This is a genomic window from Paenibacillus sp. CCS19, from assembly GCF_033239625.1.
In the GTDB taxonomy this organism is placed as follows: Bacteria; Bacillota; Bacilli; order Paenibacillales; family Paenibacillaceae; genus Paenibacillus_T.
The window spans coordinates 1-115,343 of sequence record NZ_BTCK01000002.1; the positions used below are offsets into that span (position 1 = coordinate 1).

At 53.1% G+C, this 115,343-nt stretch carries 79 protein-coding genes (1 of these 79 running past the window's edge); 52 read left to right on the forward strand and 27 right to left on the reverse strand.

What is annotated here, in order from left to right:
• From SBI19_RS02275 to SBI19_RS02415, 29 genes are all read left to right on the forward strand, one after another.
• Positions 1-820 (forward strand): ThiF family adenylyltransferase (locus tag SBI19_RS02275; RefSeq protein ID WP_317964595.1); only part of this gene is annotated, 820 nt, incomplete at its 5' end.
• Positions 813-1,685, forward strand: coding sequence for a thiamine phosphate synthase (gene thiE, locus SBI19_RS02280; protein WP_317964596.1), 873 nt, complete (start codon positions 813-815; stop codon positions 1,683-1,685). The genes SBI19_RS02275 and thiE, both read left to right, overlap by 8 nt.
• Complete coding sequence (locus SBI19_RS02285) at positions 1,685-2,494, forward strand: thiazole synthase (RefSeq protein WP_317964597.1); 810 nt, start codon at positions 1,685-1,687, stop codon at positions 2,492-2,494. Before thiE ends, SBI19_RS02285 begins: the two co-directional genes overlap by 1 nt.
• Complete coding sequence (gene thiO / locus SBI19_RS02290) at positions 2,494-3,663, forward strand: glycine oxidase ThiO (protein WP_317964598.1); 1,170 nt, start codon at positions 2,494-2,496, stop codon at positions 3,661-3,663. Before SBI19_RS02285 ends, thiO begins: the two co-directional genes overlap by 1 nt.
• 275 nt (positions 3,664-3,938) lie before the next feature.
• Positions 3,939-10,997 carry a WIAG-tail domain gene (locus SBI19_RS02295; protein WP_317964599.1) on the forward strand — a complete coding sequence of 2,353 codons (7,059 nt, stop codon included), beginning with the start codon at positions 3,939-3,941 and terminating at the stop codon, positions 10,995-10,997.
• A gap of 359 nt (positions 10,998-11,356) precedes the next feature.
• Positions 11,357-12,820, forward strand: a complete 1,464-nt coding sequence (locus SBI19_RS02300) for a polysaccharide deacetylase family protein (protein WP_317964600.1) — start codon at positions 11,357-11,359, stop codon at positions 12,818-12,820.
• Between the two features lie 23 nt (positions 12,821-12,843).
• Positions 12,844-14,298, forward strand: a complete 1,455-nt coding sequence (locus SBI19_RS02305; RefSeq protein ID WP_317964601.1) for a polysaccharide deacetylase family protein — start codon at positions 12,844-12,846, stop codon at positions 14,296-14,298.
• A 20-nt stretch (positions 14,299-14,318) separates the two neighbouring features.
• Positions 14,319-15,641: a nucleotide sugar dehydrogenase gene (locus SBI19_RS02310; protein ID WP_317964602.1), complete on the forward strand. Its 1,323-nt coding sequence runs from the start codon at positions 14,319-14,321 to the stop codon at positions 15,639-15,641.
• Positions 15,642-15,717: 76 nt separating this feature from the next.
• On the forward strand, positions 15,718-17,547 hold the full coding sequence (locus SBI19_RS02315; protein ID WP_317964994.1) for a glycosyltransferase family 2 protein: 1,830 nt from the start codon (positions 15,718-15,720) through the stop codon (positions 17,545-17,547).
• Between the two features lie 15 nt (positions 17,548-17,562).
• On the forward strand, positions 17,563-19,326 hold the full coding sequence (locus SBI19_RS02320; protein ID WP_317964603.1) for a polysaccharide deacetylase family protein: 1,764 nt from the start codon (positions 17,563-17,565) through the stop codon (positions 19,324-19,326).
• A gap of 27 nt (positions 19,327-19,353) precedes the next feature.
• Positions 19,354-20,451, forward strand: coding sequence for a glycosyl hydrolase family 18 protein (locus tag SBI19_RS02325; RefSeq protein ID WP_317964604.1), 1,098 nt, complete (start codon positions 19,354-19,356; stop codon positions 20,449-20,451).
• Between the two features lie 813 nt (positions 20,452-21,264).
• Entirely contained in the window at positions 21,265-21,996 is a 732-nt protein-coding gene (locus SBI19_RS02330) for a glycosyltransferase family 2 protein (protein ID WP_483312232.1), read from the forward strand.
• A gap of 58 nt (positions 21,997-22,054) precedes the next feature.
• Positions 22,055-22,813, forward strand: a complete 759-nt coding sequence (locus tag SBI19_RS02335; protein WP_317964606.1) for a glycosyltransferase family 2 protein — start codon at positions 22,055-22,057, stop codon at positions 22,811-22,813.
• A complete protein-coding gene (locus SBI19_RS02340) occupies positions 22,813-23,571 on the forward strand; it encodes a glycosyltransferase family 2 protein (RefSeq protein WP_317964607.1) in 759 nt (252 codons plus the stop codon). Before SBI19_RS02335 ends, SBI19_RS02340 begins: the two co-directional genes overlap by 1 nt.
• A 43-nt stretch (positions 23,572-23,614) precedes the next feature.
• Positions 23,615-24,349 carry a sugar phosphate nucleotidyltransferase gene (locus SBI19_RS02345; RefSeq protein WP_317964608.1) on the forward strand — a complete coding sequence of 245 codons (735 nt, stop codon included), beginning with the start codon at positions 23,615-23,617 and terminating at the stop codon, positions 24,347-24,349.
• Positions 24,350-24,367: 18 nt separating this feature from the next.
• Positions 24,368-25,516 (forward strand): GT-D fold domain-containing protein, encoded by a 1,149-nt coding sequence (locus SBI19_RS02350; RefSeq protein ID WP_317964609.1) that lies wholly within the window; start codon positions 24,368-24,370, stop codon positions 25,514-25,516.
• A gap of 27 nt (positions 25,517-25,543) precedes the next feature.
• Positions 25,544-26,917: a glycosyltransferase family 2 protein gene (locus SBI19_RS02355; RefSeq protein ID WP_317964610.1), complete on the forward strand. Its 1,374-nt coding sequence runs from the start codon at positions 25,544-25,546 to the stop codon at positions 26,915-26,917.
• 73 nt (positions 26,918-26,990) lie between these two features.
• Entirely contained in the window at positions 26,991-27,272 is a 282-nt protein-coding gene (locus SBI19_RS02360) for a nucleoside-diphosphate sugar epimerase (protein ID WP_317964611.1), read from the forward strand.
• A gap of 30 nt (positions 27,273-27,302) precedes the next feature.
• Positions 27,303-27,635, forward strand: coding sequence for an alpha-helical endospore appendage domain-containing protein (locus SBI19_RS02365; RefSeq protein ID WP_317964612.1), 333 nt, complete (start codon positions 27,303-27,305; stop codon positions 27,633-27,635).
• On the forward strand, positions 27,632-27,940 hold the full coding sequence (locus SBI19_RS02370) for a hypothetical protein (RefSeq protein ID WP_317964613.1): 309 nt from the start codon (positions 27,632-27,634) through the stop codon (positions 27,938-27,940). Before SBI19_RS02365 ends, SBI19_RS02370 begins: the two co-directional genes overlap by 4 nt.
• Entirely contained in the window at positions 27,931-28,206 is a 276-nt protein-coding gene (locus SBI19_RS02375) for a hypothetical protein (protein WP_317964614.1), read from the forward strand. Before SBI19_RS02370 ends, SBI19_RS02375 begins: the two co-directional genes overlap by 10 nt.
• A 208-nt stretch (positions 28,207-28,414) precedes the next feature.
• On the forward strand, positions 28,415-29,530 hold the full coding sequence (locus SBI19_RS02380; RefSeq protein WP_317964615.1) for a CgeB family protein: 1,116 nt from the start codon (positions 28,415-28,417) through the stop codon (positions 29,528-29,530).
• A 96-nt stretch (positions 29,531-29,626) separates the two neighbouring features.
• The gene (locus tag SBI19_RS02385; protein ID WP_317964616.1) at positions 29,627-30,697 is read left to right on the forward strand and encodes a CgeB family protein; all 1,071 of its coding nucleotides are present in this window, start codon (positions 29,627-29,629) and stop codon (positions 30,695-30,697) included.
• A 334-nt stretch (positions 30,698-31,031) separates the two neighbouring features.
• Positions 31,032-32,582, forward strand: a complete 1,551-nt coding sequence (locus SBI19_RS02390) for a glycosyltransferase family 4 protein (RefSeq protein ID WP_317964617.1) — start codon at positions 31,032-31,034, stop codon at positions 32,580-32,582.
• A gap of 24 nt (positions 32,583-32,606) precedes the next feature.
• On the forward strand, positions 32,607-33,701 hold the full coding sequence (wecB, locus tag SBI19_RS02395) for a non-hydrolyzing UDP-N-acetylglucosamine 2-epimerase (protein WP_317964618.1): 1,095 nt from the start codon (positions 32,607-32,609) through the stop codon (positions 33,699-33,701).
• Entirely contained in the window at positions 33,694-34,677 is a 984-nt protein-coding gene (locus SBI19_RS02400) for a polysaccharide biosynthesis protein (protein ID WP_317964619.1), read from the forward strand. The genes wecB and SBI19_RS02400 overlap by 8 nt, the downstream gene beginning before the upstream one ends.
• Entirely contained in the window at positions 34,674-35,504 is an 831-nt protein-coding gene (locus SBI19_RS02405; RefSeq protein ID WP_317964620.1) for a dTDP-4-dehydrorhamnose reductase family protein, read from the forward strand. The genes SBI19_RS02400 and SBI19_RS02405 overlap by 4 nt, the downstream gene beginning before the upstream one ends.
• Positions 35,501-36,457 (forward strand): NAD-dependent epimerase/dehydratase family protein, encoded by a 957-nt coding sequence (locus SBI19_RS02410; RefSeq protein ID WP_317964621.1) that lies wholly within the window; start codon positions 35,501-35,503, stop codon positions 36,455-36,457. Before SBI19_RS02405 ends, SBI19_RS02410 begins: the two co-directional genes overlap by 4 nt.
• Before the next feature lie 3 nt (positions 36,458-36,460).
• Entirely contained in the window at positions 36,461-37,186 is a 726-nt protein-coding gene (locus SBI19_RS02415; RefSeq protein WP_317964622.1) for a glycosyltransferase family 2 protein, read from the forward strand.
• A gap of 120 nt (positions 37,187-37,306) precedes the next feature.
• Here SBI19_RS02415 and SBI19_RS02420 read toward each other — a convergent pair whose 3' ends face one another.
• From SBI19_RS02420 to SBI19_RS02430, 3 genes are all read right to left on the reverse strand, one after another.
• Positions 37,307-38,401: a glycosyltransferase family 4 protein gene (locus SBI19_RS02420; protein ID WP_317964623.1), complete on the reverse strand. Its 1,095-nt coding sequence runs from the start codon at positions 38,399-38,401 to the stop codon at positions 37,307-37,309.
• Between the two features lie 48 nt (positions 38,402-38,449).
• Positions 38,450-39,175, reverse strand: coding sequence for a glycosyltransferase family 2 protein (locus SBI19_RS02425; RefSeq protein WP_317964624.1), 726 nt, complete (start codon positions 39,173-39,175; stop codon positions 38,450-38,452).
• A gap of 188 nt (positions 39,176-39,363) precedes the next feature.
• Complete coding sequence (locus SBI19_RS02430; RefSeq protein WP_317964625.1) at positions 39,364-40,365, reverse strand: ketoacyl-ACP synthase III; 1,002 nt, start codon at positions 40,363-40,365, stop codon at positions 39,364-39,366.
• A gap of 497 nt (positions 40,366-40,862) precedes the next feature.
• On the opposite strand from SBI19_RS02430, the gene SBI19_RS02435 reads away from it, so the two are divergent.
• From SBI19_RS02435 to SBI19_RS02445, 3 genes are all read left to right on the forward strand, one after another.
• On the forward strand, positions 40,863-42,869 hold the full coding sequence (locus SBI19_RS02435) for a LuxR family transcriptional regulator (RefSeq protein ID WP_317964626.1): 2,007 nt from the start codon (positions 40,863-40,865) through the stop codon (positions 42,867-42,869).
• Positions 42,870-43,088: 219 nt separating this feature from the next.
• A complete protein-coding gene (locus SBI19_RS02440; RefSeq protein ID WP_317964627.1) occupies positions 43,089-52,367 on the forward strand; it encodes a Tc toxin subunit A-related protein in 9,279 nt (3,092 codons plus the stop codon).
• A gap of 198 nt (positions 52,368-52,565) precedes the next feature.
• Positions 52,566-60,113 carry a SpvB/TcaC N-terminal domain-containing protein gene (locus SBI19_RS02445; RefSeq protein WP_317964628.1) on the forward strand — a complete coding sequence of 2,516 codons (7,548 nt, stop codon included), beginning with the start codon at positions 52,566-52,568 and terminating at the stop codon, positions 60,111-60,113.
• A gap of 390 nt (positions 60,114-60,503) precedes the next feature.
• Here the strand turns inward: SBI19_RS02445 and SBI19_RS02450 are convergent, their stop codons facing one another.
• Positions 60,504-61,115, reverse strand: coding sequence for a DUF4304 domain-containing protein (locus tag SBI19_RS02450; RefSeq protein WP_317964629.1), 612 nt, complete (start codon positions 61,113-61,115; stop codon positions 60,504-60,506).
• Between the two features lie 331 nt (positions 61,116-61,446).
• Between SBI19_RS02450 and SBI19_RS02455 the strand changes: the two genes are divergently transcribed.
• Positions 61,447-62,070, forward strand: coding sequence for a GNAT family N-acetyltransferase (locus SBI19_RS02455; protein WP_317964996.1), 624 nt, complete (start codon positions 61,447-61,449; stop codon positions 62,068-62,070).
• 338 nt (positions 62,071-62,408) lie between these two features.
• Here the strand turns inward: SBI19_RS02455 and SBI19_RS02460 are convergent, their stop codons facing one another.
• The 3 genes from SBI19_RS02460 to SBI19_RS02470 form a co-directional block, all read right to left on the reverse strand.
• A complete protein-coding gene (locus SBI19_RS02460; RefSeq protein WP_317964630.1) occupies positions 62,409-63,149 on the reverse strand; it encodes a YheC/YheD family protein in 741 nt (246 codons plus the stop codon).
• Positions 63,150-63,314: 165 nt separating this feature from the next.
• Positions 63,315-63,704, reverse strand: coding sequence for a collagen-like protein (locus tag SBI19_RS02465; protein ID WP_317964631.1), 390 nt, complete (start codon positions 63,702-63,704; stop codon positions 63,315-63,317).
• A gap of 137 nt (positions 63,705-63,841) precedes the next feature.
• Complete coding sequence (locus SBI19_RS02470) at positions 63,842-67,342, reverse strand: endo-1,4-beta-xylanase (RefSeq protein WP_317964632.1); 3,501 nt, start codon at positions 67,340-67,342, stop codon at positions 63,842-63,844.
• A 265-nt stretch (positions 67,343-67,607) separates the two neighbouring features.
• On the opposite strand from SBI19_RS02470, the gene SBI19_RS02475 reads away from it, so the two are divergent.
• Entirely contained in the window at positions 67,608-68,486 is an 879-nt protein-coding gene (locus tag SBI19_RS02475; protein WP_317964633.1) for an AraC family transcriptional regulator, read from the forward strand.
• 83 nt (positions 68,487-68,569) lie between these two features.
• Here SBI19_RS02475 and SBI19_RS02480 read toward each other — a convergent pair whose 3' ends face one another.
• The 5 genes from SBI19_RS02480 to SBI19_RS02500 form a co-directional block, all read right to left on the reverse strand.
• Complete coding sequence (locus SBI19_RS02480) at positions 68,570-69,460, reverse strand: carbohydrate ABC transporter permease (RefSeq protein WP_483312225.1); 891 nt, start codon at positions 69,458-69,460, stop codon at positions 68,570-68,572.
• A 15-nt stretch (positions 69,461-69,475) separates the two neighbouring features.
• Entirely contained in the window at positions 69,476-70,414 is a 939-nt protein-coding gene (locus tag SBI19_RS02485; RefSeq protein WP_483312233.1) for an ABC transporter permease, read from the reverse strand.
• Between the two features lie 96 nt (positions 70,415-70,510).
• A complete protein-coding gene (locus SBI19_RS02490) occupies positions 70,511-70,732 on the reverse strand; it encodes a hypothetical protein (protein ID WP_317964635.1) in 222 nt (73 codons plus the stop codon).
• Positions 70,733-70,750: 18 nt separating this feature from the next.
• Positions 70,751-72,136 carry an extracellular solute-binding protein gene (locus SBI19_RS02495; protein WP_317964636.1) on the reverse strand — a complete coding sequence of 462 codons (1,386 nt, stop codon included), beginning with the start codon at positions 72,134-72,136 and terminating at the stop codon, positions 70,751-70,753.
• 75 nt (positions 72,137-72,211) lie between these two features.
• Complete coding sequence (locus SBI19_RS02500; RefSeq protein ID WP_317964637.1) at positions 72,212-73,948, reverse strand: glycoside hydrolase family 2 protein; 1,737 nt, start codon at positions 73,946-73,948, stop codon at positions 72,212-72,214.
• 152 nt (positions 73,949-74,100) lie between these two features.
• Between SBI19_RS02500 and SBI19_RS02505 the strand changes: the two genes are divergently transcribed.
• Positions 74,101-74,946 (forward strand): AraC family transcriptional regulator, encoded by an 846-nt coding sequence (locus tag SBI19_RS02505; RefSeq protein WP_317964638.1) that lies wholly within the window; start codon positions 74,101-74,103, stop codon positions 74,944-74,946.
• Positions 74,947-75,243: 297 nt separating this feature from the next.
• A complete protein-coding gene (gene xynC, locus SBI19_RS02510; protein WP_317964639.1) occupies positions 75,244-76,926 on the forward strand; it encodes a glucuronoarabinoxylan endo-1,4-beta-xylanase XynC in 1,683 nt (560 codons plus the stop codon).
• A gap of 186 nt (positions 76,927-77,112) precedes the next feature.
• Here the strand turns inward: xynC and SBI19_RS02515 are convergent, their stop codons facing one another.
• The 5 genes from SBI19_RS02515 to SBI19_RS02535 all read right to left on the reverse strand — a co-directional run bounded on the left by SBI19_RS02515 (position 77,113) and on the right by SBI19_RS02535 (position 82,464).
• Positions 77,113-77,514, reverse strand: a complete 402-nt coding sequence (locus SBI19_RS02515) for a hypothetical protein (protein ID WP_317964640.1) — start codon at positions 77,512-77,514, stop codon at positions 77,113-77,115.
• A gap of 157 nt (positions 77,515-77,671) precedes the next feature.
• Complete coding sequence (locus SBI19_RS02520; protein ID WP_317964641.1) at positions 77,672-79,309, reverse strand: glycoside hydrolase family 43 protein; 1,638 nt, start codon at positions 79,307-79,309, stop codon at positions 77,672-77,674.
• Between the two features lie 20 nt (positions 79,310-79,329).
• On the reverse strand, positions 79,330-80,154 hold the full coding sequence (locus tag SBI19_RS02525; RefSeq protein ID WP_317964642.1) for a carbohydrate ABC transporter permease: 825 nt from the start codon (positions 80,152-80,154) through the stop codon (positions 79,330-79,332).
• A 12-nt stretch (positions 80,155-80,166) separates the two neighbouring features.
• Positions 80,167-81,057, reverse strand: coding sequence for a carbohydrate ABC transporter permease (locus tag SBI19_RS02530; RefSeq protein ID WP_317964643.1), 891 nt, complete (start codon positions 81,055-81,057; stop codon positions 80,167-80,169).
• A 72-nt stretch (positions 81,058-81,129) separates the two neighbouring features.
• A complete protein-coding gene (locus SBI19_RS02535; protein WP_317964644.1) occupies positions 81,130-82,464 on the reverse strand; it encodes an ABC transporter substrate-binding protein in 1,335 nt (444 codons plus the stop codon).
• A 202-nt stretch (positions 82,465-82,666) separates the two neighbouring features.
• Between SBI19_RS02535 and SBI19_RS02540 the strand changes: the two genes are divergently transcribed.
• The 3 genes from SBI19_RS02540 (at position 82,667) to SBI19_RS02550 (ending at position 88,177) form a co-directional block, all read left to right on the forward strand.
• Complete coding sequence (locus tag SBI19_RS02540) at positions 82,667-84,472, forward strand: cache domain-containing sensor histidine kinase (RefSeq protein WP_317964645.1); 1,806 nt, start codon at positions 82,667-82,669, stop codon at positions 84,470-84,472.
• Between the two features lie 5 nt (positions 84,473-84,477).
• Positions 84,478-86,076 (forward strand): response regulator, encoded by a 1,599-nt coding sequence (locus tag SBI19_RS02545; RefSeq protein ID WP_317964646.1) that lies wholly within the window; start codon positions 84,478-84,480, stop codon positions 86,074-86,076.
• 94 nt (positions 86,077-86,170) lie between these two features.
• Positions 86,171-88,177 carry a beta-galactosidase gene (locus tag SBI19_RS02550; protein ID WP_317964647.1) on the forward strand — a complete coding sequence of 669 codons (2,007 nt, stop codon included), beginning with the start codon at positions 86,171-86,173 and terminating at the stop codon, positions 88,175-88,177.
• 89 nt (positions 88,178-88,266) lie between these two features.
• Here the strand turns inward: SBI19_RS02550 and SBI19_RS02555 are convergent, their stop codons facing one another.
• The 3 genes from SBI19_RS02555 to SBI19_RS02565 are packed head-to-tail and all read right to left on the reverse strand — an operon-like array spanning position 88,267 to position 89,297.
• Positions 88,267-88,503: a helix-turn-helix domain-containing protein gene (locus SBI19_RS02555; RefSeq protein WP_317964648.1), complete on the reverse strand. Its 237-nt coding sequence runs from the start codon at positions 88,501-88,503 to the stop codon at positions 88,267-88,269.
• A complete protein-coding gene (locus tag SBI19_RS02560) occupies positions 88,493-88,675 on the reverse strand; it encodes a YvrJ family protein (protein WP_317964649.1) in 183 nt (60 codons plus the stop codon). Before SBI19_RS02560 ends, SBI19_RS02555 begins: the two co-directional genes overlap by 11 nt.
• 4 nt (positions 88,676-88,679) lie before the next feature.
• Complete coding sequence (locus tag SBI19_RS02565) at positions 88,680-89,297, reverse strand: sigma-70 RNA polymerase sigma factor region 4 domain-containing protein (RefSeq protein WP_317964650.1); 618 nt, start codon at positions 89,295-89,297, stop codon at positions 88,680-88,682.
• A gap of 217 nt (positions 89,298-89,514) precedes the next feature.
• Here SBI19_RS02565 and SBI19_RS02570 point away from each other — a divergent pair, with 217 nt between their 5' ends.
• On the forward strand, positions 89,515-90,177 hold the full coding sequence (locus tag SBI19_RS02570) for a putative periplasmic lipoprotein (protein ID WP_317964651.1): 663 nt from the start codon (positions 89,515-89,517) through the stop codon (positions 90,175-90,177).
• A gap of 48 nt (positions 90,178-90,225) precedes the next feature.
• On the opposite strand, the gene SBI19_RS02575 is transcribed toward SBI19_RS02570, so the two are convergent.
• From SBI19_RS02575 to SBI19_RS02595, 5 genes are all read right to left on the reverse strand, one after another.
• Complete coding sequence (locus tag SBI19_RS02575; RefSeq protein ID WP_317964652.1) at positions 90,226-90,708, reverse strand: cell wall hydrolase; 483 nt, start codon at positions 90,706-90,708, stop codon at positions 90,226-90,228.
• A 167-nt stretch (positions 90,709-90,875) separates the two neighbouring features.
• Positions 90,876-91,916: a FecCD family ABC transporter permease gene (locus SBI19_RS02580; RefSeq protein WP_317964653.1), complete on the reverse strand. Its 1,041-nt coding sequence runs from the start codon at positions 91,914-91,916 to the stop codon at positions 90,876-90,878.
• Complete coding sequence (locus SBI19_RS02585) at positions 91,913-92,926, reverse strand: FecCD family ABC transporter permease (protein WP_317964654.1); 1,014 nt, start codon at positions 92,924-92,926, stop codon at positions 91,913-91,915. The genes SBI19_RS02580 and SBI19_RS02585 overlap by 4 nt, the downstream gene beginning before the upstream one ends.
• 123 nt (positions 92,927-93,049) lie before the next feature.
• Positions 93,050-94,321: a stalk domain-containing protein gene (locus tag SBI19_RS02590; RefSeq protein WP_317964655.1), complete on the reverse strand. Its 1,272-nt coding sequence runs from the start codon at positions 94,319-94,321 to the stop codon at positions 93,050-93,052.
• Between the two features lie 145 nt (positions 94,322-94,466).
• Positions 94,467-95,228 carry a hypothetical protein gene (locus SBI19_RS02595; RefSeq protein ID WP_317964656.1) on the reverse strand — a complete coding sequence of 254 codons (762 nt, stop codon included), beginning with the start codon at positions 95,226-95,228 and terminating at the stop codon, positions 94,467-94,469.
• Between the two features lie 185 nt (positions 95,229-95,413).
• Between SBI19_RS02595 and SBI19_RS02600 the strand changes: the two genes are divergently transcribed.
• From SBI19_RS02600 to SBI19_RS02655, 12 genes are all read left to right on the forward strand, one after another.
• On the forward strand, positions 95,414-96,232 hold the full coding sequence (locus SBI19_RS02600) for an ABC transporter ATP-binding protein (RefSeq protein ID WP_317964657.1): 819 nt from the start codon (positions 95,414-95,416) through the stop codon (positions 96,230-96,232).
• Positions 96,229-97,017: an IucA/IucC family C-terminal-domain containing protein gene (locus SBI19_RS02605; RefSeq protein WP_317964658.1), complete on the forward strand. Its 789-nt coding sequence runs from the start codon at positions 96,229-96,231 to the stop codon at positions 97,015-97,017. Before SBI19_RS02600 ends, SBI19_RS02605 begins: the two co-directional genes overlap by 4 nt.
• Positions 97,018-97,241: 224 nt before the next feature.
• Complete coding sequence (locus tag SBI19_RS02610) at positions 97,242-98,243, forward strand: ATP-grasp domain-containing protein (RefSeq protein WP_317964659.1); 1,002 nt, start codon at positions 97,242-97,244, stop codon at positions 98,241-98,243.
• Between the two features lie 15 nt (positions 98,244-98,258).
• Positions 98,259-99,614 (forward strand): diaminobutyrate--2-oxoglutarate transaminase, encoded by a 1,356-nt coding sequence (locus SBI19_RS02615; RefSeq protein ID WP_317964660.1) that lies wholly within the window; start codon positions 98,259-98,261, stop codon positions 99,612-99,614.
• Positions 99,611-101,044 carry an MFS transporter gene (locus tag SBI19_RS02620; protein WP_317964661.1) on the forward strand — a complete coding sequence of 478 codons (1,434 nt, stop codon included), beginning with the start codon at positions 99,611-99,613 and terminating at the stop codon, positions 101,042-101,044. Before SBI19_RS02615 ends, SBI19_RS02620 begins: the two co-directional genes overlap by 4 nt.
• Positions 101,022-102,698 carry an IucA/IucC family protein gene (locus SBI19_RS02625; RefSeq protein ID WP_317964662.1) on the forward strand — a complete coding sequence of 559 codons (1,677 nt, stop codon included), beginning with the start codon at positions 101,022-101,024 and terminating at the stop codon, positions 102,696-102,698. The genes SBI19_RS02620 and SBI19_RS02625 overlap by 23 nt, the downstream gene beginning before the upstream one ends.
• Positions 102,673-104,451, forward strand: a complete 1,779-nt coding sequence (locus tag SBI19_RS02630; protein WP_317964663.1) for an IucA/IucC family protein — start codon at positions 102,673-102,675, stop codon at positions 104,449-104,451. Before SBI19_RS02625 ends, SBI19_RS02630 begins: the two co-directional genes overlap by 26 nt.
• Positions 104,448-105,227 (forward strand): HpcH/HpaI aldolase family protein, encoded by a 780-nt coding sequence (locus SBI19_RS02635; RefSeq protein WP_317964664.1) that lies wholly within the window; start codon positions 104,448-104,450, stop codon positions 105,225-105,227. Before SBI19_RS02630 ends, SBI19_RS02635 begins: the two co-directional genes overlap by 4 nt.
• Positions 105,224-106,528 carry a type III PLP-dependent enzyme gene (locus tag SBI19_RS02640; RefSeq protein ID WP_317964665.1) on the forward strand — a complete coding sequence of 435 codons (1,305 nt, stop codon included), beginning with the start codon at positions 105,224-105,226 and terminating at the stop codon, positions 106,526-106,528. Before SBI19_RS02635 ends, SBI19_RS02640 begins: the two co-directional genes overlap by 4 nt.
• A complete protein-coding gene (locus SBI19_RS02645) occupies positions 106,528-108,333 on the forward strand; it encodes an IucA/IucC family protein (RefSeq protein WP_317964666.1) in 1,806 nt (601 codons plus the stop codon). Before SBI19_RS02640 ends, SBI19_RS02645 begins: the two co-directional genes overlap by 1 nt.
• Positions 108,334-108,707: 374 nt before the next feature.
• The gene (locus SBI19_RS02650; RefSeq protein WP_317964667.1) at positions 108,708-110,156 is read left to right on the forward strand and encodes an RICIN domain-containing protein; all 1,449 of its coding nucleotides are present in this window, start codon (positions 108,708-108,710) and stop codon (positions 110,154-110,156) included.
• Positions 110,157-110,420: 264 nt separating this feature from the next.
• Positions 110,421-114,020 (forward strand): FIMAH domain-containing protein, encoded by a 3,600-nt coding sequence (locus SBI19_RS02655; RefSeq protein ID WP_317964668.1) that lies wholly within the window; start codon positions 110,421-110,423, stop codon positions 114,018-114,020.
• Positions 114,021-114,218: 198 nt separating this feature from the next.
• Here the strand turns inward: SBI19_RS02655 and SBI19_RS02660 are convergent, their stop codons facing one another.
• Both SBI19_RS02660 and SBI19_RS02665 read right to left on the reverse strand, forming a co-directional pair.
• The gene (locus SBI19_RS02660; RefSeq protein ID WP_317964669.1) at positions 114,219-115,202 is read right to left on the reverse strand and encodes an aldo/keto reductase; all 984 of its coding nucleotides are present in this window, start codon (positions 115,200-115,202) and stop codon (positions 114,219-114,221) included.
• Between the two features lie 38 nt (positions 115,203-115,240).
• Positions 115,241-115,343 carry the final stretch of a prenyltransferase/squalene oxidase repeat-containing protein gene (locus SBI19_RS02665; RefSeq protein WP_317964670.1) on the reverse strand. It continues 890 nt past the right edge of the window, so only the last 103 of its 993 coding nucleotides appear in the window; its start codon lies beyond the right edge, outside the window — the gene reads right to left on this strand; the stop codon is at positions 115,241-115,243.

Genomic DNA, 115,343 nt, shown 5'->3' on the forward strand with positions numbered 1-115,343 from the left:
GGCGGTCGCTGCCGGTCGCAAGCTGAAGCGAATGAATGGCGGCGTCCGCATTGAGGCGCATGTGGTCGATGTCAGCAAACGGGCGCTCGGTCCGCTGCTGGACGGCATCGATCTGGTGCTCGACGGCACCGACAATGCGGCGACGCGCTTAGCGCTCAGCGATGCATGCTTCCGCCTCGGCATCCCGCTCATCTACGGCGGCGTCACGGCCTCCGAAGGGATGAGCGCCGCGCTCATCCCTGGCCGGACCGCCTGCCTTCGGTGTTTGATCGGCGACAGCGCGGCTGACGATGGCGCCGATACATGCGATACAGTAGGCGTCATTTCGCCTGCTGTCGAGTTCGTCGCCGCGCTTCAAGCCGCTGAAGCGCTCAAGTGGTTGAGCGGCAATCGCGCAGCGATGCGAGGCACATGGGTGACGGCGGATATTTGGACATTCCGCGTAAGAGAACTGAAGCTGCCGGGCGGGAGCCGTCATTGCGAGTGCTGCGGCACAGAGGCGCAGTCCGGTGCGGATCGTCGTCGTCAGGATGACAAGCCCGCGATTGAGGCAGCCGTCCTGTGCGGACGCGATTCGGTGCAAGTAACGCTGGGAGAGGCGATTGCGCTGGATGCCATTCGTCCTTTGCTGGAGGAGCAAGGGTGTTCGCTTACGGTTAATCCGTATTTGACGAAGGCGGAGCTGCCGGACGGCCGGCGGCTCGTGCTGTTCTCCGACGGCCGCGTGCTTGTCCAAGGCACAAGCGACGCAGGAGAAGCAATTCGGCTGTGCATGACCATGCTGCAGCCGCATCGGGAAGGGGAGAGTATCGTTGGCTGATGCTGCATCGAAGAAGAAGTTGGATTTTCAGCTATATGTAATAACAGGGGCGAATTATCATCCGGGACGATCGATTGTCGATGTGATCGAACAAGCGCTCATCGGCGGAGCAGACATCGTACAGCTGCGGGACAAAACCGCATCGAAGCAGGATATTCGCGAGTGCGCACATAAGCTTCGCCAATTGACGAGACGTTATGGCGTGCCGTTCATCATAAATGATTACATCGACATCGCGCTGGAGGCGGAGGCGGACGGCGTCCATCTCGGTCAAGACGACTTGTCGCTGGAAGAAGCAAGGCGGCTGCTCGGTCCGGACCGGATTATCGGCATCTCGACGCACAGCATCGAGCAGGGACTGGCCGCGCAGGCAGGCGGTGCCGACTATATCGGTGTTGGACCGGTCTATCCGACGGGAACGAAGCCTGGCCGCGCAGCGGTGACGACGAGCTACGTGCAGGAGGCGGCAGCGCAGATCGCCATCCCGTTCGTCGCGATCGGAGGCATTACGCTTAGCAACGTCGACACGGTCATCGCGGCCGGCGCAGCGCGCGTCTGCGCCGTATCCGAGATCGTCGGGGCCGACGATCCGGCGGCGGTATGCCGCGCATTCAAGGCAAAGCTGAATGCTGCAGCCAGCCAAGCGCAGCCGCATGATTTTGCCGGAACAGGAGTCACGGTCAATGGTGTCGCCCAGCGAACGACCGCCCGCACGGTGTGGGAGCTGATCTGTCAGCACCGTCTGGAGGATCGCCGGATCGTCGTCGAGCTGGACGGGGAGATCGTCGTTCGCGAGGAATGGAGCCGTACGCCGATTCGCGAGGGCGCTGCGGTGGAGCTTGTACATTTTGTAGGAGGAGGCTGATGATGATGAATGATCAAGATTCGCTCGTAATCGCCGGGGTTAAGCTGCAATCCCGAATGCTGCTGGGGACGGGACGGTTCCCAAGTCCGCATGTGCTGCAGCAGGCGCTGACGGCTTCCGGCGCAGAGGTTGTAACGTTCGCCGTTCGGCGCGTTAACCTCGAAGAGGTAGAGGATGATTCGGTCCTTCAGCATCTGAGCGGCCGCCATTATACGTTCTTGCCGAATACATCAGGTGCGAACAATGCCGAAGAAGCGGTTCGCATCGCTAAGCTGGCGCGCGCGGCTGGACTTGGCAGTTGGATTAAGGTCGAGATCAGTGCCAATCCGCGCACCCTTCTCTCCGATCCTATTGAAACGCTTCGCGCAACGGAGCAGCTCGCGAAGGAAGGCTTCGATGTGCTGCCTTATACGTCGGATGATCCAATCCTGTGCAAAAGGCTGGAGGAAGCAGGCGCAGTGGCGGTCATGCCGGGCGGCTCCCCGATCGGATCGGGCCTCGGTATCTTGAATCCTTACAATCTCGGATTGATTATAGAAGAAGCGAACGTGCCGATTATCGTCGATGCCGGTATCGGTTCGGCGTCGGATGCGGCGCAGGCGATGGAGCTTGGCGCTTCGGCTGTTCTGCTCAACTCGCCTGTGGCGAAGGCGAAGGATCCGGTTGCGATGGCGCGGGCAATGAAGCTGGCTATCGAAGCGGGTCGCCTGTCGTATCTGGCAGGACGCATTCCGAAGAAGCGTTATGCGTCTGCCAGCAGCGCCCCTGAGGATTCGCTGTTCGCTTCCCCTGCGAAAGGAGCCCTCTAATGGGTGAACATGTCCTGATCGTTGGCGGCGGTATTATCGGGCTGTCATGTGCGTTCGAAGCGGCGCGGCGGGGCAAACGGGTAACGGTGGTCGAGCCGGATCGGTTCGGCGGCCAGGCATCCGGCGCTGCGGCCGGCATGCTTGCACCGTTCTCGGAGAATACGGAACAGCCGGATTCGTTCTTCGACTTATGCTTGTACAGCTTCAACAAATATGACGCCTGGACGACCGCGGTTGAACAGATAGCCGGCATGGACGTCGAGCTGATGCGGACAGGTAGCTTGAACATTGCTTTCCACGAAGCGGATGTGCTGCCGATGCAGACGAGACTGCTGTGGCAAAATGCGCGCGGCGCTCGTGCCGAGCTCGTCGAAGGCGCAGCGCTCCGCAAGCTGGAGCCGCGGCTGACAGAGCGCGCGGTCGCTGGCTTGCATTGCCCGGAAGAAAGCCATGTCTACGCGCCTAAGCTGGTTGTTGCGCTCCATGAAGCGTGCCGCAGACTTGGCGTTCGCCTCGTCGACTATGCCGGTCCTATCGCTGCCGTGCACAGCGGCACCGAAGCAGGAGTCGCTGTCACGACGGTATCAGGCGAGCGATACGAGGGAGATCGCCTCGTTATTTGCGCAGGTGCTTGGTCAGGCGCGTATGCCAATACGCTTGGTTTCTCGCCGGAGGTGCATCCGATTCGCGGTCAGATTTGCGCATTCGAATCGGCGCCTTCCGAAGTGAAGCACATGGTGTTCACCAGTCAAGCTTATTGGGTTGGCAAAGGCAACGGAACGATCGTATGCGGTGCCTCGGAGGATGTGGCAGGCTTCGATACGACTGTAACGGAGCGCGGCATTGAACGACTCATCCGGGCAACCGACCGCTCTTTCCCGTTCCTTGCCGGTAAGCCGACGGTGAAGCGCTGGGCGGGGCTGCGTCCTGCAACGCGAGACGGCAGACCATTGATCGGCATTCCAAATGGCAGAGCGGATATCGTGGCAGCGACAGGGCATTACCGGAACGGCATTCTGCTTAGCCCGGGAACGGCGTTCCTCGTGGCGGATTTGTTGGACGGCGCGAATACCGAGATCGATATCAGCGACTGCCGGCCGGAACGATTCAGCAGCACGGCTGCGTCGAGTCGTCCGCATGCGCAAGAGCTGGTGGCGCTGGAAGTGTAACTTAATAGAAACCGGGAGGCTGCGAATTCGATGGAATCGAATTCGCAGCCTTTTTGTTACCTGATATGCATGAATAAGCTTTCGAATCTCTCGATTATATACAAATTCTTATTGGTGATAAGCCCTGCCTCATGCTTCCGAAGCCGCTTTGCACCGCAAAGCTGTAGATCGCTCAACTTAGAATGCCGCCGATAAAGGTTTTCTCATTGTGTCGCGCGCCTATGGGTGAACGCATATATTGCCTATGACATCTTAGGTGGATGAAGGAGAGGGCTATGATGAAAAACAAGAAAGGGAAAAGCACGAAAGGGCAAAAGCCGTTTTTCTATGTGGATAACCCGAATACGACGTCCGAGCTTAGCTGGCTGGATGAGGTGAAGAAAAAGCCGGCCGGTACGTCCGGTCAGAACAAACCGATCCCTGCCGCTTCGCAATCGTCGGCTGTTGAACCGGCCCCGCAAGCTGCGGCCCCGCAACCATCGGCATCGCAGGATCCCCAAGTGACGCTTCATTCGAGCGCCGCGGCTCTGCAGTCAGCGCCTGTGAGCAAGCCCGGTGTTCCCTTGAAGAAAAGCACGCTGCCGCGTTCGGCGTTGTCGCTTATACCAACATCGAAGACAGCATCTGTCCTTCGAAGCCAACAAGCAGACAATGAAGTGAAAGCGGCGGATTCATCGACTGCGCCATCGGAGCAGAACGAGCAATACGAGCAGGGAGCGGTACCGCTGCCGAGCGAGTTCGACGCGGCAGAAGAACAAGCGGATGAAGAGCTGACTGCTCAAGAAAGCTCGCCGTCCGCTGATTCTGTAGAAGCGTTGAATCCTGCGGCGGCAGCAGCTAACGCGGGTATCGTCGTGTTCGTGCCGGCCGACAACACGGCAGCTGCGGCCAGCCTGCAGACGAACGAGGTTGTCCTTGCAGTCCAGGAAGAAGCCGTCGTGACGGAGGAGCTGACTCGAGCGGAGAGGCTTGCGAAGCTGGAAGAGAAACGTCTGCCGGAGAAGCTGGAGCCGATCGTATATTCGGACGATTTGGCTGACGGCTCCGTTGTAAAGGATAAAATCGCAAACGGGGCAGTCGACAGCACGAAGCTTCACAGCGGAGCGGTTATAACCGATTCGATCGCGGACTACGCGGTCGATTCCATCAAAATCGCTGACGGTGCGATTACATCCGCTAAGCTCGGGCAAGAAGTCATTACGGGCGAGCATCTGGCGAAAAATGCGATCTCCGGTCAGAAAATTCGTGACCGATCCATCACGGGCGATAAGCTTCGTGACAGCAGCATTACCGGCGAGAAGCTGGCGGATCGCGTCATTAGCTCGGACAAAATTGCGGAAGGCTCGATCGATGCGAAGCATCTGAAGCCTTTCTCTCTCACAGGCGAACTGTTGGAGGAGCAGTCCATTACATCGTCTAAACTGAGAAGCGGTGCCGTTCGTACGGAGAGCATAGCGAACGAAGCTGTCAACAATTCAAAGCTTGCTGAAAGTTCGGTCACGAAGTCGAAGATCCGTAATGGTGCCGTGACAGGAGAGAAAATTGCAGAGGCTGCGATAGACTCGACCCACCTGAAGCAGGGATTGCTGCTCGCCGAGCATGTAGCGATGGGCATCATTCAGGGAAAGCACTTGGCTCCGGGAGAAATCGCCGCAGAACATCTGACCGAAGGAGCAGTAGGCGCGCGGGAGCTGGCATCCAGATCCGTCACCTCGTCCGCACTGGCCGCCGAAGCAGTCTCCTCGGAGCATCTCCAGGCAGGAGCGGTGCTCGGAGCACACATCGCACCACTTCAAGTACAAGGAAGTCACATCGCCGATGAATCGCTGACGTCGACGAAGCTGTCGGAGCAGGCGGTCACGACGATCAAGCTGGCCGATCATGCGGTTACCTCCTCGAAGCTGGCCGACTACAGCGTGACATCGGCGAAGCTGGCCGACGAGATCGTTCAGCATAAGCATATTGGCCGCGCGTCGGTCTCGGCCGATAAGTTGTCCGACAACAGCATCGAGCAGCGTCACCTGACGGAAGGCTCCGTATCGTCGAAGGCGCTGCAGAAGGCATCGATTGACACAGCGCATTTGCAGAACGGTGTTGTGACTCATGAGAAGCTGGCGCTCCAATCGGTTAAGCAGGACAATATCGGCTTATCTGCAATTGGCACAGCTCAACTGGCAGACGGTTCGGTAGTGGAGAGCAAGCTTGCGGACGGCGTTGTGAGCAGCGCGAAGCTGGCCGAAGGCGCTGTTGACCGATCCCATTTGAAAGACGAGATCATTACGTTCGACAAGCTTGCGCCGGAATCGATTCGCTCCTATCACCTGTCGGCAGGTGCCGTAACCGGCGAAGCGATCCTGAAGGAAACGATCGATTCGTCACATATTACGCCGGGTGCAATCGAAGCACGCCACCTGGCAGAATGGTCCGTGGAGAGCGATTCCGTGAAGGACGGCGCGATCACATCGGCGAAGCTGGCGTCGCAGTCGGTGTCGGAGCGTCATATCGGCTTCGGTACGGTATTTGCGCATCATTTGGCCGACTATGCCGTTAACTCGCTGAAGTTATCCCCGGAATCGATCACCACGGATAAATTGACGGATTACGCGGTGACGTCGAGCAAGCTCGGCAACGAAAGCGTAACGAGCGAGAAGCTTGCTCAAGGCAGCGTAAGTTACGCGCATTTGGTGGAAGGCGCCGTGCGCCAGACGCATCTTGCAGAGGAGTCGGTCGGCAGCGAGCAGCTCGCGAAGCGTGCGGTGACTAGCCAGCATGTTGCACCTGGCGCGATTGATTCGGCTCTGTTGGCGGAGGCTGCCGTCACGTCGCGCGAGCTTGCTGAAGAAGCGGTGACGGAGCAGCATCTAGCAACGGATTCGGTCAGAAGCAGACATTTGGCGGAACGTACCGTATTCGGCATCCATTTGACGTCGGGCAGCGTTGGCGCGGATCATGTACTGCCAGGTGCAATTGAGACGACACATCTGTCGCCTGAGAGCGTGAATGCGAGTCATCTGCAGAGCGGCAGCGTTGGACCCCTTCATCTGAAAGACGGTGCAGTTAATTCCGTACACTTGTCAAGCAGCGCAGTGCAAGCGAAGCATCTTTCTGAAGGTGCGGTTCGCAGCATCCACCTGTCGCAAGGCGCGGTCGGTTCGGAGCATCTTGCTCCTTACGCCGTGAGCAGTCAAGCGCTCCAGAAGGACGCGGTCAACAGCGACAAAATCGCGCCAAGCTCCGTAAGCGGGGAGCATCTGATGCTGGAATCGGTATCGGGCAAACATCTTAAGGCCGAATCGATTCAAGGCTATCATCTGCGCAAAGGCTCCGTCACGCTCGCCCATCTGGCTGGCGACGCTTTGTCCTTCGATAAAGCGCCGGAGGGCAGTCTGCACGGCAGCAAGCTGAAGCCCGGTACGGTTACGGGCGGACTGATCGCCGAAGACAGCATTCACAGCGCGCATCTCATTGCCGGCAGCGTAGGTGCGGAGCAGCTGGCAGACGGCTCGGTGTCGCTGAGCAAGCTGAGCGGCTTGTTGGACGCTTCGAAATTCGTTCAGCCGTCCTCGGTCGATTCCGCGCTGCTTGCAGCAGGCGCGGTAACAAGCGAGAAGCTGGCGAATGCTTCGGTAGAGGAACAGCATCTTGCTAAGCATGCAGTAAGCGGCCTGCAGCTGCAGGATCAAGTCGTCAGTGAGCGGAAGCTGGCCGAAGGGGCGGTTACTGGCTCGAAACTGGCACATGGTGCCGTTGGAACGGATCATTTGGTAGATGGATCGATTGTGGGAACGAAGCTGGCAGACGGTTCCGTCGATTCCAATAACCTGATGGAATGCAGCGTTACTAGTGCGAAGCTGGCACCAGGCGCGGTACTCGGCATTCACCTTGCTGCCGCTTCGGTTGGCACAGGTGAGCTGGCGACGGGATCCGTCACGTACGGCAAGCTGGCAGACGGTGCGGTGACAGCGGAGAAGCTGGACTACGCGGCGGTTAAGAGCATCCATCTTGCGGATGGCATTGTGACGGAATCGAAGCTTGTAGAAGGTGCGGTTACCGAAGAGAAGCTCGCCGAGCATTCGGTGACGACTGCGAAGCTCGTCGATGGATCGGTCATCGCCTCGAAGCTTGCGGAGGCATCGATTCTAGGCCATCATCTCGTAAACGGCATCGTTACGGACGCCAAGCTGGCGGATGGTTCGGTGTCAGCGGCGAAGCTGACGGAAGCATCGGTCTACAATGTTCATCTGACAGACGAGTCGGTATCGGAATCCAAGCTGCAGAATGGCTCCGTGAGTCTGTTCAAGCTTGCGGATAACGCCGTATCGGCAGAGAAGTTGACGGAGGGATCCGTGACGGAGTCGAAGCTGGCAGACGGCGCGGTGACAGCGTCGAAGCTGGCGTCGGCTTCGGTCGGCAACATGCAACTTGCAGATGGCGTCGTGTCGGCTTCCAAGCTGACGAACGGATCGGTTACGGTAACGAAGCTTGCAGACGGTTCGGTAACAGCCGAGAAGCTAACGGCTGCGTCGGTAGGCGAAGTGCAGCTGGTTGATGGTGCGGTTACGACAGATAAGCTGGCAGACGAATCCGTGACTGCAGCGAAGCTGTCGTTCGCATCCGTAGGCGAAATGCATCTGGTGGACGGCGCAGTATCCGCGGATAAGTTGGCCGAGGGTGCCGTAACAGCTGTGAAGTTGGCACCTGGCTCCGTCACGGCATCGAAGCTTGCAGCAGCATCTGTGGGCCGCCTTCAGCTAGCGGACGGCGTCGTATCGGCATCCAAGCTGACCGATGGCAGCGTCACGTCGACGAAGCTGGCAGACAGCTCCGGGTCGATAGAGAAGCTGACGGCCGCATCGGTAGGCGAGGTGCAACTGATCGATGGCGTCGTAACGACAGCGAAGCTGACGGATGGCAGCGTCACGTCAGCGAAGCTGGCCGATGGCTCGGTGACAGCGGCGAAGCTGACGGCTGCATCGGTAGGCGAAGTACAGCTGATCGACGGTGCCGTATCGTCTGAGAAGCTGACGGATGGCGCCGTGACAGGTGCGAAGCTGGCCGATGGCTGCGTCACAGTCGATAAGCTCGCGGATGGTTCGGTAGGCAAAACGCAGCTGATCGATGGAATCGTATCTGAAGCGAAGCTGGTCGACGGTGCCGTGACAGGTGCGAAGCTGGCCGATGATTCCATCACAGTCGATAAGCTGACGGCAGGCTCGGTAGGCGAAGCGCAACTGATTGATGGCACCGTGTCTGAAGCGAAGTTGACCGACGGAGCAGTAACGGCAGCGAAGCTGGCCGAAGGTTCCGTCACGGCCGATAAGCTGACGGCAGGCTCGGTAGGCGAAGCGCAACTGATCGATGGAATCGTGTCTGAAGCGAAGCTGGTCGACGGCGCGGTGACAGGTGCGAAGCTTGCGGATGGCTCGGTAACCTTCGATAAGCTGACGGCAGAATCCGTAGGCAACGACCAACTGATCGATGGTTCGGTATCGTCTGAGAAGTTAACGGATGGAGCGGTAACGGCAGGGAAGCTTGCGGATGGAGCGGTAACCTTCGAGAAGCTGACGGCAGAATCCGTAGGCAACGACCAACTGATCGACGGCTCGGTATCGTCTGAGAAGCTGACCGATGGAGCGGTAACGGCAGCGAAGCTTGCGGAAGGCTCGGTAACCTTCGATAAGCTGACGGCGGATTCCGTAGGCAACGATCAACTGATCGACGGCTCGGTATCGTCTGAGAAGCTGACCGACGGAGCGGTGACAGCGGCGAAGCTTGCGGAAGGCTCGGTAACCTTCGATAAGCTGACGGCAGGCTCGGTAGGCAAAGATCAGCTGATCGACGGTTCGGTATCGTCCGAGAAGCTGACCGATGGAGCGGTAACGGCATCGAAGCTTGCGGAAGGCTCGGTAACGTTCGATAAGCTGACGTACGCGTCGGTAGGCAACGACCAGCTGATCGACGGCTCGGTATCGTCTGAGAAGCTGACCGATGGCTCGGTAACGGCGGCGAAGCTTGCGGAAGGCTCGGTCTCAGTCGGCAAGCTGACGTACGCGTCGGTAGGCAACGACCAGCTGATCGACGGTTCAGTCTCGTCTGAGAAGCTTGCCGATAGCGCCGTAACAGGCGTACAGCTTGCGGACGGCTCGGTCACAGCCGAGAAGCTGACGGCAGACTCCGTAGGGAACGACCAGCTGATCGACGGTTCAGTCTCGTCTGAGAAGCTGGCGGATAACGCGGTAACAGGAGCGAAGCTTGCGGACGGTTCGGTCACAGTCAAGAAGCTGACGGCAGCGTCGGTAGGCAGCGTGCAGTTGATCGATGGCATCGTATCATCCGCGAAACTGACGGATGGCGCTGTCACAGCATCTAAGCTTGCAGATGGAGCGGTGACAGCAGGGAAGCTGGCAGCCGCATCGGTAGGCAACGTGCAGCTGGTGGATGGCTCGGTGTCGGCAGCGAAGCTGACAGATAATGCCGTTACGACAGTGAAGCTGGTCGACGGCTCGATAACAGCAGCTAAGCTGTCGACGTCGTCGGTAGGCAATATGCAGTTGGTGGACGGTGTCGTTACAACAGCGAAACTGGCGGATGGCTCCGTGACGGTCAGCAAGCTAGCCGGAGGATCGGTTCGCAGCGAGCAGTTGGCCGACGGCGCCGTAACGGAGAGCAAAATTAGTATCAGCGCAGTAGGCTCGGATCAATTGGCGGATCTGGCTGTGCGTTCTTCTCACATCGCATATGGCACGATTCTGTCGGACCATCTGACGCCGGGCGTAATCGATGGCGATAAGCTGGCGAATGCGAGCGTAAGCGCAAACCACCTGACGGTCGGCGCAGTTACGAGTGAAGCGATTGCCGATGGCAGCGTAGGCGTTAGCAAGCTGTCCGCCGATGTCGTGCGCCTGATCGGCAAACCGGGCGTAAACGACGGCTCAATCGAGGCGAAGCATCTGCAGCCGGGCTCGGTCGAAGGCGCCCATCTGGCGGAAGGAGCAATCGGCGCACGGGAACTCGCGGATAACGCAGTGGCTGAGAACAACCTGACCTTCACGCCGATCACCACGCCGGCAGCAGCGAAGCTGAAATTCCAGCAATGCGGATTGACTTCCTTTGCCTTCACAGGTCAAGAGGAAACCTGCGAGGTCATCATCTCCTTCGAGGAGGCGTTCCAGGATAGCAACTATGTGTTCGTGGCGATGACCGACCACCCTGCCTGCATCGCAACGCTGAAGGGCAAGTCGGAAGAGTTCGCTCTGGTGACGATTTCCCGCATCCGCTTCAGCATGGAGCCGATTGGCTTCATTAACTGGATCGCAGTAGGCGCAAAGCAGTAATCGCAGACAGAGCGTTAAATCGTTCATTCAACAAAAGGCTGCACAGCAATGTTGGTTGCTGTGCAGCCTTTTTTATTGGTGCGATGACTATTCGGAATGCCTTGTAGGTCTTTTGTAATGAATATGTCGAATTGTGTATGTCGAATTTTGTGGTAATGTTAGGTATTGCATAATATGTCACTCGGTTTTTCTTACATTAGTTGCAATTTATTGTTTTTGATAGCAATATGGTGGTTAGAGTACTATAATTCTATAGGTATTAATAACTAGGGTTGTAGAATCTTATTTGAGATATTGCGCTTTTGGTTAATAAGAATTAACGTAATTGTTGTGTTTATCGCAATATGGAGGGAAAACGTGTGTCGAAAGATCAGAGGTACATATTCTGCCAGATGAGACTCTGGATGCTCCTTCCAATAACGCTGGTCGGTTTGACAGGCTGCACCTTATTCGGGCACAGCGGTGACGAAGAAGAGAGTGCAGCTAACTCGAGACCGCATAACACAATGACGGTGCGATATGACGGGAAACCAAGTCCATTACTACCTTTCGTTTATACGACCGATCGGGAGCTGACGCTGACGTTCGACGGCATGGCTGACGATGAGACGATGCATAAGCTGTTGGACGCTTTGGATCAATACGAGCTTACAGCGACATTCTTCCTTCCGGGCATGCGAGTGGCGGAGGAGCCGGATCTTGCGAGAGAGATCGCGGATCGCGGACATGAGGTTGAGAACGGCACGCTGGATGAAGCTGATTTGTCCTCCATGGACTATGAGCAAACAGAAAGAGAGATTCGCTTAGGTAACGATGTCATTCAGCGGGAAACAGGACGCTCGCCAGTCTTTGTCCGCGAGAAATCAGAACAATATAACGAGAATGAGCAGCTGGCAGCGGCTCAGAACGGGATGAAAGCGGTTGTCGGGTCCAGCTTGTATTTGCACAATTGGCAAGGAGAAAGCGAAGAGCAGAAGCTTCAATATATTCGCAAGCATGTCACAAGAGGCGGCATTATTGAAATCGACACGGAAGAGCTTCAGGATGCATCGTCAGTTGTACCTATACTCGCCGAAGCGGCGAAGGAGGTCGGCTATCGTTACGTACCGCTCCAAGTTCTGGCTGAGCACGGGGCCGTTCGCAAGTCGCTTGAACAGCTGCCTGGATATGATGCGATTAAGATTAATTCGAACTACGAGGGCTCGAAGTATCGGCTAATCTATAACGTCTCTACTAATCAGAAGATAGTTGCTCTTACTTTTGACGATTGGGGAACGGATTATACGGTTTCTAGCATACTGGATATTCTGGCGCAATCGAAGATCAAGGCGACATTCTTCCTAAGAGCGGATGGGGTAGAGCAGAATCCGAATCTGGCGAAGGCCATTGTCGATGAGGGTCACGAGGTCGCTAACCATACATACTCTCATCTAATAGCAACGAATCAATCTGCCGATTCACTTCAGAAGGATATTTTGCGAGCGCACCATGTTATCGAAGAGGCGATTCAGGAGAAGCCTGCGATGTTGTTTCGCCCTCCGACCGGCAGCATCGATGACAAGACCGCACAAGCGATTGCGGCGACGGGTTTCTCGGACATTGCACAATTTGATATTGATCCTTCGGATTACAAGAAGGAACGTACGGCCGATCAAATTGTTAGTGACGTGCTGTCTGAGGTACATAGCGGAGGCATCATCCTGCTGCATATGCTCGATGGCCTTCATACGGAAGAAGCCTTGCCAACCGTTGTTAAGGAACTAAAGCGTCAAGGATACACGTTCGTCACCATGACGGACTTAATAGGAGCAGAGAACGACTAGAACGTATGAATAGGAGCAACGCCATGAATGCTCGCATTTGGAACAAGGGGAAGACGTGGTTGCAGCCGCTTATCATTGTGGCGTTGGCAGCAGGGCTGACGGGTTGCAGCTGGGGCGAGAAGGAGAACTCGCTTGAGGGATCTTCGCAGACTAATCCGAATACGCAGGTAACGCGTTACGAAGGAGAGCCTAGCCAAGTTATTCCGTTCGTATACACAGGAGGACGGGAGCTCTCCCTTACGTTCAACGGCATGGCTGACGAAGAGACGATGACCCGTCTATTGGATGAATTGGACAAGCACGGCGTCAAGGCGACTTTCTTTCTGCCTGGCATGCGCGTTGCGGAAGAGCCGGAATTGGCCGAAGAGATCGCAAGACGCGGTCACGAGATAGAGAACAACACGTTGGATCGGACTGACATGAAGCAGCTCTCTTACGAGGGGGTGTATCGAGAGATTCATCTCGCCAATGAGATCATTGAGAGAGAGACGGGGATTAAGCCGCAGTATGTTCGGACCAAATCAGGCGACTACAGCGATGACCTCCGGCTCGCCGCTGCGCAAGATGGCATGAAGGCAGTCGTCGTCTACAGCCTGTTCCTTCACAATTGGCAGGGTGAGAGCGAACGGGACAAGTACTTATATATCCGCAAATATATAACCCGCGGAGGCATTCTGACGATCGATACCGAGGAGTTCGATTCGGCGATCGAGGCCATCCCGATGATCGTAAAGGCAGTTGACGAGGTCGGTTACAAGCTGATTCCGATGGATGAGCTCATCTCGCATGGAGGAGAGCGCAAGCCGTTGGAACAGCTGCCAGACTATGATTCGGTACAAGTGAATCCCGATTACGAGAATGCGAAGTATCGTCTTATCTACGACCAGCAGACGGACAAGAAGGAGATCGCGCTTACCTTTGACGATTGGGGCACCGATTATACGGTGACGAAGATACTGGATATTCTGAACGATCACAAGATCAAGGCTACGTTTTTTGTACGGGCAAAAGGCGTGGAGGCGAATCCGAATCTAGCTCGAGCAATGATAGAAGAAGGCCATGATGTGGCGAATCACTCTTATTCGCATCCAGTCGTCACGACTCTATCGGCAGAAGAGCTGCAGAACGATGTGGTTAAAGCCCATCAGGTCATCATGGAAGCCATCCAGCAGAAGCCGACGATGTTGTTCAGACCGCCTACAGGCGAGATCGATGACCATACGGCCAAGGCTATCGCTGCGGCTGGTTACCCGGATATCGCATTGTATGATGTTACAGCGCTCGATTGGGATGTGAAGCACAGCGCGGCAGATATTGTGAACTCGATCATGAAGCAGACCGAGAACGGGAGCGTTATCCTGCTTCATATGCTGGACGATATTCATACGCTCGAAGCGCTGCCTACTGTTATTGAGAAGCTGCAAGCACAAGGTTATTCATTTGTTACAATGGCTGATTTAATCGGATTGCATTCATAAATGAGAGCAGGGGATTGACGATGACCTTATCATCTCTGTACGAATCTATCATCGAGCGGTCGGAGCCTCTTGCGGTAGTCGGCCTAGGTTACGTTGGGCTGCCGCTTGCTGTCGCTTTTGCTAAGCAGGTTGATGTAATAGGCTTTGACCTGAACGAACGGAAGATTCAAAGCTATCGGAACGGGGAAGATTTGACGGGCGAGCTTGAGAATGACGATATCCGTTCCAGCGGCGTTTGTTTCACTTCCGATGAGGCTGCTCTGGAAGAGGCCCGATTCTTCATTGTGGCGGTTCCGACACCCATACAGAGCGGCAACATACCGGATCTGAAGTATGTCACTAGCGCAAGCCAGCTGATCGGCCGGAAGCTGCGGAAGGGTGCTGTCGTCGTCTTCGAATCTACGGTTTATCCCGGCGTGACCGAAGAGGTGTGCGTTCCTATTCTGGAAGCTGAATCCGGACTGCGCTGCGGACAAGACTTTAAGGTCGGCTATTCACCGGAGCGGATCAATCCAGGAGATAAGGTTCATCGGCTCGAGAACACGATCAAGATTGTATCGGGCATGGACGAAGAGACGCTGGATTATGTGGCGCACATGTACGAGCTGATTATTGAAGCCGGCGTTTACCGGGCGGACAGTATCCGGGTCGCAGAGGCGGCCAAGGTGATCGAGAATGCGCAACGCGACGTGAATATCGCCTTCATGAACGAGCTGTCCATGTTATTCCATGAGATGGGGATCGAGACGAAAGCGGTTCTAGAGGCAGCTTCGACCAAGTGGAATTTTCTCCGTTTTAATCCGGGTCTTGTTGGCGGGCATTGCATCGGCATCGATCCGTATTATTTGACCTATAAGGCAGAGGACTCCGGTTATCGGTCGCGGATTATATTAGCGGGCAGACATATTAACGATGGAATGGGCAAATATGTCGCGCAGAGTCTCGTCAAGACGCTCGTTCGGCGCGGATTGGACTTGAATAAAGCGAGAATCGGCGTGTTCGGGCTTACGTACAAAGAGAATACGTCCGATATTCGTAACACGAAGGTGACGGATGTGATTCGGGAACTTAACGATTACGGGATTGTTCCGCTGGTCGCTGATCCGGTCGCTAATGCTGAACTAGCCTATGAGGAATATGGCATAGAGCTGACCGATATGGCAGACATGAAAGAGCTGGATGTGATTCTATTGGCGGTGCCTCATGAAGAATTCATTTCCATGAGCATCGAGGATTATGACGCGCTCTATTCCGCTAAGGGACCGAAAATCATGTACGACATTAAAGGCGTCTACCCGCGTAAAGCGTTTGAGAGCCGGGATTATTACTATTGGAGTTTGTAAAACTCTCGGTTAGCCGGGAGAGATTGGAGACGGTGCGGTGATTAAAAGAAAAAGCAAGCAGCCGATCGAGGAAGTGATGAGCGTTCCCCGGCTGGATCGGCGAACCTTATCCAATGTGCCTGATCCGGATCTGATCAGAAGCAATGTCGACCGCAGGGGGCAGGGCCTCGAGGCGCAGAGCGAGACAGAAACGAATGCCGACTACCTGAATCGGATGCGGATGCTCAGCCTTCGCTATATGGCTGACTTTGAAGTGACGGTGTCGATCGGCGAGAAGAAGAAGGCCGTTGCAATCAAGGGGCGAGCGGTCGACATCTCCTCCACGGGACTGTTGTTAGAGCTCGAGCCGGGTACGAAGCTGCTCGATGATAAAACGCGAGTGAATCTGCGGTTTCGGATTCCTCCGGGAACGATGCCGGAGGGCTTCGAGTCGAAAGTGAAGACGCCGGCGACATCGGTTCGATCGTTCGTTCGGGAACGGGACGGCGTCGAATACCCGATGCTGGCGTTTGAATTCGATCGGCCGCTCACCGTTTACTTGAAGCGCAAGCGCTGGGGCTTCTCGATTTATTTGTCGAGCACGATGCTCTTGTTCGCCTCGCTGTTTGTCATTTTGCTTCGAGCGGAGAGCATTATCTACTTCAAATATAATTCGCTGCTGTACTTGTACAGCTTGATCGCTGCCGCTTTCCTGCTGTCCCGTTATTTGTTCGGCGCGCTCTATCGCGATGTGCCCATCAATCCGGACTATACGCCTGGCGTGTCGGTTATCATCCCATGCTTCAACGAAGAGCAGTGGATTCATCGGACGATACTGAGCTGCGTCAATCAGGATTATCCGATCGATAAGCTCGAGGTCATCGTCGTGGATGATTGTTCGACGGACCGAAGTGTCGAACAGATACAGAAAGTGATTGATATGGTCCATCGGGAAGCAGAACGGTTTGCAACCCGCGAACGTGTCCAGATGTACGTTCTGCCGACGAACGGCGGGAAACGCGAGGCACTCGTGCAAGGGGTCAGGATGGCGAAGCATGATCTTGTCGTATTCGTCGACTCGGACAGCTTCCTCGAACCGATGGCGATCCGGCATCTCGTTCAACCGTTTCAGGATCCGAAGATGGGCGGCGTTGCGGGACGGACGGATGTGGAGAACAAATTTACGAATTCGATCACGAAGCTGCAGACGGTTCGCTACTATATAGCCTTCCGGATTATGAAGGCGGCAGAGTCGTGGTTTGACAGCGTTACCTGCTTGTCCGGTCCGCTCTCCTGCTACCGCAAGGAGCTGATCGAGAAACATACGGAAGCGTGGCTGACGCAGAAATTTCTTGGACAACCCGCGACGTTCGGCGACGATCGAAGCATGACCAACTTTATTCTGAAGACGCATCGAACCGGTTATCAGGATTCCGCCATCTGCTCGACGATCGTGCCATCGCGGATGGATGTGTTCCTGAAGCAGCAGATGCGCTGGAAGCGTTCATGGCTGCGGGAATCGCTGCGTGCGTGCGCGTTTATTTGGCGGAAGGAGCCGTTCATGGCGTTGTTCTTCATTGTCGGTTTAATCGTACCGATCGCGGCGCCAGTCATCGTAGTGTACAACCTTCTGTATGTGCCGATCGTGCATCATATTTTCCCGGGCACGTTCTTGATCGGATTATTCATGATGGCGATGTTGATGAGTCTTGCCCATCTGTTCTTCCGGAGAAGCCGGTTATGGATATTCGGTCTTGTCTTCTGCGTGTTCTACGAGTTCGTGCTGTTGTGGCAGATGCCCGTTGCTTGGGTCACGTTCTGGAAATCGACTTGGGGAACGCGCGAGACGCCGCAGGATATCGAAGCCAAGAACAAGAAGGAAGCCCGCAAGCGGAGAAAGAAACATCAAAAAGAATTGCCGTTGTAGACAGGAGTGGCAACAATGGGATTATGGAAACGAAACGCCGCCCTCGATTACCGGAAGAAGGACCGCTTCAAGCGGTTCAAGACCGGCGTACAGATTGTGATCGTCCTCGCTCTTATCTATGTTCTCTTCGAGGCATTGGCGGGAACGGACCCTCACATTGAGCCAGACCGGTCGGCATGGACGAGCGATAAAGGATTTATAGCGGTATCCTACTTCGGCGTCAGCCGATCCGGCACACCGAAATTGATAGCGAAGAGCCAGTTGAACGAGCAATTGAAGGCACTGTACGATCAAGGCTATGTGACGATTTCGCAGCAGGATATCATTGATTATTACCGTAACGGCACCAAGCTGCCGGACAAGGCGTTATTCCTCTCCTTCGAGGATGGACGCAACGATTCGGCGTTGTTCGCGGAGCCTTATCTGGAACGTTATAACTACCGGGCTACCGTGATGACTTATGCGAATAAGATGGGCAACAGCGAACGTAAATTTCTTCAGCCTTCCGACCTGAAGAAGATGCAGAAATCGGGCTACTGGGAGCTGGGCAGCAACGGCTATCGCCTGGCATACATTAACGTTGTAGACAGCGAAGGCAACTTCATTGGCGTTAAGGATGAGAGCGAACTGCGCAATAAGCTGAAGATCGATTACTATAACCATTATCTAATGGATTTCATTAGGGACAGCGACATGATCCCGACGGAGAATCGCCAGGAGATGGAGCAGCGGATCAACGCTGATTATGAGCAGATGAAGAAGATTTACACGTCGAGTCTGGGCTTCGTCCCGAATGTGTACATGATCATGCATGCCAATACGCTGGGCGAAGGTATGAACCGGCTCGTCTCGAATGTGAACGAGAGCAATATCGAGGAACTGTTCAAGATTCACTTCAATCGAGAAGGCGATGCATACAACGGCAAGAAGGACAGCATTTACGATCTGACGCGGGTACAGCCGCAGGCTTATTGGCAGACGAATCATTTGCTCATGCGTATTAAAGCGAACACGGATGACAACTTGCAGTTCGTCGTAGGAGATAAGAAACGGGCGAATGACTGGAAGCTGGTTAGCGGCGCTGCGGAGTTCCGGGACAACCGGATTGCGCTCACCTCGGAAGCAGGAGGGGCAGGCATGCTGCTGCTGCAAGGCAGCGAGAAGGATCGCGATATCCGTGTTTCAGCGACATTGAACGGCAACGTCGTCGGCAAGCAGTCGATCTATTTGCGTTATGACCAAGGGCGCGACACTTATGTGTTGGTAACGCTGGACAATAATGAGCTGCTGGTTGAGCAGAAGGCGGGGCAGTCTGTGGAACAGATCGCTAAGATCCAGCTTGATGAGATCGATTGGAAGAATAAAGATCTGGCGCTGAACAAGGCGACCTCTTATACGACACAGCAAATGTCTGAGGTTGATCTGACGGAAGAAACCCAATACCCTGTCAATATTAAGTCAGCAAGAAAGCTGGAGCTGTCGCTGCAGGGAGATAAACTTGGCGTGAAGGTCGACGGCGAATCGCTGCTGACGGGCGAAACGATCGATGGCTCGCTTGCATCGGGCTCCATTGCGCTGGAATCGATGTACCACGAGCAGAAGGATAATGATGACATCTACGACGCCTTGTTCGATGATGTTGAAGTTCGGCAGTTGAACGCAGACGGCTCCGCAGGGGACAAGCTGTACAGCAATCGACTGACCGGTATCGAGTTCGTGGTGGGCACAGCGCAGCGTACATGGAACCGTATGATCGACTGGGCGATCGAAACGTTCTAACCAGGACGAGAAGGATGGGAACTCGGCATGAACAATGAGCGGAGAAAGAGGCTGCGAGTTCGAGTTATATACGCGGTGGCGGCGGCAATTGTTGCGATATCCGCTGTTATGGCGTATAACGTTTATGCCGCCAGGCAAGACAAAGCGCTGGCACCATCGGCTGGTCCGGCGGGAGAAGCCGCTCTCTCAGCCTGGTTAGCCGACTGGCAGTGGCAAGAGGGTGCAAGGGATTTGCAGGAGGCAGCGGCTGGGCTGGACAGCTTGCAGCTGTTCGCTGCCTACTTCGATGAATCCGACCGATTAACGTTTACGGATTCATTCAAGAAGGAGCTCTCTGCTGTTCGTGAGGCAGCGGCGGCGAATCCGACGATGCGTATGGACCTGACGATCGTCAATGACATCCTGTTCGAGGATGGACATGAGAGCCAGAAGGACAGCGATCTCGTCTCCCGGCTGTTAGCGGAGCGTGATGAGCGAAGCCGTCATGTGAACGAGATCATGGCCGCGGCCAACCAGTACGGCTTTGGGGGCGTGGAGCTGGATTACGAGAAGATCGACGAACGCGATTGGGGACGCTTCTCGCTGCTTGTCTTTGAGCTTTATACGAAGCTGAAGGCGCAGGGGAAGACGCTCCGAGTCGTATTGGAGCCTCGGGCTCCAGTGGAGAAGCTTAAGCTCCCATCCGGCCCGACCTATGTGATGATGGCCTACAACCTGTATGGCAATCATAGCGAGCCAGGACCCAAAGCGGACAAGTCATTCATTCGGAAGCTTGCAGCGCGGCTCTCTAATCTGCCTGGGGATCCTTATCTGGCGTTTGCAACAGGCGGATTCGACTGGACGGGCGGCAAAGGCACCGCGACAGGAGTGACGGAGCTTCAGGCAGTTGAACTCGCGAAACGAAGTGCGGAGCCTCCTCAGCGCGATGCATCGAGCGGCAGTCTCAAATTCCAGTACAAAGACGACGAAGGCGTTAAACACACGGTCTGGTACGCGGATGAGCAGACCATAAGCTGGTGGATTGAGCTTGCCAAACTTGCCGGGCACAATAAGGTTGCGATCTGGCGGTTAGGCGGATTAGGCGACGGTACAAACCAGTTCATCTCTGCGTTCCAGCAGAAATAAATAACATGGAGAAGACGAGTCTCGATCAGGGGCTCGTCTTTTTGTCGTTGAGGCATAGCTTGTACGAATCTCTGAAATTATGAATGCCGTCGTCAGGGATCGGAAGAGAGACAAGCAATCTGCACCCAGTAGATTCATAGAGAACTGGGGGGCTAAGCAGACGGAGTGCAGAGCGCGTGCGAGACTGGATGCGAGAAAAACTAGATACCCGTCACGCCTGTAACTGCGCGGATTAATGAACCGCGAATGCCTTGACGTACATACGCCGTTGCGAAGTAGGTTGACCAACATACAATATACCGCAAGCGATTCATTCAAGAGGTTGTTCAAAAAGTCGTCTTTTGATCACGAAGTCATTCAGGAAGCCTATTCGACGTCGAAGCTTGCGTTCACCTTCGGAGTCCGGGGCTTATGCTTCCGATGCAGGTTTCCGCTGGAAACCTTGTATCATGTAGGTTTTGCCAACATTCCGTTCCTCCTGAAGTTATTTGCGATACTTCAAGTATTACAGCCTGAGAGCAAATAACTGCTTCGTAAGCAAACGCTATTCAGGTTCTCGCAATCTTCTCGGCGGGCGAAAACCCGACTTTTTGAACACGCACTTCAAGAGGTGGCAAATGTATGAACCGATTCTTTATTAGCGGAATTCGGTCTCGTTCTGGCAGAGTCGGGGGAAGCTCGCAGTCTTCGGACGCTGGAGGAGCACGGAGCCGAATTGTACGTCGCAAGGGACAGTCAGGCCGCAAGTCGAGCCGTCCTGCATCGTCTACGTACCGCGCAAGGCCGACCGGCGATGTAGAACGCTCAGAATCGATGCCGCTCGTATCGGTCATTATCCCCGTGATGAATGAACGTCGAACGATACGCCGCGTCATTCGAGAGGCGTTTGCGGTCCACCCGTCGACAGAAGTAATCGTTGTTGCCAATGGAACAAGAGATGGATCTTCCGTTATTGCGAAGCGGGCAGGCGCTCGTGTGATCGAGTATGCCGAGCCGCTCGGTCATGATGTCGGCCGCGCGGTCGGAGCCGAAGCCGCACGCGGCGATGTGCTTCTATTCATCGATGGCGATATGGTAATCCCCGCTCTGCGGCTGCGGCCATTCGTTAATAGCGTGCTTCGCGAAGGCGTCGACGTGGCGCTGAATGATTATTCCGGGCCGACTGCCAAGCCGATCGTGCACAGCGTCGTATTAGCGAAGCATGCGTTGAATGCGATGCTGCAGCGGCCGGATTTGAATGGAACCTCCATGACCGCCGTTCCGCATGCGCTCAGCCGCAAGGCGCTCATGGCTGTCGGAGCAGAGTCGCTCGCAGTCCCGCCCCTTGCCCATGCCAAAGCCATTCAGCTAGGGCTGTGCGTGAAAGCCGTCCAGCATGTAAACGTCGGCAAGCTGAATCCGCCGCGAACGGAGCGGGAGCGAGTTAAGCCGCTCGAGCATGTAATCGTCGGCGACCATCTGGAAGCGCTGGAATGGGTGCTGAGCCGGGGCGATGAGCGGCTGGGCTTTGTCGATCGAACGAGAAAAAGGCACTATGCGAGGTGAGGCCAGGATGGCAAGCCGACGACGAGTGAAAAGACCCGAAACTGAGGAGTCCCCAGCCGTGCTGCCGGCGGGTTGCCGAGTATCCGCCGTCGTAACGGTGTTGAATGAGGAAGCGAGCCTGCCGCTCGTTCTGCGGGAGCTTGGGAAGCTTCCATTGGAAGAAACGATTGTTGTTCTGAATGGCTGTACCGATAGCAGCTTGTCGATTGCGCGATCGTTCCCGCAAGTGACCGTCGTGCATTATGCCGAGAGGCTGGGGCATGATGTCGGCCGTTCCATCGGCGCCAAGCTGACGAGATCCGATATCGTCCTGTTCGTGGACGGTGATTTCCCTATCGGTGCCGATCGGCTCAAACGGTTCATTGCAGCGATTGCGCATGGCTCCGATATTGCGTTGAACGATATATCGCCGTACTTGCCGCTGTTTCGCGATTGGGATGAAGTGACGAAGATGAAGGCGTTCCTGAATCTGTCGCTCGGACGTCCCGACCTGCGAGCGAACTCGCTCACATGCGTTCCGCACGCGATGTCTCGGCAAGCGATCGAGCGAATCGGCAGCGGACTGCTGGCGGTGCCGCCGAAGGCGCAAGCTGCTGCAATCGAAGCGGGACTGCGCATTCGAACCGCAGCTTCAGTGAACGTGCTGCAATCCAATCGCGTCCGCAGCAGCAATGTCGGCAGGGACAACGAAGTGTCCCGTCTCATTATCGGCGACCACATCGAAGCGCTCAAATATGCAATGGATGCAGGCGGCAGCCGATTGACGAAAGAGGATAACGGACGGAGAAGGCATGTCGTTATGCGGAGGCAGCTCTGATGAGTGCGAAATCGACGAGTATTATTATTCCGACGTATAACGGGTTGCCGCTGCTGCAGCGTTTGATTCAATCGATACGAATCCATACCGATGAACGAGTTACGCCTTATGAGCTTATCGTCGTCGATAACGGTTCGAATGACGGGACAGCTGAATGGTGTGCGGGCAGAGGGATAACGTTCATAGCTATTTCGGCTAATGCAGGTTTTCCAGCGGCATGTAACAAGGGGCTTCGAATCGCGTCCGGCGATCAGCTTATGCTGCTTAATAATGATATCGTCGCCACGCCGAACTGGCTGCTCAATCTGTCTGCCGGGCTGGCACAGGAGCCGGGAATCGGATTGGCAGGGCCGGTTACGAACTATGCGAGCGGCCAACAGCAGGTGACGTATTCGTTCGATGGGCTCGAGCAGTTCATGCGCATTGCCGAGCAGACGAATCGCCCTGACCCTAGCGCGCGTGAGCGAGTTCTTCGAATTGTCGGGCTGTGCATGCTGTTCAAGCGTGAGGTGTATGAGAAGGTCGGCGAGCTGGACGAACGATTCTCCCCTGGTCATTACGAGGATGACGATTACTGCCTGCGCATTCGGATGAATGGCTACGGACTGATGATGTGCCGCGATGCGCTCATCTATCACGAGGGCAGCGCGAGCTTCCGGCAGCAGGGCGAGCATACGGTTAAGCAGCTGCTCGAACGGAACCGCACAATGTTCATCGACAAGTGGGGAATCGATCCGAGTATATTTATCGGCACATGACGGACGGGCACCTATACCCGTTCATGCAGGAGGAGGATCGTAAGTGAAAGCTGTCATACTGGCTGGCGGAACCGGCACAAGGCTTCGGCCGCTCACGACTTTGCTCAATAAACATATGCTGCCCGTCGGCCGTTACCCTATGATTCATTATGCGATCGACAAAATGAAAGAGGCTGGCATTACCGACATTCTGCTGATTACAGGCCGCGCAACGGCTGGACTGTTCATTACCTATCTCGGCAGCGGCGCGGAGTTCGGCGTCTCGATTACGTATCGGATTCAGGAAGAGGCAGGGGGCATTGCGCAGGCGCTCGATCTCGCGAAGCCGTTCATCGGACCGCATGAGAGATTCGTCCTGCTGCTCGGCGACAACCTGTTCGAGGATTCGCTGGAGCGATTCGCCGCGCAGTTCGAGAAGCAGGCAAGCGGTGCAATGGTGCTGCTCAAGCACGTGGCGGACCCTCGTCGTTACGGCGTTCCAACGTTCGATGAGAGCGGACAATCGATTGTCCGCATTACGGAGAAGCCCGACGCGCCGGATACGAGCTACAGCGTGACGGGGATCTACTTCTACGATTCGTCCGCCTTCGAGCTCATTGCAGGCTTATCGCCTTCGGAACGCGGCGAACTGGAAATTACGGATTTGAACAACGCTTATGCCCGGTTAGGGAAGCTGTCCTATATGGTTCTTGACGGCTGGTGGACCGACGCCGGCACGTTCGAGTCGCTTCATGAAGCTGCCGTTCGAATGATGGGCAATTCATCGACTGCTGATTAAGGAGAGCGAGGGAAGACAATGGTTGTTAGGCAAACTCAGCTATCTGCCCTCACCTCCCGCAAATCGGTTCGATCGCCAAGCCGTGCGACGGCTATACGGCGGACTCCGGTCCGTACGGGGGCCGGCATCTCGAAGCGCAAGTCTCGCCGCGGCTCCATATGGACAGGTACCCAGAGCCGCAAGAGGTCGCAGCTAAGAAGGAGAAGCCGCGGCTATGGCAGACGGCCATTGGAGCAGGAGCGGCTGTCTGCTGATCTATCGAACCCGTATCCAGCGCAGCATGAACTGGCTGCAGTCGTTCCAGCGGCTCCGCCGACAGAACCTCTGCAGCCCAATCGCCTATTCGGACAGGTGGATGACCAGGCTCGGGAGGAAGCGATCTTCGCTGCTGGTGAAGAGTTGTATGAGAAGGCGATGCCCTATGGCGTCATTCTGCCGGACATTAGTCTGCGCGATGTCATTGCAGCAGGAGTCGAACAACTGCTGCCGCTTGGCATTCGGCTGATGAGTACGATCGAGGTGTTTAACGAGCTTGAAACCGCGATCCGTGACAGCACCCCGTATTCGGTCGTACGTCTAGGAGATGGCGAGCTGATGGCGCTTGCGCAGGATATCGTTATCCCTGCCGAACAAACGGCGGCACAGGCAGCTTTTCTACCTTATGCAGGCGTTACGCCTCCTGATATCGTCTCGCGAAATTTGCTTGCAACAGCGATTCGTCAGGCAACGATTGTTGGCGTTCCGTTGTCGCGGCGCAAACAGTTTCAACCGCTGCTCTACCCTGCGCTAAGAGGGCATCATCTTGATCTGCGCTCTATGCGGCTTACGATCTCGACGATCAATTATGGCCTCTATCAGGAAAGGCTTCTGCAGCGGCTGCTGCAAGGGAAGAATCTGCTTCTGATCGGCAATGCATCCCCCGGTTTAGCCGAGATGCTGATCGAGCGGGGTTACCGAGTAACGGGAGTTATCGCGCCCGTGCGCGGGATGGCGGACGTTGATCGGGTTGTGATGGAAGCGCGCGGCGTTGACTTCGATCTTGCCCTTGTGGCGGCAGGTATCCCTGCGGTTGTTATTGCTTCGAGGATCGCCGCTGAGCTTGGCAAGGCGGCGCTTGATTTCGGGCATCTGGCTGACGGAATCACGAAGCGGGAGTTATCGCTATAACTTTGGTTTAGAAAGAGGATGAAGAGCATGAGAAGCACATTGCGGCAGCTTCGAGGCTCCCGGCGCCGCTCCCGGCGTAATGCGCCAAGAGCTGTAAGGCGTTCTTCCACAGCACAACCTTCGCGGCAGGAGTTAGGATACGGTGCAGGATACGAGGATGGAAAACGCGCCGGAATCGAAAGCTTTGAGACGTTATTTGACGGCACGAGCATCATTATTCCGACCTACAATCAGGCGAAATATTTGAAGGCTTGCGTAGAAAGCATTGGCGAGCACACCGATCTTCCATATGAGATCATCATTGTTGATAATGGCTCAACGGATGAAACCGCGGAGTATTTGAAGGAAATCGGATCACAGGTGCGATATCGGATCCTTGCGGACAACCATGGGTTCGCAGGCGCCGTCAACATGGGGCTTATGATGGCGAAGGGAACGACGCTGCTGCTGCTGAACAATGACACGCTCGTAACGGATAACTGGCTCGACAACATGCTCGCTTGTTTGAACAGCGAGACGAAGATCGGGATGGTGGGGCCGGTAACCAACTATATTAGCGGGGATCAGCAGATCGACGTTCCTTATACCGATATCATCGATATGCACGAATTCGCGCGGCGCAACAATGAGTCCAATCCGGCTAGATGGATTAGAACGGATCGGTTGACGGGGTTCTGTCTATTGTTTCGGCGCGAGCTGCTGGAGAAGGTCGGCTATTTGGATGAAGGGTTCGAGGTCGGCAACTTCGAGGATGACGATTACAATATTCGGGTCCGGCTGCTGGGGTATTCGATGGTCATTGCGAAAGATTCGTTCATCCATCATTTCGGAAGTGTCAGCATGAAGGCGACGGGACAGCAGTTCGAGAGCATTAACGAGCGTAACATGCGTTTCTATATGGGCAAATGGGGCAACCCGCATGAGCTTGTGCATCATGTGAACGAATGGCGGGCTTCGCATGAGGAGCAGTCCAGTTCGACGCCTAGGCCGGGAGGGCTGACGGACTTTTATCCGGATCATGTATTTGTGAAGGGCGTTGGGGAGACGGTCTACTGGCTGGACAACGGGAAACGGCGGCCGCTATCGGGAAATACGATGCTGCCGGTTGTTCGGTTGTCGCAGCTTGATATGAAGAGGTATCCGATCGGTGAACCGATCGAAGCGAACGATCCTGGGATTTGGAATGCGCAGAGCGGGGCTGCAGGCACATTGGCTGCGAATGGCGATGGCATACGTTATTGGGTGGCGGCAGGCACGAAGCGGCGGATCGTAACGCAGGATGCGGCAGAGCGCTGGGGGCTGGACCGTCGGCATATGCAGCGCTTCAGTGATGCGCAGCTAAGCAGTCTGCAAGACGGGCTTCCGATCATTGCGCCGGTTGTGCTGCACCAGTCGTTATAGCTTCCGGCCCAGTCACCGTACGGCTTGCGCCGCATATGCTGGAACAGCAGAGTGAGAGAAAGGGGCAGCGCTAGTGGAAGATCCTGTAGACGCGCTGATTGAGCATGTATCGCATACGAGCCGGCAAGTTGCCCGTGTGCTGGAAGCGCAGCGGCATGTTGCCGTCCGCATGGCGCAGATGGTTCATGCGCTGCCGGATGAAGACCCCGAGTTCGGCGGTTTCGCAGGGCTGCTTGATCAAGCGAGCGGAGTGACGAAGAGCGTCATCGCTTATTTATTCAGTGTAGCGGAGCTGCAGGAGATGATGGCGGAGCAAATGTATCACGTCATCATGGAGATGGAAGACGAGGAATAACAACGATGAACCATGGGAGGCGGCAATGAAATGGCGGGACGCGAGCAGGCCTTTCAGCGCATGCTGGATACTGCCGCCAAGCTGCAATGGGACATTTCCATGATCCTGGAAGCCAAAGCGGTAGAAGCGGAGAAAGTAAGAAACTGGATATGCAACCACGTCTCGTCGGATGCCTACTACGAGCAGCAGCAGCAGTTGAAAGAATCGCTGCGCATGCACGATCAGATCGTAGAGGTCATTGACGGACTTACCAAAATAGGCAGAGGCATGAATGCTGTTATACGCGTAGCATTAGAGCACGGGCTTGAAGGTGACGATAATAACGGCATGCTCGGCGGACCGGGACCAGGAGGTCACCCGTGAGCCGGTTAGCGGATCGGGAGCGCGCCGTTAAGCTTGAGTTAGTCAGCTCGATTGCGCGCAGCCAGCGAGCGTTGGCTCGCATTCTGGAGTCGATTGCCGATGTATCTGTTCACGCCGATCCGGTCGCGAAGTCGCTTCGTGACAATATTGCGCAGCTGAGCCAGATGCAGCAGATGCTGACGGAGTCTGTGGTCGGCATTCGATTCGGACAGCGGCGGCAGGGCCGCCCGTCCGGACCATGGATCAATCAGCAGTCTGGCAGCAAGCGGCGGAGGACCAAGGGGGAACCTAAGCAATGGCAGTGAAGAAGAGCAGACAGAAGGTGCGGCGGACCTCGAGAACGACGAAGAGGGGCGCTAAGTCCGCATCGTCGAAACGGAAGACGACATCTGCCAGATCGCGTAAATCAGTCACTAAGCGTCGTACGCCGCGTAAGTCATCTGTTCCGCAGGTCGTGCAAGAGCCAGCTTACAATCAAGCGTATGATGCAGCCTATAACGAAGGGTATAATGCTGGTTTCGCCAAAGGCTTCGAGGACGGTCATCAGATTGCGTACGAGATTCAGCCTTAGGCACCGATGCCACGCGTTGTCTAACCTAATGCCCGGAGCGCACTAACGGATTCATTTGATCCGTTGCGGAGCAATCCGGGCTATTCGTGCGCCTCGCGCCTCATTATCGGACAGGCGGATACCCGTCAAGAGCCAATTTTGCAGCCCGTACGCATATACCCGTGTGCGCTCGACATGGAGAGCATATTGTGGAGAAGAGGTGAAAGGTATGAGCTGGAATACGCGGCCCCAAGCCGCCTCCGAAGCAGACTCGCATGAGCGAGGCAGGACAGATGGATATCGGATCGGCTGGCGAGACGGTGCTTGCGAGGCTGTGATGCAGCTCGCCAATCCACCTGCTCCGGTGCTGTACAATCTACGGGTCATATTCGTGCCGCAGGGCTTCCAGGCCATCGATAACGGCCTTATACAAGCGCTTCGCCAATCGGTGAGGGAGCTGCATGTCGTCGAACCGATTCGCATGGCGGAGCAGGCGCTGCTTATTCGACCGGACTTCGTGCTCGTTCTGAACGGGCTGCACGTCTTCCCGGATGATCACCTTGCACAAATTGACCGTATACGCGCAGCCGGCATTCGAACTGTTATCTGGTTTGCAGACGACCCGTACGTTACGGACGATACCGTCCTTATTGCTCCGCATTACGATACGATCTTGACGCACGAGCTGAGTACGATTCCGCTGTATCAGCTGATCGGCTGCAAGGATGTTCATTATATGCCGCTCGGTGCCGACATCGCGGTCTTCAAGCCGATGCGGGTAGGGCTTAACTATTCCTCGGACGTATGCTTCATTGGTCAGGGATTCTGGAATCGGGTGCAAATGTTCGATGTGATCGCGCCGCAGCTTGCAGGGCTCAAAGTATTCATCGCCGGCGGCTTGTGGGACCGATTGAAGGAATATCAACGGCTGAAGCCGTTCATTCGTCATGGCTGGCTGCCGGTCGAAGAATCGGCCGCTTATTACAATGGAGCGAGAATTGTCATTAATATGCACCGGACGACGGAAGCCGGAGCCGACAATAGGAACTCTTATCGATATCCGGGTCGTTCGATCAATCCGCGTACGTACGAGATTGCGGCTTGCGGCACGATGCAGTTAACGGACATTCGCGAGGATTTAGGCATGTATTACCGCCCCGGCGTAGAGCTCGAGACGTATGGCAATGCGGTCGAGCTCGCCGATAAAATTCGTTATTATCTCGCTAATGAAGAAGCTCGCCGTTTGATTGCCCTTCGCGGCCTTGCGCGGACGAGGCGGGAGCATACTTACTTGTCGAGGATGACTCGGCTGATGCAGGAACTAGGTTATTCGAACAGATTGTAACGCCGAGGGTGCAGTCCAATGTTGAAAGAGAGGGTGGTAGCATTGCCAACTCCGATTCGTCGCGACCGGCATCGAACGGCAAAGGGGGGATCCAGATTGCTTGGAAGAGAGGCTGCTTATGCCCTAGGGTGGGAACACGGTTATTGGTATGGACAATGCGAGGCGGTCATTCAATCCATTCCGCAGTCTGTTCAAATTCGCCCGATTCATGTGCTGTTCGTTGCAACGGGCAAAGGTTTTCCTTATTCGCCGCTCGATCAAGCGATCGCCGATACGCTGCGGATGCTCGCTGTGCGCGTCAGCATAGCGAATGCGCAGCAGCCGATCGCCGAAATCGCGGCAAGACTTCGACCGGACGTTGTGATCGTACTCGACGGGCTGGAATTCGAGACGTCGGTGGTGGATGCGGTTCGACGGGAAGGCATTCGTATCGTTGTTTGGTTCACGGACGATCCGTATTACACCGATATTACCTCACGTCTGGCACCGCATTACGACCATGTGTTCACGCTGGAACGGATGTGTGTGCCTTTCTATCAGGCGCTTGGCTGTCCGAGCGTGCACCATCTGCCGCTCGGTGTGTACCCAAGCGTATTCCGGCCTGGCAATCCGCCGCGCAGCGCGCGCAAAGAAGTGAGCTTCGTTGGTTCGGCTTATTGGAAGCGCGTAGGGTTCTTCGATCAAATCACCGACTATCTGCTTACGAAGGATACGCTCATTACCGGCATCTGGTGGGAGCGGCTGCGGGAATATTCGAAACTTGCGCCTAAGATAACGAGCCGATGGATGGAGCCGGATGAGACGGCAGCCAACTATAACGGGGCCAAAATCGTCATTAACATGCATCGGGCGCACGACGACGAATCGTTCAATAATAACAGTCTAGCAATTAACGCGGTATCTCCGAACCCGAGGACTTTTGAAATCGCCGCTTGCGCAACGCTTCAGCTGACGGACATTCGGGAGGATCTTCCATTCTATTACACGCCGGATGTTGAGATTGTAACCTACTCTTCCCCGCAAGAGATGATCGAGAAGATTGAATATTACCTGGCTCACGAGCAGGAACGGAAGCTGATCGCGCTACGGGGCTTGCATAGAACGCTGCGGGAGCACACGTACGTGAAGCGGCTCGAGTATATGCTGGCGGTTCTGTTCGGACAATAAGGCAGTTTATCTTGGTTGGACGATTGCTCGGCGGACGGATGCCGCACGTCAAGTGCGGCATCCGTCCGCCGATTTTTTGTGCATTTGGTGCAGGTCCATCTGTCGTGCCAGTTCGAACATCTCGTCAATATATTATAGAAACGAAGATATAAAGGTAGCAGCATTTCATAGTGACAGGATGTTTACGAAGCAACTTGTGTTGCTTTAGACATCGATTCGATGTCTAAAGCCGCTACAAAATCTAAGCTGGTGCTTACGAAGCAGCTTTTGTGGCTTTAGACATCGTATAACGATGCCTGAAGCCGCCACAAAATCTTCAGGAGGTGAGGTCTGCTTGCGTTCCAAGCCTCGGTTGTTCGCTTTCTCTCATATTTGCAGCCAGTCGTATGTTACCGGTGCGGAGAAGCTGCTGCTGTTCATGCTGAAGGAGCTGCTCCCGTACTTCAACTGCACGCTCGTCGTTCCGAACACCGGGTATTTGTCTGCCCAGGCTGCTTCGGCAGGCGTATCGATTGTTGTTCAGCCGATCCCAATCTCTGTTCCGCTCTATCTGGCGCAGCCGCATCTAATGGAAGAGCTGCATGAGTTCAGAAGCCATTCGGACTACGCAGCGCTCGTGCAGCTGCTGGCTGAACAGCGCCCTGACGTTGTGCTTGTGAGCACCTCCGTCCATCCGATGCCTGCAATCGCGGCGAAGGAGCTCGGCATTCCAGTCGTCTGGATGCTCATGGAAACGATCCGATTAACCCCGTACACATCCGCTTCAGTCGCCCTATTCGAACGTTACTCCGATTGGATTGTCGGAATCTCTGATTCCACGCTGCAGCCGATCCGAATGTTCTTCCCCCAGCTTGCGAACCGAACGATGCTGCTGCCGCCGTCCTGGCATATCGACTCTCTTCATCCCGCAAGCTGGCAGGCGAATAGGGAGAACAGGCGCAATCGGCTTGCGATCAAGCACCAGCATAAGCTGATCGGCTTCATCGCCTCCTCGATCTATGAGAACAAAGGTTTCATCCCTTACATCAAAATGTCGATCGACATTGCGGCGCGTCACCCGAACGCGATGTTCCTGGTCGTCGGCAACCCGGTTGATCGGCCGCTGTTCGACTCCGGCATCGATATGGTCAGACAGGCGGGTCTGTTGGAGCGATTCCGCTGGGTCCAATTCGAGGATCGGATCGAGACGATCTATCCTGCCTTCGACCTGCTGGTCGTGCCAAGCTTAACGGCGGAAGGCTTCGGTCTGACGGCGCTTGAAGGACTTATTTTCAAGAAACCGGTCGTGGCCTTCGCTGCTGGCGGACTTGCAGAAATTATGGCTGCCACCGGCAACGCGGCGAATGCGGTGCCCGTTGGAGACGTTGGCGGTCTGATCGCTCGCGTGGATGCGCTGCTCCATACCAGTGACCTGCATGCGGTCGGAGAGAAGAACGCTCACGCTGCGGACCTGGCATACGGTTTGACCGCCTATCGGATTAAGCTGCTTCGGCTGCTGGAGCTGCTCCGAACGAACACGATACGAGTCCCGCATCTCGTGCGCGGCAGCGAACCTGTCATTTATTTGCTGGAGGGCGGCGTGCTTCGGCCTTTCCGATCGGAAGCTGCCGTTATCGAAGCTGGTTATTCGCTGGAGCAGATTATGCAGATCGACGATGCAACGATTCATGCGCTGCCGAAGGGCGAGCCGATTGGCCGATTCGAGCTGCCCGCTATTCTGCCTCCGGCACCGCCGCCTCCGCGGCCGCGCGCTCGCGGCAGAAGAAGCCGCAAGAGCGTCAGATCGCGAAGCGGGAAGAAGCGGTCCGGCAAGTCGAGAGGCCGCGCTGCGACAAGACGACGGAGCAGAAGCGGCAAGAGCGTGCGGCGTAAGAAGCGGAGCTAAGGAGCAGGGAAAGGAGAGAAGTCCATGCGTGTTATGACGATTCTAGGCACAAGACCGGAGATCATTCGCTTGAGTCTCATTATTGCGAAGCTGGATCAGTTGGCGGAGAAGCATACGCTCGTTCACACTGGGCAGAATTTCTCGCCTTCGTTAAGCGGCATTTTTTTCGAAGAGATGGAGGTGCGTCCCCCAGACTATACGCTGTCAACAGGCAAACAAACGTTAGGCGCGCAGCTGTCCGCCATCTTCGGAGAGATCGAACAGGTGCTACTGCGCGAGAAGCCGGATGTTGTACTGCTGCTTGGGGATACGAACAGTGCCTTATGCGCCATCGTTGCGGAGCGGATGGGGATTCCGGTTCTTCATATGGAAGCGGGCAATCGCTGTTACGATCTGAAAGTGCCTGAGGAGAAAAACCGGCGCATCATCGATGCCGTTTCGACAATCAATATGCCGTATACCGGTTACAGCAAAAGCAATTTGCTGCGAGAAGGCGTTCCCGCAGATCGAATCGTGCAGACAGGTAACCCCATCTATGAAGTGCTCAACCACTACATGCCGCGAATCGAAGCGAGCGGCATTATGGATCGGCTGGGACTGACAGCGGGTCAATATGTGATCGTGACCGCCCATCGGGCGGAGAATGTCGATGATCCTGTGCGTCTGCGGTCGATTATAGACGGGCTGAACATGGTCGCGGACAAATCGGGACTGCGAATCGTGTGCAGCGTTCATCCGCGAACCCGTTCCAAGCTGGAAGGCGGCGTCGCTGCGCATACGCTTCATCCGCTAGTTGAGCTGTATGAGCCGTTCGGATTTCTCGACTTCGTGAAGCTGGAGAAGGATGCGCGGCTCGCGATTACGGACAGCGGGACGGTGCAGGAGGAATGCTGCTTGTTCGGCGTGCCGACCGTGACGATTCGCGATACGACCGAACGTCCTGAGACGGTCGATTGCGGGAGCAATGTTGTCTGCGGCTTGAAGCCTGAGAATATCGCAGGAGCCGCTGCCGTTATGATGAGCTTGCCGGCGAACTGGTCAGTGCCGGATGGGTACAAGGCCGAACATGTTTCGGACATTGTGGTGAAATATGTGCTTGGAGGGAAATGGAATGTTTAACAATTCGCGTATTCTGGTGACTGGCGGAACCGGTTCATGGGGATACGAGTTAATCCGTCAGCTGCTGCCGCAGAATCCGAAGCAAATCATTGTTTTCTCTAGAAACGAATCGAGTCAGGTGGCGATGAGCCGGTTTTTCGAGGATAAGCGTCTGACATTCTGCATCGGAGATATTCGCGACAAGGAAGCCTTGATGCGTGCGTGCGAGCAGGTGGACTACGTGTTCCATCTGGCCGCGCTCAAGCATGTGCCGGTCTGCGAGGATCAGCCGTATGAGGCATTGAAGACCAATGTAATAGGTACGCAGAACGTCATCGAGGCGGCCATTGCGAACCGCGTCAAACGGGTCATCTATATCTCGACCGATAAGGCAGCGAATCCATCGAACTTCTACGGCATGACGAAGGCGATTGGCGAGAAGCTGATCGTATACGCGAACCTGCTACGGTCGGAGACGAAGTTCGTCTGCGTCCGCGGCGGCAATGTGCTTGGTACGAACGGCAGCGTCGTTCATCTGTTCATTCACCAGATTCAGTCGAAGCGGCAGGTCGGCATTACGGATCTGCGCATGACACGGTTCTTCCTGACGCTTCAGGATGCGATTAGTCTGCTGTTCAAAGCGTCGGAGGAGAGCATCGGGGGCGAAATATTCGTCATGACGATGCCGACATGCCGAATTGTCGACTTGGCAGAGGTGCTGATGGAATCGCTGGGACGTCAGGCAGACATTGTGGAAACGGGCACGCGTCCGGGCGAAAAGCTTCATGAGATTCTGCTGACGGAATTCGAGAGCAAGAGCACGGTCGTCTATGACGATGAGTATCTGGTCATTCTGCCGCCGCTCGATGTGCCAGGCTTGAAGGAGCGCTACAGCTCGTATGCGCCGGTCGAATTCGACAGTTTCAGCTCCAGCCAGAACATTATGGATAAGGAGCATATCCGGCAGCTGCTGGTGCGCGGGGGGTTCCTCGCATGAAGCTGCTTGTGATCGGCGGCAATGGGATGGCCGGTCATCTGCTGGTTCAATATTTTCGCACAGTAGAAGACGTAAACGTCGCGCACACCACGAGAAGGTCTGACGATCCCGAAGGAATACCGCTGGATGCATCGGACTTTAAGCAGGTGCTGGCTGTCGTTACCGAGCATCGTCCCGACGTCATCGTCAATGCAGCGGGCGTTCTGAATAGCGATGCCGAGCATCATCCGCTCGCTGCCTATCAGGTCAATGGACTGCTTCCGCATTGGCTGCGACACACCGCGGATACGATAGGGGCGCGTCTCATTCATATTAGCAGCGACTGCGTATTCTCCGGCAGCCAAGGGTTGTATACGGAGCAGGATACGCCCGACAATCCATCGGTATACGGCCGAACGAAGGCGATTGGCGAGGTGACGGATCCGCGGCATCTCACGATCCGCACCTCGATTATCGGGCCGGACCAGAATGCGGCAGGCATCGGTCTGCTGCAATGGTTTCTGAAGCAGTCCGGGACGATTCAAGGCTATTCGCGCGTGTACTGGAACGGCGTTACGACGCTGGAGCTGGCGAAGGCGGTACGCTATGCGATCTTGCATCCGCACATCGGCGGACTCGTGCAGCTTGCTGCGCCAGAGATCGTGAGCAAGCTGGAGCTGCTGCATTTGTTCCAAGCTGCATTCGACCATTATGAAGCTGTGATTACGCCAACGGATACGCCAGTTATCGATCGGACGCTTGCGCCGATCCGCACCGATTGGAGCTATGAAGCGCCGTATTATCCGCAAATGCTGAGCGAATTGGCGGCATGGATGCGATCCACATGACCGGCCTACGTGTATTGGTGACAGGAGCGGGCGGGTTCAGCGGCGAGCATGCGGTTGTCCATTTTCGTCAAGCGGGATGGGAGGTCGTGGCTGCCGTCTCTCGTCGCATCGGCCTTGAAGCGGCTGCCCCTGGCCCGGATAGCGGACATGAGGTCATTGCCTGCGATTGGACGGATCGAGACGATGCGCGGAGAGTGATTGCACAGGCGCAGCCGGATGCGGTCGTTCATCTGGCTGGGTTGAACGCAGTAGGGGGATCTTGGCTGGATCCGTCTGCGTATCTAATGACGAACGGGATGGGGACGGTTCATCTGCTTGAAGCGATAAGAGCGGCTGGCCGCCCGTGCCGTGTGCTCGTTGCAGGCTCGATGCTCCGATTTCGGCCTTCGGCAGACACGGATGCGACACCTGCCCCCCTTCATCCATACAGCTTGAGCAAAATGGTGCAGGTGCTTGTCTCGCAATGCTGGTCATCCCTTTATGGAATGGATGTCATCGTTGCCGAGCCATCCAATCTGATCGGCCCCGGCCGATCAGAGGGGTTGTGTGCGCTGCTGGCGCGGTATACGGCGCAGACGGAGGCAGCAGAGGCTGCCGGCGAGACGGCTGCGCCATTCCGACTGTCGTCGCGCGATGAACGGCGCGACTTCCTGGATGTGCGCGATGCGATGGCCGCATATGAAGTGCTGCTGCGAAGCGGCACTAGCGGCAGCGTCTATCCGGTCGCTTCCGGCCAGTTCGTGACGCTGGAGCAGCTTGCACTTCAATTCGCCGCGATGGCGCATAGCAAGCTGGCGTTCGAGATTGGCGATTCGTCGGCTCAATCGCCGGAGGCGGTCGATCTGGGCGGCATTCACTCGCTTGGCTGGCAGGCCCGCATACCGCTTGCGCAGTCGCTTCAGGATGCGCTGGGCGATGCGAGAACGATTCATGCACAGAAAGGGAAGGGCTAGCGAATGATTGCAGGAAATCCGAAAGTATCGATTATTATTCCGTTCTATAACGATCCGTACGTCCGGGAAGCAGTCGAGAGCGCGCTTGCGCAAACGTACGCGAATGTCGAAGTGATCGTCGTCGATGACGGGTCGACGGAACATGCCGATCTGCTTAAGCCTTATCTGGGCAGAATCAGTTATCTGGGGAAACGAAACGGCGGCACGGCGAGCGCGTTGAACCACGGCTTTCGATATGCGAGCGGGGAATATGTGGCATGGCTGAGCTCCGATGATTTCTTCTATCCGGACAAAATAAACCGCCAGCTGGCTTCGATGCAGAAGGCGGAAGCATGGATCGGCCATACGGGTTTCGATGTCATCGATGGCAGAGGCAAATATACGCAATTAGGAATTATTCCGCCGAAGGCTGCCAATGACATGCTTCGGACGTTCCGCAATAGCAACCCGATCAACGGCTGTACCGTGATGATGAAGAAAGAGCTGTTCAAGCGGATCGGGTTGTTCAACGAGCATCAGCGGTATACGCATGATCTCGATTATTGGTATCGCGTCATGCTGGGGGGATATCCGGTTCACCTGACGCCGGAACCGCTTATTGCATACCGCTGGCATGAAGGAATGGGAACGCTGCAGCATAAGGAAGCGATCGAGCAGGAAACGAGAGCGCTGTTCAGTCACTATGAACAACGCTGGTCGACGTATCTCAGACAGCTCGGCATCCGATAAGCGAAGCTGTATAAGCCGGCAGGAACGCGGCAGAGGAAGTTCGCCGCCCCGCTGGCCGCAGCCATCGTAAAGGGGGACAAGCTTCCTCGATGTTATCGTTCGTTATCGTTATCTTTATCGTTATCCGACGCCGAGCTGGCGCAGGATCAGTTGGAACGCAGCGGCGTAGTGCGCCGGTTGAAACTCCGACATCACGCGCTGTTCCGCTTGGCTGACGATCGCCCTGCGAAGCATCGAATCGCGGCGGAGATTCTGAACTGCATTCGCAGCGCCTGCAATGTCTCCCAAGTTGTAGTAGATGCCGTGAACGCCATTGGCGACCATCGTGCGGATGCCGTCGTTGTCGCTCGTTACGATCGGGCACCGGCATATCATCGCTTCAAGCGCAGCATAAGGCGCGCCTTCAGACAGCGAGGTCATCAACAGCGCGCCGCCGGAATCGGCCGCAGCTGAGAAGTATTCGGCCATCTGCATGCGTGGAACATGCGGCAGCAGCTTGATGCGGTTCTGCAGTCCGAGCGCATGAATGGCGTTCGACATCGCCAATCGATCCTGCGGCACCGAGAGTGTCGGGTCCTCGAACATCCACAGCTCTGGATCTTCGCCGCGCTTCACCAGCTCATGGGCGATAAGCAGAAATTCCGACCAGTTCTTATTCGGCTCGACTCGTCCGATCCAGATAAGAATCATCGGCAGCTTCCGATTGGCAGGCTTCGAGTGATAGTGGAAGGCGGCTGCGTTAATCGGGTTAGGGATGACATAGCTAACCTTGTGAGGCATCATAACGCTGAGCAGACCGGTAATGAGCGGACTGCCCGGATGCAGGACAGCTGTTGCGTGGGGCTGGATAACCCCGTACATCAAGGATAGTTCGGAGCGCGCTTTCTGAGGTGGACCCAACCCTTGTATCTCGAAAATAATCGGCTTCGCGTAACCGAGCTCGCGAAGCGTCTGGACAACCGTATACCAGGAACTCACGACGATGGCGGATGGGGGATGCTGGCGGAGCAGCTCTGCGAATTGTTCCGGCGTGTTCGCATAGTGGACGGGGCAAGGCATCGTGCCTTGCGTGCTGCCGATGCCCTGTTGGAAGTAGATCAGTCTGCAGCGAATGCCAGCTTTCGTTAAGGCGGGTATGCGTTCGCAATTGAGCGTATGCATGCCGCCGCTTGGGACGACGAACATGAACCATATTTCCATAGCTGGTTGACGCACCTTCCTTTCATCCTGCTGTACAGTTCATTAGCTGCGAGGCGGATCGTCCTATCCAGGTGTGCGGGCGATGAGCGCTGTAAGCGCGGAACGGTACATATTCCCGATCGTTTGAGCTTCCTGCATAATCGTATCGTAATGCTTCTTGGTTCCCATGCCTGGGTGCGACCGATAGACGGTAAGCGATTCGTTAATGAAAGGGAAACCGAATCCGGCAAGTACAATCCGAATCCACAATTCATAGTCATGGGTATAAGGGAGACGGTCATTGAAGCCGCCCATCCCCGTGAACAGCTGCTTCGTCATCATGATGGTGCAGCCATTGATCGCACATCCGCCTAGCAGCGAGTTATACAACTCTCGTGCAGAAGGAAATTTGGCAGAAGCATTGCGGGAGGTAATGTTGTAGTACTGATCGATAACGTCAAAATCGGTATAGCTGATCTGCGCGCCAGTCGCTTCCATGAAAGCAACCTGACGTTCGACCTTCGCTGGTTTGAATTGATCATCGGAGCTAAGCCACGCCACATATTTGCCCGACGCTAGGCTCATCCCGTAATTAAGCGCGCTAGCTGTGCCGCCATTCGCCTTGCCGATATAGTGAATGCGATTGAGGTAAGGGGCGAGCTTATCCTGATGCATGGTGGAACCGTCATCCACGACGATGATCTCGATATTGGGGTAGGTTTGATTGAGTGCACTTGCAACAGCCTGATCAACATAGGGGCAGTTATAGAAGGGGATAACAATAGACACCATAGGCATGCCCGGCTGCATGATGGGTATCCTCCGTTCTTTCTCGTAGTCGTTCTCTTAATAGCATACGAGAATAGGAGGAGCAGGGACACGTCATCTGCTCCTCCTCAGGAGACTATTTTGCAGCGGAAATGTTGAACTGTAGGGGGGTGAAGTAGTTAGATAGCGTTCGTTCTGTATTACGGAGATACGATAGTTATATGCTAGGCTTACAGTTCCCAGCGCATGAGTACGCCGGCTTGGGTCAGTCCTGCGCCGAAGCCATAGAGAAGCACCAATTGGCCCGGCTGCAGCTTGTTGTCGCGAACGGCCAGATCCAGAGCAAGCGGAATCGTTGCGGACGACGTATTGCCGTAATGTTGGAGTGAAGCAAGCGTCCGCTCAACAGGGATGCCGGAACGTTCGCAGATCGATTCGATAATGCGCATATTGGCGCTGTGCGGAACGAACCAGTCGATATCGGCGACGGTCAGACCAGCGCGTTCCAGCAGCTGCTCGATGCCGATAGGTACGGTGCTGACCGCCCATTTGTACACCTCGCGGCCGTTCTGCACGATCTTGCCGGGATTCTGCAGCTCGTGTTCGCCGAGCTTCTCGGACAAGCCGGTCAAGTATACATGGTGGCCGCCAGCTCCTGTCGTTACGGAGTAGGATGCGAGCAGATCGCCTTCGCGATCGTCATCGGCTTCCAGCAGAACGGCGCCAGCGCCGTCCCCGAACAGGATGCACGTCGTGCGATCGGTGTAGTCGGTAATCTTCGTCATCGAGTCGGCCCCAATGACCAGCACTTTGCGGGCGATGCCGGAGAGGAGCAGCCCGTTCGCATTTTGCAGAGCGGCCGTGAATCCCGCGCATGCCGCTTGCAAATCGATCGCACCGCAAGCCCCGATGTTGAACGCCTGTTGGACGCGAGCCGATACGGATGGGAATGGCATATCAGGCGTCGTTGTGGAGACGATGATGTAGTCGACATCTTCGAGCTGAACGTTATAACGGCGCTGCAGATCAGCGACAGCTTCGATGCACATATCGCTTGTATATTGATCCGGGGCCGCTGCGCGGCGCTCCGAGATGCCGGTACGCTGCACGATCCACTCGTCGTTCGTCTCGACGAGACGCTCGAGGCCAGCGTTCGTTATCTTTTGATCAGGGACATAAGAACCGATTGCCGTCAGCTTAGCGTTAGAACGAATGCGGAAGGATGAAGTCATATCGATTACCACCTTTGTTATCTGGTATTAGTACCAGATGCTAATACCTAATACTATACATGTGGGAGGGTGGTTGTCAAGGAGGGGGATAATGAAGGGGGAACTCTTCTAACTGTGGAACCGACTCAATTGCTGGATCCGCCGAATACCTTAATTCCCGAAGGAAGGTGAAGTCTGGTCTTGATCCGGTAGCAACTAATACTACATGCCGAAAATTATCCCATCCGTGCATTAATAGAAGACAATCCCATCGTTCTTCGAGATACGGTTGCATATGCAGCCATCCCTACCCGGCTGCTTTTTCAACTGTAGAGGGTCAATCATGCTATCGAAGCGAGCTTTATTATTCAAAAATTGAACCGGTGACTTTATCATGCGAACAAGCAGGATCGTTCAAACATTTATCGAATACACCGAAGATAGTATTTTGGGATAGATAGACCCTTGAGTATACATATAAGTATACAAAGTTGAAATATGTGTCGTTGGAGGTTTCCATGGGCAACTTTGGTGATAAGATTCGGCTGTTAGAAGAGAGTTATTTTGTAGGGCGCCGCATGGAGCTGGATGCTTTTAGGGATATCGTCTTCAACTCGGATCGTACGTCAACCATTCTTAATATTAGCGGTACAGGGGGGATTGGAAAAAGTTCTTTGTTGGACCAGTTCCAGCGAATATGCGTTCATGAAGGAGTTCCATTCTTTCATTTGGACTGCGTGGACTTTACGAAAACACCGACCGGGTTTACCTCGCGACTACTCGCTATACTTAAGGTTAAAGCAGTTGATGAGGGACGGGAAGACGAGTTATTGCGGCAGGCCCAGCAACAGCTGAATCATCTGGCGGGCAAGGGGCGCGTAGTCTTCGCAATCGATACGTATGAAGAAATGGATGAGCTTGATGATTGGATTCGGAATTCCTTCTTAGTCGGATTATCCAGCCGAATCATCATCTTGTTAGCCGGCCGATTTCCGCTGAGAGGAGGATGGGTTTCATCCCCAGCGTGGAGAAGCTTAATCAAATTTATGCCACTGTCTCCTTTTGACTTCGAAAACTGTAAAGCGTACAGCTTCATTTATGGAAAGAACGATGAAAGCTTTGTGCGACAATCATATATGATAACAAAGGGACATCCCTTAGCGTTATCCCTTTACATGGATGTACATAACCGGGAACAGGAACCCGAATTGCTGCTTTGGAAGGAAACCTTTAAAGAAATTGCAGGCCGGTGGCTGCGTGAGCTTCCGGATCCGGCTTTGTGCGAGCTGTTGGAAGCAGTAACCATGGTCCGGGTGTTCAATCATGAAATTCTTGAGACGATGTTTGAGAGGGAAATCAGCAACGAAGAGTTTAACAAGCTGATTCATCTTTCTTTTGTTAGAAAAACAGAGCGGGGCTGGTATTTGCATCAGGTGCTGCGCAAAGCGCTTTACCAGGATTTCAGATTAAGAAAACCTCAAATCTACCATCGTCTATGGCAGCGGAGCGTCCAATACCATTACAGCCTTATTACCTCAAGCCATATTTCAATAGAGGAAAGGAACCTGCTCCTGCTCGATTATATCTATGTTGTGGGAGATCCAGGTTTTCGAGCTATGTTTTACGATGATGCGATTGATCAATCCTACTATTTTGAATCTATTAACCAAGACAACTTGCACGAAGCTGAGCAATATGTACGAGAGGTCCTTGCCAACCTGAAAGACATCGTTCAAGAGATGTTCGATCCGGTTACGAATGAGAAATATATCTATAAAATACCAAAGTCCGTTAACGAGAAATGGTTTACTTCCATTTCGCTATCCGATGTCATTTCATTAGGAAAAGATGCAATCAGGCTGCTTAAGAATGAGAAGCACGAAGCAGTGGGCATGTTCATTTATATTCCTGTTCATCGTCAATCACTGGGGTTATTGGAACTGAACCCGATTACCCAATCTTACTTCCGAACCTTATCCAGACATGAGAGGGATAAACTGAACGTATCTCCTGAGTCGCCTGCAGGATGGTTTCAATACAAGATCGATTTTTCTAAGGACGGCAGTGCGGCCGCTCGCTTCATGTTCTTCCAAACTTATCTATCCTATTATTTGAAAGGTGGAGTGATGATATACACGACGCCAATGAAATATCTTCAGGAAGCTGTCAAAGGAATCGGTTATTTAGAGGTACCACGAGCTACGCATAAAGCCTTTGGTCCAGATTTTCCTGCTCCAGTAATGGCGCTTGACTTCAGGGAAGATAAGGACTTGAGGAAATTTGTAGATAATCTATATCGGTCAACGAAAATCGACAACAAGGATGAGGCGTTGGATGCCGTTCTATCGGGACTGACGCCACGCGAACGGGAAATTGCTCTTCTGGTCACATCCTGCTCTTCTAATGAGGAAATTGCCCAGAAGCTTTACCTATCGGAGATTACGGTGAAGAAAAATCTGAGCCGAATTTACGAGAAGCTGGAAGTGAAAGGAAAAACAGAGCTGATTAAAAAATTATTGCGTTAATCCACATCATGATGAAGAAAGCCCGAGAGGATGGCCTCTGGGCTTTCTTTGCATTTCGGCTGCAAATGTTGCTGGCGTATACCCTTTTATATACTTTGGTGTCCTTTCAAGGTGCAATTGCTCCAGTTATGCTTGTGAGTGGAAGAGGAATGAGAGCCTAACCACTGATCATTAGTACACGGACGTTAGACAACGATCCCGATAAAGGAGTAATGAACGATGGACAATAAACCGGAGGACCGCGTTCAAACGGATCCCCTCATCGATGCATACAGATTCGATCTCAAATCCACTAAGCAGCGGCAGGCGTTCGATACCATCTATAAGAAAAACAACGGCGATTGGACGGCCGTAAGGTCCGAGCTCGAGAGCCATGAAGCATTCGAGCCCGAGCTGATCGGTAATCTGGACTTCACCAATCAGTTGGCCGAGTGGAGCGGAGCGAACCCGAAGGTGATCGTCGCGTTTCAGAAGGACGAGCAGATCCGGTCCATTCGCGATATCGCGGCCAAGTTAAGCAAATCAGCTTTTATCGAGAAGGTGAAGGAAGCCGCGCCGGGTCAATCCGAGGCGGACCAACGGGCCTACGCGGTCAAGCTGCATCGGGAACTTTACCGTGCTCAGCCGACCGCTATGCTGACAAATCTGATCAGGGACCCGGAGGTCCCGATCCTGAATAACGACGTCGGGTTGCATCTAGCGTCGGTGTTAGACGGTCAGCCCGAATTTAATATCCGCACCACTTCCATTTATGAGCTGGTCAAGCAGGATGAGGTGATGCAGGCAATCCCCGAAGATCATCGCGACGAGGTCATCCTTCAGATGAAGACGCTGCAGCGTATCGCGGCGATCAGTCCCGATTCGGATGCGTTGCCGGTGCTTTATAACGCGAACCTGCACTCATCCCTGCATATCTCGTCCGTGCCCCAGAAACAATTCTTGGCGGCGATGAGGCAGAGCGGTCTGGAGGAAGAGACGCTGATGCAGATTTATACCAATGCTCAGCAGGCGCGCGTCCGCAACGAGAAGGCGATAATGGCGTTACGGGAAACATATCGAGGGACCGGCGTAGCCATGATAGATCAAGGCCTGTCAATCCGCGTTGATGGGCAGAAGACGGACCAATCCATTAACTCGCTAGAAGAGACTCTCGAGAAGCATCATCTCTCCTGGGACTTGCTCTTCGGCGATGCCGATTTCTGTGACTGCGGCGAATGTACATCTGTCTACAGTGCGGCGGCTTATTATGTGGAGCTGCTGCAATATCTAAGGAACAACAATCTGGATAACGATCCGAGCAATCCGATCCCGATTAATCCCGATCCGAAGGATATCTCCGGCACCCCGTTGCAGAAGCTTCTCGAGCGCCGACCGGACTTAGGAGAGCTGGAGCTGACGTGCCAGAACAGCCATACGGTTCTACCGTATATCGATCTGGTCAACGAAGTGATGGAGAATTATATCGCGTATACAGCCCCCAAGCCTTTCAACGTGGAGGGCGAAACGAGCGGCGAGCTGCTGGCCGAACCACAGCATACCGAATATCAGGCGTATGCCACCCTGAAGCACGAGGTTTATCCGTTCAATCTGCCGTATCATCAGCCGATTGATGCCGCCCGCATCTATCTGAACCACCTGGATACGAGCCGCTATGAGCTGATGCAGACGTTCCGCAAGCATCAGGAAGACGCGGATCCGAAGCTTGCCTGGCTCAAGAACGAAGCGCTCGACCGGGCTGTGGACGCCGAGTTTCTCGGGTTGACGCAGGAAGAGTACGTTATTCTGAACAAGGAGAGCTTCGAGCAGAAGGCATTGATCGATTATCAGGCGAGTAAGCTTCACACCGAGGAGGAATATCGGCAAATCATCGGCGTCAAGCCGGTGTGCGAATATTACGGCTACGCGGATAACGCTGCCATGCTCGCCTACGATGGTCTCACTCTCATCAAGCAGCAGTTCCTGCGCCGGACAGGGATCGATTACTTCGAGCTCGTCGATTTGCTCAAGACCAGGTACGTCAATCCTTCGATGCCGACGGGCAAATCGAAGATGATCATGGAGAGCCTGCGCTTTAGCTACCGATACCTGCAGAGCTACGCGGAAGCGAACGGCCTTGAGCAGATGGCGGATATGCTGGCCAAGAGCGAGCAGCTCGCGATGATTCAATCTGAAGCCAGCGGAGTCGCGATTTCCGAGAGCGAGATCGTGGATTGGGTCAAAGACCAATTCGCCAAAGTCGGCAAAATGATCGTAATCGAGATTGGAAGAGACGGCTTCGACGGCCTCATCTTCGTGGATAACCGTCAAGCCGCCGTGGTAGAGGAAGGCATCATTCGCGATAATATCTACTATCAGATCGAGTTTGGAAGTATCTCGGTGAATACGGGTGAAGTCACCATGACGAGTTCGGGCCAATTCTTCTGGGTGGATCCGGGGGATCCGGATCGGATCGGTAGAATGGTCTTCATTAGTAACAAAGGCGAGAAGGGCGTATTCCTGTTTAAGAACAACATTTTATTCCTCGTCATGCTCGAGCAGCGAGACAGCTGCGATCTCGGCACAGCGCTGCTGCAGCACCTGGACGGGACACCGCTTGAGACCGAAGAATATGACCGCATGCACCGCTTCATCCGGCTGCAGCGGAAGCTGGGATGGACGATCGACGAGACGGATCAAGCGATCGCGGGGATTGGCGGCAGCCCCGAAGAAGTGATTCCGACGGAATGGACGGCTACAGCAACGTTTGCAACGAATCCGGCATATCCAGGCGGCACGTTGAATTTTCAAACAGAAGTAACCGCACCAAAGAATGAGACTGTCATTATCGATGTGGAAATTTTCGATCTTACAGAGACGAGAAAAGTGTTCCAGCAATTTTTTGAGCATCAATCATTCCAGGCAGGAGTGACAAAGTTTTATCCGGTAAGCTGGAGTATACCAACGGATCTTCCTACCGGTGAGTATATTCTGAAGACGGGTATTTTCAACGACGGTTGGACAGGTCAAATTGAATGGTTCTATGATGTGGCCAGAATTCACGTCGGTGAAGGAGCAAATTTAGTAAGCCAGGCGAAAGTTACTTCCTCCTCCATCAATCAAACATCTGGGCAAGCCGGGGAGATCAATCCACCTCTCATCCATCAGCTTGTGGCGGTAAAGCGGCTTCTTGGGGCAACAGGTCTTGAGCTGTCCAAGCTGCTGACGTTCTGGAGCGATATGGGCGTATCGGGCGAGAAATCGCTATATCAGCGTCTTTTCTTGACGCATAATGTGCTGGGCATCGATCCGATCTTCAAGCCGGACGACAACGGGGATTATTTAAAGGGCGATGCCAGATTATCCGAGCATCTCCCTGCGGTCATGGCGGCGCTTCATCTCACCGCTGACGATATTCAAGCAATCGTCCAAGCAGCGGGGATGGAAGATGCGCTTACTTTGCACAACGTATCGATACTATATCGCTATCGTCTCTTATCCAGTGCGCTCGGGTTAAACATCGCTTCCTTCATCAAGGTGCTGCCGCTATTCGGAAACGTGTTCCGGAACGCTCACCTCACCCTCGAATTCTTGGAACGCTGGGGACGTATGGAGGCGGCCGGCTTTACGCATCAGCAGCTGAATTTCATCCTGAAGGGTACAGATGACGTCCATGAGCCGCTCACGCCGTCCCGGAAGAATGTGCTGCAGCTTGCCAAATCGTTGTACGATGGCTTGAACGCCATTGACCAGGCGCATCAGAGCCTGACGGCAGTCTCCTATGAATTTGCAACCAACGCCCTTATTCGAACGAAGACGAGTTTGCTCTTCGACAACGGCACGGTGGAGCAGATCATCGGCTTGTTGGAAGGCACGTTGACCTATACGACCAATGCGCCCACAGACGTGGAGGTCACGCTGCCAGATTCCAGCTCACTCAAGCGCAAGTTGAAATACGATTCAACTGTCGGCAGCATTAAGGTCGCAGGTATCCTGACCGAAGACGAAGTATCTGCCTACCAGGCGATTCACAGCGGTTCCGATTGGGCAAGCGCGCTCGTCCGCATTCAGAAGCAGCAGGACAAGCGCTTCAAGGAACTGTTATCGGGCATCTTCGACAATGAAACGACCTTGACGGAAGAGGAGAAAGCGCAGATCGAAGCCACAATCAAGAGAGGTGATATCTCGGTAGCGTTCGAACAACTAACGGAAGGACAGTCGGATCCGAATACGGCTCCGATGAAACGGACTGCGTTTCTAGCGTTGTTCCTGCCATATCTGCGCAATCAATTGTCACGCCGATTCGTAATCGATACGCTGGCCGATGCTATCGGCCTTGATGCGAAAGTTACCGCAGTATTGGTTATGGAAGTGCTCCGGATCAAACCAGGCACTGCTCCGATCTATGACGTATTCGAGCAAATCAAAGATAGTGCAGCACCAAGTGAGGCAGCATGGAGCGGTTATCTTATACCGCCTGCCGAAGCCGCTTATACGTTCATTGTCCGTAACAGCGATGCATCCCCCGTCATCAGGCTGGATGGGGCGGTAGTGGAAGTGATTGCCCAAGAGGACCCGACGAACGAGTGGTGGAGCGGGACGCTCCACCTGCAGGCCGGAAAGCTATATAAGCTCGAAGCAGCCGGCGCGGCGCTCAGCCAGATCAGCTGGAAGACGCCTGCTTCGGCAATCGTTCCGATCCCTTCGTCCGCGCTGATCCCAGACTTTGCTTCCCAACTATGCGAGCCTGCGCTCACGGCGCTGACCAAAGCCGCGATCCTCGTGACCGAATTCGGTCTGAGTGCGGATGAGGTACGGTTCTTCGCTGTGCATGGCGATCGTTTCGGGCAGCTTGACTTCAATGCACTGTCGATGCCGCATTGGCTGCGTCTGGACGCTTATGTCCGGCTGCGCGAGTCACTGCCGCTTGGCAAAGGGACGCTGCTTGAGTTCTGGGCGTGGGTGTACACGACATCCGACGGGTCGCAGCTCCCAGACAAGATAGCGGATCTTACCGGCTGGAGCAGCTTACGGATCGGGAAACTGATCGCCGCGGATCACTATAACGCTAGCGCATTGGAGCTATTCGGCCATGAGAAGACGCTGCTGAAGCTGCAGCATGCGTTGCAGATCGCGGATAAGATTGGCGTCGACATCGACCTGCTCTTCGAATGGGCAGTACCCACGTCCGACTTCGGCGAATGCCGAGTGATTGCCGATAACATCAAGCATGCGATTCGCGTAAGACATGCTCAAACAGAATGGGAGCAAATCGCGAAGCCTCTGCATGACCAGCTTCGCAGCCATCAGCGGGAAGCGATGATCGGATATTTGCTGCAGCGCCAGGAGTTGATCGATTGGGAGGTAACGGACGCGGACGGGTTGTTCGAGTATTTCCTCATCGACATGCAGATGGAGCCCGTCATGGAGACATCCCGCATCAAGCAGGCAATCTCCTCGGTCCAATTGTTCGTGCAGCGCTGTTTCCTTGGCTTGGAGGAGGCGCAAAGCGGCATCTCGCCGGCCACCCTCGATCGAGAGCGTTGGGATTGGATGCAGCGCTACCGGGTATGGGAGGCCAACCGTAAAGTGTTCCTCTATCCGGAGAACTGGATCGAGAGCAATCTTCGGGACGACAAAAGCCCATTCTTCAAAGAATTGGAGAGCGATCTGCTGCAGAAGGACATCACTGTAGAGAATGCGACGGCTGCGCTCGCTTCCTATCTGTATAAGGTTAACGAAGTAGCTAATATGGAAATGATCGGGCTATGCATCTCTGGAACCGGCGCAGGAACCCAATGGAGTAAAGGAGCAAGGCTGCACGTGTTCGCCCGCACGCGCAATGCGCCTTATTACTTCTACTATCGTTACTTTGCGTTGGATGAGCAGAATTGGTATGCGTGGGAAAAAATGCAGGTTGATATTCCATGCTATGACATCGAGGACCGGGTCACCCGTCAGGTAACTGGGAACGGTTGCTATTTGACACCTATAGTCTGGCATGGCCGCCTGCTCGCTTTCTTTCCGCAGATTATGAAGAAAACGAAGGCGAATCCCGGATCCGGCACCGGCAGCATTTCCTCGCTTGGTAATGACGCTAGCGGCATTGATAAGATGAAACCTGTCGAGTTCTATGAAATCCGAATGGCTTGGAGCGAGTATCGCGGCGGAAAATGGACGCAGAAACAAATCAGCAAGGAGGCAGTATACACTGATCCTATCGACGCGATCAACGATTTACCGTATTTCAAGTTCGTTCCGATCGCTTATGACGACAGAATTGTCATTAATGTGGATGATAACCTGGACAGCGATGGCATTCATTATATTGCTTTCTCTTTTAACGGGTCTGCATTCAAGATTGTGTCACCTGTCACTACAGTGGCAATTCCGATTGATAAATTCAATCGGTCGCAGGGCCGGTTGAACTCATGGCAGGTTAGTTCAACGGCCCCCTTGTCTCAGGTTAGGAATGATATTTATTTCCAGGAGGATATCTTTGGCGAACGATTATTCGGACTTCAGTATAATTCGATTCCTTTTCATTATCTCGACACGGGACGCATGCTTGGCAAACTGGGTCAGGGCACAGCAGAGCTTTTTCGTCAACAGAGCTTCGATCCCGGCCAATATGATCAGGATTGGCACTATAACATACCGAATCTCTACCATGAACTGAAAGGCGTCTATTCGCTCTATGGATGGGAGCTGTTCTTCCATGCACCGATGCTGCTTGGGGATGCGCTTAGTAAAGCGCAGCAGTATGAAGAAGCGATGAAATGGTTCCATTACGTGTTCAACCCGATCGCGGATGGGAACGACGACAACCGGTTCTGGCAGTTCAAACCGTTCAAGAATACCGACAGCCAGCGAATTCTGGACCGCATCTTCAAGGAGCTTCACCCGAATACGCCTGACCCTTTCATAAGCGAATGGCGCAACAAACCATTCATGCCGCATGTCGTTGCCCGGAGCAGAGGAGTGGCCTACATGAAGTGGGTCGTCATGAAGTATCTGGATAACCTGCTCGCTTGGGGCGATCACTTGTTCCGCCAGGATACGATTGAATCGATCAATCAGGCTACCCAGCTCTATGTACTTGCAGGGCATATTTTAGGACCTCGTCCAATGACGATTCCTAAACGGGGGAGCATGAAGGTGCACTCATACCTGAGCCTCTTGGACAAGTGGGATGCCTTCGGCAACGCGATGGTCGAGATAGAATTGGCTTCGCCGTTCAGTGATCAGATGGAGGCCCCAAGCGGCGAAATCAACGGCGAGCTGACCTTTGCCAATATCTACGGACTGGCTTCGTCATCATATTTCTGCATCCCGAATAATCCGAAGCTGACCGGGTATTGGGATACGGTGGCTGACCGGCTGTACAAGATCCGCCACGGTCAGAATATGGGTGGCGTCTTCCGGAGCTTGGCGCTGTTCGAGCCGCCGATCGATCCGGCGCTGCTCATGCGGGCCGCGGCACAGGGACTCTCTATTGCTACTATGCTGAACGACCTGAACACGGTGATGCCGAATTACCGATTCTACTATTTGCTGCAGAAGGCGCTGGAATTGTGCAATGAATTGAAGTCGCTTGGTGGGGCGATGCTAGCTGCCATGGAAAAGCAGGACAACGAGGAGATCGCTCTCATTCGCGCCAAACACGAGGGAGTCATGCAGCACCTGCAGATGGAGATCAGAAAGAAGCAGCTGGTAGAGGCGCAGCAAGCGGTCGAGACGCTCGAGCAGAACCGTAAAATCGTCGAGGCCCGGATGAAATATTACTTGAAACTGAGCGGCTTGGAGGAGAGCTTGGTGCCGTCCGATACGTCCGAGTTCAGTGGCATCCCGAACGAGATCGTAACCGTCGCGGGAGACAGCGGCTTGAAGCTGATTCCTTTCGAGAAAGAGGACATGGATAAAGCGAGCGCCGCCGCCGATTGGCAAACCGGGATTGGCGTCGTCGAGACGTTGGCTTCCGTGTTCCATGCGTTCCCGAGCACCACGATTGACTTTAAACCGCTTGGGGTGGGAGCCGGCGTAGCTTGGGGCTTCCCTAACCTGGCGAACGCCGCGAGTGCCGTCGGCCGTGGATTACGCATTCATGCGGACCACTTATCCTACCAATCTGCAAGCGCCGGCAAGAAGGCCGGCTTCACCCGTGCTCTGCAGGAGCGCATCTTCCAGGCGAACGCCGCAGGTTACGAATTGAAGCAGATCGATAAACAGATTACAGCGCAGCAAATTCGGATACAGTTGGCCAATCAGGAGATCGCGAACCAGCAGCAGGCGATCGACAACGCGGCTGAAGTCGAATCCTTCATCAGAAGCAAATATACGAACGAAGAGCTATACGTCTGGATGAAAGGCAGCCTGAAAACCTTATATCGCCAAGTGTATAATTTGGCCTATGACCTTGCGAAGAAAGCGGAGAAAACGTATTGCTTCGAACGGGGCGTCAGCAGCTCGAACTGGATCCAAGCCGGTTACTTCGACGCAGGACGAGACGGTCTGCTTGCGGGCGAGCAGCTCTATGTTGGCCTGAAGCAGCTCGAAGCCGCTTATCAGAACGAGCGCGGCTACGATTACGAGATTAGCAAGCCGATCTCGCTGTACCAGCTTGACCCGCTGGCCATCGTCAAGCTCAGGGAAACCGGCACATGCGAATTCGCCTTGCCGGAGGTGCTGTTCGATCTGGATTATCCCGGTCATTACAAACGCCGCATCAAATCGCTGTCAATCTCGATCCCATGCGTTGCCGGACCGTATACGAGCGTGAATGCTTCCTTGCGTCTGCTCGAGAACAAATTCCGGAACACAGCGATCGGTGGCAAAGCCTACGAGGAGAATACCGAAGAGAACGACGACAGATTCAGCTCCTATATAATTCCGATCCAAGCGATCGCGGCGAGCACCGCTCAGAATGACGACGGCATGTTCGAGTTGAATTTCAAAGATGAGCGTTACTTGCCGTTCGAAGGCGCGGGCGTGATCAGCAAGTGGCGGCTAGAGCTGCCGACCTTCAGACAATTCGACTACCGTACAATCTCGGATGTCATCATTCACCTTAACTATACGGCGAATGATGGCGGCGAGCGCCTGAAGTCCACCGCGGCCAAATCGGTTAAGAGCCAGCTTGCGGCAATCGAGCAGCAATGGAACGAGACGGGCCTTCACATGGGGCTGAATATGAAGCATGACCTGCCTAACGAATGGCATCTGCTTAAGAAGAAAGGAACGGTAGACGTTACCATCGATAAATCCAGACTACCGTTTATGGCACAGCCAATGACGACTGCAATCGAGAGCGTCATGTTCTTGGCGAAGGGGAAGAGTGACCCGGCCACATTCACCTTGCTGCTAGGTGACGAATCAATAACGCTTAAGCGGGTGGAAGACTGGAAACTCTGTCGCGAACTGAGACAGGACATTACGTTGAACGAACCTTTTACGCTAAAGGTTGATGACGCAGCCTTGAACGATCTTGAGGAATTGATCATGATCGTGAAATACCATTTGTAATTATGCATGGATTCGAGCTGCAACAGATCTGCCCAAAAAGGCCACGGACAAAACATAAGTCCGTGGCCAGGCAAGGAGGCGAATTATCAGACTTATCTGAGCAGTTGAATGAGAACGGCGCATTCGATCTTCTCCTTGATGGTGCAAATATCGATACGGCGGGGTTTGAGGTGCAATTTATCGGTATGAGGTGAACAAATGACAAAAGAAATAGAAAATTCAACAAAATCTTTATCTCCATTCCTCACAACGGATGGAGGAAAAACGAAGTCCAATGCAATTGAGATCCCTTCCATTTCTTTACCAAAAGGCGGAGGCGCCATTAAAGGAATCGATGAAAAGTTTTCCGTAAATGCCGTGAATGGAACGGCTTCTTACTCCATCCCCCTTCCATTTTCTCCAGCCAGGGGCGGCGCTTCACCTGGATTGAATCTATCTTATAATTCAGGCGCCGGAAACGGTATTTTCGGCTTAGGGTGGACTTTGAGCCTGCCGTCCATAAAACGTAAAACCGATAAAGAGCTCCCCCGATATCTTGATAATTTGGATTCGGATGCGGACTCGGATACTTTCCTTTTCTCAGAGGCAGAAGACCTTGTTCCGGTATTCGCGAAAAAAACGGATGGTACTTTTAGCACCGCTGCGGACGGGAACTACAAAATCAAAAAAAAGGACTCCCCGGACGGCTTGTTCACGATCACTTTTTATATACCTCGTATTGAAGGCCTATTTTCCAGGATCGAGAGATGGTCGGGGAAAACATCGCGGGAAATCAAATGGAGGGTCATTACGAAAGAAAACGTAACGACTCTTTTTGGTTGGAGCGACGCATCAAGAATTTCCGACCCTAAAGATGCAAATAAAATATTCGAATGGCTGCCTGAATTCGTCTTCGACGATAAAGGCAACTGCGCTCATTACATCTATAAGAAAGAAGACGATAAAGGGTTAGACGCTTCCTTGTTGCATAACAAAAATCGCATAAAAAGTGGCAAGCTTGCCTATGCCAATCTGTATCCGGAGAAAGTGCTGTACGGGAACAAAACGCCATACGGTACGTTAAATGAAGCTTATCCGGCTGAGACGGATTACTTGTTCCAAACGGTATTCGATTACGGGGAGTATGACGAGGACGCTCCGTTTGCCAAGAGCAGAGATTGGGATTTTAGGGCTGATGCCTTCTCGGAGTATAAGGCGAGTTTCGAGATCAGAACTACAAGACTGTGCAAACGCATGCTGCTGTTTCATTATTTCGCCGAACTTCCCGGCGGCTCGGCATTAGTAAAATCCTTGAACTTCGGATACGACACCACAAGCGAATCAAGTTTTACTTTCTTAAACGCGATCACCGCCTTCGGATATATCAAGAAACCTGACGGGACGTATACGTCTAAACATCTGCCGCCAACCGAGTTCGACTATCAGAAGCATAATTGGGACAAAACCGTACATTCCGTTTCGTCGGACTCTCTCATCCATGCGCCTGTCGGATTGGACCAGCCTCTTTATCAATTCGCGGATTTATTTAACGAAGGCCTTTCGGGCATTCTGACCGAACAAGGCGGAAGCTGGTTTTACAAAAGCAACTTAGGGGATGGCAAGTTTGAACACGCCAAACAGCTATCGCCAAAACCATCTTTTGCTGGCGTAGGTTCACGATTGCAACTGATGGATCTGGATGCGGACGGAAGCAAGCAGTTGGTGAGTTTGAACACTGAACCGAGAGGGTATTTCGAGTTGAACGACCAAGGACATTGGGAAAATTTTCGAACCTTCGACCGTCTGCCTAATATCGATATGAAAGATTCGAATGTCCGAATGGTTGACCTTAACGGGAATGGCAAAGCCGACGTACTGATTACAGAGGATCACGTCTTCACCTGGTATGAGTCGGCGGGCAGAGAAGGAATGGAGAACGCCCACAAAATATTTTTGCCCTTCGACGAAGAAGAGGGGCCTTATTTCGTATTCGCCGACCTCCAGCAAACCATATTCCTGGCGGATATGTCCGGCGACGGACTGACGGATATCGTCAGGATCAGAAACGGGGAAGTTTGTTATTGGCCGAACCTCGGTTATGGCCGGTTCGGCGCCAAGGTGGGAATGGACAATGCCCCGATTTTCGACTATCCCGACGCATTCAATCCGTTTTATTTACGATTAGCCGATATTGACGGTTCAGGTACGACCGATCTAATTTATTTGGGTAAAAACAAATTCACTTGTTGGATGAATTTAAGCGGAAACGAATTCAAAGTCGCTCCGTTCGAAATAGATCCCTTCCCTGAAATTCATCAGCAAGCAAAAGTCGCGATTACCGATTTGCTTGGCAACGGCGGCTCTTGTATCGTCTGGTCAAGTCCTTTATCCAAGGATGAACAGGCTCCGTTAAAATATATCGACTTAACGAACGGCAAAAAACCTCACGTCATGGTTGCTTACAAAAATAACCTTGGCAAAGAAGTTACTTTGGAATATACCCCCTCCACCTTGTTTTACGTAAAGGATAAGCTTGCAGGCAAGCCCTGGGTTACCAAACTGCATTTTCCGGTTCATTGCGTTTCAAAAACCGAAACGAGAGACCGGATTTCTGGTTACCGCAACGTCAGCTCCTACCGATACCGACATGGCTATTACGACCATGCCGAAAGGGAATTCAGGGGATTCGGTATGGTCGAACGGACGGATGCCGAAGTTTTCGAACATTGGGTAAAAGGGAATGCAAGTAATATCGTGGATCAATCTTTGAGTCAGGATCCAGTCATCACGAAAAGTTGGTTTCATACCGGAGCCTTTATTAGCGAGGACAACATTCTGAGCCCGTTTTCCACGGATTATTGGCAGGAAGAAATGAAGCGGGAGGGCTTTACGTTCGTCGATCATGAATCGGCTTTGCCTGATGCGCGTATCATTGCCTCTCCGGGTTTAGATCAATCCTATGTCGACCGTCTCAGTACCCAGGAATGGAGAGAGGCTTTACGCGCCTGCAAAGGCATGGGACTACGTACCGAAACGTTTGCTCACGATGCTCCTTTATCGGGAGCGACGCCTGACCAAATCAAAAAACAACTTACGCCTTACTCCGTCGCAACCCATAATTGCGTCGTCGAGCTGCTGCAACCGCAAGGGCAAAACAAGCACGCCGTATTCGTCGTCAAAGAGAGCGAGGCCATCACCTACAGCTATGAGCGGGATACGAAAGATCCGCGAATTACCCATACTCTCAATATCAAGCTGGATGAATACGGAGACGTACTGGAATCGGCTTCAGTCGTGTATCCGAGAATAAAAAAGGATCTTTCCCTGCCCATGGAAACGCAGGAAACGCAGAACAAAACCTTGATTACCTATACGCAAAATAGCTTCACTAACGATATTGATTCGGATTTTTCCTATCGTTTGAAACTTCCGGCGGAAACGATGACCTACGAGTTGAAAGGCGTTTCGAAGAGCGACCGATTTTTTTCCGTGAAAGATTTCGAGAATATCCTAACGGATGCCGTCCAAGCGGAATATCATCAGGCAGATATAAATCCCGCAACTGGAACTTCACAAAAAAGGCTGATCGAACATATCCGCACGGTTTACCTCAGTGACAATTTTAAAGATGCCTTGCCCTTGTATCAATTGGCACCTTTGGCGCTTCCATACGAAAGCTATCGATTAGCTTACACGCCGACCCTTGTCGACCATATCTTCGGTACGAAGGCGAATGATGCTCTTATGCTGGAAGGGAATTTTACTTACTTCGAGGGCGATCAAAATTGGTGGATCCGCTCGGGAACGACCCAATACGTCGATGCGGGAGAAGCCGTCGCCGATGCTCGCGGCCGATTTTATCTTCCCCTTTCCTATACCGATCCGTACGGAGCTCAAACGAAAGTGAAATTCGATGGTAGCTATCGACTCTTCATCGAAGAAACCGAAGATGCGCTGGGCAATAAAACGATAGTCGACCGATTCAATTTCAGGACGCTTTCGCCGCAACGAATGAAGGATCCGAATCGCAATATTTCCGAAGCCATTAAAGATGAACTAGGCTTGGTGAAGGCCGTGGCAATATTCGGTAAAGGCGATGAAGCTGATGATCTGATCGGCTTGAACGAGTTCTCTTCGTCGGCCGATGTCGCACTGGTCAATGATTTCTATAACGCTGGGGGATCCGATCTCTTGGTTGCGCTTGGGAAAAATTTATTGCAGCATGCCACGGCAAGATTCGTCTACGACTTCGATGGATACCGGAATTCGGGTAAACCCGCGGCTGTCGCTTCCATCGTAAGAGAAGAGCATTTTAAGAAAAACAATGACTCGCCTATTCAAATTAGTTTTGAATACGCCGGCGGTCTTGGTCAAGTGGTCATGAAAAAGAAGCAAGCTGAACCGGGGCTGGCCAAACAGGTGACAGTCGATCCCGAAAACGGATCTTATCGCATCGCCGATATCGATACCTCGTCACTTATCCCTAAGCAACTGCGATGGATCTGCAACGGCAGAACCGTGCTGAACAACAAAGGCAATGCCGTGAAACAATATGAGCCGTACTTTTCCGTTTCGCATGCCTTCGAGGATATGAAGGAATTGGTGGAAACCGGAGTCACGCCTTTGATGTTCTACGACGCGCCGGGACGGCTTATCAAAACCGAAATGCCCGACGGCACATTGTCGCACACGGTGTTCGATTCATGGAAACAAGCCGTATACGATCAAAACGATACGTGTATGGAATCTTCCTGGTATCACAAGAGGATCCACCGGCTGATCGATGCCGAACTCCTTGCGGCCGGCAAAGATCCAGCAAAGGAAAAAACGGCCGCCGAGAAAGCAGGCAAACATGCAGGCACTCCTAATGTCCGACACTTCGATACATTGGGCAGACCTGTACTTTCAGTCGAACATAATAAAGATTTGATTACCGAAGAGGATGAATATTACTTAACCAGAGTCGAACTCGATATCGAAGGCAATCTGCGCAAAGTTACCGATGCCCGAGGGAATGTCGTGATGCAATATGAGTACGACATGTTAGGCAACAAAATCTATCAGAGCAGCATGGATGCCGGTAAGCGGTGGCTGTTGGCGAATATTTTGGGCAAGCCGCTGCGTACTTGGGATGAGCGCGAACATGAATTCCAATATTTTTACGATACCTTGCATCGGCCTACCCACAGCAAGGTCATCGGCGGCGACGGAGATACTCCTCTTAACCAGATATTCGATCGGTTATTTTACGGAGAGAATGAAGCCGATCCCGAAACGAAAAACCTCAGGGGGCAGGTCGTCAGGCATTACGATACCGGCGGGCTTGTTGAAACGCCTGAATATGACTTCAAAGGACAGCCTAAATCAACCGCGCGCAAATTATTCAAAAACTATAAAGGCATCGTCAACTGGGTAGACGCCAACTTAACTGCGGATCTTGAGGTCGAAAGTTTTACTTTTATTACGGAAACGGACGCCCTCGGAAGAATCGCGAAACAAACCGCGCCCGACGGCAGCATCATTACGCCCTCTTATAATGAGGCGGGTTTACTGAGCGGCGAGAGCGTTTCTCATGCCGGAGACGCCATTACGACGATCTATATCAAAGCCATTGATTACAATGAAAAAGGCCAGCGCATTAAAACCGTTTATGGCAACGACGTGATCGCCAGGTGTTATTACGACAAGGAAACGTTCCGGCTAACGCGTCTAGAAACCAAACGCTCGAACACTGATCCACTTCATAATTGGCATTACACTTATGATCCGGCGGGCAATATCACTCATATAGAAGACACCAACATCCCCGTCGTATTTTACGATAACCAAAAAATAACCGGAGCTGCTACTTATACTTACGATGCTCTTTATCGTCTGGCGGCGGCCGCCGGCAGAGAGAATGATGCGCCGCTCTCTTATGACAGTAAAGACAATTGGAACGATAATGCTTTCATGCGACAAATGAACCCCGGCGATCCGATGGCTATGCGGAATTATTCTCAAAGTTATTTCTATGATGCGGTCGGCAATATTGTACAAATGCGTCATCAAGCCGCAGGCAACAACTGGACAAGAGAGTATAACTATCAAGCAGCGAATAACCGTCTGATCAGCACACAAGTTGGAGCAAATACTTACGGCTATGCGCATCATCCGAGCCATGGCTTCATTACGGACATGCCTCATTTGGAAGTGATGGGATGGAATTACAAAGAAGAACTCGTCAAAACCGTCCGCCAGAGGCGAACGGACGGCGGCACGCAGGAAACGACTTATTACCAATATGACGGTCATGGGCAACGGATTAGAAAAATAACCGAGAATCAGGCCGATGAGGGCGTTCAGCCAAGCAAAAAAGACGAACGGATTTATGTCGCCGGGTTTGAACTCTACAAACTTCATAGCGGCACAGATGCCGGGTTGGAACGGACCAGCCTGAGCCTGATGGACCAGCAGCACCGTTTTGTCATAATCGAGACGGAAACGAAGCCGATCATGGTATCGGGCATACCGACGGGTCGAGCCGCCCCTGTCCAAACGGTGCGTTATCAGTTGCACAATCATATCGGTTCGGCGGCGTTGGAGCTGGATGAAGCGGGGGAAGTTATCAGCTACGAAGAATATCACCCCTACGGCACTACCGCCTTTCAAGCGAAAAATGCGGAAATTAAATGCGCTGCAAAACGCTACCGCTATACCGGCATGGAGCGGGACGAGGAAAGTGGCCTGGAATACCATAGCGCTAGGTATTATTTACCTTGGTTGGGCAGGTGGTTGAGCGCTGATCCGATTGGCATCGAAGACGGCATAAACGTGTATCGTTACGTCAGAAATAATCCGATAAATGCTAACGACAAGAACGGAAAACAATCCGATCCTTCTATCGCAAGCAGCGCTGAACCTGAGCCGGAATTAATGTCAGCATGGCCGTATAACAAACCGGTGACGGATAGAAGCGGAGTCGGTCATAACGTTCAGCGGGATCACCCTATTCAGATTTCCATTCGAGCGGAACAGCGGGGCAGAACGGGTGCGGAACAAAGGGCAATATCCGCTGCTCAGGGAGAGCTAACGATCCTGGTCGAAACCGGGAGAGGATACTTTCATACAGAAGTAGGAAGGTTTCAAGCCGAAATAAGGGAAAGGGTCCGTGCAGGCATCATTACAAGCGAGTCGCAATTAATCGAGGAAACGAGGGCAGCTTACGTATTGGCCGGCCGGATTACGAATACGCCAGTAGATCTTAATGAACTGGACAGGGTCATTATATCGAACCAAAGCGTATTGCACGTAACGACGGAGGAAACGAGAAGAGAACTATCGTCCCAACAGGGTCCGACGACGGTAAAGGATGAAACGGTTGAGCAAGGCCTTTCACCAACTTCGCGCATCGTCCTTCATAATCCACTTCCCGCTACTTTACCTGGGCCATCTCTAAATTCGCCGTCTCTGCCTACTCATACGGGGAATACAAGACCGCCTATCGAGCTGCCGATCCATACGGGTCATACGAGTCCTCCTGTCGAATTTCCGACAATGCTGCCCGGAAGACCGATTGAAGAACCTTCCGTAAGCGATATGATCGTTACAAGAGATACCGAACCGGTAAGAGAGACTACATCGACGACTACGACAACATCTTCCTCGAGTTCGAATCGGGAATTCTGGGCTGGCGTTGCCGTCGTAGCAGGGGTAGCCGCACTTGCGATAGCGGTAGATCTTTTATGTCCGCCACTTGCCGTCCGCCATGCATTCGGAAGTCCATGATGCGAGAAAAGGTGCAGTCCCTTAAAAAATGAGGAGGCTGTACCTTTTTTTGCGGGTACTTTCGCGAAGGGCTATTTCATTGTGCAATATATCAGAACCTCGTAAGTCCTCCGAAACTTCGATTGAGAGTTATAGTTGTTCTAATCTTCCTCTTTGGATTTGGACTCAAAGTAGTTCGAGGGTTAAAGAATTATAGATTTTTTCTACTTCTAATTTAATCAATGGAATACTAATGATAATAATAATGAATACGGCGCTTATTGGTAGTATTGAGGGAGAGGGGCGCCCGAATTCATGAGAGGAACCTTCATTATTGGTGATGACAACGATTCCTTCTAAATGTCTGAAGGAGTCGCCGCAGGAGAGATTTCGAAGAGGGCGATGTGACTATTACTCCAGTGACATATTATATTTAGCTGCAATCATCCTAATTTGCTCAGCGATATAATTATTAGGTTTCGCTCGATATAGTTTCTTTAGCGTCTCATCCCCTTCAGCGACGAGTCCACTTTGAATCTTGAATATGGTCAGAACGATCTTATCTGACCATCCCAACGTTTCATCAGATGTTTCCAGTAACTTCTCTAGAGTAATCTCTTGGATATACGGGATGATATAATGATCCAAATCATTCGAAACTTCTTTATGTATAGTCTCAATGTCAGTAGATGGATTAAGTGTGTACCAGAGATCCGTTGTATGTTTGAGTTGTCCGATTCTCTTTCTATCAATGCAGTTGTATTCTTTGGGGAATTTAGGTAACTCAGTGTTGGAATTAAGGTTGATGTATACTTCATAGGCATTAGGTAAAAATGTTCCAACATTAAAAGTGAACCGAGCTTCTTCTCGATCGTTATATTTATTGCCTTGCAAATTAAAGCAAACACCGACATTATCGTCTACTTTCTTATAGTAATTGTACGAAGACTTTTTAAAGCCTAGATTTTTCATTCTTGGTGTTATGATCTCGTTCACGATCTTCTTCTGTTCCTCGATATACATGGTTATTCTCCTTCGCTTTTTATAACATTGTCCAACTATTCGCGGGAAATTTTCATAATCCTTCCATCTGAAAAAGGGAATTGCCAGCGATTATGGTGGGAAGAAATCCTCGCCATGCTGGATCAAGCTAAGGTATCCGTATTTACGTCCCTTTGAGGTATTCGTCCTGTCCTCCGGCATCTATATGAATGCTTAATGTGTCGTCTATCGACCAACTTTACAGAATCCCTAAATCAAATTCATATAAATCGCAATTAGAATTCATATAACGACCAATGTCCCTTTATATACTGAGATGGTCTGACACCATTAGGAGTAGGGGGATCGTCACATTCTTAAAAAACATGATCTGCATGAATGCCATGCGCTGTATAACTTAATGGTGGATCCAGCTGTATTCCCTTACGTCCGTCACAAATGCCACTCCTACGAAGAGTATCTGTTCACCACCAAACAGTTGATGAATCTGGAATTGCAGAAGACGTCGATTTCAAGAACGATTATGGATGAGCTCGGGCATCCGATCGGAACGATTCAGCTGTATGATATTGCGAATCGAACGGGATTTTTGGCCACATGGATGGGCGTTCCATATTTTGGCCAGGGGTACAATAGGCGCGCGAAAGAAGCATTCTTCACGGAACTGTTTCTGGAACATGGGATCGAGACGGTATTCTTGAAGGTGCGCAAGCAAAATATCCGTTCGAAGAAGGCGGTAGCGAAGCTGCCGTATGTTCAATTAGCGAATGATCTTAATCCGCAGTTGTTTAAAGCGATCAATCGATCGCAAAACATCTATGATCTGTATCAAGTGGATCGGGCAAGCTTCTGGGAAAGCCGCAGCCGAGCTATTCAATGCGGGATAATAAGAGGATGGTCCGACGGTCAGCTTCAGCGGCAATATGCGGCTGGAGAAGAGCATTCGTCCGCAGCAGTGGGTGTGTCGTTTGCATAACTAGGAAAAGACCTGTTGATAGCGCGCTAACGGTTGCAAAAGGTCCTAGCTGTTCGAAAGCGCATCATTCCACGCTGTAAAGGTTGTAACGGAGCTTATATGCACGAATTAGTCTAGAAATCAGTCCGATCAGCACGAATAACCTCGCTGGCAACCGTTAAGTGCCCAGTACCGCCGATTTTAGCAAAATAATCACTGTGGCAACCGCTAGGCGTTCAAACAAGAATGAACATACAAAAAAGTGCCTAACAACACTGAGGCATCAATGCTGCTAGGCGCTTGTACTCAACGGCCTTAGCCTTTGTTGATCAAACAAGTTTGACGCTCCAGCATCGGTCTCAGCGCTTTCTGCTCAAGATGTCGTTCATCCGCTTAATGCGTCTGTAAGCCGTTTTGTCCGGCAGGCGGGCAAACCCTTGGAATCCAGGATACGTAAAATTCACTTCGATAACCCAGACGCGGCCGCGGTTATCGATGGCGTAATCGATGCCGATTTTCTGATAGTATTTGATTTTGCCTGCGTGCCGACAGATTTGATGGCTTAAGCGGACGAGTTGTCTTTTGACGCGCTCCGCGCTTGCCTTCGAGTAGCCGAGCGAATGTTTCATCGCAGCTTCGAACGTCGTGACGTAACCGCGCGAGCTCGAAATGTTGGTGACGATGCTTTGAGGACCCGCGACCTTGGCATAAAGTCCGAAAAACTCCCATTGATTCTGCAAATTGCGCATCATCATTACGCGCACGTCGAACGGTCTGTCGCGTACTCGCGCGAGTGGGATCGCTTTCTGGATGATGTAGCGCTGCGGCAGGCTTGTTCTTTTGATTTTGCTGTACAGCGTCGGCAACGAACCGGCTTTTACGGCTTTTCCTCGCAAGACGACGAACGTGTAGCCAGACCTCGTCTGCCAAGCTTTGACGATCCCTTTCCCCTTGTGTTCGCGATCGGGCTTGATATAGACGGCCTTATACTCGCGCATGAACTTATTAAGCGTCTTTTCCTGGAATATCGCGGTGGGAGGGAGATAGTGGCGGATAGCGGACGACTTTGCGTAAAACCCGTGAAGATACCATTTGCCCAAATGTCCATTCCTCCCCGGTCCCTTCATAAAACCCCGAACTAAACTATTCAGATGAAAATGCATCCTCGACGGCGAATGCCGCCGCGCCATGCGTACAAATTCACGTTAAAACTTCGCAACGCGAAAGGAGCTCCTTTCCTAGTGGAATGGAGCTCCTTCGTTTGTTCATCTGACGCAAGTGAAGGATTCGATGGACTGCAAACTCAGACCCGTATACATCCAGAACCTTCCGTTCCACTGAAACCCTGAAACCGAAGTGCGGCCTACGAAAACCGGGTAAAACCAGAATTGATTTCTATTTCTAAGCCAAACGTACGTATTCCGAAACAAACATCCAGCAATCGCTCCCGGGTCAACGGCAAAGGACGTGACCGCAGGTTGTTGAGGGATGAATGCCGGCGGAGGTGAGGTAGGTGCCACGACACCTGGCGGCGGCCCTGGTGGTCCCTGCTGTCCTGGAGGTGCTGGCGGTCCTGGCTGTCCTGGAAATCCCGATGGTCCCGGGAATCCTGGGAGTCCGGGTGGGCGTGGGGGTGGAGGCGGGAAAAAAGACATGTTCGGGTCACTCCTTCATGGATGGGCTAAACCATTGTATGTAGGAGCGGAGATAAGGGGATGGGCGATTCGATAAGTTCTTGCAGACAAAAAAACTCCCTTGCTCACTCGCAAGGGAGGGGATTAATCGAGATAACTTACAGGTTCAGCCCCAGGTCAAGCACGATGTTCAGCATGCGCATAATGATCGTCACCGATTCATTGCGGGTAGCCGTATCGTTCGGTGCGAACTTGCCGTCGCTGACGCCATTGACGATGCCTGCTTGGTTAAGCTGCGCGATATTGTCCGCAGCCCAATGACCGCTGATGTCGGAGAACTTCGGCGCTCCGTTAGCCTCACTCATGTTCAGCACACGAGCTAAGATGGCAGCCATCTCGGCGCGAGTGATCGCTTGATCAGGATGGAATGAGCCATTGCCTGTACCGTTCACGATGCCTGCACGATGCAAGGCTCTGATAGCGGCATCTGCCCAGTGTCCATCCGTGTCGGAGAAGGAACCGTCCGCTGCTGTCGTATCAATGCCTAACGCACGGACGATCATTGCAGCGAATTCAGCTCGCGATACGTTAGCCGAACCTTCGAACTCACCGTTATTGCCTTCGACTACGCCAAGCTGCGAAGCCAATTCGATTGCCTTAGCGGCCCAATGCGTCGTCGGCACGTCGGAGAAGATGACCGGCGAGTTCGCTTCCAATGCTTGCTGCGCATTAGCCTTAAGCTGCTCTGCGTTTGCGATCGCACTGTTCAGGACAGGCTTCTCTGGCGTTGGCGTCTGCTCACCGGCACCGGTATCCGTCTCTGGATCCGTTGCAGGGTCAGTATCCTTCGGCTTTTCCGGAATAATGACGATCGGATTATTATTGTTTGTCGATGCACCTAAACCGATAACCGTCCAGAATGCCGTCTTAGGTCTAAAGCTGTTGTCGAACAGCGATGGCATGCCCGAACCGCGCCAGCTTTGAATATCCGCTTTGCCCCAGAAGGTAACGCGGTCGATGCTATCAGCATATTGTTTGTAGATTGTAAACAGGGTGCCGTATTGTTGCGCTTGTTCAGCCAATTTCGCTTCGTCAAGGTGGTAGTTGTTGTTAGCCGAATAAGGAATGTCGAGCTCAGAAACGCTGATTCTAGCGCCAGTCTCAACGAATCGCTTGATCGCTCTTTCCACTTCTTGAACGTTCACGTCCGGCTTGCTGTTAATCCAGAAGTGAGACTGCATGCCAATGCCTTCGATCAACTTACGACCGTCATAACGAGCATCTTGCTCCCATTGCGCGTTCAGGTCTTCAACCATTTGCGCAATTTCCTCGTACTTATACGTCTCGTTGTAGTCGTTGTAATACAACTTAGCGGTGCTGTCGATTTGGACTTGCGCTAAGTGTGCGAATGCGAATGCGTCATAGATATAATCCGCGCCGCTTTCGCCTTTGCTCGCGTCCGCGCCATTGGCATAAGCTGTATACCAAGGGGAACCTGTACGTAAGCCTGTTCGCCAATCGCTGCCATCGAATTTAGCTGTGTTGTCGTCGAAAGCTTCGTTCACAACGTCCCACGAAATAAGGTTAGAGCTGTCGAAATGCGCGATTACGTTGTTGATGAAAGTTTCCATGTTCGCCTTGGCAGCTACACGTGTGCCAGAAGCGCCCGTATTAATGAAGGCTGGAGTCTGTGAATGCCACACAAGGGTATGTCCGTGAATGGACTGATTATGATCCTCGGCCCACTGAACGATTTGATCAGAACCAGCAAAGTTATACTTGCTTGGATCCGACAAATCGCTAGCCGACGAGATGTTCCTCAATAGATTCTCAGGCTTCATCGCGTTCTCAGCCGTTACGACGTTATACTGCTTCTCGTACATCGCAGTCAGCGTTGCGTCAGTCGTTTGCGCCGGCTCCATGATGTTGCCGATTGTGAAGTACTGGCTGTAAGCGTCTTTCAGCGAAGGCAGCGTAAGATCCCACTTCGCCTCCGGCCATACATAATCGTCCGGCACGAATGTAGTAGCTTCGGCCACCCAATTCACCAGCGTTTGTCCGTTATCATCCGTGATTTTAATGCTGTTCAGCAGAAAGTCTTGACTGCCTGATGTGCCGCGAATAGCTATGTTGCCAATCAGCCCTTGAGCAAGCTCGCTGCCGCTCATTGTGAAGTCGACTGCATAGTCGATCGCTTGCGATTTGACAACACCTGCACCTGTGAATGATGCTGGAATTCCGTTAGCTACTGCACCAACTTGATAGGTGCGGCTAGCATCTGCTGTGACTACTGCAGTATCTCCTGCCGTATAACCGCCATTCTCATTGCCAGTAACCCAACGTACACGATATCCCGCTGCACCTGTGGATGTAGCATTGAATGTAAGGTGATATTTCGCGTCTTTCTCAGGTGTGAAAGCCGCTTCGTCGCCAGTAGAGAAAGGCCATACCGCACTATCCGTACCCAAAATAATGTTAGCGCCTGACCAGCTGTCGCCGTTGGATGTTAAGGAAACATTGACGCCAGGAACATTGGACAATGCTTTAGGCGGCATCGCCGTTCCGCCTTTCACGGAAACAACAAGCGTATCGATTACAAATCGGGACAAGCCAGGGTCGGCTTGTATTCTAAGCCCTGTTGTTTCGCCGGTGTCTGCGGCAGCAGTTCCGTTATAGCTTAATGTGAATGTGCCGGCTGCATCAACTTGCGCTAGCGTAGGATAGGAGCCGCCAGCTGTGCTAAGTACAATTTGTGCGCCGCTAGGAATAGTAACGCCATTAGGAATATGCCCGGTCATATTGACCGTGTAAGCAGCGTCGGCTTTTAAGCCCATTGCGGAAGCTTTAACATCAACGCCTTCATAATTAAGCGTTCTATTGGAAAGGTCCAGCGATACCGTGCCGTTCGTATTCGACACAGCGTTGATGGTTAGGTTGCCTGCACGTTGCAGATAAGTACTGCCGCCACCGGAGACTAAGTCAGCAAGCCCGATATCCTGTTGCAGGTCGTAGGCTACAACAACCTTGTCCGAAACTGGAGGAGTAACGACTGGCGGTGTTCCTCCACCTGTCGATCCGCCGGACGTAATCTTGATGCCATCGATCGAAAATGCGCTCATGCCCGATGTGTCTTGAATGCGTACATTCAATCCGCCAGTCGTCATCGTGTTAAGCTCGGCTGCCTCCAATGCATATTCCAGCGTGAAGCTGTCTCCGGCTTTTACCTCGCTGGTCTTAACCATTTCGGTGTAAGGCGAGTTCGTGTAGCCAAGCTTCATCTGCGTGCCGCCAGCTACCGTTGCATCCGCCGGGATGCGCCCTGTTACAACAATATGGAATGATGTAGCGCCACTAGCTTTCAAAGGCGCAGTTTTAATATCAATGGCATTCCAGTTTGCTGTTCTGCCCGAAATATTAATCGCTTTTACTCCGCCGTTATCTACGACCGTGAACGTGTTATCGCCAGCCTTCTGCAGGGCGGCGGTTCCTTGGAATGCTCCTGCTGCAAGCTGACTGTCTTGCTGCAGATCGTAGATAACTTTGCCGACTGGAACAGCTGGAGCGTCCGCTGCATTTGCCTTGTGCGTTAACCCGAACTGGGGCAAAAACAAGGCAATCGCAAACACTACCATCAAAACCTGCTTGAACCTCTTGTTCATCGTGTTAGTTCCCCTCCCAAAATATGATGTAGCCTGTCGTGCGCGAATGTATTGTAACCGCTTGCATTCGCTGACTATCTATGTATATCAAAAAAAAGGAGGGTTAACCTTGCAGGATATGTACTATAGATATCATGCTTACTTCTATACTTTCTTACGTAGATACTGCATTCCGTAAACTATAAAATTATACCTAGAGGCATACCCGAGTAATAGGTTGTACCCGCAAGAGGAACTCAAGAGAATTGATGGGATGGGAAAAGCTATGAATTCAATGGATCGAATTAATAGTGCGATAGATTATGTTGAAGCCCATATCACAGAGGAAATTGATTTTCAGCAGGTCGCGAGAAGAGCTTGCTGCTCGGTATACCATTTTCAACGCATGTTCTCTTATATAACGGATATCTCGCTCTCGGAATATATTCGTCGCAGGAGGCTTACGCTGGCTGCGTTCGAGCTGCGGGAGAGTGGTGAGAAAGTCATCGACGTAGCCGTCAAGTATGGGTATCAGTCGCCGGAGGCATTCTCGCGAGCGTTTAAGAGCATGCACGGCATCATGCCCACAATGGCTCGGAACCCGGGCGCACCGCTCAAAGCCTATCCGAAGCTCGCCTTCCACATGTTCGTTGATGGCGATAGCGAGATTCGGTACCAGATCATGGAGAAGCCGGCCTTCGAAGTATGCGGAATTAAAGCGGATATCGTAGCGGACCCGGAGCGGATGCATGCCCAGATTACGAAGTTCTGGGAAGATAATATCGACAGCGGAGCCGTGGGCCAATTCCATCGCGATATCGGGCTGGACTACAATACGCCGCTTAATGCTGCGCTGTTCAATTATTCGCCGAGCATGTTCTCCTACATGATCTGCTATGATACGCCAAGGGGCAGCGCGCCTCCCGGATATTTTGCGCTGCCTGTTCCGTCGCTTACATGGGCAGTGTTCTTTACCGCTAAGCATCCTGGCCATCTGACCACCAGAGTGGTTCGTCGCATGCGCGAACGGATCTTCCTGGAGTGGTTTCCAACGTCCGGCTACACGCAAGCGGTGGGTCCGGAATTCGAGATGTTCAGCCAGGAGAATGACATCTTTGTTGTAGAGGTATGGATACCGATTACGAAATCCGATACTTTTCTTTGAACCAATAATCGCCTCTCCATGACGAAAAGCCGACCGTAACAGGTCGGCTTTTTGTTGATAGCAATCATAGAAGCTGCGTGTATTTACTCTTTCAGCGCGCCGATCAATACGCCTTGCACAAAATATTTCTGAAGAAACGGATAAAGGACTAAGATCGGCAAAGTCGATACAATGATGGTGGCGTACTTAATCGTAATCCCGATATCCATACGATCACCGGCCGCTGCTCCGGTCGTCATATTATCGGTACTATTGGAGATAAGGATTTCTCGAAGCACAAGCTGAAGCGGGAACAACTCTCGATCGCGCAGATAAACGAGTGCATTGAAGTACGAATTCCAATGTCCGACTGCATACCATAAAATCATGACGGCAATCACGGGCATGGAGAGCGGAATAATGATCCGGCTCAGGATGACCCAATCATTCGCGCCATCGATGCGTGCGGATTCCTCCAAGCTTACAGGGATGCCTTGGAATGCGGTCCGCATAATGATGAGGTTGAAGGAGCTGATCGCCCCTGGCAGCAGGAGCGCCCAAGGGGTATTCAACATGCCAAGATTATTGATCAGCAGGAAAGACGGGATAAGCCCTCCATTGAATACCATTGTAATAACGATGATGAGCATGATGTGATTTTTGAAATAGACGTTCGGACGGGAGAGGGCGTACGCGCCAAGCGTAGTCATAATCAAGTTGATGACGGTACCCGCTGCGACATAGAACAACGTATTCCGGTAGCCCGTCGTAATCATCGGATTGTCCAGCACCGCTTTATAAGCCTCCAAGCTGAAGCCTTGCGGGAAGAACAACATGCCGCGATACTTGGCCATCAGGGCGGGATCGCTGACCGACGCCAATAGAATGTAAATAAAAGGATAGAGCGTGACGAAGCATAACGTAAGCATAAACAATAGATTGAACCATGAAAATGCGGTTTCTCCTAGTGAACGTCTATAAGTCAATGAAGTCATTGCATGCGCTCCCCCTTACCATAACCTGTGTTCGCTTACTCGTTTGCTCATGGTATTGGCAAGTGTAAGCAGGATGAAGCTGATGACGGAATTGAACAAACCTACGGCAGCGGAATATCCGAAGTCGGCTCCGAGAATCCCTTTTCGATATACATAGGTTGAAATGACGTCAGCTGTTTCATAGGTTAGCGGATTGTACATGAGAATGATTTTCTCGCTTCCGACGGAAAGCATGGACCCAATGCTTAGGATGAGCAGGATCACGATCGTTGGCATAATGCCTGGAATCGTTACATGCAAGGTTTGCTTCCAACGGTTTGCGCCATCGATCCGAGCCGCATCGTACAGGGTTGGATCAATCGTAGACATCGCGGCAAGGTAGATGATAGAGCCCCAGCCAATGCCTTGCCAGATACCGGAGGAGATATATAAGGGGCGAAACCAATTCGGCTCCTGAAGGAACGCAATCGGCTGAATCCCGAACCAACCGAGCAGGTTGTTGACCAGTCCGTCACGCGCAACGAAATCCACGATCATCCCTACGACGACCACGATCGAAATAAAGTGGGGGAGATAACTGATCGTTTGTACAACTCGTTTGAACAGAATGGATCGGAGTTCATTCAGCAACAGCGCCAATATTATTGGGGCAGGGAACGCAAAGATTAATTCCAAGAGATTGATCATTAAGGTGTTGCGAATAAGCCGCCAGAAGAAATGGTTGCCGAAAAATTGTTGAAAGTGATCAAAACCGACCCAAGGGCTCTTCCAGACGCCGTCGGCGATTCCGTAATCTTTAAACGCGATCAGCAGACCATACATCGGTCCATAATGAAAGAGGGCGTAATACGCAATGACCGGTAGTAGCATGAGGTAAATGTACCGATTCCGTATCAAGTCTTTGCGGATGATGGTTCTTTTGTTCGCGACAGGCGTTCTGGCTGTTGCTTTCACTAAGCTCTGATTATACTCAGGCACGGAATTGTCCCTCCCGGATATCCGGAGAATGGCAGCTGTCAGGCTGCCATTCTCCAGAGCTAACGATGATGATTATCTATTGTTGTAGCGCTCCAGTGCTGATTGTTGAATTTGAATCGCTTCGTCGATGCCTAAGCCTTTCAACGTTTCTACGAAACGATCGAATTTGTCCAGCGGTTCTGCGCCCATAATAAATTTGAGAATCATTTCGTCTTTATACGTGTTCACATCGGTCATGATCGACGCATAACGGCTGCTGTCCTCTACGGCAATACTGACTGGAGGCATTTTCATCGCTTGCGTAGGGCCCGACTACAGCTTCATCGCTTCTTGTTGTTCCGGCTTCGTCGTATATTGCGCCGTAAGACGGACATCCTGCACAAACGGACCGGAGGTTGCGCCCATAATATGCTTGCGGAACGCTTGCGAGATCGGCAGTCCGTCCGGATTTTTCAGTACAGCGTCCGTATACTTCGGTTGTCCGTCCACTAACGTGTACGTTTCTCCTTCTTTGCCGAAGTTCATGGTGAGCTTCCCTTCATCGCTATACAGATAGTCAAGGAATTTCACCGTTCCGGCGACGTTCTTGTTGCTGCCGGTAATCGCTGTGAAGATGCCGGTTACGGGATTGTCAATATAGCCGAATACAGGCTTCTCGCCAGCGTTCAATGTCGGATAAGTCGTTCCGACGATTTTGAATTCCGGCTGCGTCTGTGCCATCAGGTCCATATACTTGCCGATTCCGCCGTTGAGGAACAGTACCGTTGCGCCGACTTGGTTGCCTGTCATTTTGGCGTCTTTCATTTTGCCGTCGGTCGTCGCGAAGTCCTTATCAAGCAGACCTTCCTCATACCATTGATTCATGGTAGTCAAGTAATTCTTGAATCCAGGTTCGATCGGTCCGTATTTGACCGTATTGTTGTCCTGATAGTAATCGTTAGGCGTTCCGAATGCGCCGGCGAATGCTAATTCTCCGGCTGGAATATTGATTGGAATTTCGTCAGCCTTGCCATTGCCGTTCGGATCTTGTTCTTTAAACGCTTTCAAAACCGTGTGCCATTCATCAATGGTCGTCGGCGATGACAGCTGCAGCTTGTCCAGCCAGTCCTTGCGAATTGCAGGTCCAAGGAACACTTGTTGGGTGACATCCTCACGAATGAACGGGAAGCCGATAATGTTGCCGTCGTCCGTGGAGGCCATCTTTCTCCATTCCGGGTGGGCGTCGAACAGCGCTTTCAGATTAGGCGCATCGTCCAAATAATCGTTAAGAGGGACGATTTTCTTATCGCGGATCGCTTTCTGGGCGCCGCCAGGGTAGCTGTTCCAGCCATAATCAACAACATCAGGCAGCTTGTTCGATGCAACCATTAAGTTGAATTGCTCGCCAAGCTGACCTTGCGCCGGGTGCTGGAATTCGATTTGGACGCCGGTTTTCGCTTCGATTTCCTTCCAAGCCGTAACTTCCCCGTAGCTTTTCATAATAGCGGCAGCATCCGGGAACAACTCGACCCAATACGAGAGTTTCGTGAGCGGCGGCGTCTGGTTCGCTGCCTCTTTACTTTCTGAGGTTGATCCCGGTGATTCCGTGGAGCCGGTCGATGTGTCTTTGTCGGTGCATGCGCTCATCGTAGTCGCAACCAATCCCGCGATGGTTACAACTGTTGCAAACCTGTTCATCTTTTTCTTGTACATGGACATGAACAAATTGCCTCCCCTAATGTAGATATTGGTTGGAGCACTGCCTATCCCTTGAGGACTGCCTCTCCGCAGTCTCTATTCCAGTGTAGATCCCCAGATATAAGGGTCATCCGTACCGGTGTAGATCCCCTTGATCACGCGATAAGCAAGTTTCGGTTTACGGTATTCGTTGACGATGCCTTTGTTATTGAAGGAGCGGGCACGATCCCTGAAGTGAGGAAGATGGCTGTGAAGATCGGCTCTCGTATCTGCGAACTGCCATACGTAAGTACCGCTGATCTTCGCGTCGGATCGGAACAGCTTCATCGATTTGCTGAGCAGATCGGCTTGATAGTCTTCGCTGAATAGACGCGGTTCCCAGCCCGAGTCGCCGTATACGCCTGCTCCGCCGAATTCGGTCATTAGGACCGGCGTGTTCTCCGCGCCATATTCCTTGCAGCGTGCATGGAAAACGTCGAGCATCTTCTCGAAGCTGGTATGGCCGAAGTACCATCCGCCGTAATAGTTAATGCCGATTACGTCGAACAATCCGAGGCAAATGTCTGTCATCGGGTGCATTGTCGCATAAACGACAAGTCTGGACTGATCCTTGCTTCGAACGAGATCGATCATCTTAATAGACAGATCATAAGCTTGCTGGGAGCGTGTATCGATTTCATTATGGACGGACCAGAACAGGATCGATGGATGGTGGAGATCCCGGTCGATCATCTCATCCATCATGGTCAATGCTCGCTCGATGAAGATGGGATCCGCTGTAACCTCTGCCGGAAGTCCGGCTCCCCAGATCGGAATCTCCGACCAGAACATGATGCCTCGCTCATCGAGCAGATCGATCCAGTATTCGCTCTGCGGATAATGGGATCCGCGGACGGTGTTGCAGCCTAACTGCAGAATGATGTCCAGATCTTTCGTCATCAATTTGTTCGGGAATGCGAAGCCCCATTCGGGATGTTCCTCGTGACGGTTAACGCCTTGCAGGTAAAGCTCCTTGCCATTGAGCAGAATCTTCTTGTCTCGCGTCTCGATCGTACGAAATCCGATGCGGTCAATCTTGTCGTCTTGTCCTGCTGCAGCTCGGATCATGTAGAGCGCAGGGTTGTCTTGTTCCCAGCGGCTAAGTCCGGACCAAGCTTGTTCCACTTTCAGCTCCTTATGCTCGCCAGCGAGAAGCTGCACGTTCTCGGTGTGGAATAACTCATCATTCCGATAGAGGGATACCGGCACTTCGACAGGCTTATCCGACATGGAGTTGAGGTTGACCGTGACGCTGATGTCAGCGTTTTTAACACCGGTCATATTGTAGGTGATGCGCATGTTCTCGATCGATACATCCGGCAGAAACTGAAGCTCCACTGGTCGAATGATGCCGCCGTAATGAAACCAGTCCACAACGTGAGTGGGGATCGTGTTGCGCTCCAGCGTACTGTCCGTGCGGACGACAATTTCGTGAACGCCTGACGCAGCGTTAGGAATCGTAAAGTCGAAGGGCGTATAGCCGCCAAAATGGTAACCCAAATGTTCGCCGTCCCAGTACACATCCGCATGTCCGAGCACAGCGTGGAAGAGGAGGCGAAGATGGCTGCTATCCTCGATTCGTACCCGGGTGCGATACCATGCCACTCCTTCGTAGTCGAATTTGCCCAACTCGTTATTCCAGCAGCCCGGCACCGGCATCGGGTCGGAGTGAGCGGGGAAGTTTACGTTCCAGCCTTCCGCTATACCGACATTGTCCTTGTCAAAAACGAAATCCCATAATCCATCAAGAAGCTGGGTTTTGCGAAGTCTGTGTTGTTGAAATGTTCGAATCATCTGTGTCATCTCCGTTAAAGTTTTGATATCATCAATAATTCTAGCCTTCATGATCGGAGTTTAGCATTGGATGCCTTCAATCAACAATGGCAAAAACAATCCGAATCATTTATCATAAACGATACAAACTTAATGTCGTGGAGGAAGACGAGATGGCATATGCTTTGGGAGGACTGGCTGCGCATATCCATTGGGTGCTGGCCAAAGAACCGGTGCCTGGATGGGAGGACATCCGGCGTACGGTATCCGGGCATACCTTTTACTACATTTACAGCGGCCGAGGCGTATTCCGCAGCGAAGAAGGGGATGTGGAGGTAGAAGGAGGCACATTGGTATACCTCTGGCCTGGTATGCCTCTCTATATGAAATCTTCGGAGTCGCATCCGCTTCGGATGACGATGCTGCTCTTCGATTGCGCAGAGCAGCGCAGGAGCGAGAATGGATGGGAGGTTCCCGAGCCTGTCGAACGTCTGCAGCTTCCGTTTCTGATGCCCTTGCAAACCGAACGTCAGGGAAGGATCGGCGGCATGTTTCGTGAAGCGGAGAAAGTATGGGTGCCGGGGGATCACATGCGAGAAGCGCGCGTGAAATCGGTCTGGTACCGACTTATTTACGAGCTTCACGAGGCCGCAGATTCATGGGACAGGCAGGGCGGCGAGGAAGGAATTGACGACGTGCTGCGCCGGTTCAAGGAGAAGCTTGAAGCGGGATTCGCCGAGGAGGTTCGCATCACGGAACTGGCAGAGCAGACAGGCTTCTCTCCCGTCTATATCCGCAGAACGTTCGCGGCAAGGTACGGGCGCAGCCCCAAGGAATATTTGGACCAGCTGCGGTATGAACACGCCGTCCGGCGACTTCGTTTCACCGATTACTCTGTCACGGACATAGCAAGAGCCTGCGGCTACACCGACGTCTACCAGTTCAGCAAAGCGTTCAAGAAGCTGAGCGGCATTTCGCCCACCGATTACCGCAGAAGCAGTGAAATCGGGTTTATTTGAATGAGGAATAGAGTCAGCCACGGACGGGGAAATGCAGTCAGTGGCTGGCTTTGTTTGTGTTGCGTCCAATGTCATGCGGTCCGGGGGGCATGAAGAGACAAAGAAGTGAACCAAAAGTAAAAAATAGTTACTTTAATTGGAAAAGAAAGCGCTTTAATATCTAATTGCACCACCGCCGAGCTTCTATGAAAGGAGGAGGTGCCGATAAGAAACAATCGTTAGAAGGAGGAGAATGATAAGTTAAGAGAAGTTGATTCTACAGATGAAATTAAGAAAATAACAAAGGAGATGAAAGTAATGAAAACAGGAGTTAGAAAATCGATTAGCTTGCTTCTTGCATGCGTAACCGCACTGTCATGTCTGCTAACGACAAGTTTCTCTAACGAGGTATCAGCGGCGAGTGACGTAACCGTCAATTTGTCGGCTGAGAAGCAGCTGATTCGCGGCTTTGGCGGTATGAACCACCCGGTGTGGACAACGGATTTGACTGCCGCGCAGCGGGAAACTGTTTTCGGGAATAGCAATAATCAGCTTGGCTTCTCCGTTCTGAGGATTCATGTCGATGAGGACCCGAACAATTGGTACAAAGAGCTTCCGACCGCACAAAGCGCGATTGCGCACGGCGCGATCGTATTCGCTACACCGTGGAACCCGCCAAGCAACATGACGGAAACGTTCAACCACAATGGTGATACGACGGCCAAGAGGCTGCGCTACGATAAGTACGCTGCCTACGCGCAGCATCTGAATGATTTTGTTACGTATATGAAAAATAACGGCGTCGAGCTGTATGCCATCTCAGTCCAGAATGAGCCCGATTACGCACACACATGGACATGGTGGACGCCGGAAGAGATGCTTCGTTTCATGAAGGAAAATGCGGGCTCTATCAATAGCCGAGTGATGGCGCCGGAATCTTTCTCTTATTTAAAAAATATGTCCGACCCGATTCTGAACGACGCGCAGGCGCTTGCGAATATGGATATTCTCGGAGCCCATACGTACGGTACGCCGTTCAGCAGCTTCGCCTATCCGTTATTCAAGCAGAAGGGAGGGGGCAAGGAGCTGTGGATGACGGAGGTTTATTATCCGAATAGCGATGCCAATTCGGCGGATCGTTGGCCTGAAGCTCTGGATGTTGCGTATCATATGCACAACGCGATGGTCGAAGGCGATTTTCAAACGTATGTATGGTGGTATATTCGCAGGCAATACGGCCCGTTGAAAGAGGATGGAACGATTAGCAAACGCGGTTACTCCATGGCTCAATTCTCGAAGTTCGTTCGCCCTGGCTATGTCAGAGTCGATGCAACGAAGAATCCGGATACGAACGTCTTTGTTTCCGCTTATAAAGGCAGCAGTAAAGTCGTGATTGTTGCAATTAATAGAGGGACATCCGCGGTGAACCAACGCTTCGTGCTCCAGAACGGAACAGCCTCGCAAGTAACGCCATACGTTACGGATGGAACGAGAAACGCAGCAGCGCAGAGCAATATTAGCGTGTCGAACGGAGCCTTCACAGCGCAGCTTCCGGCTCAGAGCGTGACAACCTTCGTTGGCGATTACAGCACGGGCGGCACGGGTGGCAGCAGCAGTACGACATATGAAGCGGAGACGGGCACAACCTTGACGAATGCCGCAACCGAAACGCTGTACTCAGGTTATAACGGTACGGGCTATGTCAACTTCAATGCTTATTCGGATGCAGCCATTCAGTGGAATAACGTTTACTGTGCCGTAGCCGGAACGAAGAATGTGAAGTTCCGTTACGCACTAGCATCCGGCACAAGAAACTTGGATGTATACGTGAATGGGACGAAAGTAATCAGCAATGCAGCTTTCGCGGCGACTGGCAGTTGGACCGCTTGGGGAGAGAAAACAATCCAGGTGGCAATGAACAGCGGAACGAATACGATTCGGGTCGTAACGACCGGAACGGAAGGGCCGAATATCGATAGCATTAATGTATCGGCACAGTAGGCGACAGAAGGTCATTGACCCAATGATTTAGACAACACGTGTAATCAAAATAAGGCTCAACGATATCAAAGCGCTCGAATCCATTAAGGAGGAGCGCTTTGACTCGTTAGAGCCTCTTAGTCATTACAGATAGAAATTTTACTGCATGGTAACGATGCTGATTAGCTGTTGAAATTGCAGCGCAGGTTAGAAGATTGCTGGGGGATAAATCGGTGATTCCTTATCGAGGTTGGTTGTTAGCTGCATTAGAATGTCTTCTTGGATGGTATCTATGAAGTCTGCATTTTTGAGATCTTCAAAAATGTAATCATAGAAACGGTTGCAGCCAGTCTGTCTTTGAATGATATCTCCAAAATGTATCTTAATCTCATACAAACCATTGATCCTGATCCAGGTTTCGAAGCGGTTTGATAAAAGCGATTCGATTTCGAATGAGTATGATAAACCGCTAATGACCTTTCTGCAGTCTATTGCAACCTTCTCGAACGCTGCATCTCTGTCAGATTTTCTTGGCATTGCTTGGTGTGTCCCTTGATCAAGTTGATTTAGGACACTTTGTACCTCATCGGCAAATAGATAGAAATTCATGAAGTCACTCCTGTGGTTAGTAATGGTTGACGGTTACAATTTTACTATAAGCAGATGTTATAAGAAAAGAGGATGCGACTCGGTATCTACCTAGGTTAGGATTAAAAATAAGCCACCAATCGTATTCGATTGATGGCTTATTCCTGCACGAATTTTATTACTCCTGCAGCTCTCGATATTCAAAATAATCAAAATCCGCATGCTTCCGTTTGCGATACGAATCCTGGCAGCACACCCCGATGAAGGCCCCTGTGAAGTGGCCGTACTTGGAATACTCGTCCGAGCATTTGCTCGCATCGAGCACAGGTCCGACCTGCGTCCACTGCTCGCCGTCCGGCGATCCGTAGAAGCGAAGCTCCTCGCCGTCGATGACGGCCCGCAAGTGCACCCGATCCCAGTTGGCAATCGGCATGCGAGACTCTTGCAATCTCACGCCATTATCCGCGTATAGAATGCCCAGACATTTGCTTCCGAGACTTTCGCTATAATAGATCCGCAAGTAATAGAACATATTCTGGTCATAAAATAAGGTCAATCCCGCGGTTTCGTGGAAGTTGTCAGGCTCGAATTCCACGCATGTCTCGGCAATCGCATGAACCGATTGGAGGCGGCGGGCGATCAGGCTTTGCTCGTGGAGGGAGAACAACGACTCCCGTCCGCGAAGACGCATATAACCTGGCCGCGCTCTAAGACTGACCCATGAATCGCTGAGCGGCACGCGCAGCGAATTCAGATGCATGTTCCATTCGCCGCTGTCGAAGTGCTCGCGTGACGGTTCCCTCTCCCATGGCGCCGGTTTCAGCGCGGGAGGCTGAACCGTCAACTCTGCCCGCTGACCGCCGGATGCGAGACGCAGCCAGCCGTCCTCGGTCCATATGCAGCGCTGGATGGCGGTCTCGCGTCCGAGCATGCTGCGCTGATTGGAGGCGAGCGGTCTCGCCGTCAGATGGGCAATGTAAGGCTCGCCTGCCGGAGTCTCGACCAGAGAGCCGTGGCCGCTCTTTTGCAGGATAGAATCAGGATTGTACTGGTATGGCTTCAAGTAATCGTCAACGCCTCGCCGATTCAGGTTAATCACCTTGGCCGAAGTAATGATTGGATTACAAGGGTCGGACTCGTATGGACCGAATAACGAACGGGAACGAGCGATGGTCACTCCATGCCCGAAGCCTGTGCCGCCTTCCGCCGCCATCATGTAATAGTAGCCGTTCCGCTTGTAAATATGCGGCGCCTCCAGGCAGCCCATATCGGTAGCCCCGCGGAAGATGCTGACGGGGGAGCCGATCAGCTCGCGACGTTCCGCGTCATATTCCTGAATGACGATAGAGCCGGGATGCTCGTAGCCGGGCCGGTTGTCCCATTCCAGATTGAGCAGCCATTTGCGGCCGTCGTCATCATGGAACAAGGACGGGTCGAACCCGGAGCTGTTCAAGTACGTACGCTCGGACCAAGGTCCGGTAATGTCGCTTGCCGTTACAACGTAGTTGTCGAGATCGAAGCAGTTGCCGTTCGTGCTGCGCATGATCGTATAGATGAGATAATAAATGCAGGCATCCTCGTCGTAGCTCAGACATGGCGCCCATACGCCGCCCGAAGCCTCGATCCCTTTGAGATCGAGCTGCGACTCACGATCCAATGCATAACCGATGACACGCCAGTTCACGAGATCCTTGGAATGGTGCAGCTGCACGCCGGGATACCACTCGAACGTGGAAGTCGCAATGTAGTAATCGTCCCCGACTCTCAAGATGGAAGGATCGGGGTTAAAGCCTCTGAGTATAGGGTTCTGAATCATGCTGTATACTTTGCCTCCTATTAGCCTTTGACAGCGCCGGCCGTAACGCCCTTCGTAATCTGCTCATTGAACACCGCATAGATGATGATGGCAGGGATCGAAGTCAGCACCATAACAGCAAACTGGGAGCCGTAATCGGAAGAATATTGGCCTGCAAAGTTCATAACCGAGAATGGCAGCGTCTTGAGCGCATCCTTGCTGAGGAACGTCGAAGCCATAATGAATTCATTCCAGCAGTTCAGGAACGTCGTTACGATAACGGTGACAAGCGCAGGCTTAAGCAGCGGCGCAATGATCTGGAACACGATGCGGTAGATGCTGCAGCCGTCCATGAGCGCCGATTCTTCAAGCTCCTTCGGAATGCTGCGCAGGAAGCCGCTGAGCATGAACGTTCCGAGCGGAACGGAGACAGCCGTATAAGGAAGAATAAGTCCGAGATAAGTATCGGTAAGACCAAGCTCCTTGAAGATCGCGAAGTTCGGCAGGAGCGTCGCATGAATCGGAATCATGATCCCGAGCAGCAGGATCGTGTAGAACAGCGAACGAAGCTTCCACTGCATGCGGATGAACGCGTATGACAACGTGAGAGACAAGACGACCGTCAGCGCGATGGTCACGACGGAAACAAGCAAGCTGTTGCCTAGATATTTTAAAAATTTCCCGTCCACCCAGGCATTCACGTAGTTTTGCCATTGAGGTGAGCTAGGCCATTTCAGAATGCTATCGGAATAAAAATCCGCGCTCGAATTGAACGAGAAGTCAACAAGCCAGATCAGCGGAAATAATTGTCCTGCGGCGACGATCAGGAAGAAAATCCAGATTGCCGTTTTGTTGCGTGCTATCATGTTGTCGCCCTCCTAGAAATCCGTCGCATCGTTGCGAGTGAGACGATTGCTGAGATATGTTGCAAGTAAACATACGATGATGAATAGAATCGAAATCGCATTGGCATAGCCGTATTGGCTGGCCGAGAACGCTTTGTTGTACAAGTAAACCGCAAGGAATTGCGTAGAGTCGCCTGGCCCGCCGTTCGTGGTGAGGAAGACGGTCTCCATCTGTTTCAGCGCCGTAATGATGGCAAGGGTGAGTTGTACAGCAATTACCGGTTTCAAGAGCGGGACCGTAATCTTCAGATGCATGCGGAAGCCGGAAGCGCCGTCGAGCTGAGCCGCCTCGTACAGATCCTCGGAAATCCCTTTGACGCCTGCATAGTAGAACAGAAGTCCCCAGCCGAAACCGGCCCAGATCAGAATGAACAACATGGAGCCAAGCGCCGTGCTGCTCTCGCCAAGCCAAGCGTGCTTCAAGGAATCAAGGCCGACAATGTCAAGCAGCTTGTTCAGCATGCCGAACGTTGGATCGAGCAGGGAAAGCCACATTTTCGAAATAACGACGACCGAGATGACGCACGGAATGAAGAAGATCGTACGGAAAATCTTCTCCGCCTTGCCGCCAAGCCGGTCGAGCAGAATCGCGAAGAAAATACAGATCGGATGCTGGATCACGATGAAGCCGATACCGAGCAGAAGGGCGTTGCGAAGCGCCAGCCAGAAGCGCTCGTCATGGAAGAGCAGGTTCGTATAGTTGTCGAAGCCGACCATCGTGACCTTCGTCCCCGGAGCAAGCGTATCGGTGAAGGAATAATAACCGCTGACGATGATCGGAACCAGGAAGGTCAACGCGAACAGCAGCATACCGGGCGCCACGAATAAGAAAATAGCTGTTTTGTTTCTAAACACGCGATGCATGATAATCACTCCATCCTTTAGAAAGGGATAAAGACAGGATCGCCCTGTCCTTATCCGATTCCTTCTATGCCATTATTGATTGTCCACCGCTGTCTGGAGCGCGCTAAGCAATTCTTCAGGCGTTTGTTTGCTGGAGAAGAACTTGCCGAATGCGTTCTGCGAATCATCCTTGAACTTCGGTGTACCGTAGTCGACTGCGGAAGCGCCGGATGTCGACGATGCATTAATCAGAATATCGGTCAGCGTCTTCTGAACTTCGCTCTCGGAGCCGGTCAGTTCATATTTCTGTGCAGGTACGGCAGCGCCCGTATCCCATGCTACCTTCGCCCATTGGCTGGCGCTCATCAGATAGTCGAAGAACTTCTTCGCTTCTTCTGGGTGCTTCGAGCTGCTTACGAGTGCATAACCGCCGCCGTTCCAAGCAAGAAGATCATCCAATGAGCCTTTGCCGTCTTCAGCGACAGGGAATTTCACAACACCAAGATTTTGACGGAACTCTTCAGGCAGCGCCTCGTTCGTCGCCATGCCAGCTTCCCACGATCCCATGTACCACATCGCTGCTTTGCCCTGCGAGAACATGTTTTGCGATGCGCCGTAGTCAGCCGTCATGTAAGAATCTTGGAACATCTTCGCATCGCGAACTTCGCCGAGGAATTGCGCGGCCTTCAGGAAGTTCTCATCGTCCGCGAATTTGACCTTCTTATCGATCGCATCGAGGATCAGGTTCTGATTGCCGCTGTAGCGCAGCACAAGGTTCTGATACATCTCGCCGAAGCTCCACAGATCCTTGCCGTTAATGGACATCGGGGCGATGCCTTTATCGCGGAATGCTTTCGCGGCATCGAGCAGCTCCGTAAGCGTAGTCGGCACTTTCACGCCGTTGTCTGCGAACAGCTTCTTATTGTAGTAGATGACTTCATAGTCACTGTTGCGCGGCAAGCCGTACAGCTTGTCATTGAAGGTGAACGATTTGTACACGCCCGGCAGGAAGTTGAATTGCTCCCCTTCATACTGCTTCGGATTCAGTTCTTTGACATAACCGGCTTGTACGAGTGTATTAAGCTCGGCGCCGCCGTGAACCATGGTAATATCGATCGGCTCGTTGGAGGACATATACGCCTTCAGCTTGTTCTTGAAAGGCTCCTCCGCAAGCGTCTCGACCTCGATCTTGACGTTCGGATTTTCTTTCGTGTAATTATCGATAACCGTCTGCTCGGCAAGGCCTTGTCCGGACTTGCGATCCGGCAGGTTGGAGAAGAAGCGCAGCGTTACTTTGCCTTCGCCGCTTCCGCTGCTGCTGTCCGATGTACTCGAGCTGTTATCGCTGCCGCATGCGGCAAGCGTTCCTACAGATGCAATAGCAAGCGTCAGTATAGACGCACGCGCCAATTTGGAATATCTCTTCATCGTTATTCCCCCTGATGGTTGTTTAAGGAATCCGGCAATCTCATTTGCCTGCACTGATCATAACAAGCGGAATAATGGACGGTCAGTAGAGAAAAAAAGACGAAGGTAGACGTTTGTCGAAACCTTCCCCGTAGTCATTGTGATTGCTGGAAGAGAAGATTAGAATACAAAAAAAGCATATATGTAAAGGCTTGTGATCACGATGCTGCGCGCTTATTTCAACTTAAGCCTGAAGTTCAAAATCATCATTTTATTCACGCTGCTTATGACAGTGTTTTCCGTTGCGCTTGGTTATTATGCGATTAAAACGTCTAAGACCCAAGTCGTGAACAAGGTCAGCTCCACCAATCTTGGCGTTGTCCGCGTGGTTGACAATAATATGCGTTCGATGCAGAAGGCGATTTCCAACTGGGTGACGGTGTTCGTCATGGACCCGTATATTCAGTCGACGCTTCAGATGGAGGTTAGGCCGGAAGAGGGAACGCTTGACCCTGCGCTGTACAACGGATCGACGACAACCTTAATGAATCAGATGCTGCTGACCGGCAACTTCGATTATGTAGCGCTCTATGGCAAAGAGGGTCCGCCGCTGTTCCAAGTTGCAACGGATGACAGCAGCGGGTCGGGCACCATTCAACAGATAGAAGCCAATCCGATTTATAAACAGACCGCGGCCCTGCGCGGCGCGCCGCTCTGGTTTCCCATGCCTGCGGACAATGTGTTCATTCAGAACAACCGCAAGGACAAGATCGGCATGACCCGGATCGTTCGGAACACGAATAACGGGTATACGATCGGGTTTATATTCGTAGGCGTCAATCAGGAGACGATCAAGGCGCAATACTTGGCGAATCTGTACGACAAGGATCATGGGCTAGTCATACTTGATGCCGGCGGCGTGCCGCTGCTGGAAGCGGGCAAACCATTTTACAAGGAAGGACAGGCTGAGCTGGAAAACATTCGATCGTCTATTCCAGAGTCGGGATCGAAGGTAGTGCGATTGGACGGGGAGAGCCTGCTTCTAACGTACAGCAAAGGGGAGAATGGCTGGCAGTATCTATACGCCGTTCCGCTTAGCGTCTTGACCGAGGAGCTTAATTCCATCAAGCAGTTCGTGGTGCTGCTCATCGTGGGATGGCTGGTGATGAGCATTCCGATTATGCTGCTGCTTACCTCGTTCCTAACCGCTCCGATCAAGAACCTGCTGCTGTCGATGCGCCGCTTCCAGAACGGACAGTTCGATGAGAAGGTAGAGGTCAAATACGGGGATGAGATCGGCTATCTAAGTCAGGGGTATAACAATATGGTTGAAAATATTAAGTCGCTGGTCGACGATGCTTATGTGCTGAGGCTTAGGGAGCAGGAGGCAGAGCTCAAGGCGCTGCAGGCGCAGATCAATCCTCATTTTCTATACAACATGCTCGATACGATCTTCTGGGAAGCGGAGTCCGCTGGGCAGGACAAAATCAGTGAAATGATAATTAATTTGTCGCGCCTGTTCCGTCTAAGTCTCAATCGGGGCAAGAGCTTTACAAGCGTAGCGAAGGAGCGGGAGCTGCTTGAGCTGTATCTCTCCTTGCAGAAAATGCGGTTCCGCGATGTGCTCGAATACGAGATTGATATTCCGCCCGGGATGAGCGAGTTCATCATGCTGAAGCTGATTTTGCAGCCTTTCGTCGAGAATGCGATCGTACACGGTATCGAACGGAAGCGGGGCGGCGGCTTCGTTCGGGTAACAGGCTTCCAAGAGGGTCAACGCCTGACGTTCATTATTGAAGACGACGGTCTGGGGATGTGCGAAGAGGAGCTGGCCAAGCTGACCGCGCTGCCGAAGGAGAATGATGTCAACGTCGCGCAGGATACAAGCGGTTATGCCGTCCGCAATGTGCATGAACGGCTCAAGCATTATTACAAGGACGAATTCGAATTGATTTATGATAGCAAGCCTGGACAAGGCACGCGGGTACAGCTCACGATACCGGCGGTTCTATCGATGAGAGAGGAGTGAGGAGCATGTATCGACTGCTTATCGTGGATGATGAGGAGAGAGCACGGACGGGCATTCGGATGCTGATCGATTGGGCGGCTCACGGGATTGAGATCGTAGGCGAGGCGCGGGATGGAGCGGAAGCGCTGGAGATCATGGAGGGTACTAGCGTAGACATTCTGCTGACGGATATTCGGATGCCGGTGATGGACGGACTGGAGCTGATCGAGCATGCTGCCAAGTCATTCCCATCTACCAAATGCATCATTATGAGCGGTTACGATGAATTCTCTTACGCTCAGAAAGCGATGGCTGCAGGTGCCGTCGACTATCTGCTCAAGCCAAGCCGCCGTCAAGAGATACTGGATCTGGTCCTCAAGATTACGGACGATATCGCGAAACAACGGCAGGAGGATGAGAGGCTGGAGGGACTTCGCAACGGCTTTCGGGAAAGCTTTCCTTTCCTGAAGGAATACGCGCTTAACCGACTGGTGATGACCGAGAATCCCCCGCTGGAACGGCTGCTGAACAACTTGAAGCTAAGCGATATCAGCTTCCCGCTGCCATTCTTCGGAGCGCTTGTCGTCAAGATCGATGACTTCCATCTCGTGCAGCAGAAATACGGAAGCGTCGATATCGAGCTGTACAAATACGCGCTCAAAAATATCGCGGAGGAGACATTCATTCCGATCTGTCATTCCACGGCGTTCGAGGATAACGATGATATCGTGCTGCTCATGAATGCGGAAGAATGGCTGGATACCAAGCTGCTGCTGCCATACGCCGAAGCGGTTCAACACAACGCGATGCGGTTTCTCCCGTTCACGGTCTCGATCGGAATCGGCAGCTTCGATCGGAGCATTCGGCATTTCCGCGTATCGTTCCTTGAAGCGCAGAAAGCGTTGAATGCGAGATTCTATGAAGGCGATTCGAAGATCACGGATTATCTCGAAGCGGCGGAGGAAGAGGATTTTACTCAAACCTCTTATCCGTTAGAGAACGAGAGAGCTGTGCTTCAGGCGATAGGCAAAGGCGATGAACATGCGATCCGTGCCAGTCTGCAAGATTTTCTAACCTCGCTGAAGCCGGAGAGTTCTTCGAAGGAGAGTGTCACTAACTCCATCTATGCGCTGTATTTCGCTCTCTATCGGGATTGTATCGAGCGCAACGTCAATGTGAACGAGGTGTTCGGCAGCGGCTTGGATGAAATCCCCCGCATGATGACCCGTTCCAGTCTGGAACACATCATGGCAACGCTGACGGAGACGGCACTGACCATCGCAGATCAGTTGTCCGTACGCAAGAATGGCAATAAGCTGTTCGAGTCCATATTAGCTTACGTGCAAGAACATTTTCGACTCGATATTAGCAGGGAGTCCGTCGCCCGCGAGGTGTATGTGACGCCTGGCTATATCAGTTATTTGTTCAAGCAGCAGCTGCAGACCAGCTTTATCGAGTACTTGCACCGCATTCGGATCGAATATGCTTCCCGCCTGCTGAGGGACCCGAGCCTTCGCATATCGGATATCGCGCATGAGTCCGGTTATCAGGATGAGAAGTACTTCTTCCAAGTGTTCAAGAAGTACTCCGGCATGACGCCAACGCAGTACCGCAATAACTTATAGTTCATGTTCAAAAAGTTCGATTTTCAGCACCATGAAGGTTGAATGCAGCAGGGTATGAGGATCGGAACGTATAACAAACAAGGGAGAGATGACGTTGAACAAACTGCTATATGGGGTTGCTTATTACGACGAGTATATGCCTTGCGAGAGGCTGAGCAAGGATATTGAAATGATGAAGGCGGCGGGCATTAACCTCGTCCGTATCGCTGAATCCACATGGAGCACGCATGAGCCGCAGAATGGCGTATTCGACTTCTCCAGCGTGGACCGCGTGCTGGACGCGATGCATGAAGCGGGGATTCATGTCATTGTCGGAACGCCGACCTACGCGATTCCTACATGGATGGTGAAGGAACATCCGGACATTCTGGCAGAGACGCCGGATGGGCCAGGACGATATGGTGCACGGCAGATCATGGACATCACCCATCCTTCGTACTTGTTCTATTCCGAACGTATCATCCGCAAGCTGATCAGCCGCGTATGCGATCATCCAGCCGTCATCGGTTATCAGGTCGATAACGAAACGAAGCATTACCGGACGAGCGGTCCGAACGTGCAGCTTCAGTTCGTCAAATATATGAGAGAGCAGTTCGGAACAGTGGAGCGGCTCAATGAAGCGTACGGCCTTGACTATTGGAGCAATCGGATTAACAGCTGGGAGGACTTCCCTTCCGTCGTTGGTACGATCAATGGCAGCCTGGGTGCCGCGTTCGCCAAGTTCCAGCGGAAGCTCGTTACCGATTTCCTTGCATGGCAGACCGCGATTGTGAATGAATACAAACGCCCAGGTCAGTTCGTCACGCATAACTTTGACTTCGAATGGCGCGGGTACTCCTTCGGCGTTCAGCCGGATGTCGATCATTATGAAGCGGCGCAAGCGCTCGATATCGCAGGCGTCGATATTTATCATCCATCGCAGGACGATCTGACGGGCAAGGAAATTTCCTTCGGCGGAGACTCGACGCGGTCGCTCAAAGGCTCGAACTATTTCGTGCTGGAGACGCAAGCGCAGGCGTTTCCGAATTGGACGCCTTATCCGGGTCAGTTGACGCTGCAGGCGTTCAGCCATCTGGCGTCCGGCGCGAACATGGTTGAGTATTGGCATTGGCACTCTATTCATAACTCGTTCGAGACGTATTGGAAGGGCCTGCTCAGTCATGACATGGGGCCAAACCCGACCTATAACGAAGCGAAGACAATTGGCCGGCAGTTCGCTCGTCTGTCGGACAAGCTGGTCAATCTGAAGAAGAAGAACCGCGTCGCTGTACTGGTGAGCAACGAAGCGCTGACTTCACTGGACTGGTTCAAGCTGCCTGGCGGGGAAGTCCGCTATAACGATATCGTTCGCCTCGCGTACGATCAATTGTACGAGATGAACGTCGGCTGCGATATGGTGTATGCAGGCGCTTCCGATCGACTCGACAACTACGATCTGGTCATTGTGCCGGCGTTGTATACAGCTTCGGATGAGCTGTTGAATGCTCTGAACGAATACGTCGAGAACGGCGGACATGTCGTGTACACGTTCAAGAGCGGTTTTGCCAACGAGCATATCAAAGTGCGGACAAGCGCTCAGCCGGGCTTGATCGAGAAGGCATGCGGAATTACCTACTCACAGTTCGTTGAGCCAGGGAAAGTATCGTTGAAGGGAAATCCATTCGACGTTATGGAAGCAGAGAACAACATCAATGTCTGGATGGAGCTGCTCACGCCGACAACGGCAGAGGTGCTCGCTTGGTACGAGCATCCGCATTGGGGGCAGTATGCTGCGATCACGACCAACCGTTACGGCAAGGGGATGGCGACTTATATCGGCTGCCTGCCAAGCGAAGCCGTTGTCCGCAAAGTGCTGGAGGGCGCCATCCGCGAAGCGGGAATATGGGGCGTGGATCAGGAGCTTCAATTCCCGATTATTGTGAAGTCCGGAATCAACGAGGAAGGTCATAACGTTCGTTACTACTTCAACTATTCAGACCAGCCGCAGTCCTTCGTTTATCCTTATGGGAACGGCGTTGAGCTGCTTACAGATCGGGAAATCCTTAAGGGAGAGGCGATCGAGTTGGAGCGTTGGGGCGTTGTAATCGTGGAGGAGCAGTAGAAGTGTTCGATCGACATCATCATAGGTCATAACGGAAGAAGGCTGCCATTGATGGCGGCCTTCTTCGTTCGTTGTTCTATTAGCCTGATTTACTCCATCCTCCCGCAGAAATCAACAAAGCTTGGAATCGACTGCAGGTCGTAACGATGCACCGCGCGAACGATTTTCTCGATAATGACCTGCTCATAGTCGCGCGAGGCTGAAGGCGGCATGTTTCTTGCTGTCTTGCGGATAAGAGGATAGAAGGATTCGATAATGCGCTGCATGGCTTCTCGATCGCCGTATTGGGCCTGCTGCACCGATTGAAACAGTTCGTCATTTGTCATGGCTTCTAGTCACCTTCTCGTCGGATACCGCATGCATAAGCTCTTGCAGCGTACCTGTCAAAGCATCGATTTTCTTCTCGAATCGGAGGAGCAGATATCCGGCAACCACAATAGGAAAGCCCATGTTTCCGATCGTTGTCGTTACCATCGCGATGGTCTGTGCCTGATCCATAGAGTCAGCCTCTCAATCTGAGCGGGAAGGAGTGGGACGGGAATGCTTTGCGCATATTCCGCAGCGCCCCTGCCCGCGTCTTGAATATGGCTTGCTGGCTAACGTTCAGAAGAGCAGCGATTTCACTGTCTCGATTCATGGCCGAGTAGGCCAATGTGATGACATACTTCTGACGGCTGGTCAGGCGGGAGAACCCATCGTACAGCCATTCGTTATTCAACTGCTCCTGGAACTTCTTCGGATCGACCGTTACTTGCGGCAGATCATCCCCGTAATAAACCTTGGTCAGCATTTCGCCGATGGCGCTTTCCTCCTCTTCCGAGACAGGCTTGTCATAAATGACCTGTTCTCTTTCCTCATGCCGTTTCATCTTCCGTACATAATCAATGCGGCCGTTATGAATGAGCGAGCCTAGGTACTTCGTGAAACGGACAGCGAACAAGTAGACCTGGAACGCATGATTAACCTGATCCAGATTGGCTTCGGTTGGTTCGCTCCTATAACTTCGAATAAGCCTTGCATGCTCCGGATACGAGATAAAATGCTGGATGAATGGATGGTCGATGACATTCGTTAGTTCAATTGGCCCGATCATCGCAGAACGGCTCGTTGTCGTGTTCATAGGCGAGGTATCCTTTCTACTTGAAATATCTCCATGCGTATACTTTATACAGTGTGTTGAAATCGAAATTAACAACCATTAAACGAACAAGTGTTCGTATTATTATTTCATTTTACCTAAAGTTGGGGAAAGTTCAAGTTCATACGAAACATTTGAAAACGTAGATCAGTCTATATATCATAGTGTATTTATTCGATAACAAACGGGGGGATTATTAATGAAACGAATTGCAGGCCTATTGGCCTTCGTTATAGCAGCGGCGGGGTGTTCGAGCCCTGCGAAGGAGACCGTCATTGCAGAGAGCCAAGACAAGCATGTTCAGCTGCTTGCCGACACGAAGGTCTCGGGTGACATGCTGTCCGGCGTAACGGTGAAGATCGGGGAGAACAGCAAGCATTTCTCGTGGAGCAATGTGACGAACGATAGTTATTATCCGCAAATCATTCGTGAGGACCTGGATCAAGATGCTGAACCTGAGATCGTTATTATTTTGACCCAAGGGTACGGTACTGGGGTACTTGATTCCGAAGTGCACGTTCTGGAGGAAGATTTCACGGAGTTCGAGGTTCAGGATCCTATCGCTGTCGTTAAGGAAGAATTGAAATCGACCGTGAGCAGCAAGGACGGTAAGAAGACTTATACGCTAACCTATAAAGACAACACGATTACGAAAGAATACAAGGATGAAGATGCCGGAATGTGGTTTGACGAGGCCGCCATCGGCAATATCGTCACTTATCGCGTGGACAATCAGCATCTGATCGCAGAGGTGTCCGCGCAGGCATCGCCTGGACTGTTTGTGGCGAACGTAGAGGCTGCGTTTGAGGCGAAGAATAATAAGCTTGAGGTAAGCAATCTTGCGATAAAAGAATTCGAATAACACAAACGGCCCCCTGGGATAGGGGGCCGTTCGCTATTTTGCTATAGATTAATAGCCTTCCACTCGGAAGAACGTGTGATCTTCAATCACAACTTTCTCCACGATCTTCTTGTTGCCTGGGCCGAAGTTCCAGTACTCGACGCCGCCGCTCTTAATGACAGCAGAGCTGAACTTGGAGTTGGTCACGAACCACAAGCATGTGCCGATCGGATTCGCGCTGCGAGTGGCAGATACGGCTTCACTCAGACAGTCGCTCCACGACGTCGACGATGTATCCGGTTGACGGGCTTTCAGCAGCTTAATCCCGTCGAAAGCGCCTGGATACAGGCAGACATCCTTGTAAGAGTTATACCCGAATTCTTTCATATTCTTATCCACTCGATTGCTTACAATCCATGCGACCGCCGCTTTACCGATTCTCGATTGGTTATCCGCCTCACCGTAGATCAGCCGCGCCAGAACATCGATTACATCGAGTGAATTAAACTCGCTCAAACCTGTCAAATCTGCTACCGGATCTCCCCATGCCATAATGCATCTGCCTCCTTGGTATGATGAAGCATGGCCAGTGCCTCATGTTAGTTGAGTAAACAGCTGTTGATCTATACAGTGTGGCGGGGAGCCTCATTCACAACCTGTCTAAGTGAATCTTTCAACATATCCTTCGAGTTAATAGATTCTACGAATGATAGATATCCTTACGCATTGCGGTTTCGATAAAGCAAGTAGATGAAGAAGGGAGCGCCGACCCCAGCTGTAAAGACGCCGACCGGAATGTCATATGGCGGGAAGGCGCTGCGCGCGATGGTGTCCGCAACGACGACGGTGATGCCGCCGATCAATGCGGATACCGGCAGCACGCTGCCGAATGACGGGCCGACGAGCTTGCGCGCCATATGCGGCGCGATCAATCCGATGAAGGAGATGGCCCCGCCGGCAGCGACTGAAGCGCCCGCCAATGCGACGCTGATCATAAGCAGCATGAAACGTTGACGTTGAACGGCGCTGCCTACGCTGGCTGCGACGTCATCGCCTAGCTGGAGCACGTTGACATTGCGTGCCAGCAGCCAAGCAAGGGGCAGGAAGCAGGCGATCCACGGCGCAATCATCGTTACAAGTCCCCAATCGCTACCATACACGGTGCCAACAAGCCACACATACGCTTGCGATGTAGAGTAATCGGGATTTTTGAGAAGCATCACTTTGGTCGCAGCAGCCAGCAGGAAATTCAGCCCGATCCCAACCAGTACAAGTCTGATCGAGGTGACGCCTTGTTTCCACGCGAACAGATAGATCGCGATGGAGGCTGCGCCAGCGCCTGCCATTGCCGCTACCGGAAGCCAGATGATGCTGACACTGCTGGATAGATAGCTGATGAAAGCGACCGCTGCAACCGATGCACCGCTCGTAATCCCGATAATGTCGGGCGAAGCAAGCGGGTTGCGGATCATGCCTTGAAGGATGGAGCCGGCTGCAGCCAACGACATGCCAACGAGAAAACCGGTGATGATCCGAGGGAGCCGCAGCGACCGCACGATAAGCTCGTGCTCTTGAGAGCCATGACCGAATATCGCCCGTATCACATCGAGCGAGCGGATGCGCATATCGCCAAGCCCTGTGCTTATCAGCATAGCAGCTACACTTAATACCGTTAGAAAGAGGACAAGAAGCAGTGTTTTCTTATGTATCAGCAGCGATACAGCCGGCTTGTCGAATCGAATCGTTACACCCGATTTCATTTCTTGATGATCCCCCTTCTTGCAATGAAAATGAACATCGGAATGCCGACGGCAGCTGTCATGATCCCCACCGGAAGCTCCTCTGGCCGAATGACGAATCGACCGGCTATATCAGCCGTCACGACAAGAAGCGCGCCGAGCATAGCGCTGTAGGGGACGAGCCAGCGAAAGTCGCTGCCGGCGAACATCCTGGCGCAAGTCGGGACAATGAGTCCTATGAAGCCGACGGGACCTGCAATCGCGACTGAACCGCCAGCGAGAGCGACAATGATAAGTCCCGCAGCTAATTTGACCAACAACGTCCGCTGACCAAGCCCCTGCGCGGTGTCGTCGCCCATCGTAAGGACGTTCATATGCCTTGCAATGACCATCGCAGCGCACCATCCTGCAATCATCAGCGGCAGCACCGCCTTCAACATGTCGAGCGATCGTCCTGCCACGGACCCCGTCAGCCAGAACATCACCTCATTAAGACCATCCTCATTAAGCACGAGCATCCCTTGCGTGAACGAAGAGAACAAAGCGCCTAACGCGGCGCCTGCCAGAATGATCTTAAGCGGCGTTAAACCATCGCGTCCCAGCGATCCGAGTATGTATACCGCAATTGCGCCGATAGCCGCACCGCAGAAGGAGACGAGCGTCTGCATCGGCAGCGAGGAGACTGAGAATTGCGTAGCAGCTAGCACGACGAGAAACGAGGAGCCATAGTTAATGCCCAGCACATTCGGATCAGAGAGGGGATTAACCGTCAGTCCTTGAATGAGCGTGCCAGCAACGGCAAGACTTGCTCCAATCGCCGCCGCAGTCAGCGCTCTAGGCATACGCGACGTCTGCACGATAATCTGAGCATTCGACGAGCTGTCATAATGGGTGAAAGAGTGGTAGACATCCGACCAAGAGATCGTCGTTAGTCCATAGGCCATACTCGTAAGCAGCAGGGCAGCCAGCATCAGCAAACCAAATAAAAGTCCGGATATTCGGGTCCAATTGTTCGTAAACAGCGTTGCCATCACAGTCACTCCAGTCCCGCGACATAAGAAAGAATGAGCCGGAGGCTCATTCTTCTTGGTGCGTATGATTCCAATAGATTTCAGCTTATCGTCCGAGTCAGAAAGTCGGGTTCTCAGCGCCTCTTACAGGTCGAGGTAGAAGTAGAGATCGTCGAGCATCATTTTCGCTGCGGTAGCGCCGCCTGACAGGTTCCAGGTCACGTCATTAACTTGGTAATATTTATCTTTCTTAACGGCAGTGAGATTGTTCCACAGCGGGTTCTTCTTCCATTCCGCCTGCGTCTTGAATTCATCTCCGCCGTGATTGCTGGACGTAATGTCGAAGATGATATCCCCGTTCATCAGCGGGATTTGCTCTTGGGAATCGAGGTCGATGAATGTTTTGTTCGTGTCACGCTGCGATTTCGGCCGGTTCAGACCAACTTCGTCAAGGATGGAGCCTGCGAAACCGGTGATGTAGATGCGGGCCGTGCCGTCATCGTAGAAGCGTACGATGGAGACTTCGCTGTTCGCTTTGCTGCCAAGCTTGGATTTGATGTCGGCAACTTGCTTGTTCCATTTGTTCATGAAATCGTTGGCAACGGATTCTTTATTAAGCGCCTTGGCTGCAAGCTGCAGGTTGTCTTTCCATTCAAACAGCTGGCTTACATAAATCGTAGGCGCGATTTTGGAGAGTTGATCATAGATTTTCTCGTGGCGCGTCTTCGCTCCGATAATGAGGTCCGGCTTGAGCGCGACGATAGCTTCCAGGTTCGGTTGAAGCTCGCTGCCAAGATTCGTTACACCGACCATGTCAGCACTCAGATAATCGTACCATGGTTGTTGAACCCATGATTCAACTGCTCCTACCGGTTTGACGCCTAGCGTAAGCGAGATGTCCACGACACCGTTAACGAGCACGACGACACGTTTAGGAACGGAGGTCAGCGTTGTCTGCCCCATTGCGTGCGTGATTGTGCGTTTCGTCTCGATGCTTGCCGTCTTGGAAGCAGCATCCCAATTGACCCACAACCCGAATGCTGTACCCAAGAAACGGAACGGCACAAGCGTACGGCCATTCTTCGTGATGACTTTTGCGCCGATGTCGACAGTCTTGCCGTTGACGACAGCCTGACTGCTTCCGATCGTCAATTGAACGGTCGTGCCATTGCGTTTCACCGTCAGCTTCTTCGTCTTGTTGTCGAGGCTGAGCGTACCGCCAATCTTAGTTACCAGACTGCTGTAAGGAACGAGCGTAACGCCATTAACGACGACAGGATCAACATCGGTACCGAGCGACTGTCCGTTGACCGTCACCTTGATCGAAGCAGCGGCCGCAGTGGCCAGCGGTACGGAGATGATTGCTAGAATTAGAGAAAGACATAATGCGAATACACGAAACGAGAGCTTCTTCATGAGTGTAAAAGATCCACCTTTCAACCTGTTATGAAATTGATAATCGTTATCATTAAAAACGAAAATGGCAAGCATTGTCAACCCATATTTTCCGAGGTTGCATTCAAGCAAACGTGATGTTTACCGTCATGATGCCAATCAGATGCTAGACGCCGGCTTGATCAGCCAGCTGACGCATCGCTTGGTAGAGCTCGTAATCGAGCTGCAGCAGCGCCTTGTAATCCAGCGTTTCTGCGCTTGTCAATTCGGATAAACGATCGATTTTCTCTTGCACAAAATCGGCGGTATCCGGGTAGGCGTTATTGGCACTATCCTTGATCTTCGCCCACGTTGCTGTGATCTGCGATGCCAGCTCAGCGATCTTCGCCGTGTCTTCGCTTTCGACTGCTGTTTTCAGCGTCTTGACTGAATCTCGTATTTGCTCGATAGGTCCTGCCAGATCTACAGCAGCGGACTTGGTTTCTGCCGGCTTGTCACTTGCTTTGTTCAGTATCGAGCCGACGGCCGCCTTATTGGTCGATTCGTTGTTCTTCTGGGCCGCCTTAGCTTGGGTGGATTTGGCGGCAGATGGTTTCGCATCGCTTGCGTCAGACTTCTTCGTCCCAGCAGCTTCTTCCTCGTTCTTCTTAGCCAGCTCTTCAGTTGCAGTCTTATCGGCAGCTGTCGTTGTTGTGTCCGATTCAGGCGTTTCGACGTTGCTGGTCGACGTTTCGGCTGGATCGGCTGCCGGCGCGTCGGTTTCTTCCGTGATCGTCTCCTCTTCCGTTGTATCCGCCGTAGTAGAAAGCTCCGTTTCGGCAGTGGTTTGCTCACCCGAACCGACGTAACGATTCGATGACGGGCCAGAGCCACAGCCAGTAACCAGGCATATAGAAGCAGCCAACATCAGCATTAAAATTCGTTTCAAAATCATCCCTCCAGATCTATGCGTGCATCAGCGACGCTCACGGCCAATATTGTAATGAATATGGGAATGATTATCAACCATTTTCTGATAATAAGAATTATTCTCATTGACAGCATGGGAAAAAATTGCTTAAGCTTAAGGTATAGATCAGAGCGTGAAGCTAGCGAAATAAGGAGTTGAGCCGCTTGAATGCACTGGATACTCATGATTTGTCCATTGGTTACGGCAATCAATCGATATTCGAGGATTTGAGCCTGTCGATCGAGAAAGGGAAAGTGACGGCGTTAATCGGCCCCAATGGCTGCGGAAAGTCGACGCTTCTGCGAGCGATGGCTCGGCTGTTAAAACCGCGCAGCGGCGAGGTGCTGCTCGACGGGCGCAGCATTGCGCAGCTGTCGACGAAGGACGTGGCCAAACAGTTAGCTTTGCTGCCGCAGGGACCTTCGGCACCGGATGGCCTGACTGTTCTTCAGCTTGTGAAGCAGGGCAGGTATCCTTACCAGAGCTGGCTTGCACAGTGGTCCAAGGAAGATGAGCGGGCTGTGCATGATGCACTGAAGACGACCGGTCTAGCGGATCTGGCAGAGCGCCCGGTGGACGCTTTGTCGGGCGGACAGCGGCAGCGCGCATGGATCGCGATGGTGCTTGCGCAGAAGACGGACACGATACTGTTGGATGAACCTACGACGTATTTGGACTTGACGCATCAGATCGAGACGCTGGATTTGCTCTATTCGCTGAACGAGCAAGAAGGGCGCACGATCGTCATGGTCCTGCATGATATCAATCTTGCCTGCCGCTACGCTCATCGGATCGTTGCCGTTCGCGACCGGAAGGTGTGGGCGGAAGGTCCGCCGGAGAATATCGTCACCCAAGAGATGATCGAATCGGTCTTCGGCATGAAAGCCAATATCGTACGCGATCCGCTGTACGGAACCCCGATGTGCGTGCCGTGGGGCAAAGGGCGTAGTCTGCTGCCGGGCAAAGTGGAGGCAGCCATATGAAGCAGTTCTACACACCGGCGGAACAGGAAGTTTTGACCCGTGAATACCGTCTGGCACCTGAGCGGTTGACTGACCAACAGCCCTATTCGCTCACTTCGGCTGACTTGTTGGATCAAGATTTCATGTTAGACTATCTGGAGCGTGTCAATGCGATCTACGAAGCTACGACTCGGATGGCGACCGCTTCTCTATTTGCGAAGCGCTACAACTGCTTGACGATGGCCTCGAGCTTATATGCGATGGGTGCGTTCAACAAAGGCATGAACTGCGAGATCAGCAATTGTCATGTGGAGTCCTATCATCAGGGCCATGCATGGCTGCCTAAGCTGAGACTTTATGACTGGACCGCGACGCAGCCAGCCGAAGGCGACCGCGAGCGTTGGCGGGACTCCGTCATTCGCGGTATATTTGCAGGCAATCTAACGCTTGTCTATAACCTGATGTCGAAGGTCGCGCCCGTATCCAAGGCTGTCCTGTGGGAGAATACGGCCATCTACATATTCTGGCTCTACGAGAGCAAGTTCGAAGAGGGGCTTGATGAACCGACGATCGCCCGCATTCGGGACGATTTCGATTATCTTGTTAATCGTGCGCCTGGCGAACTATTCGGGGAGCGGCGCAACCCGCTGACCCCATTCAACCGTCCTAAGGTCATGACGAGCGCATCGGAGAAGCCGCTGCGATTGCGCAAAACTTGCTGCTATTATTACATGGCGGCAGATGATCCGACTGATTATTGTCCTACCTGTCCGAAAATCAATCATGAGGTGCTTAGCTCCAGCTAGCGGCACTTTTCCGCCTAAAATCTAATTTTCGTCGGCTATTTTCGACGTTTATTAGCGTTGTTTATTGTGCCTGGTTTCTTAGGAAACCAGGCGTTTTTTTATTACAAAAGTAGGGTTGACAGCAATAATGGATCGCTTTAATATAATTTTTGTCAATGAAATTGAAAATCATTATCAATAGTATTGCGTGGATGTTGCGGTTTTATATGGATCGGAGGGATACAGTGAAGCGGAGTCAAACGCAGGACGCACAAGAACAGAACGAACTTATTCTGCAGAAGGCGGGGGAATTAGGGATAACCGGCAGCAGACTGATTCCCGGAAGCGAGGAATTGCTGGAGCTGTCATACAAGGGACGCACGATCATCATCAACCGGACGCGTTCACACAAGATGCCGCTGATGGCGGGGCTTCTGGCGCAGAACAAGCAGGCATCGAACCAGTTGTTCGAGCGGGAAGGGCTGCCTGTGCCCGCTTATGCGGTAATCGAGCAAATGGGCAGAGAAGCGATCAGCTTCCTGTTCGAACAGGGGACAATCGTCGTTAAGCCGTTGGACCGTAGCCGCAGCATTGGCGTTACGCTGCGCGTGAGCAGCGAAGAGGAGCTGGAGCGTGCTGTAGCGGAGGCGCTCCGACATAGCAAGAAGGCGATGCTGCAGAAGTACGTTGAAGGTTTCGACTACCGGGTGCTCGTCGTAGCAGGGCAAGCGATCGGGGCATTGGAATACCGCCCAGCAGTCATTGAGGGAGATGGGGATTCGACGATTCAGCAACTGGTTGAGCGGCTGAATGCTCGGCAAGCAGCGCGAGGAGAAGCTTCGGCAAGGGGTTCATTCAGCCCGATCGACCTTACAGCCGAACCGCTGCCCGAGCTGCTGGAGAAGGCGGGCAAGCGTGCCGACAGCGTACTTGCCAGGGGAGAACGGTGGGAGATGTTTGCTGGAGGCAGTATTGCAGCGAATGAGGTGAGCGAGATTCCTATCGACCGTACCTTAGAGCTTCATCCAGACAACGCAGCTATCGCTGTACGTGCCGCCGCAGCGATCCATCTGGACGTTGCCGGCGTTGACCTGCGCTGCCGCGACTTGAGTCAGCCGCTAGGGGGAGACAACGGAGGCATCATCGAGGTCAATGCGCTTCCGGATATGGTGGATCCTTATTTGCTGTTCCGGCATCGTTCCGTTGACGTGTTCGAGCTTTATCTGCGCTATCTATTCGAGGAATGAAGAGGGGTTAATCCTATGCTGACTACAAGGGCCGATGAAGCCTACCTGCAACTGCAAAGCGAACGTGAATCCAACGCTCGTTCCTACCCGCGCCGATTCCCGATTATCATCGACAAGGCGGTAGGGGTGACGATTACCGATACGGAAGGCAAGACGTATTACGACTGTTTAGCAGGCGCAGGAACGCTTGCGCTTGGCCATAATCACGAAGTCGTCGTGAACGCGATCGAGGATGTCCTTAAACGGCAAATTCCGCTTCATACGCTTGACCTCGCAACGCCGCTGAAGCTGGATTTTATGCAGGAGATTGTATCGCTGCTGCCTGCTGGCTTGCGTGAGAACGCCAAGATTCAATTCTGCGGACCGACGGGCGCCGACGGTGTGGAGGCCGCTATTAAGCTGGTGAAGACGGCGACTGGCGGCAAGTCGATCTTAGCCTTTCAAGGTGGTTACCATGGGTCGACGCAAGCGACGATGGCCATGAGCGGCAACCTGAGCAAGAAGGAGCATCTGCAAAGTCTGCTGCCTGATATTCACTTCCTTCCTTTCCCATATGAGTATCGCTGCCCATTCGGCGTCGGCGGAGAACGTACGGCTGAGATCAGCGCTTTCTATATCGAGCATCTATTGGATGATTGCGAGAGCGGCATTGCCCGCCCTTGCGGCGTCATTGTGGAAACCGTACAAGGGGAGGGCGGCGCGGTGCCTGCAAGCCTCGAATGGCTCCGGCAATTGCGGCGCATCACCGCGGAGCGGGGCATTCCCCTGATTATAGACGAAGTGCAGACCGGAATCGGCCGGACGGGCACGATGTTCTCCTTCGAGCATGCGGGCATTGTGCCCGACGTCATTGTGCTGTCCAAGGCAATCGGCGGCAGCCTGCCGATGTCGCTCATCGTGTACAAAGGCGAGCTTGACCAATGGAAGCCAGGTGCGCATACGGGCACATTCCGCGGCAATCAATTGGGGATGGCGACAGGACTTGCCACGCTGCGCTATATACGCGAGAACGGCGTACTGGACAACGTTAAGGAACGGGGCATGCAATTGATGGATGCGCTGCACCTGATCAGGGATGAATTCTCTGAGATCGGTGACGTCCGCGGGCGTGGGCTCATGATCGGCGTCGAGGTGGTCGACCCGCGCGGCAATCAAGATAATCTCGGCCATTACCCGCCTAATGGTCAGCTGGCAGCAGCCATTCAAGAGCGTTGCCTGCAGGGCGGACTGATTGTGGAGACAGGAGGAAGACATTCCGCTGTGCTGCGGTTCCTCCCTCCGCTGACGATTACGCAGCGCGAGACCGCAGAGGTGCTCACGATCTTTCGGCGCGCCGTTACCGAAGCGGTCATTGCTTCTCGCAAGGCATGATGATCGTCGAAGCTGTGAAGAAGCATTCCGTATTATTCGCGATCCTGATCGGCGCGTTTTCCCTTGTGCTGACGAACAGCGCCTTCAATGTGCTGCTGCCGAGCCTAGTTAAGCTATATGGGATATCCGCTTCGCTAAGCGGATGGATTATCTCGCTGTATGCACTGGCCATGACGCTGACGATGCCGCTCACGGCGCTGGTCGTCGATCGTTTCGGCCGCAAAAGAACGTATATGCTCGGTTTGTTCATGTACGGCATATTCTCCGCATTAGGCGGGTTGTTCTCCACCTACATAACGGTTGTTCTATTCGTCCGTGTCATGCACGGCGTTGCAGCAGGGCTGTTGATTCCATTATCGCTGGTGTTATTGTTCGATCATTACGAAGAACAACTGCGAGGACGGATCGTTGGCGTATGGGGCATGCTGCTGACGATTGCGCCTGCGATTGGACCAACGCTTGGCGGCGTATTCATGCAGTTCGGCAAGCTGCCTATGCTGCTGTGGGTGAATGTCCCATTCGCGCTGCTGTCTCTGTTGTTGTGTCAGACGCAAATTCAATCTTACGCGCCAGCACGACGCAAGCCTATTCATTTGTCCGGCATCCTGCTGCTCGTGGCAGGCATTGCAGCACTATGTTTAGGTATCCAGTTCTTCTCAAGCGATAGCATCCCGCGCGGCGTGTCTATTGGACTTCTGCTGCTCGGCATCTTGCTGCTTGCGACCTCCGTCTGGAAGGAGAAAGGGAAGCAGGAGCCGCTCATTCGTTACGGGATGCTTCGGCGTCATGCTATGTTCACCGCTTCCTTGACGGTCTCGGCCATTATGGATGTCGTCATGTTCGGCGTTCTATTCGTCCTGCCGCTTATGTTTCAGGAGGTGCTGGCGCTGTCGCCTTCAGTCGCTGGAGCGATGTTCGTGCCGGTCGCCATATGCACAAGCTTGTTCGGCTGGATCGGCGGCCGTTGGGTGGATACGGGCCGGTCTCTCGGTTATATCGCCTGGGGCATAGTGTTGATGGCTTGTTCGGTTTGGGCTTTTGCGTTCGTTAGCCCAAGTGTCTCTATTCTTATCGTTGTTGCACTCATGGCGATGCGGGGCATCGGCAATGGCCTGTCCGATATGACGATGACAACGATTGGATTAAATGCACTGCCAGAAGAGGACATGCACGAAGGATCGGCGATGTCCAATACGCTGCAGCGGCTCCTCTCCTCATTAGGCGTGCTGCTGCTTGCCGTCTATTACGATATGCGCTCGCAATCGCTCATCCTCACGGGGGAACTGGCGCAGACCGCCAAGCGGATTGCGCTGCAAGAGGAATGTATGGCGCTGGGCTGTCTGATGGCAGCCTCGCTGCCGCTTGTCTATTATATCAGCAAGAAAAGAGGGGAAAGCGTTGCTCGAAATGGTGAAGCAACGGCAGCATGAAGCACGTGACCGAGCCAACTGGCAGACGTGTCAGACGCTGCTGAATTGCTACATCCGGGAAGTTGCGAACGAGAACTCGGATCGCTGCGAGATCGACTCTCGAACGGGAGTCTTTAAGATTTCTTTTGCTGCGAGCGAGATCTCGTTGTCGGGTCAGATGCGCTTCTCTCCGATGGGAGAGCATGATTACCTCAGCATTCGCGTCAGCAGCGGGGAACCGCTGACGAGCGCTGAGCTGGCTCGGTGGATAGTGAAGGAGGTGCGAAGCGGGTTTGACGGCATCACGGATGAGATGGAATCGGATTTTGTCAGACGGGTCGCCAATAGCTGCAGCAACATCGCCTTATTCGTCGCGGAACGAGGCGTTGTTCCAGTTGACAATTACCTGGCGTCCGAGCAGTCGCTCCTGTTCGGGCATCCGTTCCATCCCTATCCGAAGAACACGATCGGCTTCGAAGCCGATGACGTCAAGCGCTTCGCGCCGGAGCTGCGTGCCAGCTTTCAGCTGTGTTACCTGGCCGTACATAAGGAAGCGTTCCATGAGGAATGGCTGCCAAGCGCAGACCGAATCGGTCCGCACCCCAGCGTCCTTGCCCATGCAAGGGAGATGCTGGGGGAAGCGGCCGGCGATTACAGGCTCTTGCCTGTCCACCCTTGGCAATACGAGCATATCCACTCTGTTCAAGCTATCAAGGAGCGCATGGAAGAAGGGGTTATCGTACCGCTCGGCAGCTGCGGGCCAATGGCTTATCCGACATCGTCCGTTCGAACCGTCTATGTGCCCGATATGAAATGCAATGTCAAGCTGCCGCTCGATATTCAGATCACGAATCTCAAGCGGAACAATACGCGAGAGCAGATGCGCCGAACGATGGATGCCGCCTTCTATTTGCAGCAAGCAGGCTGCTTCGAGCAAGAACCGCATATCTTCGCTGCCAGCGAGGAAGGCGTCCTCGGCTGCCGGCTTGGCGACGAAGCGGTGGAATCTCTTCTGACCGTAGCCTTCCGGCCGGTTCATTACGATCCAGCATCGACCTATGTTCTTGCGAGTCTAGTTGAAACGCCGGCAGGGGAGGGACCTTCTCGCCTGAGCTGTATCATGGCGTCTTCTCAGGTAGAAACGTGGGTGCGGCGTTACCTTGATCTATCACTGCTGCCGATCGTGAGGACAGCGGAGGAGAAGGGGATTCATTTTGAAGCGCATTTGCAGAACTCGCTGCTCACCGTACGCAATGGCATGCCGGATACGTTTCTGATACGCGATCTGGAAGGCGTCAGCGTAGAGCGCGATCATGCGCTCTCAGGATGGGATACGAGCGGTCCGTTGTTCTATTCGAGGGAACAGGCGCGGGCGCGCACAACGTACTATTTTATGGTCAATCATCTTGGCTCGCTGCTTCATGCCATTGCCCGTGATATGGGAGCGGAAGAGACTTCGCTGTGGGCGATCGTAAGAGAGAAATTAGAACAGGAGCTCGCGAGCAGCGGCAACGACTATGCTAGATTTCTGCTGACGACGGATGTCTTCCGCGCCAAGCGGAATCTGGCGAGTTGTCTAGCTGGCAGGGGAGAGACGCCGTCGTTCGCGGACGTCCGCAATCCGATGACAATCAGGGAGAGTGAACGCATTGAAGACGATCGCCAATACGTTTGATATCGAGCAGGAAGCATTCACGAACGCTTCGGAAAGGGTTATGCGTCAGACGCTTGAGGCGCTGTTGTTCGAAGGCATTCTTGAGGCGAGATACGAAGGGACGGTATGCCGTTTCGCAGGACGGACTCGTCACGGAGACGAGGTCAGCTATTCGTGTGAAGCCGTGAAGAAAGCCTCGTTCGGACGCGTGCGCATAAAGCTTGGTTCGATCCGCCGGGAAGGCGCGTTGTGCGGAGATGTCTTCCTTCTGCTAGAAGAAGTTGTGCAAAATCAACTGAATGGCCCGCTTGTTCATACGTTTATCCGCGAGCTGCTCGAGACGCTGGCGAAAGATCAACAGTCCAAGGCTTGCGAGCCTGAGCGAATTCCTACCCATGATCTACATTACGAGGCGCTCGAAAGCCATATGAGAGATGGTCATCGCTACCATCCAGCTTATAAATCGCGCATTGGTTTCTCGCTGGCGGACAACTTGAACTACGGGCCGGAGTTCGATCAACAGGTCCTCCTTCATTGGGTGGCGGTGGACGAGCAGCTCATCGATACGGAGCTGTCCCGTGGGCGTACGGCAGACGAAATGTATGAGATGCACCTTACGACTGATGATCTTCTCGCATTCAGAAGGATGACGGACAATTCCGGTGTGCCAGGTACTCGATATGTCTATCTGCCCGTACATCCTTGGCAGATGGAGCACGTTATTCCGACTGTGTTCGCGGCGCAGCTTGCAAGCCGCGAGATCTTGCATCTAGGCACCTCCTCGCATTGCTCGTATCGAGCTCAGCAGTCGATCCGAACGTTGTCGCTCCGTTCAACTGCTGCCCCTTATCTCAAGTTGGCGCTTAGTCTGGTGAACACCTCCACAAGCCGCATTTTGGCTCAACATACCGTGCGCAACGCACCTCGCATCGCAGATTGGCTGGACGGCATCTTGCGCAGCGATTCGTGGTTCCAGCAGGAGAGGTTCGAGCTGCTGCGCGAGTGGATGGGCATCTCGTTCCGCTATGATAAGCTCTCGCCCGTTCCATTCAAGCTGGCCTACGGGACGCTTGGAACGGTCGTTCGGGAGAATGTCGCCGTCCATTTGAAGCCGGAAGAAGAGGCTTGGCCGTTAAACGCGGTATTCTACACGCAGCGCAGCGGAGAGCCGTTCATAGCGAAGGCGATCGAGCAGCATGGCTTGGAGGCATGGAGCAGAGCACTGATTCGGACGCTCGTCCGGCCTATTATTCATCTGCTGTACGCCCATGGCATCGCACTGGAATCCCATGCGCAGAACATTATTCTCGTAACGGAGAACGGTTGGCCAACGCGTATCATCGTCAAAGATTTGCATGACGGGGTTCGCTATGTACCTGAACTGCTTCGGAATCCAGAATGGGAACCTGAGCTCGTGCCCGAGCCGGAGACGCACCGTGCCTTTAACCGCTATTCCTTCTTGCGGGCGGAGTCGGCCTCCGAAGTGCGCGACTATACGCTAGACGCTTTCTTCTTCATCTGCATGACCGACATCTGCTTCGCACTGGAGTCGTTAGGCTTGGAAGAAAAGCAATTCTGGCGCCTGTGCGAGGAAGCAATAACCGACTATCAGCAGGAGCATCCGCAGCTTGCCGATCGTTATTCCCTCTTCGACTTGTTCGGCGAAGATGCGCTGATCGAGGAGATGACGAAGCGGCGGATTTATGGCGACGGCGAATTGTTCTTCCGCGCAGCGGACAATCCGCTGCGGGCTGCAAGAGGCGAGAAGCAATGAGGACCAATCGGCTGAAGGAGAAAATAAGCGCGGGACTGCCGGTTTACGGCTTGTTCGTGTCCATTCCTCACCCGATCATCGTAGAGATGATCGGGTATGCCGAATATGACTTCGTCATTATCGATAGGGAGCATGCTTCGACATCGATGGAAACGGTTGAGAATCTGATCCGAGCGGCAGAGCTGATGGAGGTTACTCCGCTCGTGCGCGTATCTGGCGTTAACCGTGCAGAAATTTTGCAAGTGCTGGACTGCGGCGCACAAGGCATCGTCATCCCGCATGCGGAAAGCCGAGCGCAGCTGGAAGAGGCTGTACGTTATACGTATTACGCGCCGATCGGGCAGCGCAGCTTGAACAGCGGCCGGCCTGGCGCGTTCGCCAAATACTCGCTGCAGGACTATATCGCAAAGGCGAATGAAGAAGTAATAATCGTGCCGATGATCGAGAGTGCTGCAGGGATCGACAACTGCGAAGCGATTGTATCTTCCCCGCATGTCAGCTTTGTATTGGAAGGTGCGGCGGATCTGTCGCAGTCCATCGGTGTTCCTTGGGATACCGACCATCCGGAAGTACAACGACAGCTCGTCAAGCTTCGGGAGACAGCGCAGCGTGTGAACGTACCGTTTGCGGTCGTATCGCGGCATCCGCAGGAGCATCGTGAGTCGGCAGCGCAGGGGGCGCGCATATTCGTGCTTGGAGACGACCGCAACACGGCGTTCCGCGCATACCGGCAGAAGCGGGATGATTATGCCGCAATGACCAAGGAGGAGCTATGAACAATAGGGAAACGATAACCGGCTATAACGAAGGAGGAACGATGAAGGAAGAACTGTCGACCTGGCTTCGCGGACGGCGTGGAGCTAACGGCCGTCCAGTGTGCGCTTACGTTTACGACTTAGGGGGTTTGCGCAGGCATGCCGCTAGTATGGCTGATGCGCTGCCAGCATGCGCCTGTCTCTTCTATGCAGTGAAAGCGAATCCTGATCCGCGTATCATTCAGGCTCTGCTGCCGCATGTGGCGGGCTTTGAGGTGGCTTCGGCCGGTGAGCTCAGGACGGTGCGAGGCGTATCGGCAGACGTGCCGGTGCTGTTCGGCGGTCCTGGCAAGAAAGACGAGGAGCTGCTCGAGGCGATACGTCTAGGCGTCTCCTATCTTCATGTCGAGAGCTTGCTGGAGCTGCGTAAGCTACTGCAATATGCCAACGAGCAGAAGCGGACGATGCGTATTCTGCTTCGCGTCAATCTGCGTTCGGAAGCGCTGCCCAGCACGAATATTGCGATGGGGGGCAAGCCCACGCCGTTCGGCATGGATGAGACGCATCTCGAGGAAGCGATCCGTCTGGTGCAAGCGCCGGACAATGCATTCGTTCAGCTGGATGGGTTTCATTTGCACTCGCTATCCAATAATCCGAACGCACAGCATCATGCCGCAATGATTGAGCTGTACATAGCCAAGGTCAAATTGTGGCAGGCGGTATACGGACTGAACATCAGGGTTATCAACGCAGGTGGCGGCTTCGGCGTTGCTTACGATGGATCGCCTAATTTCGATTGGCTGCAATTTACGGAATTATTGAAGCAGAGCAAGACCGTAAGGGAGCTGGATGAGACGAAGCTGTTCTTCGAGCCGGGGCGGCTCATCGTCGCGGACTATGGCTATTATGCGGCCGAGGTCGTGGATGTGAAAACATCACATGGACGGCACTTTGCCGTGCTGCGCGGCGGTACGCATCATCAGCGGCTGCCTGCCTCATGGGGACATGACCATCCGTTCTATGTCATCCCGGTCGAGGATTGGCCGTATTCGTTCACTCGCCCTGGCGTACGCAAAGAATCGGTGACGCTTGTCGGCGAGCTATGTACGCCGAAGGACCGGCTGCATTCGGATGCGAAGGTCGAGCGATTGCGAGCAGGCGATATTGTCGTATTCGAGAAGTCGGGCGCGTACAGCTGGACGATCTCGCATCATGATTTTCTAAGCCATCCTCATCCGGAATTTCATTATATCGGCGGGGGAGACGAAGTTAGTGCGGCGGTCTTAGTCTTAGCAACTGAGGGACAAGAGGGGGACTCCTAATGAATAAAGTCTTAACGCATCCAGCCACGGCTAATGCCGCTGGAGAGCTGGTGCTTCATGATCTTATCAATGCTTATATCGCTGAACAGTTCTTCGAGTTTAATCGCGACACCGTCATTCCGTTAGGTTCCATTCCTGAACTTGCGGAGTTGTTCCCCGGCTGGACAGAATCGTATCTCTATACGGGGGACGTCATGTTCCTTGTGCGGCCGAGCCGCAGACAAGGCTTCGAATGGGAGAAGGGATCGCCGGTTTATGTCCGCTCCGAGGACGGATGGTTGGAGATCCATACGGCAGCCGAACTAACCCACGCAATGCTTGTCGGAGGCAGCTATCCGGGGCTGGAGGATTTCATTCGCGCGCTTGAGACTGCAGCTTGGCAGACGGAGGCAAGTCTGACCCGATCCCTAACAGGAGCAGGATCAGATGAGGCGCCGAAATCGGCACATGAATGGTATGTTCGCGCTGAACGGATCGCTTCGCTTCGTGACAGGCCGTTTCATCCGACGTCCAAGGCGAAGATCGGCTTCTCGCCGAGTGATTACGAGCGGTATATGGCCGAATTCTGTCAGTCCGTGCTGCTTCGCTGGGTCGCTATCGATACGGATTCGGTCGTTAGCGGCAGTCCAGCGGATCGTCGAGCGGCGCTGGACGCACTTACTGAACAGGACCGGAAGCTTATTGATGAAGAGATGGAACGAAGAGGGCTCGCGAAGGACCGTTATACGGTCATTCCTGTTCATCCATGGCAGCTGGAACATCGAATCCTTCCATCCTTCGGACAAGAGCTTGCATACCGTACCATTGTCGTACTGGATACGCATGCTGGCGAATATGCGGCCACCTCTTCGATGCGTTCCATGGCTTCGCTGCAAGATCCGGCCCTATCGTTGAAGCTGCCGGTCAGCGTCTTATCGCTTGGCGCTGCTCGTTATTTGCCTGTGGTCAAGCTGATGAACGGGCTGGTCGGCGAGCGGATGTTCCGCCAAGCGGTTGCTTGCGATGCGACGCTTGCCGGCAAAGTGTTTCTGTGCGAGGAAAATCTGTGGTGGGGATACATGCCGCCCACTATGGGATTGTTTGACGAGCATCCCCGCCATCTGGCCGCACAACTGCGTTTGTATCCGCAGGAGCTGCTGAACGATGAATATCGCATCATCCCGATGGCTGCTCTAGGCGTTGTCTGGGATGGGACGCATCTGTTGTCGGAGTTGTTCGAACGGACCATCACCGCGGAAGAAGCGCTCTTGTTCTACGAGAAGACGGCCAGCTTGTTCTATGATGTGGCGCTTCGCTTATTTAAGGTTGGTATTGTCCCGGAGCTTCACGGGCAGAACAGCTGTCTCGTGCTGAAGCATGATGAGCCTGTCGGCCTGCTGTTCAGGGATCACGATTCCGTTCGGCTGCATCAGCCGTATCTCGACCTTCACGGCATTGCGGACCCTGGCTATCGGATTCGTCCCGGTTATTCGAACAGCTTGTACAACGAAACGCCAGAAAAGCTGATGTTCTATATTCAGACGCTTGGGACGCAAGTGAATCTTGCTTCTATCATGGAGGCAGTGGCATCCGTTTATGGAGTCTCCGACGATCAGTTATGGGGGATAACGGAGGCGAGTTTGGGTGCTGCACTAGAGCGCGTGGAGCTTCCAGCCGAAGATAAGGAGAGAATGAAGCAATTGCTGTTCGACAGCGAGACTTGGCCGGTCAAGCTCATCGTTCGTCCGCTGCTGGAGACGGAGGGAGTGCCGGGAGCGATGCCGTCGGGCAAAGGGATCGGACCTAACCCGTTTCACCGACGGTGAGACTGATCAGGATTCAACCGGCAGCACGCATGAATATTACCCCACCTATGGTGGCGAATGAAGCAGCTGATCGCATGGATCAGCTGCTTTTTCTAATCCTATGCCTAGTAACGAATTGTTCATTCGTGCAACAACGAATTCCTTCACAGTTGTCGCAATCGTTCACTTGTCAGGCGTATCCGCATGGGTAAAGATGTAGCTGGAAGCGGTATCCATACGAACGAGGAGCTGCATAGATTGCCGCAAGCATTCGGATTCATGGCCAACCGTTGACTCCGCCTTTGTATGCGCCTCGAATAGAAGCGAGAGGAGGGTTGTACGAGCAAACGTATCGATTGGAAAGGCGATCTCATTATACGTGAGGAGGAAATACGATGATGGCTGGAAGAAGATTGTTGTCGCTGGCACTCACCATGTGTCTTACGATTACGCTCGGGCTGCTGCCGCTGGGCGGGAAAGCAGATGCGGCTCCGCTGAGTCTCCTGAACGGCATTCCATTCAAGAATATGTCAGGCGGCATTATTCAGGCGCATGGCGGCGGCATGATTAAGGTTGGCAGCTACTACTATTGGGTCGGAGAGAACCGTGACGGGACGAATTATGTATCGTTGTATCGCTCGACAGATCTTGTGAACTGGGAGTTCCGCGCTAACATTTTGTCCAAAACGTCAGCAGCCGAGCTTGCTACTGCCAATATCGAGCGGCCGAAAATCCTCTATAATGCGGCAACGCAGAAGTATGTGTTATGGGCGCACAAAGAGAACGGCGTCGATTACGGTGAGGCCCGCGTCGCGGTCGCTACGGCCTCGAATATCGAAGGTCCTTATACGTATCAAGGCAGCTTCCGTCCGCTCGGATATGATTCTCGCGATATGACGGTCTTTAACGATAACGGTACGGCATATCTGATCTCGGCAACGCGCGTCAATGCGGACTTGAACATTTATAAGCTGACGCCAGACTTCCTCGGCGTCGAATCGCTAGTTCAGACATTGTGGGTTGGCTCGTACCGCGAGGCGCCTGCGATGTTCAAGCGCGGCTCGACCTACTTCCTCATCACATCGGGCGCAACCGGATGGGCGCCGAACCAAGCGAAATACGCGACAGCGTCCAGCATTACGGGCGCTTGGAGCGCGCTGACGAACTTCTCGGACGGCACAACGTACGGCTCGCAATCGACTTATGTCATTCCGGTAGAGAGCTCCTCCACGACTTCGTATTTGTATATGGGAGATCGCTGGGCAGGTGCTTGGAGCGGTCCGGTCAACGATTCCAGATACGTGTGGCTGCCGCTGAGCTTCCCAACGTCGACGACAATGTCGATGACCTGGTATCCGAAGCTGACGATCGATGCGGCGACAGGCACGATAACGGGCGTGCCGTTCTCCATTAATACGAATGCGTACTATGAGATCGTAAGCCGGAAGAGCGGCAAGCTGTTGAATATTCGGAGCGGCTCGACGGCTGCAGGGGCAGATGCCGAGCAGAAGAGCGACACGAATGCGACAAGTCAGCAGTGGAAGTTCATTGACGCCGGCAGCGGTTATTACAAAATCCAAAATCGCAACAGCGGCCTCATTCTAGGTCTGACGAACGGCGATACAGCGGACGGCACCATTATCGAGCAATGGACCGACGGCGGCTGGACCAATCAGCATTGGCAGCTGGTCGATGCGGGCGGCGGGTTCTACAAGCTGAAGAACCGGGCTTCAGGGAAGCTGATTGATATCTCATCGGGCTCGCTGGATGATGGCGCCAATGCGATTGAGTGGACCGATAATGGCGGGGCCAATCAGCAGTGGCAAGTTGTCGAGGCTAACTAGCGACGGAGACGAAGTATCGATCGGAGCGTAAGTTTCATTCAAATCCGAAGGCGATCCTCCCTGTAATCGGGCGAGGATCGCCTTTTTTTCAGCTTCGAACCGGCAGGAATACCGCCTTTGTTCATATAGGTCGGAAAAGTTCACATGCCATCCTTGCAATATGGGCAAACATTACGGAATCCTTCACTCCCTTCCGCTCTCCTCTCCCTCTATACTCAGTCTTGCACGGGATGCAATCACACTTGGAGAAGAGGGGATGAAATCATGAAAGCAATGACCAGACTACTGCTGCTGCCTCTATTATCGTCGCTCAGCTTGGCACCCGCGTTGGCAGGGGCAGCGGCCGCCGAGGCTGCTCCAACCGCTGCCGGCTACTCGGCTGAACAGCTTGCCGCACACCAGTACAATCTGTATTACGCCGATGCCGGTGACGGAAGTCCAAGCCAGCCTGATGCAGGTGACGCCCTAGGCTTGCTCCAAAGCGTAACCGATCAAACGTATGGCGCAGATCCTGTTACGGGCAATAAGTGGGGATATGGTGCGAACACGGGTACAAGCACTTCCGGCGATAAGTATTCGTCTGTACGCTATTATTCGGGCAGTACGCACAACGTGAACACGGCGGTCCAATACAGCTTCGGGCTGCCTGAGGCGGGCGATTATTATGTAACGGTTGGCGTCAAGAACCCTTGGAGCGGGCGGAACTTCAGCATCTTGCTGGAAGGCAGTAACGTCTCTGGGGATCTGACTATGCCAGAGGCCTCTCGTGTCGAACGATCCTACAAAGTGCATGTCGCCGACGGTGAATTGAATGTAGCGGTGAAAGCTCCTTCTGCCGGTCCATATGATCAATGGCATGACCCGATGGTTGGCTTAATAACGGTTCAGACGGCTATTCCATTGTCTTATCTGCAATCGCGTATGGCAGATTTGCAGAATGAGATCGCGCGAGTGAATGCGGACGGCACGCATTACTACACATCAAGTACGATCGCGTCGGCGAATGCCGCATTGGCATCGGCGCAAGCTTTTGCAGAAAGCGTGTTGAACGGAGGAGTTGCCATGGATTCGGACGCTGCCCAGATCGGAACAGGCGGAATCAGGGACCAACTGAACAAGCTTGCTGCCGCTCGTGCAGGGCTATTCCATATGGAACCAAGCACGGCCTTCTTGCCTGGGCAAGTGATGCGGGATACGGACGGCAACGTGATCGATGCGCACGGACCTGGCTTCATGTACGATGAGCAATCGGGCAAATATTATTGGTACGGCGAGTACCATAACGGGGTATGGCCAGGCCAAGGGGTCCGCGTCTATTCGTCCACCGACCTGTACAATTGGAAGGACGAAGGCATGGCGCTGACGTTGGTCAAGTCGATGGATGACTTCACGAACGATCCGCTTATCTCTCAGCTGTATGCCGGCAGAACGGATACGTACAACGTCTGGGCGGACATTCGAGTAGGGCGGATTCTCGAGCGTCCGAAAGTGATCTACAATGAGAAGACGCATAAATACGTCATGTGGGCCCACATGGACGGCGATAAGAATGCCGATAACAACGCGCAGAACTATGGCAAAGCGCAGGCAGGCTACGCAATCAGCGATTCACCTACAGGTCCTTTCGTCTATCAGCGCAGCTACCGGATGGACATGGCCCCTGCGGATCAGACGGACTATTTTCCATCGGATAAAGGCATGGCGCGGGATATGAACCTGTTCAAGGATGATGACGGAACCGGCTACCTGATCTATTCCAGCGAAGAGAATCGGACGATCTACATCTCCAAGCTGCTGGATGATTACTCCGACGTCGCAGGCTGGCATAAAGACGGCAATGTGGATGCGAACGGCAATCCGGTTCGGGACACGACGTATAAAGCGGTATATGGTACGGACTATGTACGCGTCTTCCCTGGCGGCGTTCGTGAGGCTCCAGCTATGTTCAAATATAACGGAAAATACTATCTGCTGACGTCGGGAGCGACGGGATGGGCACCGAATGTGAACATGTACAGCGTGGCGGACAGCATATTCGGGCCTTGGTCTACTCTATCTGATCCGTTCGTGCGGACATCGGCTTCGGATCCTGATCCAGCGAAGGCGTTCAACTCTCAGACGTCTTCGGTTATTCCGGTCGACGCGGCGAAGGGCAAGTTCATCTATGTGGGCGATGATTGGAACGGCGGATCGTTCGCAGGCGGCGCGGCGAAGTATGTCTGGCTGCCGATTGAGTTCGGTCAAGGCTCGGAGATGACGATCAAGTGGTACAGCAGCTGGAATAAGGGACTGCTCGACTTGATGGCCGGCGTGCGTACGAGCTTGCAGCTGCCGGAGGTCATTGCAACGGGCTCGTCGCTTACGCTGCCAAGCGATATTCAAGTGACGCCTATCGGCTCGGCGGATGCCGTCGTAACGCCTGTCACTTGGTCGGTCAATTCGCAGCCGGTAACGGCAAGCACGTTCGCGATGCCAGGCACCTATAAGCTGGACGCCAAGCTGCCTGCGTTCAACAACAAAGTGCTGCGGTTCACGATCAGTGCGATTCCGCGCAATACCGTCTACTGGGTGAACAGCGGGGGACTGGCAACAAACGACTATAATCTGATGGCCTCGTACATGCAGCATACTCTGATCAACAAATCCGTTGTGGAGCAGCCTTTAAATCTAAGCGATGCCGCCCCTTGGGGTTATGTGGGGACGCAATCGAACCCGGCTGGCGCTGCGAACGGCGATATTTTCAGCACGCTCCGTTATCTGAACGGCGGCAATGTCACGGGTTCGCCTGCAGGAACGGATCTGACTTACAAGTTCACCGTAGACAACGGTTCCTACACGGTGTACACCGGTTTTAACGATATTTGGAACAATTCATCCCGCAAGGCGGACTTGTACATTAATGGTGCGAAGAGGACTGCAATTACGTACATCTCGAACAAAGTGTATGCGAATACGGTTGACGTGACCGACGGGATGATTGATGTGACGGTGCGTAATACGGCGGCGCAGGATCCGCTGATCAACTGGATCATGATCGTGGATAACGATCTGGTCACGGCTGCCGATCCGCTCAATGGGCTGCAAGTCGTCTCGACAACGACGGATTCGGCTTCCCTTGCTTGGGACAAAACAATCGGTGCGGCGTCCTATACGTTGTATCGATCGACGAGCGCAGAGGGCGATTATGCCCCGGTGTACGCAGGAGCTGCTGTGTCCTATACGGATAACGGCATTGATCCTGCGGTGAAGTATTACTACAAAGTCAGCAGCACCAGCCTCACAGGCGAATCGGCCTTGTCCGGTGCAGTTACCGTTCTGCTGGATCAGACACAGCCGAGCTTCGAACTGTCCGTGAATGGACAGAAGCTCGAAGATGGAGGTACGCTCGAGGATAGTGCGCTAATTACGTTCCGAGTTGCGGACGATCTGTCCGGTGTAGCTGCAGCGCAGATCGTGATCGGTGGCACGGCGTATCCTATCGATCTGAGTCAGGGCATGGAGGCCGTGATTGATCTGGCTGGCAAACCGGGGAGTTACGCTGCGGTTGTTATCGTGGAAGACGCTGCAGGGAACACGCTTCAGCAGACCGTTCAGTTGAAAGTGACGACAAGCATTGATTCGATGAATCAGCTGCTCACGCGTTATGCGGCCAGCTTTAACAATGCGATGAGCCAGCAGCTGCACAATGCGCTGGATCAGGTGCAGCATAAGCTGGAGATGAATCGGCCGGATCAGGCTGCGAAGCATATGCAGGACTTCGTGAAGCACTTGAATAATGATTCGGTGCAGGCTGTAGACAGTCATGTGAAAAGCGTTCTACTCGCAGATGCGGAGGCTTTGATTGCGGAGTGGACCGGGGGTTGATTGAGTAGTTTTGTCGTATATGGCAATGTGTGTTTATAAAATAAATAAGGCAGGCTAACCAATCCGAACTGCACCCCGATTGTTAGACACAACTAGCAATCGGAGGTGCAGTTCAATACTGGCAGCCTGCCTTATTTATTATGAGGAATGTTTTCATTGGGGAAACGCCAGTCCGATTCAGCTTTGGACGCTTACAACTTACCAAGCATAAGCTTCCGGCGTTTCGCCGCCCGGTCCTGGGAAAATGCGATCGAGCTCGCTCAGCGTCGCTTGATCCAGCTTGATCTCGACAACGCGGAGCATGTCCTGCAGCTGCTCTACCGTGCGCGGTCCGATGATCGGCGCCGTCACCGCAGGATGGGCAAGCAGCCAAGCAAGCGCAACATTGGCCGGCTTCTCGCCAAGCTCGCTGCACAAGCGGTCGAACGCTTCCAGCTGATCGCGATGGCGGGCCAGATGCTCCGCGCTCTCTCTGCTTCTGCGCGACTGCTTGTCTGCCGACAAGGCATTGCCGCCCAGCAATCCGCCGGCGAGCGGACTCCATGCGATAACGCCGATGCCTAGATCTTGCGCGGCTGGCAGCACTTCAAGCTCCGGCAAGCGGTTCAGCAGGTTGTACTTATGCTGCTCGCTGACGAGACCGAGGAAGCGGCGGTTCTGAGCCGCGGCCTGCGCTTTCATCATATGCCAGCCGGCGAAGTTACTGGAGCCGATATAATCGATTTTGCCCTGATTGACGAGTCCTTCGAAAGCGCCCCAGATTTCTTCCCAAGTCGTGCGGCGGTCAATATGGTGCATTTGATACAGCTCCACATGATCCGTCTGCAGACGGCGAAGCGAATCCTCAAGATGACGGCGGATTTTGTACGTGGAGAGACCTTTCTCATCGTTAGGGCCATAAAGCGGCTTGTGCAATTTCTCATAAACTTTCGTTGCCAGCACGACGCGCTCTCTGCGATTGTTGCCTTGCGCTAACCAGTTGCCGATGATCGTTTCGGTTGCGCCGGAGTTCTCTCCCCAGCCGTAAATATCTGCCGTATCGAAAAATTGAATGCCCGCATCCAAGGCAGCGTCCATAATGCGAAACGCTTCTGCTTGGTCGGTATCGACGCCGAAGTTCATCGTTCCCAAGCACAGCTTGCTCACGCGAAGTCCGGATCTGCCTAAGTAGTTGTATTCCATTGTTCCATTCTCCTTTATTGGTTAGATGATAGATGAGGTTAGATAAAAGGCCGCCGATCGAGCACCTTCTGCAATACGCGATCGGAATCGATCCGCTCGGGCATGACCGATTGCACAAGCGCTAAAGCGCATGTCGTGCCG

Coding starts and splice junctions, on each gene's coding strand:
- SBI19_RS02350 (WP_317964609.1), top strand. CDS start 24,368: ATGGTTGTTAGGCAAACTCAGCTATCTGCCCTCACCTCCCGCAAATCG.
- SBI19_RS02620 (WP_317964661.1), top strand. CDS start 99,611: ATGATGATCGTCGAAGCTGTGAAGAAGCATTCCGTATTATTCGCGATC.
- SBI19_RS02330 (WP_483312232.1), top strand. CDS start 21,265: ATGCCGCTCGTATCGGTCATTATCCCCGTGATGAATGAACGTCGAACG.
- SBI19_RS02560 (WP_317964649.1), bottom strand. CDS start 88,675: ATGGATCAGGCACAGACCATCGCGATGGTAACGACAACGATCGGAAAC.
- SBI19_RS02320 (WP_317964603.1), top strand. CDS start 17,563: ATGGGATTATGGAAACGAAACGCCGCCCTCGATTACCGGAAGAAGGAC.
- SBI19_RS02540 (WP_317964645.1), top strand. CDS start 82,667: ATGCTGCGCGCTTATTTCAACTTAAGCCTGAAGTTCAAAATCATCATT.
- SBI19_RS02365 (WP_317964612.1), top strand. CDS start 27,303: ATGGCGGGACGCGAGCAGGCCTTTCAGCGCATGCTGGATACTGCCGCC.
- SBI19_RS02585 (WP_317964654.1), bottom strand. CDS start 92,926: ATGGCAACGCTGTTTACGAACAATTGGACCCGAATATCCGGACTTTTA.
- SBI19_RS02415 (WP_317964622.1), top strand. CDS start 36,461: ATGATTGCAGGAAATCCGAAAGTATCGATTATTATTCCGTTCTATAAC.
- SBI19_RS02440 (WP_317964627.1), top strand. CDS start 43,089: ATGGACAATAAACCGGAGGACCGCGTTCAAACGGATCCCCTCATCGAT.
- SBI19_RS02615 (WP_317964660.1), top strand. CDS start 98,259: ATGCTGACTACAAGGGCCGATGAAGCCTACCTGCAACTGCAAAGCGAA.
- SBI19_RS02520 (WP_317964641.1), bottom strand. CDS start 79,309: ATGATTCAGAACCCTATACTCAGAGGCTTTAACCCCGATCCTTCCATC.
- SBI19_RS02480 (WP_483312225.1), bottom strand. CDS start 69,460: ATGACTTCATTGACTTATAGACGTTCACTAGGAGAAACCGCATTTTCA.
- SBI19_RS02435 (WP_317964626.1), top strand. CDS start 40,863: ATGGGCAACTTTGGTGATAAGATTCGGCTGTTAGAAGAGAGTTATTTT.
- SBI19_RS02490 (WP_317964635.1), bottom strand. CDS start 70,732: ATGAAAATGCCTCCAGTCAGTATTGCCGTAGAGGACAGCAGCCGTTAT.
- wecB (WP_317964618.1), top strand. CDS start 32,607: ATGCGTGTTATGACGATTCTAGGCACAAGACCGGAGATCATTCGCTTG.
- SBI19_RS02450 (WP_317964629.1), bottom strand. CDS start 61,115: ATGTATATCGAGGAACAGAAGAAGATCGTGAACGAGATCATAACACCA.
- SBI19_RS02295 (WP_317964599.1), top strand. CDS start 3,939: ATGATGAAAAACAAGAAAGGGAAAAGCACGAAAGGGCAAAAGCCGTTT.
- SBI19_RS02500 (WP_317964637.1), bottom strand. CDS start 73,948: ATGATTCGAACATTTCAACAACACAGACTTCGCAAAACCCAGCTTCTT.
- SBI19_RS02325 (WP_317964604.1), top strand. CDS start 19,354: ATGAACAATGAGCGGAGAAAGAGGCTGCGAGTTCGAGTTATATACGCG.
- SBI19_RS02650 (WP_317964667.1), top strand. CDS start 108,708: ATGATGGCTGGAAGAAGATTGTTGTCGCTGGCACTCACCATGTGTCTT.
- SBI19_RS02425 (WP_317964624.1), bottom strand. CDS start 39,175: ATGCAGCCGGGCATGCCTATGGTGTCTATTGTTATCCCCTTCTATAAC.
- SBI19_RS02445 (WP_317964628.1), top strand. CDS start 52,566: ATGACAAAAGAAATAGAAAATTCAACAAAATCTTTATCTCCATTCCTC.
- SBI19_RS02555 (WP_317964648.1), bottom strand. CDS start 88,503: ATGACAAATGACGAACTGTTTCAATCGGTGCAGCAGGCCCAATACGGC.
- SBI19_RS02305 (WP_317964601.1), top strand. CDS start 12,844: ATGAATGCTCGCATTTGGAACAAGGGGAAGACGTGGTTGCAGCCGCTT.
- SBI19_RS02355 (WP_317964610.1), top strand. CDS start 25,544: ATGAGAAGCACATTGCGGCAGCTTCGAGGCTCCCGGCGCCGCTCCCGG.
- SBI19_RS02625 (WP_317964662.1), top strand. CDS start 101,022: ATGGTGAAGCAACGGCAGCATGAAGCACGTGACCGAGCCAACTGGCAG.
- SBI19_RS02655 (WP_317964668.1), top strand. CDS start 110,421: ATGAAAGCAATGACCAGACTACTGCTGCTGCCTCTATTATCGTCGCTC.
- SBI19_RS02400 (WP_317964619.1), top strand. CDS start 33,694: ATGTTTAACAATTCGCGTATTCTGGTGACTGGCGGAACCGGTTCATGG.
- SBI19_RS02525 (WP_317964642.1), bottom strand. CDS start 80,154: ATGATAGCACGCAACAAAACGGCAATCTGGATTTTCTTCCTGATCGTC.
- SBI19_RS02515 (WP_317964640.1), bottom strand. CDS start 77,514: ATGAATTTCTATCTATTTGCCGATGAGGTACAAAGTGTCCTAAATCAA.
- SBI19_RS02645 (WP_317964666.1), top strand. CDS start 106,528: ATGAATAAAGTCTTAACGCATCCAGCCACGGCTAATGCCGCTGGAGAG.
- thiO (WP_317964598.1), top strand. CDS start 2,494: ATGGGTGAACATGTCCTGATCGTTGGCGGCGGTATTATCGGGCTGTCA.
- SBI19_RS02545 (WP_317964646.1), top strand. CDS start 84,478: ATGTATCGACTGCTTATCGTGGATGATGAGGAGAGAGCACGGACGGGC.
- xynC (WP_317964639.1), top strand. CDS start 75,244: ATGAAAACAGGAGTTAGAAAATCGATTAGCTTGCTTCTTGCATGCGTA.
- SBI19_RS02410 (WP_317964621.1), top strand. CDS start 35,501: ATGACCGGCCTACGTGTATTGGTGACAGGAGCGGGCGGGTTCAGCGGC.
- SBI19_RS02315 (WP_317964994.1), top strand. CDS start 15,718: ATGAGCGTTCCCCGGCTGGATCGGCGAACCTTATCCAATGTGCCTGAT.
- SBI19_RS02495 (WP_317964636.1), bottom strand. CDS start 72,136: ATGTCCATGTACAAGAAAAAGATGAACAGGTTTGCAACAGTTGTAACC.
- SBI19_RS02310 (WP_317964602.1), top strand. CDS start 14,319: ATGACCTTATCATCTCTGTACGAATCTATCATCGAGCGGTCGGAGCCT.
- SBI19_RS02605 (WP_317964658.1), top strand. CDS start 96,229: ATGAAGCAGTTCTACACACCGGCGGAACAGGAAGTTTTGACCCGTGAA.
- SBI19_RS02475 (WP_317964633.1), top strand. CDS start 67,608: ATGAATTCAATGGATCGAATTAATAGTGCGATAGATTATGTTGAAGCC.
- SBI19_RS02505 (WP_317964638.1), top strand. CDS start 74,101: ATGGCATATGCTTTGGGAGGACTGGCTGCGCATATCCATTGGGTGCTG.
- SBI19_RS02575 (WP_317964652.1), bottom strand. CDS start 90,708: ATGGCATGGGGAGATCCGGTAGCAGATTTGACAGGTTTGAGCGAGTTT.
- SBI19_RS02465 (WP_317964631.1), bottom strand. CDS start 63,704: ATGTCTTTTTTCCCGCCTCCACCCCCACGCCCACCCGGACTCCCAGGA.
- SBI19_RS02470 (WP_317964632.1), bottom strand. CDS start 67,342: ATGAACAAGAGGTTCAAGCAGGTTTTGATGGTAGTGTTTGCGATTGCC.
- SBI19_RS02535 (WP_317964644.1), bottom strand. CDS start 82,464: ATGAAGAGATATTCCAAATTGGCGCGTGCGTCTATACTGACGCTTGCT.
- SBI19_RS02340 (WP_317964607.1), top strand. CDS start 22,813: ATGAGTGCGAAATCGACGAGTATTATTATTCCGACGTATAACGGGTTG.
- SBI19_RS02380 (WP_317964615.1), top strand. CDS start 28,415: ATGAGCTGGAATACGCGGCCCCAAGCCGCCTCCGAAGCAGACTCGCAT.
- SBI19_RS02590 (WP_317964655.1), bottom strand. CDS start 94,321: ATGAAGAAGCTCTCGTTTCGTGTATTCGCATTATGTCTTTCTCTAATT.
- SBI19_RS02375 (WP_317964614.1), top strand. CDS start 27,931: ATGGCAGTGAAGAAGAGCAGACAGAAGGTGCGGCGGACCTCGAGAACG.
- SBI19_RS02580 (WP_317964653.1), bottom strand. CDS start 91,916: ATGAAATCGGGTGTAACGATTCGATTCGACAAGCCGGCTGTATCGCTG.
- SBI19_RS02430 (WP_317964625.1), bottom strand. CDS start 40,365: ATGACTTCATCCTTCCGCATTCGTTCTAACGCTAAGCTGACGGCAATC.
- SBI19_RS02660 (WP_317964669.1), bottom strand. CDS start 115,202: ATGGAATACAACTACTTAGGCAGATCCGGACTTCGCGTGAGCAAGCTG.
- SBI19_RS02405 (WP_317964620.1), top strand. CDS start 34,674: ATGAAGCTGCTTGTGATCGGCGGCAATGGGATGGCCGGTCATCTGCTG.
- SBI19_RS02635 (WP_317964664.1), top strand. CDS start 104,448: ATGAGGACCAATCGGCTGAAGGAGAAAATAAGCGCGGGACTGCCGGTT.
- SBI19_RS02530 (WP_317964643.1), bottom strand. CDS start 81,057: ATGCATCGCGTGTTTAGAAACAAAACAGCTATTTTCTTATTCGTGGCG.
- SBI19_RS02640 (WP_317964665.1), top strand. CDS start 105,224: ATGAACAATAGGGAAACGATAACCGGCTATAACGAAGGAGGAACGATG.
- SBI19_RS02285 (WP_317964597.1), top strand. CDS start 1,685: ATGATGATGAATGATCAAGATTCGCTCGTAATCGCCGGGGTTAAGCTG.
- SBI19_RS02565 (WP_317964650.1), bottom strand. CDS start 89,297: ATGAACACGACAACGAGCCGTTCTGCGATGATCGGGCCAATTGAACTA.
- SBI19_RS02570 (WP_317964651.1), top strand. CDS start 89,515: ATGAAACGAATTGCAGGCCTATTGGCCTTCGTTATAGCAGCGGCGGGG.